We start from the raw sequence: 115,343 nt of genomic DNA on the forward strand, positions 1-115,343 counted from the left end.
TCAGCAATACAATGCACTTATCTATTTCCTGCACAAATTCGTTAATTTTTTGCTTAATATCAACACTTTTTTCATTTGTTTCTGAAAAAGATTTTGCCAACTTCAATACACGAAGCTTTTCTTCCAGTTCCTTCGTCTTATTTTTGCTGGCATTAAGCGCTGCCGTAAAGCTATCATTCTCCAATTTTAGCAGATCATTCTCTTCCTGCAAGGCAGCACAAAGCTCAATCAACCTCTCGGTTTTATCAATAACTTTATTTAATTGTTCTGCTACCTGGCTCATTTTGTTGGTTGATTGGGTGAGTGGTTGATTAAGTGAGTGGGTTTTGATTTGCAAGCAGCTAACTACTCACCTAATCAACAATTCACCACTCACCAAACTATTTTCTTATCTCCGCTCCCGCTTCTTTCTCTAAATTATAAATTAATTTCTGCATTATCGCATCAATTGCCTTATCGGTAAGGGTTTTCTCTATATCCTCAATGATAAAGCTTAACGCGTATGATTTTTTGCCTGCAGGTAATTTATCACCCTGATAAACATCAAATACATTCACTTCTTTCAACAGCTTCCGTTCTGTTTTTTGGGCGATTTGTTTTAATGCACCGAACGAAACATTTTGATCGATCAGCATGGAAAGATCCCGCCTGACTGCAGGGAATTTTGAGATCTCCTGATACACTATCTTGTTCTTGCGGGCAAGGTTGATAATCAAATCAAAATTAAAGTCGGCATAAAAAACCTCTTTGCTTACATCAGCTTTTTTCAAGGCTGATGGTGCTACTGATCCGAATTTAACCAACTGCTTATTGCCGCGTACGTATTGCAAGCCATAGGCAAGCTTTTTACAAGTTGTATCTTCAACAGTAATATCTTTAACATTTAGTTTTTCGATAATGCCATCAACAATTGCTTTCAGGTTATAAAAAGAAACCGGTTTGGCTTTTTGATTCCAGGCTTCAGCTGTATCGGCACCGGTAATAAAGATGCTAAAACGTTGTGTTTCGGTATATTTATCTTCCTGCACGCTGTAAACTTTACCAAACTCATAAAGTTTCAAATCGGTAGCGCGCCTGTTTTGATTGTAGGCAATAGCCTCCAAACCCGAATACAGCATAGTTTGGCGCATAACATCCAAATCGCTACTTAGTGGGTTTAATATTTTAACCGCGGTATCTAAATTATCAGAATAAGCTGATTTGGTTAATGAGTTCGACATGATCTCATTAAAGCCATTAGCCGTTAACAGATCAGATAATTGATTTTGCACCGCATCCTTATCAGGCCTGATAGAAGTATTTAATGATGCCCTGATTTGTGTTGGGATATGGATATTATTATAACCGTATATGCGTAATATCTCTTCAACAATATCTACGTCACGGGTTACGTCAACACGGTAAGGCGGCACTTTTAATGAAAGACCTTCGGCAGTTTCATTTACGATTTCGATATCCAGGCCAACTAGAATGGCTTTAATTTCTTCGTGAGTGATAGCCTGACCGATTAATCTGTCGATAGTTTTGTAAGTTATTTCAACCTCAAACGCTGCAACGGGAGCAGGGTAATTATCAAAAATATCGGATGAGATAGCCCCACCCGCAATTTCTTGTATTAACAAAGCAGCACGTTTTAAAGCAAACACCGGCATGTTTGGATCGGTACCACGCTCAAACCTAAACGATGCATCGGTTTTTAAACCGTGACGTTTAGCTGTTTTGCGGACTGATACAGAATTGAAGTAAGCACTCTCTAAAAAAATATTTTTGGTTGATGCACTAACACCTGAATTCGCACCACCAAATACACCAGCAATACACATAGGTTTTTCAGCGTCGCAGATCATCAAGTCATCTGCAGATAATTTGCGTTCTACATCATCCAATGTTTTAAACAAGGTTCCTTCAGTACAATTTTTAACGATTACCTTGCCGCCTGCAATTTTATCAGCATCAAAAGCGTGTAATGGTTGGCCTAAATCATGCAGCACATAATTGGTAGCATCCACAATATTATTAATAGCACGCACGCCTATAACAGCCAAACGTTCTCTCAACCATTTTGGTGATTCTTTTACTTCTACACCTGAAATAGTTATACCTGCATAGCGCGGAGCAGCCTGCTCATTCTCAACAATAACTTCTACCTTAAGATTGCTGTTATCTACCTTAAAAGCAGAAACATCAGGCTTTTTAATATTGATTTTCAGGAATGCTGCAATATCACGTGCCGTACCTAAGTGCGAAACAGCATCTGCACGGTTTGGTGTAAGGCCTATCTCATACAGATAATCATCCTTAACTTTAAAAAAGTGTTTAGCTAAAGTACCGGGAACAGCATCATCAGCTAGAACCATAATGCCATCGTGCGATTTGCCCAGGCTTATTTCATCCTCGGCGCAAATCATCCCTTCGGAAACTTCGCCACGTATTTTTGATTTGTTGATCTTGAATTTTTCACCTTCCAGCGGGTGCACATAGGCGCCCACAACGGCTACTACTACTTTTTGTCCGGCTGCTACGTTAGCTGCGCCGCAAACAATTTGCAGGTCTTCGCCTGTGCCAACATCAACTTTGGTAATATGCAGGTGATCGGAATTAGGGTGATCGGCGCATTCTTTTACATGCCCAATAACTAAACCCTCCAAACCACCGGGGATGGCCTGTACTTTTTCTAAACTCTCCACTTCTAACCCTGTTCCGGTTAAAATGGTTGAAATTTCTTCGGGAGTTTTATCCGTATCAATAAATTCTTTGAGCCAATTATAAGATATCTTCATTATATCGAAATGATAATCGGCAAAGATAGGATTTAAGGTGAAAGGTTGAAAGGATAAAGGCGAAAGGTTGTTGTGGAAATTTAAAGCAGTTGTCATTCTGAGGAACGAAGAATCTTCTGCACCGAGCAAGTTCGTTATGCTTATCGAAGAAGATTCTTCATTATATTCAGAATGACAAGTGGTAAATAAAGCGACTTGTCATTCTGAGGAACGAAGAATCTGTACAGTTGTAATCAGACTTACAGATTCTTCACTCCGTTCAGAATGACAAATGGATTATAGCTATGGATCGATTAATCATCCAAATCATCGTCATCATCAAAATCAAGCGTATAGGATGGTTCCGAAGCATCATAAGCTTGTTTTAATTCAGCGGGATCCGCATCATCATCCAAATTGTTGTAATCGGGTTCATCTTCCTCATCAAAACCGTTGGAATGAATATCTTCCTGGCTTTGCTGATCTTCCGAATCATTTTCATATGAATCGTCTAATGGTATTTCATCTCCTGGAGTTATCATGATCGTTTTGTTTTAGTTTTATAAATGTAACGATATAGTTTGAGGGTTGTTTATGGAAATTTTAATTTAATCCAGGTACTTGTCATTCTAAACGCAGTGAAGAATCTTCTTCGATAAGCATAACGAACTTGCTTGTTATAGAAGAGTCTTCACTGCGTTTAGAATGACAAGAGGAAAACCTAAATCACCCCCTCATCCGCAAAGCTATAATAACTACTATCGGTAATAATCAGGTGATCCAATACTTTAATATCCAGCAACTTGCCTGCGGCGGATATTTTCTTGGTTAGTTCAACATCCTGGTGACTTGGCTTTAAACTACCTGAGGGATGATTGTGTGCCAGCATAATATTTACTGCTGAATACCTTAATGCTGCAGAGAAAATAGTTTTCGGGTCCGCAATGGTTGCATTGATTCCTCCTTTGCTAATTAGCTCTTTACCGAGTATTTTACAATTCTGGCTTAACATCAGCACCCAAAATTCTTCATGCGGTATATCAACCAAAAATCGTTTCAAAAAGTTGTAAGCATCTTTACTGCAAGTGACTAATTCCGGGGCCTTTTCTTCGGTATCATTACGACGGCGGCCAATCTCGAGTGCCGCGATAATGGAAATTGCTTTGGCTTCGCCGATACCTTTAAATTTGGAGAGTTCTTCTATAGAAGCACGACCTAATACATTCAGGTCGTTTTCATAATGGTGCAGGATGCGTTTGCTTAGTTCAACAGCCGATTCATCACGGTTACCCGAACCAATAAGTATAGCAATCAACTCCGCATCGGTTAAAGCTCGGCGGCCTTGTCCGCTTAACTTTTCACGGGGGCGATCCTCTTCGGCCCAGGATTTTATACTGATCTTATTTTCGTAAGGAGTCTGAACCATGATTCGTTGGATTTAGGGATTGCCCTAATAAGGTTATCAATTGCCAAAGTAGGGATCTTTTTAAATATCTCAAAATCATTAAAATCCGTTAAATCTTAGTTCAGACAATGATTTAAACGCAAAAAGGCGATGAGTTTAACACTCATCGCCTTTTCTTATAAAAGTATAACCTAATTATTTTAAGGTATTTACAAACTTAGTAAGCTTTGATTTATTGTTTGAAGCCTTATTCTTGTGAATAACGTTCTTTTTGGCTAAACGATCAAGCATTGAGATCACTTTTGATAAAAGTTCACTTGCTTCAACTTTGGTAGTTGTGCCTCTTAATTTTTTGATGGCATTCCTGGTGGTTTTTGCCTGATACCTGTTACGTAAGCGCTTCGCAGCGTTAGAGCGGATCCTTTTTAATGATGATTTATGATTTGCCATTGTATAGCCTTATTATTCTACTTTTATTTAAGGACTGCAAATATAGGATGATAAATTTAATTATGCAAACGTTTTTTCAACAAAAAACTTTAAGCTTATTAACACTGCTTTAATACTAAAGCAACTCAATATGCATCATTTAAAGCAAACTTACTCACCCTATCTTTCCATTTACCCTTCGTAAAATCAGGGAATTGCTGGGGCATGTTGCCTTCGACGATTGATTTTTCGGAAAGTGGTGTAATTACGCTCATCGTTACAGAGTCGTAAACATCAATTGGCGTTTGTACTTTGCGTTTAACCGATTCGACAAAAGAATTGAACACAAACCAATCCATGCCGCCGTGCCCTGCCCCTTCGGCGAAATTGTTATATTTTTTCCAAAGGGGGTGATCATATTTATCCAGCCATTCATCCGCTTTATCCCAGGCATCATCTTGCTTGGATTGCCCTTCAATATAAATGGAATTGTTTACGTCCATCCACAAACCTTTTGTACCCTGCACCCTAAAGCCCAGTGAATATGGACGAGGCAGATGCGTATCATGCGATAGCATCACGGTTTCGCCATTGGCGCAGTTGATCATGGTGGTGATCACATCACCATTCTTATAATTTATTTTAGCATTTGGGTTGCCGGGTGATATTTCTTCTACATAAGAAGCCAAACCGCGCGCTTTTGATGAGAAGGAAACCAGGTTAGTGAACCGGTTACCATAATTGATATTGGCGTAATGCATTAACGGCCCTACCCCATGTGTTGGATAAATATCCGCATTACGATCAATATTAAACTGTGTGCGCCATTGTGCTTCGCTGATCGCTTTCGGACCAAATTCAGCTCCGTGGCCATAGTAGTGTTGACCATCATTAAATAACACTGCGCGAAGGTTGTGCTGATAACCGCCTTCCAGATGGATCATCTCACCAAACAAGTTCTGGCGCTGCATATTTAGAATAGCCATTACATCGCGTCGGTAGCAAACATTCTCTAAGGTCATGTATGGCATACCAGTTTCTTCATGCACTTTTACAATATCCCAGTGGTCTTCTAAAGTTATACCTGCAATCACCTCGCAGCCTACGTACTTACCTGATCGCATGGCATCAATGGCCATTTCTTTATGAAACTGCCATGGCGTGGCAATAATAACGGCATCAATATCTTTACGGTCGAGTAATCGTTTATAAGCATCAACACTGCCGGTATATTCCTGCGGCATTTTTTTGCCTGATTTGGTAAACTGAGCACGGCATTCTTTAAGAGATTGCTCTTGCGTATCGCAAATAGCTACAATGTCCACATCATCACGAAGTAAGCCTTCATCAATGTGATTGCGCCCGCGAAGGCCAACACCAATATAGCCTAATCTAACTTTTTGCATGCTTCTACCAAACACAACGCTGGAGGGTAAAATACTGATACCCGCGGCAAGCACAGTGCCCGAGCTGATAAATTTTCTTCTATCCATATTTTAATGAGGTTATAAAGGCTAATTTGAGTAAATTATCTAAGTATTTTATCATAATTTTACAATGCAGATCATTAACAGCTACCAAAACTTATGAAACAGCAATTCCACTACGCCACCGTTACCGAAGCCATTGAGCTATTAAGAAGACAAGGCTTTACCTTTGACTTCAATTTGAAAGAAAACCAGTTTATAGTGGGCGACAAAGCCTACACAGCCAATGAGTTTGAGATAGTGGATGTATACCGCTACGAAGGCCCATCAGATCCGGGAGATGAAGCAACTGTTTATGCCCTTGCTAATAAAGAAGGTGTAAAAGGCATCCTGGTAGCAGGCTACGGCGCATCGTCTGACGAGGCATCTGAAGAGGCGCTTAAACAATTGCATTACAAATATCAGCAATCGCAAAAATAACAAACCTGTAATGAAGCAGACCGGCAGGTTATTAAGCGGGTTGTTGTTGATTGTGCTGTGCTCCTCTTGGGGCTTCTTCGCACATTACCGCATTAACCGGTTGGCTGTTTTTACGCTGCCTAAAGGCATGTCGGGCTTTTACAAGGCCAATATTGGATACATTACAGAACATGCCGTAAGCGCTGATAAACGCCGCTATGTTGACTCCACCGAAGCTCCCAGACATTTTTTAGACGCGGACCATTATGGTAAAAATCCATTCAGCCACATCCCACAAAATTGGGGCGATGCCGTGCACAAATACTCGGCTGATACATTGGATAAATATGGCACCGTTCCGTGGGCTATTCAATACAACTATTATAAACTGGTAAAGGCTTTTAAGGCCCATGATACCACCGAAATACTAAATGCTTCGGCTAATTTGGGGCATTATGTTGCTGATGCACATGTGCCGTTACACCTCACTTTAAATTATAACGGACAATTAACTAATCAAACCGGGATACATGCCTTATGGGAAAGCCGCCTGCCTGAGTTATTTGGCGATCACTACAACTACTTTGCAGGCAAGGCCAGGTATATTGACGATCCGCTGAAAGAAGCGTTCAGAATATGCCGCAGCTCGTTTGCTGAGGTTGATTCCGTTTTGCGGTTTGAGCGAATATTGAACAAAACCTTCCCGGCAGATAAAAAGTATGTAAATACAAAACGTGGCCGCAAACAAGTGCAGGATTATTCGCCGGAATATAGCCTCGCTTATCAGAAAATGCTGAATGGCATGGTTCAGCGGCGATTTCGATCATCAATACAATCAGTTGGGAGTTATTGGTATTCGGCTTGGGTGGATGCCGGGCAACCTGACCTGAATAAATTGATAGCTGCACAGTTAACCATCAGTCAAAAGAAAGAAATACAGCAGGAAGAGACTATGTTTAAAGCAGGTAAAGTGTTAGATTTAAGGAGTAAATAACTTAAACCCATGCATGCCCGAATAATATGTTTATTAACCCTTTTTGCATTGGTTATTGCTGCTAATGCACAAAACAGGCATCGCGCTGCTACTCCTCAAACCAAACAAGAGAAAATGGAAGCCCATGCATTGGCCAGCATAAACACGTTATATGAGGTGAAGGATTTTATAAAGTATCACAAAAAGTCCGAACCGTTGGTAATGTTAGATGGTGACCCCGATACGATCTGGAACTATTACCAGGTTAAAGTTGGTATCAGTAACTATGATATGATGAGAACGAGCTTTCATTTTTTTGTTGCGCCAAAAACTTTCAAAATTTATATATGGGATATTTTGGACGACTCAGGAGTTGTTCCAATACATTTAATATCCTTACAACGGTGGCGGCGTTGGCGCGCCGATCCACGTTTCAATGGCTTTCATACTTTTAAAAACAACAAAATTATAGTTTTAAACCGGTATGGAACGGTAGCAAAGCGGGGTGAGGCGACTAATTAATTTTTTTGTTATTGGGTACTAGTTTTCTTGCCCTTACTTTTTACAGCCGCGAATATTGGCGGAACAATAGAAAGTAGAATAACGATTATCCCTATTGCTGAAATATGGTCTTTGAGAAAAGGCGCATTTCCCAGTTCATAACCTGCGAACAGAAATAATATGATCCACGACGCACCACCAATAATATTGTAAAGGCTATAACGCAATAGTGGCATACCGCTAACACCAGCAACAAATGGCGCTATGGTACGAATAATTGGCATAAACCTGCTGAATATAACCGCTTTGCCACCATGTTTATCAAAAAAAGCTTTAGTACGTGTGTAGTATTCTAATTTAAGCACTTTATTTTCGGGCTTAAATACTTTGGGGCCGAAATAGCCGCCGAGTAAATAATTTAATGTATTACCTGCAAAAGCGGCAATAATTAAAATTATACCCATATAGATAATATCTAACCCTGATCTGCCGCTGGCGATTAAAGCTCCGGCAGCAAATAAAAGTGAATCACCGGGTAAAAATGGGGTGATCACAAAGCCGGTTTCAGCAAATATTATAGCGAAAATAAACAGGTAGGTCCAGCCATTGTACAGGCTGCTGATGTGTTCAAGATGTTTATCAATATGTAATATGAAATCGACAGCGCTTTTTATGAGTTCCAATATTTTTTAATTTTCAGCAAAAATATAAATATATATTACAATAGCGCTTACCTGTTTGTAATCAAACCGGTGTTGAATGCAGATGAATCGGTACGAAGCGGAATACCGTAAGCATATAATGTATACAAATGCCCATCCTGTATAGTGGTTGAGCCTAAACTTGTACTAAGGATGGTACCCGGTGTCCCAGTTTGTGTTACCTGAAAAATATAGTTACCTGCCGGTAATATTACATATGGCGAAACCTGAGCAAATTTAACGGCAGAAAAAGCTTTAGTGCCATTTGCTGCAATATCCAGGCCTGTACTTTGTATGGCGCCGTTAACAAACCTTATTTTACCAAAACCAACCGGAGGGATACTTGCAGTATCATCTGTTGTTAATATTGTGGTTAAAGTACTTTGGGATGTATCAGATGTATTATAAAGACCGGTAATAAACAAGGAATATTTATGATTAGCCTGAAAGCCAAGGTGATTTATAGTGAAAAAATTATTACTTGCAAGAGTAGTTGCCGATGACTTGATCTGCAAAGGTGTATCAATAGAGTTAAGGTAGAAATATCCGGAAGAATATGGATATGAATAGGAGTTAGTATTCTGTTTTATATAACCAAGATATAAATCAACCGGCTGAATATTAGGGCTAAGGTTTAATACCTCAAACTGTACGTTTAACCCCACGCTGCTCGCGTTGCCGGATTTGCCGCAAGACGATAGATATGGGGTTAAAAATACTGCTGCTATAATCAACAATAAAAACCCGTTTAAAGTATTGTTTTTGCTACCGATCATTGATTTAAAGGAATGTATTGATTAGTGGTTAAACCTATGCTAAAAGCAGCATTACCTGCACCAGTTGGCGAACCTTTTGTATATAAGGTATAAATTAGCCCTGTTTGAAAAGCTATAGTCGTATCAAGCTGGACGGTGCTGCTATTGGCCAGATAAATTTTAATATCCTGGCTAGTAGATGCATTAAACTTCATAAATGGCGTAGCTGTACCAAAAGCTAAACTTTTAACAGTATCCGCTGTACCCACAGTTACATTAAGCGGACCGGAATTATAGGAAGCATTAACGATTCTTATTACAGAGCGAGTAAAGGTATTATCATTCTCAACAGTATCATACGCAACGGCTATTGGATCAATTGTTGTAAAAAACTTATCGGCGGTTGTGCCGGCTACAAAAAAAGTATAATTAGTGGCAGAATCAATTGTGACAGCCTTGGTAAACAATACATCTGTAGTTCCGGTACGCCTGATTTGAAAATTTTGAGTGCCACGCAAGAAGGGTAAATAGCCTGTTGCCCCATTGGGATAAATGCTTGAAGTATTATTTTGCCTTATATTATTCTGATAGATATTTATGGTATCAGTGGTAGTATTAACCGTGATTACTTCAGGTGGATTTTTATCCAACGGAGGTACGATATCCTTCTCTTTACATGAAGTAAAGCCTGTGATAACAGCGATCAATAATATTGGTATCCTGAAATTCATATAAGTAAATGCTATATAACTGCTATTACGGTGTATTTGTTATCTTAACGAACAAAAAAGTCCGGTTTTTACACCGGACTCATTTGGGATTTATAATTTAAGTTTACAACCCTGCCAGCCGGCAGGCGGGTTAAGCGTAACTATTAAGCATTACCGGCATTACCAACATCAATACATCCTCGTTCTCATCCCCACCTTGTGGTAATAATAAGCCGGCACGATTAGGTGTCGACATTTCCAGCGATACTTCTTCACAAGCAAGATTTTTTAACATTTCAATTAAAAATCTCGCGTTAAAACCAATTTCCATATCCTCACCTTCGTACTGGCAGCTTAAACGCTCATGCGCTTCGTTTGCAAAATCAATATCTTCTGACGATATGTTTAACTCGCTGCCATTAATTTTCAAACGAACCTGGTGCGTGGTTTTATTGGCATAAATAGCAACACGGCTCAGTGATCCTAAAAAGGACTGACGGTCGATACTTAGTTTATTCGGGTTATTTAAAGGTATTACAGCCTCGTAGTCAGGGTAGCGCTCATCAATTAAACGACAAACCATATTGATGTTGCCAAATTTAAAAAACGCGCTGGTGGTATTGTATTCAACTGATACATTCACATCATCAGTTGGTAAAGCCGATTTTAAAAGCGTTAAAGCTTTTTTAGGCAATATGAATGATGTTGTGCTGGCTGCCTTAGCATCTTTACGACGGTAACGCACTAACTTGTGTGCATCGGTAGCTACAAAGGTTAATGAATCAGTTGTTAACTGACAAAAAACGCCTGTCATAGCCGGGCGTAATTCATCATTACTTACCGCGAAGATAGTTTTATTGATCGCCTCGGCTAATACTGATGCCGGAAGGTTTACTGATGAAGCGTTTTCAACAGTAGGTATTTTAGGAAAATCCTCACCATTCTCGCCACTCAATTTATATTTACCATCGCCTGCGCTTATTTCAATAGCAAAGGTGCTGTCATCAACCGAAAAAGTAACCGGTTGCTCGGGCAGCGATTTTAATGTTTCTAATAATATGCGCGATGGTATAGCAATACGGCCATTTTCTTTAGCTTCAACGCTTAAAGAAGTGGTCATACTGGTTTGTAGGTCAGTAGCCGAAATGGTTAAGTTTCCATCTTTTATCTCAAACAAAAAGTTCTCTAATATAGGCAATACGGTACTGTTGCTTAACGCGCCACTAACCGACTGTAGTTGCTTGAGTAATGTTGATGTAGAAACAATGAATCTCATATATAAATTATAATTTATCACTCAAAAGTATAAAATTTAACGGGCATACTTCCGCTTGCGAATATAATGTTGAAAAATAGCAAATATTAACACTAAACACAAAGGCAAAATGGTATTAATTAATTGCCATTTCAGTTTTTCGGCACGTATACGGGCGCGATCAAGCAGGCGGATCTGAATCTCTTTTGTACGCAGGGCAATAAGGCCGGAATCATCGGTCATATAATCGGCAATATTCAGCAATAGGTTTTTGTTGCCGAAGGTTTGCTGGGTGTAATGATCGTACCCTAAAGGATATGGCGAACCATCGGCCCCTACCTGGTTTTTAAACACATCGCCGTCACTTATAACGATCATTTTTGTGGGTTTGCTTTGGTTTAATTGTGGAATGTTCTCATTCAACCCTTCAGGAATTGGCCTGTTGAGGAAATCGGATGGGAAAGAACCTTCGAGCAATACCGCTACTGTTTTTGGCGTACTTTGGAAAGCTTTAGGATCAGGCTCCTGCTCTATTGCTTGTAAAGACAACAATTTGGGTGTACTTAATTTTTTATTGTATGCCGATGATGATAACAGCACTGTTTTACTTAAGCCTTTAACTGCAAGCGTATCAATAGTACTGGCAAATTCACTTCGGATACCATCTAAGTTTTTCACGATCGGATGTTTGGATGTAGGCATAAACACCGGGTAAAACAACCATGGCACCATCTGTATCTGCGCCTGCCCGCCAACGTTGCCTGTACTTAACGGAATTTGGGCGCATTCTAAATCAGCAATCAGGTCGTAATTCAGGCGAACACCATAAGTAAATAATTGATCATCCAGATTTAATTGCTTAGGGAAGGCCATTTCTTCGCCGCCGTGACCACGAAGGCTATCCAATTCGGCGCTTACAGGATCTATCGTCCATAATACACGGCCACCACGCATAATGTATTGGTCGAGTTTGTATTTTTCCTGTTCGGTGAAAGGTTTATCAGGTTTTGGTATCACTAACAGTTTGATACCCATTAACCCCGCAAAAGGAATAGTTTTCAGATCCACCCTGCCTACATCGAAACCATCGGATAAGGATTTCATACCATCTTCCAACTGTATATCACTTAGCTCGTTATGACCTTCGGTAAAACCAATTTCGGGTTTGCCGCCGCTGGTAATTTTTTTGATGGCTGATGAAAATGCATATTCCAGGTTTTGGATAGAGTTATTGATCACTTCATCATCAGACAAACCAATGCGTGATTGCATCAGATTCACCACAATCTGTTTTCCCTGATATTGAATCAGTGCTTCGGGAAAAAGCAGTAGTTGCGATACACCGTTATCCGTTTTTACGCTGTAGCCCTGCCCTACTATGCCTTTAGCTTCTAATGAATCATAGACAGCTTTTTGCGCGGTATCAGGAAGACTTTTTATATCGGCAATTGGGTCAACAACATCAAATTGCAGTTTCCCGTGTGTGTAAGCTTGCAGATCACTTAGCATATCGCGGGTTGAGTGTTGCAAACGCTTGGCCCATGATGGAAAATTATCGCCTTTCAAATAAACGGTTACTTTGATGCGCTGCGTTAAATCACCCATTATTTGCCTGCTTATTGGCGATATGGTATAACGTTTTTCTTTGGTGAAATCGAAACGGGTAAACGTTGCAGCAGATATAATTCCTATCACTACCAATACCCCGATAAAACCAAAAGTAAATTTATTGAATACCGTTTTTTGGCGTTGTTTAAGCAGTACAAACAGGGTTAACCAAAGGAATATCCCCGCAAGGATAATGAAGTAAGCCAGGTCGCGGGTATCTAATACACCACGGCTTACAGATTGGTAATGTTCGGTAATGCCAAAATTCTCCAGCGTTAGGTTTTGCAGGGATAGTATCTGGCTCAATGAATCAAATCCGCTGTAAAAAAAGAAACAAAGGAATACGGCGATAGTAAAGGCGATGATCTGATTTTTGCTTACGGATGAAGCAAACAAGCCAATTGCCGCGAATGATGCACCCAACAAAAACAAACCGATATAGGAACCGATAACCGCGCCTGTATCAATATTGCCAACCGGATTACCCAAGGTATAAACTGAATAGTAGTACACCAGTGTTGGTACTAAAGCGAATACGATAATTAGCAGCGATGCTAAATATTTACCAATAACAATTTGCCAGTCGGTTAACGGGCGGGTAAGGAGTAATTCAAATGTACCTTCTCTGCGCTCCTCGGCCAGCGAGCGCATGGTGATGGCAGGCACCAGGAACATGAATAAGTATGGCGCGGTGCTGAATAAGCTATCTAAACCAGCGTAGCCATAATCCAATATACTTGAATCAGGAAAAACCCACAAAAAAAGCCCCAATACAATTAAAAATACGCCAATGGTTACATATGCCACCAGCGAACTGAGATACGAGGTTATTTCTTTTTTTAGGATACTGTACACGTTGCTTATTTATTCGTTAGTTCAATAAAAATATTTTCCAAGGATTTACCCGCATTCTTGTCACGCAAACCTTGCAGGCTATCATTTGCCACTATTTGTCCTTTGTTAATGATGATGACATTATTACAAACAGCTTCCACCTCCTGCATAATGTGCGTACTTAACACGATGGTTTTGGTTTTACCCAAATCGGTTATTAGCTGGCGGATGCCAATTAATTGGTTTGGATCGAGTCCGGATGTTGGTTCATCCAAAATCAAAACCTCCGGATCGTGTAGAATAGCTTGCGCCAGTCCCACCCTTTGGCGGTAACCTTTTGAAAGCTGACCAACTTTTTTGTGTTGCTCGGGGCCCAGGCCGGTTTGCTCAATAACTTGCGCTATGCGTTTTTCGGGTGATGATATTTTGTGGATGTCCGCGATAAAGCCTAATGACTCCTTTACATACATGTCCAGGTAAAGGGAATTGCTCTCGGGCAGGTAACCAATGTGTTTACGAACATCAAGTGACTGCTTCTCTATATCAAAACCACAAACCGAGGCAGTGCCTGATGTTTGTGGGATGAAGCAGGTGAGTATCTTCATGGTGGTTGATTTGCCTGCGCCATTCGGCCCCAAAAAACCGAGCACTCCCGGCTGCGCCGAAAAAGAAATGCCATCAACAGCTTTTTGCTTACCGTAAATTTTGGTTAGGGATTCAACACGGATACTCATGGGGTAAAAATAGATTTTAGATTTGAGATATGAGATAGGAGATTGAAGATTTTATCATTGTATAAACCATTTAATGCCTAACAAAGAACAGTTATCTAAATTTTTATATCTTTATCGGGTATCCTTGTCATAATGAACCCTATTGATTTTATTTTTAGTCTTTTAAAAAAGAAGTCCATTTATATTCAAATACTTGTTTATTTGGCAGTTATAATTCTCAACTTAGTTGCGAAAAGATATAATATTATTGGAGATGCACTTTCATTAAGAATATACTTAACTCTAATTCCAATAATCATATTCATTCCTCTTAATAAATTTCTAAATCGAATTATAACTTCTAAAGAAAAGGGGTTCTTATCTCCAAAAGTCCATTCAAAGAATAAAATATTAATTGCCAAAATAAGTAAAGTTACTTCAATCGTTTTTTTACTTATTGTAATTCCTGTATACTTATTGCAGCCTGCATATAAATTACTTATTAAACTCACTGAGTCAGATGAGCAATTATGTAAAGATAACTTAAAGAAAAAAGGCTTGTACATAGCTAATTTCAGCTCGACTCCAGGACAATTTGACGGTTTTACAAGTTCTTTATTTGGTCGTTTAAATTCTGTTTTGCAAAATGTCGATACACTTAACGTAAAAGAACTTTCAAATTTTATTAATGAAACTGATCCTGATTATTTGAATAAAATAAAATCAATCTTTTCGAATAATTGCAATAAAGCTGGCTTAATTATTTTTGGAAACAGACAAGATAATACTTTTTTTAATTGCAGAATTTATTCATTTAATTTTCTGAACTATAAAGCAAAGGGGTTCAGCAAAACAAAAGATTCTACAATAATTTATATTCAAAATCCAAAAACGTTACATTTTACAATCGATTATGAAACAAATGTTGTCTCAAAATTTATCCTTGGATTATTATATCGAAATAATGGCAATTATATTTTGTCGATTAAATTACTCAAACAAGCTTTGAAGCTAAACAAAAACACTGAGAATAAACAGTTCATTTCACTTTGTCATTTATTCATTGGGAATGATTTATTAAATCAAGGCTTACCCGTTGAGGCAAAAAAAGAATATAAAATAGGTGAACAGTTTAATCCAAACAATGAATGGATTCATTATAACATCGGAGCATCTGATAATGCAGAAAAAGATACCGCCGGAGCGTTTAAGCAGTATAGCATTGCAGAATCGATAAATCCTTCTTTAAAAAATCCGTTTGACAAAATTTATAATGAGCACAAGATAATAACTTACAATCTTTCTATTAATAAACATCTCTCGCTTAAAAAAAACGATTCAATAATTAACAAATCAAAGATCGATACAACTGTTGATTGGGAAGAGCATTGCTATATTTCTTCGGCTCATACAAAAATTAAAAAGTATGGTGTCATTAACAATAAAGGAGATACCATTATAAAATTTCAATATGATACAATAGAAAACTATATATACAAAAAAGCAGATTGCTTTATAGTCAAATCAAACGGCAAATATGGAGCTATAATTCATAAACATCGATATTACGGTTGGGACATTTGGCCAATCAAAGTTGAATATTCTCTTGATATGATTAAATACGTAATTGAGAATTGTGTCGATCATCACTACAACCCAAATTGACAATCATAGAAATTGTTATTTACTATTATTCATAAACATCATTTGATACCTCCAAATTTACGCACAAGAATTTAGAGAAGTGCTGACAGTGTTTTGTCAGTATTTAATTTATAGGCGTTCGGAAGATTGGATTTTCGCTAATATCGCTGGTATAGTTTACTCACCCGGTCTCTGCTTCGCTCGACCACCCTCTCTTTCGCTACGCGACAAAGAGGGTAAAAAGCATCACCAACTACTTCTCAAAAACAACCGACTCTGCTTTTGCACCTAGCTTTGCGAGTATTTCTGAGATTTCCGCAACCATAGGATCGGGGCCGCAAACGTAGAAGTGCGTTTTAAAATCGTCAACCTCGGCTTCTAAAAACGCAGCATTGATACGGCGATGATCGCCAAGAATTTCCTTGTGTTCTGTCGTGGTAAAAATAGCATTATCGCCAAGCATCTGTTTAAGTTCATCGGCCAAAATAATATCGGCGGTAGTTTTATTGCTGAAGAATAGTTTGTTGTAGCCGATCTTGCCGTCTTTATATAACTGCCTTAGTATGGCAATAAATGGTGTAATCCCCGCGCCACCGGCAATAAAATAGCCGGGGCCTTTATATTCTATCGCTCCCCAGGCATCGCTAATGATGAGTTCATCGCCTGGCTTTAACTTCCTTAAATGCTCGGTAACCCCTTCCTCGCTGTCACTATAACTCTTTATCGTAAATTCAAGATAAGGGTCGCTGTTAAGGCAGGTGAAGGTAAAGGGGTTCTTTTTGTCTTTCCATTTAGGTTGATTGATGGATAAATCGGTTGCCTGGCCCGGTGTAAAGCTGAAGCCCTTGGGTTTTTCAACCCTGTACCTGTTAACATTATGAGTAACAGGATCTATCGAGATAATTTTGACGGTGTGTGACATGATGAAATGCTTTTATAGATAATTTATTTAATGGTGATTTGTTTGAGGGATTGATAGTTTTCGCTTGGTGTGTTTGCATTGGCGGGGGACTCACCCGGTTTTCGCTCAGCCGCTCAACCTGCCCTCTCTTTCGCTGCGCGATATAGATGGCAAAATTTCTTTCTTACCCTCTTTGCGCCGCAGGCGGAGAGAGGGGCGACCAGCGAAGCGTAGTCGGGGTGAGTCAACTGGTGTAAAAGGTTTATTAATTGATACTTTCTCACTTGCTTGTTAAAAACTATATTTGCCCCTATTATGAGCAATGCACCCGACGAACTTTTTAAAAATGTAATAGCACACGCTAAGGAATATGGTTTTGTTTTCCCATCAAGCGAGATATATGATGGCTTAAGCGCGGTTTACGACTACGGGCAAATGGGCGCCGAGTTGAAAAACAACCTAAAAACCTATTGGTGGAAAGCCATGGTGCAAATGAATGATAACATTGTCGGGATTGACAGTGCCATATTTATGCACCCGAAAATTTGGAAAGCAAGCGGCCACGTTGATGGTTTCAGCGACCCGATGATCGACAACAAAGACTCGAACAAACGTTACCGTGCCGACCAGTTACTGGAAGACAAAATAGCTAAATATGATACCGACGGCCAAACTGATAAAGCAGAAACTTTACAGAACGATATGGACGAGGCTCTTAAAAATGAAGACCTGCCACGCCTGAAGGAGCTAATCATCGAACATAAAATTGTCTGCCCAGTAAGCGGTACAGTTAACTGGACCGATGTGCGCCAGTTTAACCTGATGTTCAGTACCCAGATGGGTGCTGTGGCTGATGATGCCGATGTGGTTTATCTTCGCCCGGAAACAGCGCAGGGTATATTTGTGAATTATTTGAATGTGCAAAAATCAGGCAGGATGAAAATTCCGTTTGGTATAGCGCAAATAGGTAAAGCTTTCCGTAACGAGGTTATTGCAAGGCAATTCATCATCCGTATGCGCGAGTTTGAGCAGATGGAGATGCAATTCTTTGTCCGCCCTGGCACACAAGCTATGTGGTTTGATAAATGGAAACAAGCCCGCCTTGACTGGCACCTTGCTTTAGGTACCGATGTAAATAAATATCGTTTTCATGAGCACGTAAAACTGGCGCATTATGCTGATGCTGCTTTTGATATTGAGTTTGAGTTCCCATTCGGCTTTAAAGAAGTTGAAGGCATACATAGCCGTACTGACTTTGATTTGAGTCAGCACCAGAAGTTCTCAGGCAAAAAAATGCAATATTTTGATCCTGAATTGGATGAGAACGGCAAACCTTACGGCAACTATGTGCCTTATGTTATTGAGACTTCGATAGGCTTAGATCGTATGTTTTTGCTTACGATGATCAATGCTTTTGAGGAAGAGGATCTGAGTACAGAAGAAAGACAGGATAGCCGTACTGTATTAAGGTTACACCCTTGCCTTGCACCGGTAAAGGCTGCTATATTCCCATTAACTAAAAAAGACGGCCTGCCTGAAAAGGCCCGCGAGATAATGGATAGTCTTAAAACAGATTTCAACCTGCAATACGAAGAGAAAGATGCTATCGGTAAACGTTACCGTCGCCAGGATGCTATCGGTACACCTTTCTGTATCACGGTAGATCATCAGACTTTAGAAGATAATACGGTTACCATCCGTTACCGTGATAAAATGGACCAGGAGCGCGTTGCAGCTGATGACCTGAGAAAGATTATTGGCGATATGGTGAGCTGGAGAAACCTTTTGGGATAATTCATTTGGTTTATTAGTTCAATAGTTCATTGGTATCTGTTGGGTATCATTTATAATCAAAAAAGCCCGCTAATTTAAATTAGCGGGCTTTTTTGATTGAGCTTACTTCGTAAACGTTAGTAAACGATTTGTCTTATTTCAAGCGTTGTTCTGTGGCCATTATTATATCTGCTTCGTTGCGTCCAATTACCATGAGAGTCCGTTTTATCATATCTATATTCTTCATTAGATGCAATATCATTTAGTCCCTGCCCACCATAGTTAATCTCGCGCAATTTGTTGCCTTTGTCATCATAAATGGTTTTCATTTTCGGATATTTTCCTGAATAATAAGTTTCTTCTTCTAATTTTCCGTTAGGAAAGTATTTACATGTATACGATCCTGATTCTGTAGTATTATCTTCAAAATCTTTGGTTACATAACTATAGTTGCCTTTACCAGAATACTTAGTAGTTGTTATAACGGTTAGTTTACCTTCACGATTTATTAACTTAAATAAAATATTATTCCCCATTGAATCGTATGTATAAATTCTTTTTAAAGGGTATTCAGGTTGGTCTACATCTAATATATCCTCTTCAATTAATTTTTTATTTTTAAATGTTTTAGTTGAGATATATTTGAGGTTACCTGAGACATAGCTTTTTTCTTTTATCCTGTTACCCTGATTATCGTATTCAATGTCATCGATAGAGTTATCATCATGACTTTCATATTTAACTTTTGTGAGTTGTCCTTTTTGGTCGTACTCATAAGAATCTGTGTTTTCTGCCTCAGAATTATTCTGACGAAACATCTTAAATTCGACAATCAGTCCTCGATCATTATACTTTTGAATGCTTGTATATTTCAACATAGCGTTGTCAGGTTGGGCATTTCCTGAGATAGCTTCGTAGCAATAAAAGGTCAAACTTTTAGCAATTCCTTTAAGGTTTTCATTGTGAATTTCGTGATCTTCATCTTGAGCATAAGTCATAGAAGAAAAGATGATCATAAAAAAAGTAATCATTAATGCTATTATACCCTGACTATGACTCTTTTTTGAATCATAGACAGCGGTATAATTAGACAAGGTAGTATGCAAAATATTGTTCACGAAAGATTATAATTAGTTATTCACCGGGTTATCGCCAGTATGCAATGTCCCGTTTTTATATAATGTAGGATCAACCTTTTTGGTATCGCCCTGGTAAACCCAAACAATGTTGCCAATGTATTTTACAAATGCATTGTTAATATCGTTTAAGGTGACTTTTTTAACGTTGTCTATCAGCGTTAATGATTTCCTCCAATCGTTATGCAATACTTCATTGGCTACAATTGATGATGCCTGCGCGGCGTTAGTTTCGTTTTTATAGTAGAAACCGGTAAGGTAGGTTACCTTCATATCGGCCAGTTCAGCCGGTGTAAAGCCATTGTGCTTGGTGCTGTCAACAAGTTTATCAAATACGGCTATGTATTTGTTAGGCTGTGTGGTTGATACGGAGAACTTAGCCACAGATATGGAACCTGAGCTAAACCATGCCTGCGGAGCATATGAAAGTCCATTATTGGTACGGACATCAAGGAAATGCCTGTCGGCAAAAATGCGCATCGCTATTTGGAAAGCGTAATAATCAGGTGCGCTTACTTGTGGACCGCTGGTTACTCCCTCAACATAATTTGTTGCCAACTCTTTCGATTCTGCGTTAAACGAATTATTGTAGGCCCTGAAGAAAGATTCCTTCATAGCATAAGCCGCACCTTTTTTAATTGTTGAAAGCAAACCTTTAACCTTACTTTCAATATCAGCCTGACTTATATCGCCCACAATAACAATAAACATGCGCGATTTTGTCAATATAGAATTGTAGTATGCCTTAGTTTCAGCCGCAGTAAGGCCATTGATGATATCGGGAGTTCCTTGTGGCTCTTTTGCATAATCTCTTCCGGCAAATGCTACTTGATTGGCCATTTTATCAATAGATGCATCCGGTTTCGATTCATTTGCACGCAGGGCGTTTATCGCATCCTGCTTAATGCGGGTAAATTCTGTTGTATCAAACTTCGGTTCGGTTATCGCCTCGGTATAAAGTGGCCAAACAGTATCAAAGTCAGGTTTTACACAGCTCATAGCAATAACCGCGTAATCCTTACCGGTATAAGCGTTTACAGATGCGCTAACTTTATCTAATGCATCTTTAAAACTATTTTTATCGTGTTTGACTGTACCGCATTCGGTTAAAGCGCGCATGGCCATTGCTTCGATACCCATTTTACTGGCAGGGTAAGTATCTACGCCGCCTCTTATTACTGTTTGTATCTCAATAATATTGTTACCGCTTGGCTGCACAATAACTTTTACGCCATCAACTGTGGTTTCGTAAGCCTTGGTTTGTGCCATTGCCGGCTTTATGCTTCCTATTGCTGAGGCGATCAGCAGGGTATATATGTATTTCTTCATGTGTGATAAAGTTTAAATTATTGTGCCGCGAAAAACGAAGCAGCGTTAACTGTTTTATTTAATTCGGGATTGATGATGATACCGCCAACAAATGGTTTACCTACAACATAGGTATCCAAATATCTTTTGATGTCTTCGCGGGTTACTTTCTGGTAATCGTCTGTATTATCAGTATAATAATTTAACGATGTGCTTGCCCACATATAGCTTAGCTGGCTTGGCAGAGATGATGGCTTTTCTTTAGCATACTCATCATTACGCAATAATATCGCCTTGGCATCTTTTAACTGCTCATCGGTATAATAATCTGCTTGGCCCCACATGTTTATTTGTTTGTTTAGCTCGTAATAGCATTCCTTAACCTTATTTGGGTTTGGCACAACGCTTATTGTAATAGGGCCAACATATCTGCTGGTTGAATAATCAACGCTTACGCTGCTCGCCAAACCTTTATCAACCAAAGCTTGTTGTAATTTTGATGAATTTAAACCTACAATAGTTGAGAATACATCGGCAGCAATGGTTGATGCTGAATCAGTTTCGTAGGATGGGCCTTGCCATACGTACATAACAAATGGCACTTGGGCTAAGCTTGATTCTTTTACAAACAGGTCTGTTTTTTCAATTGGTTTAAATTTCGGTATCGGGAATTTTGTTATTGGGTCGAAACCGCTGCTTTCCCAATCGCCAAATATTTTTTCGGCCATGGCGAAGGCCTGCTCGTGCTTAACGTCGCCACAAATAGTAAGCAAGCTATTATTAGGGAAATAATATTTATTTTTTATCACCATCATTTTTTCAGGTGTAGCGGTATTGATGATCTCGTGGATACCAATCGGGTTTTTACGGGTAAACAGATCGCCCCAAACCTTTTTATTAACTGCTATGTATAACTGTGCAAACGGATTGCTCTCCATACGCTGAAATTCGCCATCAACCACTACCCTTTCCTTCTTCATGTCCTCAACACGATATATTGGAAAACGGATAGCAGCATTCAAGAACTTTAAGCCCTGATAAAGGCTATCAGTATCAAACGTAAAAAAGTAATTTACACGTTCATTTCCGGTAGTACCGTTCCATATAGCGCCTAACTCCTGTGTGCGTTTTAAAAATTGTGCCTGGGTAGGATAATCCTTATTTGCTTTAAAAAACATATGCTCAAATAAGTGCGAAAGGCCATTGTACACCGAATCTTCAGTAAACGCCCCATTCTTCACTGCTATCTCTACGGTTGCCAGAGGTACTTTGCTATTTTCTATTACAACTACCTGTAAACCGTTTGGCAGCTTTTTGTAGTAATAGCCGGCGGGCAGTCGTAACTGGGCAAATGAACCGGCCGCAATAAACAGCAAAGCCATACTTAAAGTAATGCTTTTAATAAGTTTTGAGGTCATATAAAGTAAGATTTAGTTTTAGTTTGATAAATATATCAGTAATTATTAAAATGAGGATGGAATTAACATCTTTTAAGACTCAAGGTAAGCAAATGTGTTACAATTGCTGTAAAATAAAAAGGGCAACCGTAATTAAACGATCGCCCTTTCTGTAAAATTTGATATTATTATTTATATTGAATATCTAAAGTAATTGGAACGCTTAAGGCTTTCGATATAATGCAATTGGCTTTAGCGCCTTCGGCAATTTCTTTAAATTTAGCTTCAGATACACCATCGATAGCAGAACCGACTAATGACAAATGGATACCGGTGATGCTTAATGCCTGCATGTCCAGATCTAAAACTGCTTCGGTATTTAAATCACCCGGTGTAAAACCAGCCTGGGTTAAAGCCGCGCCAACTGCCATGGTAAAGCAACCTGCATGCGCTGCGGCAATCAGTTCTTCAGGGTTGGTACCAATACCATCTGCGAAACGGGTTTTAAATGAAAATTGGGTATTGTTAAGAATGGTGCTTTGGGTGGTTATTTCGCCTTTACCATCCATTAAATTTCCATTCCAATGTGCTTTTGCTGTGCGTTTCATATTAGTGTTTTTTTAGTTTTTGTTGATGTAAAATTACGTTTTTGTTTGATAGTTGTATATCAATAATATCTATGTGATATAGCTTATTTATGCTTACATAGACTACTCACCCGACTACGCTGCGCTGGTCACCCTCTCTACGCCTGCGGCGCAAAGAGGGGAATAAAAATCTTTTTGCCCTCTTTGTCGTACCGCGAAAGAGAGGGCAGGTTGAGCGGCTAAGCGAAAACCGGGTGAGTCGATACGTATACATGGTGAAGTTGACTCATCGACTATACTTCGCTTAATCTCTCTCTACGTCTTCGACGCAAAGAGGGAATTAGCCCTTTATTTTTCTTTATGCCATTTAGCACGTTCGTATTGTACCGGCCATTTAACCTCGTGGTTAAGCTCATGTGCCGCGCGTAACGGGAAATATGGATCGCGTAGGAATTCCCTGGCAATAACTATCATATCGGCGTGGCCATTCCGGATGATGCTATCTGCCTGTAAGGGTTCGGTAATCATTCCTACCGCACCGGTTAATATACCAGCTTCCTTACGCACCTGCTCTGAAAACGGGACCTGGTAACCCGGCCCAACCGGAATTTTAGCTGTTGCTACGTTTCCACCTGTTGAGCAATCGATCAAATCAACACCTTTAGTTTTTAAAACCTTAGCCAATGCAGCAGAATCATCGCCGGTCCATCCACCTTCTGTCCAATCGGTTGCGGAGATCCTTACAAACAACGGCAAATCTTCGGGCCAAACCTCCTGAACTGATGCGATAACCTCCAACAACAACCGAATACGATTTTCAAATGATCCGCCATATTCATCGGTACGTTGGTTGCTTAAGGGCGAAAGAAATTCATGCAATAAATAGCCATGCGCGCCATGCAGTTCGATTACTTTAAAACCTACTTTAATTGCCCGTGCAGCTGCTGCCTTAAAATCGGCTTTTACTTTTTCAATACCTGCTTTATCCAGTTCTAACGGAGCATCTTCACTATCTATAAATGCAATTGCACTTGGGCCTACTGATTTCCATCCGCCCGGCTGGTCGGCTTTTATTTGCTTGCCACCATCCCATGGTGCCTGATGACTGGCTTTACGGCCAGCATGTGCTAGTTGCGTTCCGGCTATAGCACCATGGGCATGTATAAAATCTGTAATTTGCTTAAGCTTTTCAATATGCTCGTCTTTGTAAATTCCTAAATCCGAAGCTGTAATACGGCCCTCCGGGGATACAGCTGTGGCTTCAGTAATGATTAATCCTGCGCCACCAACCGCCCTGCTACCCAAATGGACTAAATGCCAATCGTTGGCAAAACCGTCTTCGCTGGAGTATTCACACATCGGCGATACGACAATGCGGTTTTTAAATTCGATGCTTTTTATTTTTAAAGGGGAAAACAAATGTGCCATATATTCTTTTTGTACAAATATGAAGAGTAACATCTACTGTAATCTCACCGCTTTGTAAATTGTATTTTACAAAGCAGCGCCCGATGATAAATGTATAAACCCATATATTTGTTTTATACACACACTACAATATGACAAACAAACAAAACTATGTTGACCTGGCTATAAGTGATGGCTCGGAAATGGCAGCTTACATCGCGCTACCCGAAAATTTGCAAGCCGGTACACCTGCCATTATTTTAATACAGGAAGCTTTTGGTGTAAACCACCATATACGTAACGTAGCCGATCATTTTGCTAAAGATGGTTACGTGGTGATAGCACCGGAGATATTCCATCGCAGCGCTCCAAAATATTTTGAAGGTCCTTATGATAACTTTCAGGCTGTTATGCCTCATTATTCGGCGATAACAAATGAAGGCCTTGGGGCTGATCTTAAAGCATGCTACGAATGGCTAACCAAACAAGGCAGCGTTGATACCGGCAGGGTATTTAGCATTGGATATTGCTTAGGCGGCAGGGTATCATTTTTAGCTAACGCGGTATTGCCATTAAAAGCAGCAGTATCTTATTACGGTGGCGGTATCGAGCAAATTGCCGATAAAGCAAAAGATCTGCACGGCAGGCATTTATTCTTCTGGGGTGGAAAGGATACCCACATCCCGGATGAAACCATCAACAAAACCTTAAAAGCTTTAGATGAAGCCGGTAAGGATTACATCAACGTAAAAATATCATTTGTAGGCCATGCATTCAGTTGTGATGAAAGACCTTCGTACAACGAAATGGCTTCGAAAGACGCGTTGGCACTTACTTTAGCTTTTATGAAGAACAGCTAAAGAGTAGAATCAAGATGTAAGAGTCAAGATAGGGGCATTAATCCGCATGCCTTGGCTCTTGATTCTTAACTCTTGATTCTAAACTTCTATATTTACTAATAACAAAACTGCTGAATATGACATCGTACACCACCTTAATCATATTAAGCGGACTGGTAATATTTTCCTATCTGTTTGATCTGATTAGCGGGAAAACAAAAATCCCCTCAGTTATTTTATTGATGTGCCTGGGTATTGGCATAAAACAGATATTGGATTATTTCAGTTTTACTGCGCTAAATTTCACCAATATTTTACCCACACTGGGTACACTCGGGCTTGTGCTTATTGTTTTTGAAGGGGCGCTTGAGCTGAGGTATAGTAAGGATAAAAACAGTGTTATTAAAAAGTCGTTTTTTTCGGCATTAATTATTTTGCTGGTTACCTCATTGGTTGTTACCTTAATCATCCAATACATTAGCGGGCAAGACTTTTACCGTTGCTTTATAAACTCAATCCCGTTTTGTGTGATCAGCTCGGCGGTAGCCATACCGGCGGCGGCCAATATGAGTAAGGCGAAAAGAGAATTCATTGTTTATGAATCATCTTTTTCCGACATCCTTACCGTTGTGTTATTCAACTTTATGGTGAACAACAGACAAATCAGTTTTTCATCATTCACTAAGCTAGGTGCCGAGTTAGGTGTAATTTCCGTGGTGGTGATTTGCTCCTGCCTATTATTGCTTTACCTCATTGGTAGGTTAACACACCATGTAAAATCGTTCCTTGTAATATCCATATTGATATTGGTTTATTCAATCGGGCAGATGTTCCACCTGTCATCACTTATAATAGTTTTAGCACTGGGCTTATTCCTTAATAATGCCAGCCAGATCAAACTTCCGATCTTCAGAAAATACTTTATCTACCCCAAATTAAGGTATGATATTAAACAGCTATTTCAGCTATCAGCAGAAAGCGCGTTTTTAATGCGGACGTTCTTTTTTATCATGTTTGGTTACACCATGGACATTTACCAGCTGCAAAACTGGTCGGTTTTGGTTTCGGGCGCTACGATGTTAGTTGGGATATACCTGGTGCGGTTTCTTTATATCAAACTGGTATCAAAAACAGATCTTATGCCTGAGCTGGTATTAATACCGCGCGGATTAATAAGCGTGTTGTTATTTTACAGCCTCCCGGCTGAACTAAAAATTAAAGGAATTGAAACAGGTTTACTTTTTGTGGTAATATTAGGCACCAGCTTAATACTGAGTTTAGGTTTACTAATTACCAAACGACAAGGATTAAGCACCCAGCAGGGTAACACTGATTTTGAAAGTTAGTTTGAGTTTCTTCTCAGAAGCTGTTTAAAATGATTTATGTTGTTTTTATATAAACACAAAACACCATGTCATTGCGAGGAGGAACGACGAAGCAAACTCGTAGCATGCAAGTGAACGCGACGAGTTTGCTTCGCCGCACAAGCTCTTCGTGGCCCTGCTCGCAATGACATGGTGGAGATGTGATTGCTTCCTCCTTACAGCAATGACAGATAGTTTTATTATTTTAAACTTCTTGTAAGATTGAGATAATCTAATGCTTCCGGAACATTAAAATAATGGAACGCGTTCAATATTTTAATAGTATTCAAGCCTTAATTTCATAGGATGATTTATTCTGATTTGTCTTCCCGTTTAACCAATAGCAGATCATCACCGTCCAACGGTAAGTAACCATATTCATAGCAAAAATGGTATCGTTTATCATTTTTGGTTTGGTAGATGCTGGTAAAATAATCAAAGTCGAAACCTTTAACCAACATCTTTTCGCGAGTAGTTCTTGTTTTGCCGGATGGATTAAGCTCCTCCATTATACGGCGGTTACGGCGTAATATGTTGTTGATATTACGTATTAAATTATAACTGCTGCTATTGAGCTGGTTGTTATAATTATTACGGCACATATCATTACAAAACTTCTTATCTGCCCGGCCGTGTATCACTTCGCCGCAATCCAAACAGTGTTTTTCGGTATTCATCATGCTAATATATGAAATTCATTATCCATTTGCAAACGCTTGCAAATGGAAATTGTCGATTATAAGCACTTAGCAACCGACTAATTTTCACCATCACCCTCACCTTTGTATCAAGCAATAACAAACGATAAATAAAAATTAGCAATATGAATACATTAAGAAACAGTGTACGCCTTGTAGGTCACCTAGGTATGGACCCTGATGTGAAAAACTTTGATAACAACAAGAAACTAACCCGCCTATCTATAGCTATTAACGAGAGCTACAAAAATGATAAAGGCGAAAAAGTGGTTGATACGCAATGGCACTCGCTGGCATTTTGGGGTGTACAAGCCAAGCTTGCCGAAGATTATTTGAAAAAAGGCGATGAGGTAGCTATTGAAGGCAAATTAGCCACCCGCAATTATACCGACAAAGACGGTAATAAACGCTATGTAACTGAAGTTGTGGTGAACGAGTTTTTAAAGATGAACAAACAAGCCTAAATATTTATACCTATCCTTATCACAAACAGGGGGGCGCGTAAGCGTTCTTCTGTTTTTTTGCGTTGAGCGCATAAAACCTTAACCACTCTTTTTGAAGAGCTACAAAAAACATTATTCTTTCTGAGTTTTAGTCAAGCAATTTCTTACCGCGTAAAACTAATGTTCTGATGATCATAAACACCGGAGCCGCTACCAATAGTGCTTCGATAATAAATGTGCTGTTCATGGCTTAAAAATTAATATAAATTGCAATTGTGATGTATTATATATACCAAATATTATTCCTGTTTTATAATATACGGTAACGCAATAGCATATAGACTTATTTATTAAACCAATGAATATAATGAACGAAATACGTATATATTATTCCCCAAAAAGAGAAACATTATATACGTTATGAGAAATAAAATCTACACAAATAATGGATTTTATAGACCACTAGCTCTAAAAAGCTAAAAGTTTAGCAAATTAAGGCGTAGATAGTGCTACAGGCAATACTTTTCCATTAAAAAACTGATGTCCCGTTAATGCAAAATCGGCTATATATTTACCCATTTCAAAAGCCATAACCGGCGACTGGTAACCGGGGAAAGCTTTCTCAAGCATTTCTGTTTGTGCCGAACCCAATGCAAGGCAATTCACTTTAACACCTTGTTCCATAAACTCTTGTGCCAAACACTCTGTAAGTGTATGTAAAGCAGCTTTACTTGCCGAGTAGGCAGATAGTCCCGGAAACTTAACACTGCCCTGATAGCCGCCCATACTGCCAATATTTACGATATGAGATCCCGAAGGCATTAATGGCAAAACGCCTTGTATCATGCGCACATGGCCTATAAAGTTGCTTTGCAGCATTTCCACAAAATCAGTTTCAAGCATTTGCGCAAATGGTTTATTGATTAACACACCCGCGTTATTGATTAAAGCATCTACCCGGCTATCAAAATTAGCGGCAATAAATTGCTGCAGGCTATCATAATCATCATGCACAATATCAAAAGCGATGGCGTATAGGTTGCATTCAGGATTTAGGTTATTGGCAATTTCCAATAGTCGCTCCAATTTGTCCTGCGAACGCGCAAGGGCAATCACCTTATGTTTGCCTGATAATATTAGCTCGATAACCGCTTCAAAACCAACACCGCTGCTGGCACCTGTTATTATAATATTCATAAGTCCGCTCCCAGCTAAAGGAAGAATAATTTTTAATAATGCTAAAATATTAAATTTTGCTCAACCGGATGCTTTATTAAATATAATCCATCATTAATAAGCTTGGTAAATTCAGGCTCATGAGCAGCTTTTTGTTCAAGAAAGCTCCTGATCTCAACAGCTAATCGCGGCTCAGCATTTTCATGATCTAATAGCTCCAATATTTCAAGCGCGCAAAGCCAGTCATCATAGTGATTGGCTTGCAGTTTGCGCCAAACATTACCTAAAAACCCATAATCACCACCTGTATGCCTGCGATTGCGCACCTGCTGATACAATTGATGCAGTTCGAGCGTATTATTATCATATTGAACGTGATGAGTACCCGTTGTGGATTTATGCGGAACCTCAATAAATTCTTCCTTATCGGCAGCGCCACAAAAAACGGAAACTATTTTCTCACCTACGGCCATATCGTAAACACCCCATGCTGGATCGAATAATATATTGCCATCTTTGTCTTTAACAGTACAATCAGTAAATGTGATCAGTTGAATCTTTTCGTTATTTATTAAAATTGATTTTACAAGCCCGCTTACAGTTATACCACTCTCAAAATTGAGTGTCGATGTTTCATTTTCTTTTAGGCCGATGGCAGATAGTTCCTCTTCCGAAAAATGCTCCAATGGTTTATCATTCCCTTTCAACCTTCCAACCGGCGAGCTGAAACCATCTTTATGGTAATCTTTACCATGACCGTGCAGTTGCTTGTCGTTTACTGATAAAGCGCTCGGGCCACTTGTTTTTATAAAATAAGGCTGGTTATCCTTATTTATTTTAAACTCGGCAATAGTGCCTGTAACCTGCAAGCCGGAGCTATAAACCGCTGTACAGGTATTTTTACTGTCGAGTGCTTTTTTCAATCCACTTGCACCACCTACTCTGAATGCCATGGTATTGGCATATTCCTCCAATACATCTATCAGGTTTTGAAACGTTGGGGTTACAAATAAATGGGGTTGAGGCTTGGTAATATCGTACGAGTATTTTATAGCATCGATAGTATACCAAAGCTTTTCAACATCAGGATTCATACAGCTCGCACTTTCGCCAATAGATGAAAGCAGGCCCGCTCCGTATATTTTGGGGTTTTCCAAAGTGCCGATCAGCCCATATTCAACTGTCCACCAATGCAGGCGACTTAATAATGCCATTTCTGACGGCTCACCCATATTTTCCTGTTGCCAGGCAACCAGATCTTCTGCCTTTTTAAGCTCGGCCTCATTGGCATTCGGCATTTCTTTTAATATCGATAACGCCCTGATGGCTTCATATAGGTCAAAATCCTGTGCAGAGAACATGGCCTTAGCCCCTATCGAACCAAAATAACTGAGGTATTGGTGATAATCATGATCTGCGATAATTGGCGCATGGCCAGCAGACTCATGGATGATATCAGGCGCAGGTGTGTATTCTATATGATTTAGCTGGCGAATATCTGCCGCAATAACCAAAACACGGTAAGCCTGATACTCCATAAAGGCGGCAGGCGGAATAAACCCATCAACCGTAACAGCTCCCCAGCCTATTTTGGCAAGGGCATCGTTCATTTCCTGTAAGTTGGGTATTTTCTCTATGGAAAGCCCGGCTTTAGTTAACCCGGGGATGTATGGATAGTAAGCTATATCTTTTAAATAGCTATAGTTCTGGCGCATTACATACCGCCAAACAGCATGATCTACCGGGGTATAATGGTCATAATTTTGCTCAACAATAAATTGTTTTAAATGCGCAGGCAATGCGGCAACTTGCGGGTTGCCAAAATCATTAAAAGAAGCCATTGGTCAGTCAGTTTATAAAAAGTGCAAATTAAGAAAATAGCTTTACTATTCCTTAATTTCTTCTGCTTTTGGCAAGCCTTCTTGTAAACGACTCGGGCGTATCAAATAATAGATGCCACTTAAAGCAACTAATAATGATATTAAAAAGAATGAGATACTAAGGTAAATACCCAAACTGGCATCTATATGGAAGAAACCAGCTGATTTTTGGAAAACAAGTTCACGCGCCCCGGCACCGCCGATATTAATAGGCACTACAGCGGCAAGCGCCGAAACTAAAAAGGCCAACAGGTATGGTGCAAATTTGCCAGTAAAATCCTGCCCCAAAAGTACCATAATGATAGTTAGCACCTGGAAAGCCTGCACTACAATGGCTTTTGCATGTCCCTTAAAAAAATGTTTGCCAAATTCTTTAAAGAAAATCCTGACTACCACGTAATAGACAATACTGCCTACCACAAAAATGCTTGCAGGAATGGCAAAATTAATTGGTATTTGCGGGATGAATATTTTAAGGCAAACTATAATTAATCCTATTGCCCATAAACCGCTAAGCCTGTCAAAAAGAATTGCCCAGAATACTTTTTTTGCCGGTAATTTATAAGTTTTATTCAGCAGGTATATTTTATAGCCATCGCCACCGATACCGCCCGGAAGTAAGAAATTATAGAAGATACCTAAGAGATACAGCCTGAAATTAAATCTTGAATCAAGTCGTAAGTTTATCGACTTAAAAAAACTTAACAAACGCCAGGAAGATGCCACCATTGAAGCAAAATAGAACACGACACCTGCAAACATCCACCAGTAATTTGCATGTACAAACCTTGTAGCTACTGAATCAAACGGCACCTTTTTAAATACATAGTATAAAAGTGCAGCGGTGATAACAATTTTTAATACTGTTTTGGTGATATTCCAAAGTGTCTGTTTCCAGGTTTTGGGTTTAATATCCTCCTCAACACCTTCAACTATGGAGTCTTCGATATGTGTCATGTTGTTGCAAAACTAAGTATTTTTTAATTGGGCGTTTCACCAAAATTTCATAAAACAAAAAAGCCCCGGATTATTCCGGGGCTTCCACTTATTTGTATTTATTTAATGTATTATGACATTACCAACTCGCCTAAAGCAGCGGGAGAGAATCCTTTTAATTCATCTGTACGGCCTTCGTGTATTTTTTTAGGCCAGAAAGGATCAGCTAATATTGGGCGACCAACACCTACCAAATCAAAATCACCACGATCAAAACGTTTTAATAATTCATCCAATGAGCTTGCTTGTGAGCTTTCACCTGCAAATGAGCCAAAGAAATCGCCTGATAAACCTACCGAACCAACAGTGATGGTAGCTTTACCACTTACTTTTTTAGCCCAGCCTGCAAAGTTCAGATCAGCACCTTCAAATTCAGGCTCCCAGAAACGACGTTGTGAACAATGGAAAATATCAACACCGGCATCAGCCAATGGGTTTAGCCAGGCTTCCAGTTCCTGCGGTGATTTGGCTAACTGATTAGTATAGGCCGATGGTTTAAATTGTGATAAACGGATGATCACCGCGAAATCTTCGCCTACACGTTTACGCACTTCTTTAATTACTTCTATCGCAAAGCGGCTGCGTTCAGGTAATGTTTTACCACCAAAAATATCAGTACGTTCATTAGTTCCTTCCCAGAAAAACTGGTCAATCAAATAACCGTGCGCGCCGTGTATCTCTACGCAATCAAAACCCAACGCTTTGGCATCGGCGGCTGCCTGGCCAAAAGCTTTTATGGTATCGGCAATGTCACTATCGGTCATGGTGTTACCATTGTTGAAACCCGGCCTGTTTAAGCCAGACGGCCCTTCAAATGGCTGAGAGGGAACCCAACCTGAAGCGTGGTTATCCATAATACCCATATGCCATATTTGCGGGCCCATTGCGCCCCCTGCTGCATGTACACCGTCGATAACGTTTTTCCATCCTGCCAAAGCCTCGGCACCATAAAAATGTGGGATGTTAGCATCATTTGATGATGATACACGATTGATCACTGTTCCTTCTGAAAGGATCAAACCAGCCTCACCTTCCGCACGTTTACGGTAGTAGGCCGCGACATCAGCAGTCGGTACACCATTGGGTGAAAATGAACGCGTCATCGGCGCCATCACTATGCGGTTTTTTATATTTAATGATTTTAGGCTAAAGGGCCTGAATAAGCTATCGGTACTCATATAATTTTTAATTTAAATTTCTGATTGAATGATCTGGTTCAGCAGGGCAAAGCCCTCTTCGTTGCGCTGGTAGTAGGTCCACTGCCCTACCCGGCTTGATTTTACCAAGCCTGCACGTTGTAGCGTTGACAAGTATTCGGACACGGTTGATTGTGTTAACCCAGCTTTTATTTGTATCTGCCCCACACAAACGCCATTGGCGTAACCATGCACAGCCTGATCCGGGAAATTTGTTTCCGGTTCTTTAAGCCAGTTAAGTATTTGCAATCGCGACTTATTGGAAAGTGCTTTGAATATTTCTACCTGATCCATACCACAAAGATATATCGACTTTTTCCGATATGCCAATTATATATTTTGATATGACAGTTATTTGATAAATTAAGAAAGCCTTTAGAAATTAATCTAAAGGCTTTCTGTTAATTAATGTCATTGCGAGGAACGAAGCAATCGCGAATTTGCATAGTTCGGCTTGCTTCCTTGCGATTATTAATGAGCGGTTTATTTTTTATCGGTATTAATGAGCTCCCTTTGGTCGGTTGTCTTCGTTCCTCGCAATGACATGGTGAATAATATTGGATTAGTTTCCCTTATACTCATCTTCAATAGCTACTTCAGGTTTTAAAACGTTGTGATCTTTTTCAACAACAATAGTTTTTGAAACCTTAAAGTCTGCTGTTTGTCTGATGTCGCGCGATGAAGCACCTGCTTTAAGTACGTAATTTCCTGCATCAGTTATCCATGATGATGCATCAGTGTGGAACGATGCAAGATCAGCCGCATTTATTTTGAAGGTTAATATTTGCGATTCGCCCGGTTGTAACAAACGGGTTTTGCCAAATGCTTTTAACTCCTGCGCAGGCTTGTCGATGGTTTTGGTTGGCGCGCTGATGTAAACCTGCACCACCTCTTTACCGGCAACCTTACCTGTATTCTTTACGGTTACGGTAGCAGTTAACAATCCACTAAATACAGGTGAGCTTATCTTAAGATTATTTATAGAGAAATTGGTGTATGATAAACCAAACTCATACATTGGTTTTACTTTGTAAGTATCATAGTATCGATACCCCACATATATTCCTTCCCGATAAACTACATGGTCGGGGTTGCCCGCGGGTAAACCCGGGAAGTTTTTAGCTGAAGGCACATCTTCATACTTAACAGGGAAAGTAGTTGCCAATTTACCTGATGGGTCAACTTTACCGGTTAAAATATCGGCAATTGCATTACCGGCTTCTTCGCCTGGTTGCCATGCTAATAATATCGCATCGGCATTATCTTTCCAGCCATTCATATCAATTACCCCACCAATGTTTAACACGATAACAACTTTCTTGCCTTTAGCGTGAAAACTGTCGGCGATCTTTTTGATCTGTTGTTGCTCGTTAGGCGTAAGGGTATAATTGGTTTCCAGGTTACGGTCAGATCCTTCACCGGCATTTCTGCCAATAGTAATTAACGCCATATCGCTGTTATCAGCTTTTTGGTTGATCGTTTCATCAGCGGCTATCAATTCAGGCACCGGGCCAGGCCAGTGATGTGCTGCCCTTGCTATTGCACGTAATTTTTGAGTGGTATCATTAATGAAAGTAGTATAGCTTGTTTCTAAGTTAGCATCCAAAGTATAACCAGCATTTGCCAGACCTTTAGCTACCGAAATTACATAGGCCTTGTTTACATCGCCACTACCTGTACCGCCCGCGATAGTAAAGTAAGACGCATTACCAAAAGCAGCAATTGATTTTATGTTTTTGCTGATAGGCAGTGCATGGTCTTCATTTTTTAACAGGATCATACCTTCGGTTGCCGCTTTGCGGGATACCATGGCATGCGCCTTTAGATCAGGTTTATCGGAGTAAGCGTATTTTTTGAATGATGGCGATTTTAGGATGATGTTTAAAATATGCGCCACATTTTCATCCAAAACTTTCATACTTAATGAATCATGTTGAACAGCGCTCATTAAATCTTCAATCTGGTCAGGGCGTCCCGGCATGATCAGATCGTTACCGGCACGTTCTTCAGCCACAGCACTATAGCCGCCGCCCCAGTCTGTCATTACAAAACCTTTGAATTTCCATTCATCACGCAAAACAGTGGTGATCAGATCATGTCTTTCTGCTGTATAAGTACCGTTTAGTTTATTGTATGATGACATTACGGTCCACGGTTGTGATTCTGTAATAGCAATGCGGAAATTCTTGAGGTATAATTCTCTTAAAGCCCTTTGACTAATAATTGCATTAACAGAATTACGATTTGTTTCCTGATTGTTCGCGTCAAAGTGTTTGATGGATGTACCAACCCCATTTGATTGTACACCATTTATTAAGGCTGCGGCCATTTTACCTGCAACCAGCGGATCTTCAGAATAATATTCAAAATTACGCCCGTTTAAAGGGTTACGATGGATATTTACACCGGGCGCCAATAAAATATCAATACCATATTCTTTAACCTCGTTACCAAAAGCACGTCCTACTCCTTCTACTACCGATGGATCCCAGGTTGATGCCAATAGTGTTCCTACCGGGAAAGCAGTAGCAAAATAGGTGTGTGTACTATCGCCTTTGCGATGTGGATCAATTCTAACTCCGGCAGGGCCATCGCTTAATACTAATGACGGGATACCTAATCGGGGAATAGCTGTGGTATTACCTGCTGCACCCGGAACTTTGCGTTCTGTTTTACCGATCATCGGTGGTGGTGCCACGTAACCGCTGCTAACACCGGCCTTCATTTTTGGTCGTGGGGCTTTACCTGAACCAACTACAAGGGAACATTTCTCTTGCAGCGTCATGGCGGCAATAACTTCTTGTATGGTGTTTTTACCTAATTGGGGTACAGGTTTTGTTTGCGCTTTTACGGTGATGGAACTCGCAGTAAGCATAACCAGCATAATACTGGTTGCATAGTTTTTACAAAGGCTCATAATGTAGGATTTATTGAGATTGTAAATATATAATTTAAAACAATATCATTGCTTCATAATCAAACAATGTATTGAAAATATTAACATTACACCTCATACCTGTTCTGAAGATTTCAAAAGAAGCGGCAGCCTGTGCGATTCCCTCCCCCGGAAGGGTGTAGGGAGGGGGTTAGCCGCCCATCTATCATGCGAAACACCCCTCCCCGCTATCGCTCATTCCAGTCGCACCCCCAATGTCATTAAGTTAAGGGGGCGCCAAGCATATAGCCCCCTCTAAATCTCCCCCGGAAGGGGAGACTTTAGCTTCGCCCGCGTTTGTTTTTTTAAGTCCTCCCTACCGGGGAGGATTTAGGTGGGGCTTAACTTAATGACATTGGTCGCACCCCTCCCAGGGGAGGGAGTTAGGCCATCTTCCGAACACCTCTAAAGCTTCCTGTCGCTCTCATTTATAGCCAGATCATTAATACTGGCAAAACGCTTTTCCATTAAGCCATTTTCGTCAAACTCCCAATTTTCGTTACCATAGGCACGAAACCATTGCCCGGAATGATCATGGTATTCGTACTCAAACCTTACGGCTATTTTATTTCCGGTAAATGCCCACAACTCCTTTTTTAATTTATAGCTGAGTTCCTTTTTCCATTTTTCGGTTAAAAATTTAATCACTTCATCCCTACCGTTTATAAAAGCCGAACGGTTGCGCCATTCGGTATCAATAGTATAAGCAAGCGCGATGCGGTGCGGGTCCTGACTGTTCCAGGCATCTTCGGCTAGTTGAACTTTTTGTGTGGCCGTTTCAAAAGTAAAAGGCGGTAAGGGCAGTTTTTGTTCCATATTGCAAGCTAAGGTAATTTCACAGATGTACAGTGGTAATATTTATGGTTTGTATGGTATTAAACTTACAATTTGCAGGCATCAACCATAAATTAAAACCTGTAATTTAGGGCGATAATATATTTTAATGCAGGCATACTTATTAGGTATTGATATTGGCACCGGCAGCTCAAAAGCGGTAGCCGTTGATCTGGAAGGAAAATCAGTTGGGAGTTCACAACATTATTATCCAGTGGATAGTCCGCAGGCTGGTTATAGCGAACAAGATCCTGAGATTATTTTCAAAGCCTTTGTTAACTGTGTTACCGATGTAGTGAAAGCAATTGGTAATTTACCTATAGCCATAAGTTTGAGCAGCGCCATGCATAGCGTTATCCCGGTTGATAAAAATGGCAATGCATTGGCCCCTATGATTACCTGGGCGGATTCCAGAAGTGAGAATATCGCGGAGCGGATAAGAAATTCAGACCAAGGCCCTGATATTTATAAAACATCCGGCACACCGATACATGCCATGACGCCGCTTTGTAAAATCATCTGGATAAAGGAAAACCGGCCCGAATTATTTGCAGCCAGCTATAAGTTTATTTCGATAAAGGAATATATATGGCACCGGTTATTTAATGTTTTTGAGGTTGATTATGCCATCGCTTCGGCAACAGGGCTATTCGATATTATAAAACTCAACTGGAACGCTGTTGCCTGTGATTTGGCAGGGATAACAAAAAATCAACTTTCGACACCGGTAAATACCACTTACAAAAGAGCAGATTTAAGTACCTCAATAGCCGAAATGCTAACTATTGATGCCAGCACACAATTTGTTATTGGCGCCAGCGACGGTTGCTGTGCCAACCTGGGCAGTTATGTTACAGAACCCGGCGTAGCATCGCTAACAATTGGTACAAGTGGCGCGGTGCGTATAACCAGTAAGCAGCCCGTATATAATTATCAAAGCATGATATTTAACTATCTGTTGAATGAGAACACTTTTGTTTGTGGCGGGGCAATTAACAATGGCGGCATTGTATTGGATTGGTTATTCAAAACATTCTCAGCCAAAAGCTCGCTAACCCATACTGATTATGAATTGCTATTTGAAGATATTGCCCATATCCCTGCGGGGAATGACGGGTTGATATTCCTACCCTACTTATATGGCGAGCGTGCCCCTATTTGGGATACCAAAAGTTGTGGCGTATTCTTCAACATCAAACCACAACATACGCAATCACATTTTTTACGCGCAGGCTTAGAGGGTATTTGCTTTGCCCTGAATAATGTAATAGAATCGGTTGAGAAATCGTCACCAATTGAGCGGTTGCATATCAGTGGCGGATTTATAAGTTCGCCTGTTTGGGTGCAAATTTTGGCTGATATTACTCAAAAACAATTAATTACCATTCAACAGGACGATGCATCCGCTTTAGGGGCGATATTCCTGGCTGATGAGGCATTGGGTCTAAATAAACTTGGCAAGCGACCCAAAATGGATAACGAAGTAATGGTATCGCCCAATAAAAGCAACAAGCAAATTTATACAGACCGCTTTTCGATATTTAAAAAATTGTACCAGGATTTGAAAGAGACAATGCATTGGATGCACGAAAACAATCAATAGTTTCTCGCCCTGCTATAATTTTGATAATACACCCCAGCCTGAACAAGCATCCCAGCCCGGCCCGGCGGTATATCCTGTATCGGCGGAGGTAGTTTTATTATTTCCGCTCGTTATATCCCGACATAAACCTGGTGTGCTATAAAGTTGTGGATGAATAAAACCGGATGGTTTTCCGTTTTGCTGATTAAGCAATGCTATTAAACCTGCCATTAGCGGAGCTACCGCACTGGTGCCTCCTATAACCAACTCCTGCCCATCAACCAAAACTTTGTATCCAGTATCCGGGTCAGCATCCGCAGCTACATCGGGCACACCACGGCCTTTAAATTGAGTGTCAATTTCTAAAGGTACGTTAGCATTGGCTTGATAATCGGGCAAGGGGAAATAACTGCTTACGCCGCCACCAGAGGCTGAGGTATTGGAATCATGCCAAACTACTTCCGAAGTAATAACGTTGTTGTTAACCGTCAAACTGGTACCACCACAAGCCAAGGCATAAGGGCTTGATGCCGGAAAATCAACGTGTACCTTTCCATCGGTTTCACCATCGCTTGAGCCACTATCGCCAGCGGCAATACAAATACTAACCCCTAATGATGCAGCGGTTTGAAAAGCTTCGTTAAAGTTATCCATAGCCTGCTGTGTCCAATTAACCTCTGCCGATCCCCAACTGATTGAAATAACGGATGGATTATTGGTAGTGTCGTGTATCGCGGTGGTTATGGCATCCAAAAAGCCCTGATCGGTATTTGTGGTAAAGTATACTACAATGTTTGCGCCCGGCGCAACGGCACCAGCCACTTCAATATCCAGCATCACCTCTCCATCGGCACCATCGGATGTAGTTGGGTCATTTTTTCCACCATCAACAGCTATCGCTTTAACCTGGGGCGCAGTAATATTTAAGCTCTTAAAATAATTGGTAATATCAGCAGGCCGGAATCCTCCACCGAGTTCAATTATAGCTATACATTCTCCGCTACCGTTAACATTTTGCGGGAAACCATAAATTTTGGATAGTTGATCAGGAGTAAATGCCTGCGGTGCCTCGGCGTGCGAAATGATTTTACCGTTTTTTTTAGCTACCTGAAACATTGGGCGCGCTATGGGTTTATTTTGCAATCCAAATACACCAACAATAATATCTTTTAGCTCATCCGGAATTTGCACCCCTGGACTAAAATCACGATAGTTGTTATGCTTTTGAAATTTGATACTGAACGCTGTTTCAAAATCACTAACCTTACCGGTAAGCATTACACTTCGGCGGGCCAGGTCAATTCCAGCAGTACTTAGCAGGTGTTCATGAGCAAAGGCTTCAACCTTTGCCGCATCTGCCTGTGCTGAGGAATAATCATTCAGATATTGCTCGCGTGTAAGTACCTTGCCGATTGGTGGTAGCTCTTTTTTTCTACGCAGGCGTATTGTTACTGTGATATTTTCATCCTGTAAATCCATATAATTACAATACAGTTAAACAAGAAAAGTTTGAATATTTTTTAAATAAATTAAGAAAGATATATCCAGTGTTTAATTAGACAATTTGCTCAAGCGTTCATTTATCGTATCCTGAATAACAGTAATCATATTGCTTGCACTTTTATCCAAAATGAAACACTTTTTAAACGACTCCGTGGCTCTTTTTCCCATTTTTAATTTTTCATCGGCAGTTAAATTCAGCCATTGCTTTAACATACTTTCCGTACCAATTAAATTGTCATCTTCAATTATCCCTGCCCCTCCATTACTTATTTCACGCCATATGTTTACCTGGTTTGATATTAAAACAGGTTTCCCACAAGCCATTGCCTCCACTACGGCTATCCCAAAATTCTCCTGATGGCTGGGTAACACAAACGCCTCACAACCATAAAATGCGCCCCATTTAGCTTCTCCGGTTAACATACCAGGGAAGTAGATCTTATCTTTCACCTCAGGATGCCTGGAAATATCAAGTAATATTTTCTTAGCGAAATCGGTATCCAAACCCGGCCCGACTACAACTAATTTGGGTAATTGAGTATTGGTTATTTTGGCGGCTTCCTGTAACTTCAAATATGCTTTTATCAACAAATCAACGCCTTTTTTTAAGTCAATACGGCCAAGAAATAAAAGATAAGGCTCGTTTGTTAAACCCGCGCAGGATTGATTGAAAGCAAGTTGCATATCCCGGTTATATTCTGGCGGGGTATTAATACCATAACCTACATTGTATTCCTTTTTAGGTTTGTATGATTTGAATGTTTCACGAGCTAATAGTAATTCTGTTTCACAGGTAAATAATAACCCATCAGCATCGTTTATTACGTCTCGTTCAACTATAGCCCAATACAATATGTTTCTTAAAGCTTTATAGCGCCGTTCTTTAGCCCGTTGAAAATAAGGATCAAGCATGCCATGAGGCATAACAAAAACACTTGGAACTTTTTTTACAGAACCATTTTTTTTAAGCCTATGTATTACTTTCCATGCAGCATAACTGTGAAACCCCCATAAGCCATTAATAATAATGGCATCAAAGCGTGTAATATTTTCGGTTAACCAAGGTATTAATTGTCTTGTATGGTTCAAAAAGCCATAGCTCGGGCCGAGTGCATGAACAGGCGTAACATCAGATTGTAAATAATCAACCCCTGGAGGATCTAAGGTAACAACCTCATTACAAACCGATTGCTGTTCAGATATTGAAACAAAAGACTTTACAGCTTCGGCGACACCACCCATAGCGGGGTTAAGAGAAGCAACAATATGTAGAATTTTCACTATTTAAATAGGGGTATATTTCTACAAAAATATCTAATTATTAGTGATTTAATATAAACTTTACGTTATTAAATAATATTAATAAATAGCATACAGATATTATTACACTTTTTTTTAAAATAAAAATGCACTTTATAAGTATTATTGAGATGAAATCATCAAAATACATGCTATTATTGAACTATTGGAGGCTATATTCAAAAAGAGCCCCTGGTTTTAACAAAGTAATTTTAAAAGGGAATTATAATTTAATAAGGTCGCATTTGAGTGCTGAAATCACCAAACCTGTTCTTGACTTTGTTTCGAATTTTTCAAAAAGTGCTTCCCTGTAATTATTAATGGTGAATGGGCTTAAATTCATCATATCAGCTATTTCTTTGTAAGTAAGATCAGAACAACATAGTTCCAAAAACTTCAACTCATTTGCACTTACCTGTATTTTAGATGTTTTTACGGGTAGGTTATTTTGAATATTGTTCAACAATTTACCCGATACGAGATCATTAATAAAGAAGGTTTGCTTTTCAATAGTTTTAATAGCGTTAATTAGATCCGCTGCTTTTGCTTGTTTAAGCATGTAGCCCCCTGCCCCACTTTTCAGCATATTTATAATGGGCACATCTTCTTCAAACATGCTTAATGCCAACACTTTAATTTGCGGGTAATTTTGTTTTATCCATCGGGTACTTTCATACCCATCCATTACCGGCATGGTAATATCCATAAGTATAACGTCGGGTAGGGGCTGCATAGGCAGTTTCCGTATCATTTCAGCACCATCACCTGCATCAAAAATCACCTCTATCTCGTTTGATTCGGTGAGCAAATGAGCTAAACCCTGCCGAAATAAAGTATGATCATCAACTATTGCTATTGCTATTTTTTGTGTTTGCATTATTGGTTAGAAGGTACGGTAATTGCAATAACAGATCCGTTACCGGGTATTGAAGTGATTGTGGCTGTACCATTTATCATAGCCGCACGTCTTTTTATATTGTAAAGCCCCATCCCCATCTTAAGATTTAATTTTTCATCAACATTAAATCCAATCCCATTATCACTAATAGTTAGTTTAAAGTAGCTGTTATCCTGCTCTAAAATAATAACTATTTTTGATGCTTTAGCATGCTGTATTATATTATTTATACACTCCTGAAATAAGCGAAAAACCATCGTTTCTTTAGCACTATCTGCAACTGATTTAAAACTGTTCTTCTCGAAACTTATTTGATACCGTTCAGATCTTTTTAACCATTCCAGTTCAAACTCAATGGCTGCAGCAAGCCCCTTACTGATCAATTCTTCGCCATGCAATAAACGGGATAGTGCTTTTAATTCATTTATAGAACGCCTTGTAAGGTCATCTGTAAGTGTTATTTTACTGGCTATTTTGCTGTTTTCTTCTAAATCGATAGTACTTAATGTAATAGTTATCAGGCTTAATAGCTGGCCAATATTATCGTGAAGATCATTAGCAACAGTTTTTAATGTTTGTTCCTGAACCTCCATTTGAGTTTTCAGCAATTCATTTTCAAATGTTGTTTTCAGCCAAACTTTTTCTTCCAGATGCTTTTTTTTCCTGCGATTGTAGGAGAGCACGTACAAGATTAAAAAACAAGGAGCTATTAAAAAGATAGTAGAAGTTAGGCCTATCAGGAATATGATTTCCTCTGAAGATATCTGCATATAAAAGCGTAAGACCAAAAGGAGTACAGAATTACATCTAATATACAAAAAATGATATACCTAATAGAGAATTCGTAACTAATGGAAGGATATTTAATAAGGTAATCAAAAAACAAGTTGCATGCTGTGCTTCCGAAATAGAAGAATAGCGTACCACTAACCCACCAAAAAGGAGCATAAAACAATAACCTTTCAAAATGCTCGTCTTTTAGTTTTAAGTAATAATAGTAAAGGCTAACTAATACAAATACAACCGACATGACGGAGGCTGTTATGGATACAAAGTTGTTAAAGTGATTTAGGATAAGCTCAGCAAAATACATGATCAGGAAAACACTGATCCAAATTATTAGCCACTTGATTTTAGGATGATACGTTTTGTACAGATTGTAAAAAAAGTAACTGGTAACAAAACACTCCGGCAAAACAGATAAATTATAAAGCGGAATATTTGATACATGTAATGATGTGCGGATATATATACCGGCCAGTTCAATAATACAGGTTAATAATAAATACAATATCAGCAGCCTCCAGGCCGGATCTTTATCTTTAAATAGAAATATTAATCCGGCCAGAAAGCATGCAAGTTCTGATATTGTATTAAATGTTATATATATCATTGAGTAATTAAAGTAGCTCCAATAGTGGCACAGTTACTTGGTGGCGGGCACATTTCTCCACGATTTTCAGGTGCTGAACCTACACCAAGTATAAACCCTTTTGAATCGGATTTTGAGTTGGATGATGGATCAATACTGTTACTATAATAATCACGGTGAAATTTAAGACTATCTTTTGTAGATACCATTACCAGCGTGGTATGCCCCCAATATTTACGCTCAGGTATATGGTTGTGTTTACTATTTGGAGTATAAACGGTGTCATATGTAGCCAGGTAAAAACGTACACCATCGCCACCCTCTGCTTTTATCTTGTTTACCATTGCCTGCAACCTGTCTATACCAAACCATATAGTACGGCTATTAGGTAACTTTTTCACTTTGCTCAACTGCACGTCAGTATAAGTAGAATCAACAAAGCCTGCATGTTTTGCATAATTGTTCACATATTGTTTTGCCACAGTTACGCTCACCGTGTCAGAATCTAAAGAAGTGACTTTAGTAGTTAAGTCGGCATGTTGGTTTTGCTGGCATGAGCTAAAGCCAAATACAGCCAAACCCAGGTAAATTAATGTCTTTTTAATGGTCATGATAGTTATGAATTAAGGTTTATCGAAAGTGATTATTTATATGTGGATAAACAATGTGTTTCAAACTTTTTTTATCCTTAAAAACAACCTGATAAAAAGGCAATTCTACCCTTTTTGATAACGGGCTTCATTCCTAAATTTACATAACAAATCCGAAGGGATAACCTAAACCTTATCAAACAAACAAAGCGTACCAGTTTATACTGGTGCGCTTGTTTGTTTTAGATCATCACTCAATCATCTATTTCTCTACCGACGCTACTACAGCTGGCATTTCTGTTGGGACAGTGGTAATTTCCAACTTATTTTCTTTCAGCCCTGGTGATGTTGATGTTAAAATAATCCGTCCGGGTTTGCCGCTTGATTGTACAATTACCTCAGCTAAGCCATTGAATAGTTTTCGTTTCCATTGCGCAGGCGGTATAATAACTTGTACCACACCCGGGTTGGTATTGCTATAATCCCAGCTGTTTTTATTAATGAAAGGTGTGGTAACAATAGCTATGCTATTGTTACCGGGATGAAGAATATTTTTAGTGAGCTTAAGCTCCTTACGCTCAGCCGAATTATCGTTGCTTTGTATAAACTGCCCATTAATATAAATGGATTGTGTTTTACCAATATTATTGTAAAAAAAGGTAAGCGCAGCATCGTCAATATTATCCGGCATTTGGATGGTACCACGATAAACCACCGCTTTGGCCGTTTCGGGAAACCTGACGTTTTTAAAAGCAGGCTGCCAGTTTGCATCATCAAAATCGGTGGCGACTTCGGGGCGGTTTTCGATGCTTTCAACCAGTTTCTCTTTCAGGTTTTCAATATTAACCGGTATCACCTGCTCTATATATTGGTCAGGTTCCAGTGATGTTTCACTGCCATTGCCTACCCCTATGATTTTTCCAGGGCCTTGTATACTAAATGCGATTTGGTTATCGGCTGTAGGCACAGGCAAGCCGTTTTTATCGTTTACCTGAATTTTTATGACCGATATATCAACCTTATTCGCTTTTATCACCAAACGATCAGCTGTGGCCAATAACGCTGCCGGGTCGCCGGTTGTTTGTACGATGTCATTAGCCACTTTTTTGCCCGCCTTGTAACCAATGGCTTCTAACTTGCCAGGTTGATAAGCCACAGACCATTCCAGATGCCCATTTCGTGGCATTGTTTTTTTGCCGAGACTTTTTTTGTTCAGGAATAGTTCCACTTCATCACTATTGCTGTAAACCCAAACCGGTATATCCTGGCCCTCTCTGCCTTTCCAGTTCCAATGTGGTAAAATGTGTACCACATCTTTATCCATCCACCACGACTTTAGGTACCAAACGTCGTCCTTAGCAAATCCACAGGCATCTAACATACCGTGATATGAATAAATAGACGGCCAACCGAATGGAGTAGGTTCGCCACGATAATCAAAACCTGTCCAAATGAACATACCGGCCAGATATGGGCGTGTCGCGTAATGTTTCCAACCTTGCTCAATGCTGAAAGATTCACTATTTCGCGGCCGGTCATAGGCTGCTAATTGATGTTTAGCTATGTCATCAACATAAATCCCCCGGGAAGCTGTCGTTGCCCCTTCTTCAGTACCCCAGCTAAGCTGGTTAGGAAATTTTTGATGTTGCTCATCAGTATTTTTGTTGGACACATAATTATAACCCAACAAATCCATAACGGTTAAAATACCATTACTACCTATGCCACCGCTGTATGCAGCCGTAATATACCGGCTTGAATCAATTGTTTTTGCATAGGCCTGCATGGTTGTAGCTACCCGTGCTCCGGTAACTGTTCCTTCCATATTCCACTCTTCATTACCTATTGACCAAGCTATTATGCACGGGTGATTCCTGTCGCGGACCATCATTTGTTTTAACTCATTCAGATGATAATCGGTTACGCCCATCAAACGATTTTCGTCCAACACCAACATCCCCAACCTGTCGCAGGCATCCAAAAACTCAGGTGTAGGCGGATTATGTGAGCAGCGGATGGCATTACATCCGAAAGCTTTCTGGGCTTTGATCCTAAAATCTTGTAAAGCATCGGGCATGGCTACGCCTACCCCTGCATGATCCTGATGATCGTCGGCTCCGGTAATTTCAAGGTGCTTTCCGTTTAAAAAGAAGCCCTGGTTGGCATCAAATCTAATAGTGCGGATACCAAAAGTGGTTTCGTATTGATCTACAATAGCGCCATCCTTGCTTACCGTAGTTATCAGTTTATGCAGGTAAGGTGTATCTATCGACCAAAGTTTAGGATTTGTTATTTTGAGATTGCTTGAAAAATCCTTTTTCTCTAATAAATTGAGGCTCAAATTCTTTTGCTCATCAGATGCGACGATTTTGCCATCAGCATCAAGAATTGTTTGTTTTACACTAAAGTTAGATATGCTGCTATCGGCATCATTGTCCATCGTTACATGGGTTGATATTATAGCGTGACCATCCTTTAATTTAGTGGTTACAAAAGTACCATTGCGTGCTATATGCAATCGATTGGATTTATTTAGCCACACATGGCGATAGATACCCGCGCCCTCATAAAACCAGCCTTCTTCCATGGTGGCATCAACCCTTACTGCTACAACGTTAGTACCGCCGTAATTGAGGTACTCAGAAATATTATACTCAAAACTGCTATAACCGCTTTGCTCATTACCTAAATAATGCCCGTTTACCCATACTATAGAGTTACGGAAAACCCCATCAAAAGCGATACTGATGTGCTTGCCTAAGTCCGAAGCCGGAATGAAGAAAGTTTTACGGTACCAGCCTACACTTGCATCAGGAAAATTGCGGCCGATAGCCTTGAACCCGTGACTAAAACTTCCTTTGGGAGAGAATGGCTGCTCCACAGCCCAATCATGCGGTAGGTTAACTTTTCGCCAGGCACGGTCATCAAACCGGGGATCGGCAGCCCCGTCGCCATAACCAGCCTTCGCGAAATAGGAAAAATAGCTTGTACCATTATTAAAATCCTTATTTGTATCGTATGGGTGGCCAAATGCAAAATGCCAGTCGTAATCCATCAACAAATGCTCACGCGGCGAGGATTGTGTTTGGCCGAATGTATATTTAGTGGTTATTATCGCAAGGAACAAGAACAATACTTTCTTAAACTGAATCATATTTTTTATGTAAAGGATTATCGATAGTGTAGGTATAGTTTAATTTCTAAATCATCGGTCGCAATAAATACAAAACCGAACATATAATGTATAGCAAGAAATATGGCTCATGGCAATAAAACCATTGCATGTATTTTTAAGCGCATAAATGTGTTATTGACAATTAAGTTTATGGAGCTAAAAGTACTTAAATTTTCTTTTCATACAAGAAAAAAATTTAGGTATTATGCCCGGAAAATGTGGCAATTTTTAGTGTTTTTGATCGAAATTTCGACAAAAAACGGACTAAAATCAATCATTTTCGGGTCGATTTGAGCAATTTTGGGCTTATTTGAGTCGAATTTTCAATGTAAAAAGGCCATTTTTAATACTTTTCAGGGCGTTTTTGGGGCGAAAAGTGTACCAAATGTACCAGGTGTTTCACTTGTACTGTGGTACAGTACATATCTTAAATTAAAAATCAGGATTAAAGCTTAGTTTAATTCCGTATTGAGATATACCAGGATGATCTAAATAATTAAACCTTTTTATCAGATCGACCCGCACGATCTTGAAAATATTGCCTATTCCTACGCCACCTTCAATATAAGGCACATTACCTAAAGCATAAGTGCCGTTGGTACCGTTCCCCCCTACCGGGAACTTGTATAAACCTGATGAATAGGCCGGGTTATTCTCATTACGCAGGCCGCCATATAAAACTTTAAACGAAAAATATTCGCGCCATTTAAGATGATCTATTAAAGGTATTTTATTCAGGAAGAAGCCATTAAAGCTCTGTGTAAAGTTTAACCCTACATAGTGGTCGCTTACAAACTCCAGGTAACCCATCTGGTTATAAGCATTAGGATCATACGCAATAGATCTGTTTGCCGGGCTGATATCCAGTAATGGAAAAGGAACCTTGCCAGTAATATAACCACCCAATAAGGCAACATCCGAATAGCCTAACTGTGAAAAATAAAACCGCTTAGCAATATTAGCCGTAATGTTATTATAGTTATAAGAACCACCCAAAAATCCTGCAATACCATGATTGATCTGTAAGCTGATAATGGGATATTTACTATAAATGCTAAACCGCACCATACTTCCCTGTATAATTTGTTCATGAGGTGCATAACGCAATCCAAGATCAACTTCGCTGGTTGTTAAGTTACGTACGATGGTATTATCAGCATCATTAAGCTGGTATAATAATGTACCGGCAGCCTGTTGATTCCAATTTACAAAACCTAGATTGTATGAAAAATGGTTTTCAAAATCCTTTACATAAACCAAATTGAAAATTTTGTTATACAACCAATAATCATTTTTACCGGTAGTAAACGATGTAAGCGCAGCTTGTGTATTAACTGCGGCAAGATCTTGCCCGGGTAAACTAACATCATAAAGATACCCTATCTTAAAATAATCATTCGGGAAACGGTATGGAGCGGTTTTATTTAATGAGAAATAGGTATTTAAATCATACTTGGCAATTCCATCCTTGGTGCCATAGGCTGCATAACCATCTAAATAAACGGTTTTGTTAAACTCGGGCGTTGTTCTCGCACCTCCTTGAAAACGAACACCTTCCTGGTTGTTATATGATAATGCCGAACCTATTTGACCAAGCTGCACCGCCCCAAGATCAGCGAATCCATTAGTAATCGCAGAGGCTATCCAAGTCGTCCTTTTGAACGATCGCATGTTTTCCAGCTTATTTATATGTTCATAAATTAGTTCTTGTTGTTTACTAAGCGTATCCGTCCTGTGATGCAGCCAGAAGGTGGTATCCGGTTGATTTACGTTATCAGCAATTTGTAAATCCTTTCCTTTATAAAACCCATCTGGTAGTCGCGAATTCAATTTATAATTAGATCGATAAACCGTTCTTTCACCTATAACACCAAGCCCCTTTTCTTTAAAAATGCCAAAGTCGGCCTTCACATCGCTCTTATTCATGTAATAGCGCCCATCATCATGTTTCTGAAAGTCAAGCACAATTTTCAGGCTGCGCATAAAGTTGATATTGATCTGGCTATTTACATCTAACTCGCATGATTTAACCGCGTACCTTCCGTCCATGGTAACCAACAGTTTGCCTTCAAATAACAGGTCGCCTTTATTACGTGGTGTAAAATTCACCTCAATAAATTTCTCGTTTCCTATTTTGATTGTATCAGCTATAAAAAATTTATAAAAATCCGGCGCGTGATCGGCTATCGGGCTTAGAAATTGGTTGGTGATGATGAAAATATTATTTTCGTAGATGTCAATATTGTCACCGTATATCCGGTTGATATAAATATTAACCCCTACCGTATCCACAAATTTTATAATATTGAGCTCTTTTTGAGCCTGTAAAAACTTAATTGATTTTGAAGGCTTTTTGCGGAAGAAATTTTGAGATAGCTTTTCGCTAAAAAACACAGGTAACGACGTTTGGGTTTCGCCATTAATAACCTGCGTGGTATCCAACATAAATTTATACTTACTAAAGAAGCTACCGTTTATAAATTTGGGCGATAAGTGAAAAAACGAAAGCCCGATACGTTCATACTGATCATATTGCAAATAATCGGCACTCTGCATCCGGTTAATGTTTTTATGATCAATAATTTCCTGTATAAGCTCAACAGCAGGGTTACCTTTGTTTCGATATTTTTTTCGCTTACCGGCGGAAATTCTAACTTCCTGGAGTTGCCGTTGTGAGGACTTTAAATGTATTTGTAATTCATTAACGCGGTTGGGCTTTATTTCCTTATTTAATGGTTGTGACCCCATAAGCGAAAAGGAAACCCTTTTATATGATCCCTGCGCGCTCAAAAAAAACTTACCCTGGCTATCTGAGCTAGTAGCATGGGCACTTTGAGAAAATGTAATAGTAACATTTGGTATTGGCTTGCCGGTTAACGCATCAGTTATTCGCCCGCTGACTGTAGTTATTTCTAAAACAGGGCTCTTATTTTGCTTGGTCGTATCTGATATTTTTAGGCTATCTTTTGTTTGCTTTAGACTATCAATATGCTGAGCAGATACATTAAATGAAAAAATCAGCAAATAAAAAAAGAACCACCTTCCTGTAAGGTTACCATTTTTAAAGCTTAGGGGTAGAAGAGTTTTTCGCCACCAAGTAGGGACGTTATTTTTAATGTAATCCCAATAAATAAGTACCAAACTGCTTTAATAATTTAAATTTAAACCGGACCAGGGGCAAAGTGTTTTATAAAATAGGTTTAAACTGAAAAGTATTTTTCTAATATAGCGATCAATTCTGTATTGTTTTTGATTTTTTGTATTATTTATAATAAAATCATATATAAATCAACCGGTTTATTGGGTAAAGCAGTGATTCATTTCCTTTAATTATTTGGATAGTCACGGTATGAAGTTCGATTATTAAAAACGATGCTACTAAACAAAAAAAGCCCCCTTCCCGGAAGGGGGCTCTAGGCAACAACACCTTTCACTAAACTAATTCAATGATATATCTTATAATCTTTCAATTAGAAAAATTGCCTACATCTTTAATAAATTAGTTTTTATAACTGCTAAAAAGTGTTCTCAATTAGTATATACTGTGCTTGTTCCGTACAATTTATTTGACACGCTTGACAAATAAGTGTGAGAATCGGCATCAGGTAAATTGTAATATAGATATACACCATAGCCATTGCTCACCGTCTTGGTAGCTAAAGAAGCAGCTGTGGAAGAAGATGTATTTTGTACATCAATAGCGGCAGGTGCTAGGGCGCTTTTTGCCAAGCCTGGAACATTTGGTACTGAATAAGTACCATAAATGGCATTCCAGCTATAATTTATTTGTGAGCCTACAGTTACACCGTTATACGATAAATACGATGCAGCGGGTCCATAATCATAAAAGGAAATGATCTTATTTGGCATCAATTGATGAAGAGCGGTAACCAAGTAGACAAATGAAGATGAATTTACCTGACCGCTGCCACTGGTTGGATAATCAGCATATTCATCATCAAAATCGATACCATCCAGCCCATATGTAGTAACGGCATTACTTAACTGCTGCGCGAAAGCTTGTGCATCAGCCTGGCTTTGAAAATTACATATGCCCACTCCTGCATGATTACCCAAAATGGATAACAATACTTTGATCCCTTTTGCCTGAACTGGCTGAATATAGGTTGATGCATTACTTAATACATTAGTAACCTGTGTATTGTAATACAATACAGCTTTACCGGTTGAAGCATCGAGATTGATATTAGCCGCAAAGATAATCCCAATATCGAATAATTGCTGCCCGGTAGACAAGGTATACTTACCCACATCCCTGAAATCATAATTGTTCACCTCCATATAACACACACTCTTTGGGCCGCTCACACCGATAGCAAAGGCATTTGAAGAAGCCGTTGAAGAAGATTTTAAATTTTCCGGTACAGGGTTTGAATTTGATTTCTTATCGCATGATGACAGAAAAGCAACGGCTGCTATAACTATTCCAGTTGCAGCATTTTTTAAATTAGCTTTATTAGATGTTTTCATAATTTTTGGTTAAGTAATTGGTAATTTTTTAAAACATAATTGGGCTGGTTCTTTTCATCTTTTGTTTCTCCATAGGCATTGTGATTGGTTAGGTATTCGGTTAATTATCTTCAGTATTACAATTTAGGTTTAGGCCCCATCATAAATTCCAACACGCCTCCGTTCAGCAAATCTGTATGGGTCACATAATCTTTAGCGTATGGCTTCCCATTTAAGGTTACTGCCTGGATATATACATTTTTAGCGCTGTTATTTTTCGCTTTTACAGTAAACTTTCCATTAGCCGTTTTTATGGTAATCTCATCAGCAGCCGGGCTTCCAAACATATAACGCCCACTGGCTGGATTTACAGGATATAAACCGGCGATACTCCATATTGCCCAGGCGCTCATTTGTCCACAATCTTCATTACCGGCATAACCATCCGGCTGATCGTGGTACAAAGAATCGATAATCATTCTTACCCTGGATTGGGTTTTCCATGGCATTCCTGCATAATCATATAAGTAAGCCACATGATGGCTTGGTTCATTACCGTGTGCATACTGACCTATCATTCCGCTGATATCCGGCGATTGATCCTCCCCATGCATAACGGAAGTAACCGAGAAAAGCGAATCCAGCCTCCTTACGAATCGTTGTTTGCCACCATAATGCGCAATTAGTCCATCAACATCCTGCGGAACAAAAAAAGAATACTGCCAGGCGTCACCTTCCATAAACATAGCCTTATCCGGATCATGCTCTGAATAAAAAGGATCAAATGGAGTTACCCAGGTGCCGTTACTGTTTTTAGCGCGCATAAAGCCGCTAATTGGGTCGAATACTTGTTTCCAACCGGCCGACCGTTGCATAAAATACTTATAGTCATTAGCGTTACCCATTTTTTTAGCTACCTGAGCTATACACCAGTCGTCATAAGCATATTCAAGCGTGTTAGTTACGCTTGCGCCATATTTATCCTGCGGTACATACCCATATTGTCGGTAATAATTACAGCCCCTGATATTTTCCATCGCGCTTGCCTTCATAGCCTGATAAGCGAGATTAATATCAACTCCTTTTATACCTTTTAGTACAGCATCAGCTAATACCGGCACCGCATGGTATCCGGTCATGCAATTGGTTTCATTAGTGCTCAGATCCCATACCGGCAGCAAACCATTCTCTTTGTAAAATGCAAGCATGGAATTGACGATGCCTGTATACCGCTCTGTTTGAATAACGGTATAAAGCGGATCCAATGCACGAAAGGTATCCCATAAGGAATAAGCAGTGTAGCGTTGCTGGCCGGCAGGCATTTGATGAATTTCGCCTTTTGCATTTTGGTAAGTTCCATCAGCATCAGAATATTGCGAGGGTGCGATACAGGTATGATAAAGCCCGGTATAAAAAACACGCTTTAAGTGGATGTCATTAGTTTTGATCTGCATTTTAGAAAGCTCATGCTCCCATTTCTTTTCTGCATTATCCTTAACGGTATTAAAATCCCAACCCTTAATCTCGTTTAATGCAATAAGAGCCTTATCGGTATTTACTGTTGAAAGTGCTACCTTAAGTTTTACATGATTATATTTTTCTGTATTGAACACTAACTGTCCAACAACATCCTCGGCCTTTGCCTCACCAACCGATATCGGCGAGCCATTGGCAGTAAGGTATAGTTTACTAAAGGGTTTAGAGCTGCGTAATGCGAAATATACGCGTTGCACCTGCGCCCATCCCGTAGAGTAACGGTAGCCGATGAGCGTTGAATCATTAAGTCGTTTAATATAGGTACCTGTTGGCTTATCCCAATTTTGATGGTATCCAAGGTCCAGTTTGATGACGGGGGAAACCCCAGTAGGATATGCATAATCATGGAAGCCGCAATGCTCTGTAGCCGACAATTTTGCTTCGATGCCGTTATCCATTTTTACCCGATAATAGCCCGGACTTGCCTGTTCATTTGCATGACTGAAAGTAGTTCGCCCATGGTCGGCTGTATCTGTAATTAATTTATTTTCAGGCATGACTGATATGTCACACCAATCACCTATCCCGGTACCGCTTAAATGCATGTGGCTGAATCCGGTGATCACTGAATCACCATAAAAATAACCACCGCACCAGTCCCATCCTGTACGGCCGTTATCGGGACTCAATTGAACCATCCCGAATGGCACAGTAGCTCCCGGAAAAGTATGCCCATGACCACCGGTACCAATAAACGGATCGACATAGGTTATTAATTTTTGCTGAGCTTGAGTATTTATTTTAAATAGCGATATAAAAATGAGGAATAGTACAATCTTTTGTTTCACGGAGGTATTTGTTATTAATTAATGAGCAAGATTGATTGAAATAAGCGCTCCGGGTTTTACACCAGAGCGCTCTCATTTAACACTAATCAAAACTCAATTGTGGTAGTATGTAGGATCAGAATTGTATTAAAAGTTTGGCCCATTAACGTCCCACCATAAGCGGGTAGTAATATTATCAGGGCCATTTAATAAATTAGCTATCGCGTTATTAAAAGCAGTTGGATCTTTTAGAATGAGCGAGCTCGGATATTGTAAGCGGCGTATCTGAAGTGCTACAGCTCCCGGGATGCCGCTGTCATTGTTGATTATTGGAAATAATTTTGGATAGCCTGTACGTCTGTAGTCAGCCCAGGCTTCTTGTCCATCCGGAAATAAAGCCAGCCATTTTTGGGTAATAATCTGTTCCAGCATTTGCTCCTTGGTACCATTCGGGTTCCAGGCTACGCTAATGGTTGATAGCGCGGTCGCATTATTGGCAGGAACAAGAGGATCTACATAATTGGCTTCTGTGGTTGTACCCGCTATATAAGCGTCGGCACCGGATGCAACACCATACTTAGTCATAGAGTTTCTTATGCCGGTTTCATAATCGGTTTGAATACTTTCACTGGTCCATCCGCGTAAAGCAGCCTCGGCCCTCAGGAACCATACTTCAGCAGAAGTAAGAATTGGCTGCGGGACACTAGGCGTAAAATATGCATTGGGATTTGTGGCAGTTGCTATGTTTCCGGTTGAAAAGTACGCGTAGGTCGCATTATCACTAACATAAGTACCGGTGCGTACTCCGTGATACTGCCCGGCGTATGGAGATGAGCCGGTTGGTGCCGCCGTAGTAGGGGCAAAATAAACTGTAAACCTCGGGTCATTATAACCCTGCATATAACTTTGTATGGCCGCATCCATAACCATTTGCCCCCCCCCATAAGTAGCAATTGCATAAAAGCCAGTGAACCCGTTTATTGATGATGGTACGTTGGCATCATCAGCAGTCGTCTCTAACAAACCGCCTGAATTCTGGATCGCTTCTAATGCTTGTGCTTTTGCAGTTACCGCGTCAACCTTTACTATACGCATAGCCAAACGCAGGCGAAGCGAATTGGCATATTTGAGCCATTGTTTATAGTTCCATCCATAAACATAGTCAGTACTTGCGGCATATGGCGATGATGTGATACCCGCGCTTATCGCCGCTTGAAGATTTGTCACAGCAGTATCTATCTGTTTAAAAAACTGCTGGTAAATTGCTTGCTGGCTATCAAAAGGAGTTGTTGTTAAAGAGGAACCAGCCTTTGAATATGGAACCGGGCCAAACCTATCGGTTACCTTATCCATAGCTGTAACCTGTATGAGCAATCCTATTCCCCATACCGGAGGTTGCGAAGTTTTAATGTTGGTGGTGAGCGACAACGAGCGCATACTTGGCAAAATATCGCCATAAATGTCTCCTAATGCCGGTGCGTTCCAACTTTCATGCATACCATAGTCCAAATTGCTACCTTGATTAAAAGCGCATGCGTCCAGGTATCCGGCATAACCATCCGCGCTAAGATTTTGGGCGCGCTGGTAATCGTCGAAAATATCTACTTCAAGAGGGCCAAAGAGTGTAGAAGCTATGGCAACGGATTGGGTAGAAGATAATTTGGTAGGATCGGTATTGTATTTTTCAAAATTCTTGGTACACCCTGCCAGCGCTAAGGCTATGAACATAATCCCAATAAACTTGTATTTACCTTTTGGGTTATATGCTATATATTTAAAGTTCCTTTTCATTGTTTTATAATTAAAATAATCAATATTATTAAAAGCTAACATTAGCCGAAAAACCGAGGTTACGTGTTGCAGGCGGGTTAAATGCGTCCACACCTCCAAGGCCATTACCTGTAGAGGTGCTTACCTCAGGATCGAACGGCGCTTTTTTGTAGAAATAGAACAGATTGCGACCTATTAATGCAAATTTCACACTTTTGATGGCACTGTTGGTAATTGGCCATGTATAGCCAAGTGATGCTTCACGCAGGCGAACAACCGTAGCGCTGTAAATATATTGATCTGTTAAACCAGTGAGGCCACCTGCTGCCTGATACCAGTTTTTCGCGGTAACAGAAGTTACCGACTGGCCTGAGGAATTAACCCCATTGACTGTAACTGTGCGGTTGGGGCCATTGCCGAGGGAAGCCTGTGAAACGCCGAAATAGTCCATCTCTGCCTGGGTATAGGAAAGCACCTGGCCGCCAAATTTTCCGTCAACCAGGAAATTCAGGTTAAAGTGGCCGAAATCAAAACTATTGCTCCACCCCAATTGAAATTTCGGATTAGGATTACCTAAATAACTATATGTACCAACTTTTTGCGGCGCATAGTTGCTTGCGTTAGTACCCGACAACACTACCTGGCCATTGGCGTTTTTTAAAGTAGTGTATCCGTATATATCACCCACGGAACCGCCATCTGCCATTACCGATTCATACCCATACTGGCCATTACCACTACCGGTTAAAATAGCTAAAGGTAAACCATCTTTGTCATCAACCTGTATTACCTTATTTTTATTCATGGAAGCATTAAAGGAAGTATTCCATATTAATGCTTTATCCCGTATCACATCAGCGCCCAAAGTAATTTCAAAACCTTTGTTCTGGATATCGCCCGCATTAACATAAGCATTTGAAATGAGGGTGAAAGGAGACGGCTGTATAGAGAAATATTGGTTATAAGTATGGGTATCATAATAGGTGGCACTGAAACTGATGCGGTTATCTATAAATTTCCAGTCCGTACCCAATTCAAAAGAATGGGTCATTTCAGGCTTCAGGGTCTTTAATGGCGCATTGTTATTAAGTACTTCGGCACCGCTGCTATTTTGTGTATTTTGTCCTAAAGTTACATTAAAGGGTACGCCGTTACCAACATTGGCATAACTTCCACGCACTTTAGCGTAGGAAATAGCCTGGGGCATAGCAAACATTTGCGATAAAATAAACGTAAGACCTTCCGAAGCATAATCGTAATGGTCATTAGGCGTAAATGCCAGGGTTGAATTCCATTCAGTACGGTTAGTTAAGGCTAAATACACCCAATTTTTGTAGGAAAGGTTGGCGCTTTCGAAAATTGATTGGGTTTGCGTATGGGAAAAATAGGTGTTTGGAGCAATTGGATTACCTGCAGCATTAAATATATTAGAAAGAGAAAAAAAGTTGGGTGTTAAAAGCTGACCATTATTTCCGTTAGCACCGTCGCCAACAGCTAAACTATTAGTCCTCAAATCACTTATGGAAGCGCCTACTAAACCATCCAGTTTGAATTGGCCCCAGCTTTTTGGGTTAAAATTGGCAATAATATCGCCATACTTTTGCTCAGTTACCCCGTTATTGTAAGCGAACGCCCCATTAGGAGCAGTAACACCATTAAATACGGTTCCGGCGCTTTGATCATAGTTATAAACGTCATTGGTACGGTCAACATTTCCCCTTACCTGTAAATTAAACCATGTGGTAAAATCATATTTCACATTGGCGCTGGCTATTATGCGGTTACGCTGCAAACTATTCGGATCATTATTGATAAGCCACCACGGGTTTTGCTGCGGGGGATTAGTTCCTCCCAGGTTCGGCCAGTTCTGTGTAGCCACGCCGGTTGACGAATTAAGATTTTGATAATTGGTTTTGTAGGGTAATATGTTAGCCCCTCGTGGAAACAAGTATAGGCCTGTCAATGGGTTAGCACTCACTCCCAATTCCGGGGTATTGGCAATATTTTGATCAATATACGCCATATTGCCGTCAACCGTTAATTTATTGTTCAACAATTTTAATGTTTCGTGTAAATTAAAGTTGTTTCTCTTCAGATCGTTTTTGGGTTCAACACCGCTCGCGGTGGTATTAGCGTATGAAAAATAAGTTTGAGCTGTTTCAGAACCGCCGGAAAGGTCAATAGCGTTGGTGAAGTTGGTACCGGTTTGGAAAAACTCTTTTAAATTATTATGAGGTTGGTCAGAAATTGCAGGCCCGTAACTATCGGAGGCACTTGGAGTTTGCCCATATTGGTTTTGAAACTTAGGCAATGAAACCGCATTTGAAGCCTGAAAACTTGACGAAAAATTTATTTGAACTTGTCCTGCCTTGCCTTTTTTAGTGGTAATCAAAATTACGCCATTTGAAGCCTGGCTACCATATAACGCGGAGGCAGAAGCGCCTTCCAATACAGTAATACTTTCTATATCCTCGGGATTTAAATTTGATATACCATCCCCGCCATCAGGAGAGCCGCCTTGTATGCTGGTAGGTTGGCTCCCATTTGATGGACTACCCAGCGGTACACCATCTATCACATACAAAGGCTGGTTACTACCTGCGAATGAACGTATCCCCCTGAGTTCAACTTTTGTTGAACCGCCAACACCAGAAGCACTGGGTGAAATGGTTACGCCAGCTACCTTGCCGCTTAATGAGTTCATCAGGTTATCCGTTTTTACCGTGTTTATTTCATCGCTGCTAATCGTTTGGGTAGCATAAGTAAGCGACCTTGAAGACCTTTTGATACCCAAAGCTGTTACCACAACCTCGTTAAGTTGGCTTGAATTAGCTCCAAGCGTTACAACTATATTCGTTTCTGTCCCAACAACAACTTGCCTGGTATTATAGCCTACATAGCTAAAAACAAGTATATCGCCCGGATTGGCTGATAAAGAAAATTTACCATTCACATCGGTTTGCGTGCCTGTGGTGGTACCTTTGATAACAACGGAAACACCCCCGAGCGTTGTTCCTGTACTGTCGCGTACCGTTCCGGTAATTGTACCCTGAGCATACAAACGCTTGGTGAATTTGGCGGGGTTCGATAAATGATGATTGATTGCGCTTCCTGATGTAATTACACTCCCGGCAGCAAATGCTCCCGCGGAACTACAAACAATCAAGCATGTAAGTAAGCTTTTTTTCATACTCATGTTTAGATTAATTAAACTGTTAATAAATTGGTTTTAGAACTAGCAGCCGGATAAATGGCGACCATTAATTGGTTTTTGGGCGCGCTTACTATCAGTTACTAAGGTTATATCCCTTTTTGCTAAAGAATTGCCTACAAGAATTTTTATTTTTTTAATAAACACTGCATTTGTTTTATAAAAAAAGATTGTGCCCCAAGGATTATAGGGAAACGCTATCATTATATTTTATTACAATGAGGTTGATAAAGCGTCAAATTAATACTAAAACTATTCTATTATAATCCGAATTAGTACATTGCGTTTACTTTCATCTGATCATTAAGCCATAGAAGAGATTGAAACCTGATTTACTTGAACTCTGGAAAAAAATCTGTTTAACGGATGATGTTAAAGCATTTGAGCAGCTTTATTATACGCTATTTGGCAAATTGATTAAATTCAGCATTTATTATGTTCATCAGCGGGAAGCGGCTGAAGAAATTGTATCAGAGGTTTTTGTAAAATGCTGGAGTAACAGGAGCAGCCTGAGCCATATTGAATATCCGGAAAGCTATTTATTTATCGCTGTTAAAAATCAATCGTTAAAATATCATAAAAAATATTCCAATATACACCTGGTTGAATTAGAAGATCATCAGTTCCGGTTGGTTGATCTGGCTGATCCATCCAAAAAACTGGAAATAAAAGAATTACATCACCGCCTTGATAAGGCCATTGAAACCCTGCCTATGCAGGCACGTATGGTCTTCAGGCTAATTAAAGAAAACGGCTTAAAGTATAAAGAGGTTGCCCAGATACTGGAGATTTCACCAAGAACGGTGCAAACGCAGCTTTTCAGGGCGATTGATAAACTGAGGCAAGCCTTGAAGTCGCTGCCGGAAAATGAGCATAACTCCGGGATGAAAGGTAAAATCCTGGGTATTTTGATCCTATTTTTTTATTCAATAAATTATTTAACCAACTTGTAGGCATCTTTTATAAAAAAGAGATTATCATATTGTACACAATACACCAATGGAAGAAAAGAGATTTACCGAATTACTTGCAAAAAAATTATCCGGAGAGATTACTCCTGATGAGTTTGCTGAGTTTAACCGGCTTATTGCAGGCAATACCTCTTTTCAAAAAGAATATGAATCGGTAAGGTCCTACTGGATGCAGGACGACGAGCCTTATGACAACATGGTGGGCATTCTTGAAAAAATCAAGCAGCGTGCAGGAATTACGGACACCGACGAAAACACAGCTAGTGTAATTGAAATACAGCGTCCCAAAAAGAACTTGTTATGGTTGCGCAGCATTGCTGCAGCTGCTATCGCGCTTATTGTGTTATCTGCCTCTTTCTATTTTTTCAGAATAAATCCCCCCGGAAATACCACTACACGCTTGTCCGAACTAAAAACAAAGAATGGATCAATTGCTAAAATCAGGTTAGCTGATGGCACATTGGTTACGCTAAACGCTTTGTCGACGCTAAGCTATCCGAAAAACTTCACTGGTAAAACAAGAGAAGTTTTTTTAAGTGGGGAGGCTTTTTTTGATGTAGCTAAAGATCATAAACATCCGTTTATCGTGCATACAAATCAATCAGATATCCAGGTGCTGGGTACTGCATTTGATATTAAAAGCTATAAAAATGACCCGCAATTTGAAGCAACACTTTTTAGAGGAAGCATTCAGGCTACATTAAAAAATAATCCTGCTATAAAAGTTATACTAAAGCCAACAGACAAGCTACTTATTCAGCATACATCTTATTCTTTAACCAAGGAAACTTACTTTGATGATTCGAATACCTTAAATATCGAAACAGCATGGATGAATAATAAGCTCGTATTTAAAAATGAACCCTTTGAGCAACTTGCCAACAGCCTGGAAAGAAAATATGGAAATAACATATTTTTCAAAAATGATGTATTAAAATCCATTAAATTTACCGGTGAGTTTGAAAAAGAAGATATAAATCAGATTTTATTATCGTTACAAATAGTTACCCGATTCAATTACAAAATTTCGGGTAATAACATTTATATTTTTTAACCAATTATTTATTCTTTTTCAAAACATGTCCTGTATAGACCAATCAGGGCCAGGGCTGATATGCAAAATGTTTTACAGGTTAATTCATGAAATTAATCAGGTTACTATTATTGATTCTCATTTTCTGGAACTCAAAACAAGGGTACTGCCAAACAAAAGTTACACTCAATTTGCGGCATGCAACTTTTGAAGATGTAATAAATGATATTAAAAACCAAACGATCTACCATTTCATATATCGCCCAGATCAGTTACCCGGATGGCCTATTACACTACATATCAGAAACCAGGAGGCACTGACTCTTCTACATAACCTTTTAATGGGCACTGGCTATTCCTTCCATGTAGTTTCAGATAATTTAATAGCCATCAGCGCTCCAAGAGATACTGTTCAAAGATTACCGATAACTGGATTTGTAACTGATGAAGACGGCAATCCGCTAAGCAGACTGTCCGTCAGGATAACAAATAATCCTTATGGAACAGAAACGGATGAGAATGGTAAGTTTACCATTAACGCTATTAAGGACAGTATTATTAAAATATCCGGCATTGGATTCATCACCCAGGAGATAAGGGCTGGCATTATCGGTGAACCCTTAAGAATAATTATGCTACCTACTGCTAATACCCTTGATGAGGTAGTTGTGACGGCTTTAAATATAAAGAAAGCGGACAGGAAGGTAGGCTACTCGGTGTCGACTATACAGGGAATAGACCTGACCGAGGCCAGGGAGTCGAACGTGGCTATGTCACTTGAAGGACAGGTGGCTGGATTAAATGTGAGTGGCGTTAACGGAGGACCGGCATCATCTTCAAGATTACTGCTCAGGGGAGCTGCCAGCATGAGCGCCGGTTCCCCTTTACTCATATTGGATGGCATACCAATAGACAATACTCAGCGCGGTGCGGCAAATGAATACGGCGGCGCGGATTACGGCGATGGATTCAGTAATATAAATCCGGATGATATAGAAAGTATTACCGTTTTAAAAGGATCTGCTGCTTCGGCATTGTATGGGGCAAGGGCAGCAAATGGCGTAATACTGATTACGACAAAAACCGGAAAAAAGAACTCAAAAACATTAATTGAATATAATCTCAATCTTGCCTACAGCCAGGCTGTAAATAATACCGATTTTCAGTATGTATACGGTCAGGGCTCACAAAACGAAAGGCCTACGGATGTGGCGAGTGCAGTAGCATCTGGCTTGCTGAGCTGGGGGCAAAAGCTAGATGGAAAACCAACCATTCAATTCGACGGTAATTTATACCCATATTCAGCCGTTAAAAATAATGTTGACCAGTTTTACCGGATAGCTCCATCACTTACCAATACCATTGAAGTAAGTGGCGGTAACTCCAAAGCTACCTTTAGGGCATCCGCTTCTGATCTTGAAGATGAATCGATTGTTCCCAATAGCGGACTGAACAGAAAAACCTTCAACTTAAACACCACCTACGATATTACTGACCAACTAGAATTCAGCTTTAATGGCAACTATATTTATGAACTCGATAAAAACAGATCGTACTTAAGCGATGGCCCGATGAATCCTAATTATGGTATTGAGTTTTTGGCGACAAGTGCCAATCAGGCCAGCCTTAAGCCCGGTTACAATCCATCAAACGGCGATGAATCACAATGGAACAGCGATGTGTACATTACCAATCCGTACTTCGCTGTAAATAAACAGGTAGACAATTCCACCCGGAACCGCTTTATAACCGCCGGCGTTTTAAAGTACAAATTCTCTGAGGATATGTATCTACAGGGTAGGCTCGGATACGATATTAGCAATGATGGATTGTTAAATGTTTTGCCTACCGGAACTGCGTTCACCGTGAACGAACAGGGTGGATTGAATGGCTTGAGCAAATCACAAACATCCGAGCTGAACACCGATCTACTCTTTGTCGCGGAAAAAAAACTGACATCAAATCTTGATCTCGATTTTTCGGCAGGCGGTAATTTCCGCAAACGTCAATATAATCTAACAGAGATTACCGGTTCTCAATTTATAACCCCTTATTTATATACTCCTGCAAACCTGGCAAGTATAGCTACAAATTATGACGTATCTGAAATTGTAACGGAGTCTGCCTATTACTCGGCCGATGTTGATTTTATGCATCTGCTAGACATAACTGCTACCGGCAGGTACGATGTTTTTTCAACGTTACCAGCCAATAGCAGAGGGATTTTTGTTCCGGGCGTTTCGGGCAGCTTTTTATTTTCAGATCTCTTGCACCTGCCACAACTGAGTTCAGGAAAATTTAGGATTAGTTATGCCAAAACAAGTGGGGAGCCATCGCAACCTTATACTACGCAATTGTATTTCACCTCCAATAACACGGTAAATGGTATCCCTTTAGGAAGTTTTTCTCCTGAGCTGCCCAATTACAACCTGAAACCGTTCACGCTTAACGAATTTGAGACTGGTGTTAACGTAAACTTCTTCCAGAACCGTTTAGGCGTAGATGCCACTTATTTCAACCGGATCACCCACAACGAAATAGCGAATGCCCAACAGTCAGTTGCGACCGGGTTTACATCTGCCTATGTTAATGTCGGTAAAACTAAGAATACAGGCATTGAGTTATTGCTAACCGGGACACTAATAAAAACAATTTCATTTTACTGGAAGACAAGTATTAATTTAAGCTTGGTTCATAATATGCTGTTATCTATTGATGGTTCAAGCCAGTACCTGCTGACCGGCACTTACCGGCCGTTAAATGCAAACACAGCCTTGGTTGTAGGCAAATCCATCACGCAAATAATGGCTTATGATTACAAAAGAGATGCGGCAGGAAATATCATTATAGGGAGTGACGGCATACCCGAACGCGGAAACCTAGACGCAATGGGTGGCACGTTGCCAACGTCTTACGGTGGTTTTACCAATTCATTTCATTATAAAAGGTTCAACCTGTCTTTTTTAATCGATTACAAATTTGGCAATAAAGTACTTTCGGCTACAGAGGATTACTCTTACGTTTATGGATTGAATAAAGCAACTTTACCCGGGCGCGAAACTGGCATTGTCGCAAATGGCGTAAATGAGAATGGGCAGCGTAATACGATCAATGTACCGGCTTATACTTATTATCCCGACTTAGCTACGAATATTTCAGCGTTATCTGTTTTAAACGGCAGTTTTATCAAATTCAGACAGCTTATTTTGGGATACGAATTTCCGGCACAATCTTTACACAGTGTATTCCAAACTATATCTGTTAGTCTTGTTGGCCGTAACTTGTTTACTATTCTGAAATACACTAAGAATATCGATCCCGAATCAGAATTTGCTCCAACTTTGGGCTATGCGGGAATAGAAGGCGAATCGTTACCGGCAACAAGAACTATGGGGTTAAATTTAAATTTTAAATTCAGGTAAGGCTATGCGAATAATTCTTTTTACATCACTTATCGGACTTGTTTATTTAACGGGCTGTACCAAAGCACAGTTGAACAATATCAATACGGATCCTACAAAGTCAACCGCAACAAACTTCGACCCCAACGATTTGCTTTCAACTGCGCAACTGAATTATGCTAATACCGGTTACTACCAATTGGTATACGAAAGTACGATGATGCAGGTACTTGCGTCTACCTATTTTTATTATAACAATGGTGATAAATATATAAACGAGGGCAATTTTACCGACTATCAGGGGGCTATCTTTAGCCAGGGTTACACCGAAGCAGGTGACATCAGGCAAATGCAGCAGCTTTGTATGCAGAAGGATTCAGCAAGCTATTCCAATCTCATCAATATTGGTAATATTATGTTCGTGATGATCTTACAAAGAGTTACCGATATGTATGGCGATTGCCCCTACTCGCAGGCTGACATGGCAGAGCAAGGAATAAAATATCCGGTTTATGATCACCAGCAGGATATTTATAACGCCATGCTGTCTGAATTGAATAACGCGATCTCCAGACTTGATGTGAATAAGCCCAAACCAACGGCGGACCTTTTTTATAATGGCGATATCAGCAAATGGAAAAAATTCGGTTATTCATTAATGCTGAGAATAGCCATGCGCCTTACAAAGGTAGACCCAGCCACAGCTCAGAAATGGGCGCAAACGGCGGCCGCAGGTGGCACGTTTGCCGATGTCAGCGATAATGCGATCGTGCAGACGGATGCCTCTAATGCAAGCAGTCAGAATGGCTCCTCAATCGCTCTAAGAACGCTTACCGACTATGAACAGGTGAGATGGAGTAAAACATTGATTGATTACTTACGGCTAAATAATGACCCGCGATTAAGCGTTATTGGCGAAATCCCTCCGGCTGGTCTTTCAAATAATGGTAATGAAAACCTCACAGGTAACCCGGATTCATCATTGCAACAAGGGTTGCCAAACGGCTATGACCTGCTGGGCGGCTCAACAGATATCAAGAACTCGCCCGACTATCCCGGCGGTACAGGCTCGGGGGCCGATTTCGCGCCGCTTGGGAATTACTCCCGCCCCAGAACAAGTGTTTACCTGAACCTTGGAGGCCCAATCTTTGTGCTGACTTATGCAGAAACAGAGTTTTTACTGGCAGAGGCAAGCGCAAGAGGATGGAATATAAACGGGACCGCTCAACAACATTACGCTAACGGAGTTACCGGCGCTTTTCAATCGCTTACTCAGTTAAATGCGCAAACGGAAGTAAGTCAACCTTCGATCACTAACTATTTAAATTCGCATCCTTTAGACATGTCTTCGGTAAGCAATTCGCTTCAGATGATCAATACGCAATATTGGGTAGCGACCGGAACTGATTTTAATTTCATTGAAAACTGGTTTAACTGGAAAAGATCCGGATACCCGAATCTTACCCCTATAAATTATCCGGGAAATATAACCATGGGCACAATACCCAGACGAATGATCTACCTGTCCACTGAAATATTGACAAACCCGGTGAATTACAAAGCCGCTGTTGCACGATTACAAGGTGGCGATGTTTTGACAGCAAGAGTTTGGTGGGATACAGGTAATTAAAAAAACCTACACTTACTCTAAAAAGACATTTTAAAATAAAAAGGTTCCTTAGAGTTACCTAAGAAGCTTATTTTGTTTTGTGATACTACCTGAATTCGAACAAGAGGACACAAGGATTTTCAGACGCTTAGCCTATTTAAATATATCGCTTATAATGAAAATGGATTTAATAATTTCACCACTTTTTACAAATTTTTCAAACAAATAACCCGCAAAAGGATTGCCTTGATCAACAAGAAATATTAATTTTCTTTTTCATAAGTGTTATTTTAACAATTATAATTATATTTGGGATTTATAAGCCTGTTTCCTCCAATTATTATAGACTGAATTTTATCTAGTAGCTCATTATTTGAGTTTCAATCACTTGATATTGGTAGGCATAATTATTATGTCAAACCGAAAACTACCTTCAGTAGCGATTCAGGATATTACTGGCATTGGAAAGTGGTTAGGACCTTAAACAAGATATAAAACACTTTGGAAACACCTAGTTGATTATGAAATATATATTGATCCTATTTTTCTTTCTATACATTTCAGTTGATGCTCAAAAAGCAACCAAGTTGAATGCTTTTCCTTTACAGGACGTAAAACTATTGCCGGGAATATTTAAAGACGCCGAAATCACTGACTTTAATTATATGATGGCGATGAGCCCGGACAGGCTTCTGGCTCCATATCGCCGTGAAGCCGGATTACGACCAAAAGCGAAGAGCTATCCGAACTGGGAAGATTCAGGCTTGGATGGCCACATGGCGGGTCATTACCTTTCGGCCTTATCGATGATGTATGCTTCGACAGGAGATAACCGGCTACTGGAACGGCTGGATTATATGATTAGTGAACTTAAAATATGCCAGGATAAAAACGGTGACGGCTACGTTGGAGGAGTTCCTGGAAGTAAGGAATTATGGGCACAGGTGAGGGCGGGAAATCTAACAGATTTTAATAAGAAATGGGTCCCTTTCTACAACATCCATAAAGTTTTTGCCGGTTTGCGTGATGCTTACTTATATACGGGAAATAAAACCGCTAAGCTAATGCTGATCAAATTCGCCGATTGGTTTGTGAATATAAGTTCCTCGCTATCTCAACAAAAAATACAGGAAATACTTCAAACAGAACAAGGCGGCATAAATGAAGTCCTGGCGGACGTTTATGGCATCACAGGTGACAAAAAATATCTTTTGGCTGCATATAGTTTCTCACATCAATCGTTACTACTTCCGCTCGAACACGGCCGTGACGAGCTTAATAACCTTCATGCCAATACACAAATACCCAAGGTTATTGGGTTCAAACGAATAGCAGATTTAAATAACGATACCAGCTACAATAAGGCCGCCCTGTTTTTTTGGCAAACCGTTACAGAACACCGGTCAGTGGCTATTGGTGGAAACAGCGTAAGGGAGCACTTTAATCCATCGGACGATTTTTCGACGATGATAGCCAGTGTTGAAGGACCCGAGACCTGTAATTCTTATAACATGCTGAAACTTACAGAAGCATTGTACTTTTCTGATCCTAAACCAAGTTATATCGACTACTATGAAAGAGTGCTTTATAACCATATCCTTTCATCAGAAAGAATTGGAAAAGGGGGATTTGTTTATTTTACGCCAATGCGGCCGGGCCACTACCGGGTTTATTCCCAACCACAAAGCAGCATGTGGTGCTGTGTAGGCACCGGCATGGAAAATCACGCGAAATATGGTAAATTGATATACGCCTATAAAAACAACGATCTATATGTTAACCTTTTTATCGCATCCCAATTAAACTGGCGGCAAAAAGGATTAAAATTAACACAATCTACCTCATTTCCTGAAAGTGAAAACACAACAATTAAAGTTGATGCGGTACCAAATGGGTCTTTCGCTATAAATATAAGATACCCTTCCTGGGTAAGGACAGGAAACCTGACGGTGTTAGTAAACGGCCAAAAGCTAAATGTTGCCCAAAAGCCGTCAACGTACATCACCATTAAGCGGACCTGGAAAAAAGGAGATATAGTATCCGTTCATTTGCCGATGCAAAACACAATTGAGCGGTTGACAGATAGCTCGAACTACGAGGCAGTTTTACATGGCCCTATTGTTTTGGCCTCAATAATAGATACCAATAATATGGAGGGACTTTTGGCCGATAGTAGCCGTATGGGGCATGTAGCCAACGGTAAACTGTACCCGCTACAACAAATGCCAATGTTTGTAAATAATTCGAACGATGACGCGGCTTTAATCAAGCAGGTTCCAGGCAAGCCATTAACATTTACAGCGCAAAAACTAATTTATCCCGCAAAATTCAGTTCCTTGAAATTGATACCGTTTTACAAGATACAGTCTGCCCGTTATGTAATTTATTGGCAAAGGGAAACGACAAATAGTATTTCCGCAATCCAGAAAAAACTGTCGGCCGAAGAAGATAGTACAGCTCGACTTGCCGCAATTACGATCGATTTGGTAACCCCCGGAGAACAACAGCCGGAAGCCGATCATTTCATTGAGAGTGAAAATTCCAGTACCGGAGTTACCAATAACCGGCACTATCGAAATGCAACCGGCTGGTTTACCTATAATCTTACCGACAAAGACAAACGGGCGGGAATACTACGCGTGACTTATTTGGGTTCGGAAAAGAATCACAAGTTCTCCATTCTTATCAATGATCAGCTTATTACTAAAGTTAACATGGGTGATTCCTATGTAAACAGATTTTTCACGGAAGATTATGTTATTCCAAAAAATGTTTCACAATCATCCAATGGTATTTTAAAAACGAAGTTTTTAGCCGATGCCGGTTCAGTTACAGGATCCGTTTACGAAGTTCGCCTATTGAAAAATGAATAACAGGTACATCTTTTCATAAGCTCACATGTCATTTGTATAAAAGTATAGATTGCTTTTAATGTTCAGTTGAGGCAGGATACAAATGTAAAATATTTAAGGTTTTGACTGTCTTATAACAGACAACCACGTTTTCATTAATCTTCTCAGGGGGCATATTTTCGTAATACACAGGTATGATCGCTTTGGCTAACAAAGCTTGTCTGTGATTATCAAGCAAACGCTTCCACCAAAATTTGTATATGCGTGGATAAATCACTTTTTCCATATTGTCTTCCCTGGTAAGTTTTTCCAGTGCAAGTAGTTTGTACATTACTTTGCGCGAATGGTCTACGATACAATGCGACCGTTTAGTGTATCCAAATTGTTTATTTAGTTCCCAGTTAGTTTTGCCCGAAATAAGTAGCTGTTCAAATATTTCAATATGCAGTGTAGAGAATTGCTTAGATTTTAAATTAGGACGCGTAGCTGTTTTCATATTCCGTTTGATCACTTTTCTTTTGTCATATTTATAAAACTTTTGGTGTGGAGCTTCCTTCACCAAAACGATAACTAAGCATAATTTCATGTACGGCATTATTATAGCCGCCTAAATTCGAACTATTAGTGCCAAACTGATAACTGTAGCCTATCTGTACTGTACTAATATTCAAGTCGAGCAGAAGTGCAGCCTGGCTATTAGTAGCATAACTAGCACCAAAACCAAATGCATCCTTTATATAAAATATACCTGCAAAATTGGCCGTTACCGGAGAGCCACTTGCATAAGTTGCTAATCCGGAAGATTTAAATTTGAAATCATCGCTCAATTCAGCAAGGTAAGCTCCGGCTAAATAGTAGTGATTTTTTAAATAATTTTCATCCTGGACTGACGCTGTTCCAAGGCTGCGTAAAGTAAGCTCCGGCAATGACAAGCCTATATAATAAGTATCGCTGTATAATAATACTCCAAAACCTAAATTGGCTTTTGTTTCACTAATATTATTATTAAATAGAGGATCGTTATTCTCATCGATTGATAGATAATTAGCTTTATATGAGCGTATACCCGCATTGGCAGAGACCGCTAAAAAAGTCTGATCATCTAGCTGGATTGATTTTGCAAAAAAAAAGCTGGCCTCCGTTTGTTTCTCGACAGCGATTTGTTCATTTTGTACAATAAAGCCGGTTGATGCCCCCATATCCGGAAGCGGAATGCTTGCATTTAAAAGATAGGTTGACGGCGCCCCGTCTATCCCGGTAAACTGTTTTCTTGTAACCGCGGTTACTGACCCAGCCTGATCGGTAAGTGAATACGCCGAATTGATAGGCGTAAGATTATTCATATACTGCGTATAACTAAATGGTGCAATGCTTTGGGCAGATGAGTTATAGACAAAAAACATGAAACCAATGGCAAGTGAGCATAATTTAAATACTTTTCCTTGCGATTTTTTAATGATATTAAGTTTAAGTACAATTTGTTTCATTGTTATGCTTTTGTAAGTTTTTCTATTTTCTTATGCCTGGTCTACTCCCATTGACGGTAGTATTTTCCCTTCTTCCATCAACCCAATATGAGTTTAATAAAAGAGCAGTCGGAATTATCAAACCGCTCTTTTTATTTTATTGGCTGTCGCCAACACGCGTGTTGCCAAAGATTTGTTAATATTTCAGCACGATAAACCCGGTTTTACTTTTTAGCACCCCTTTATCAGTGTATTGCAGCTGATAATAATAAGTGCCCTGGGGCTGTAGCTGACCGTTAACGCTTGAATGCCCGTTAAATACCTGGGTTACATTGTCGTAATGACTGGCTTCATATACTTTGGTGCCGTTTACGTTAATCACCATTATTTTATTGTCGGGGTAGTTTTGAATATTGGCTATCGTAAGCACATCATTCACGCCGTCGCCGTTGGGAGACAACGCAGAATTAACAACAGGCTCTGCTATTATTGCCAAAGAAGGTTCGACCATTGCCGCGGCTACAGTAGCAGCTGTGGTACCCGGACTTCCGAATAACCAACACTGATTATTATTTCCAGAATATGGCCATTGTATAATTGTTGCACCAGCAGTGCTGGAATTCCCATTAACATCCAGTACCTGTCCACTGTGACATGCCATTATGGAGTAATATCCGCCAGGTTGCGGGATGAGTGCAAATTGTTGATTTAGTCCTGCATCCGATGGCCATTGAATGGCATTGGTTCCTGCTACAGTCGAGGCATTATTAATATCCATATACAGGCCGTTATTTACATTTTTTAATTTGTAAAGGTTGTTTCCGGCATCCACAAGTACCCATTGCTGGTAGGTGTTATTGGCATAGGTATTCTGTACAATGTCTGTTGCATTAGCTGATGAGCCACCGCTGGGATTAGCACACTGGCCACTGTTCTCCGCGGTCAATACATATGTTTGACCGATGGTTAATGGTAAAGCTGAGAACGTAATATTACTTGTGTAAGTGCCTATAGTGAAATTACCGGCAGCTGCGCTGGTAACCGTAGTCCCATTAATCAGCAGGTTCTTAAAAAAAACATTCGTCGTCTCGCGTGTTGCGTCATAACCGTTAATAGATGACGCGGGAGTGGCGGTGCCGGTGTAACTAACATTGGTATAAAAAACGCTATCAATCGCCCGTCCGGGGTTATAATTGTAGGTAGAATTATAGACTACTGCCATGGTAATAAATGCAGTATTCACAAAATCCTTTACCCTGACATTGCTGAACTTAAAATTGGCAGCCCGCACCCTATCGCCAACAGTGAAATAAATGGAGCCTTGACCTGCCGTCCGGCTCCAATCACAAATGTCGACGTTCGCCACGGTAATATTGCGTATTTGTGTGTCGGTATTTTGATCGCCATATACACCGACATGAAACGAATGCGCCAGATCAGGCAAAAGTGTTGAATTGGTGACGGTAATATTGGTACAATTGCCTGTAAAACCATCCTTTCCTCCGCCATAAAAAGCAATGGCATCATCATTTGTTCGTATAAAAACATCATTAACGGTAACACCGTTAGAGCAAAAGATATCATAGCCATCCCCCCAGGTCTTCGAGCTGAAAGACACGCAGTTACTAATAGAGACATTGGAACTTTGCCCGCATCGGATCCCGCAGCCACCGCCCCCACCCCAGCCATGGTTAAAATCAAGAACTCCATCAATAGTAACATTACTGGCATATGATGCAGAAATTGCATCGAAATTGGGCCGGAAGATAACTCCTCTGCCCAGCACCTTGGTATTTGTGGTGCTATCAAGGTTTATGCTGCGCACACCGGCCCCTCCTTGTATGTAAAGTGTTTTCCCGCTGGGTACTTTTATAATGCTGTCAACAAAAGTGCCGCTTGGAATAAAAATGACATTTGCAGCCCCTTGTTGCGGCGGGTTCACTTCCAGGGGATCAGCGATAATATGTATACAATTGTTGTAATGGTCGCCATTTATGTCAACATAGAATTTTTTGGGGCCCGAAACGGTGAACATAATGGAATCACCACCAAAGGTCGGCGTTACGTTCATAGGTGCAGGATATACTGCCGCGCTGGTAACAGTGGTGGAAAAGATGATTTTATAATCTGTTGAACCGCTGCAGCTGAGATAACCACAAGTAGTGTTTGTTGCGCCCCCGCTTGCAGTTGTGACAGGGGTATTGTATAAATACACCGTATTCCATGTTGTGGTTCCATGATCCCTGGCCTTAAGGGTATAGGCAAACTGGCATGCCTGTACACCCGGAACCTGGGGATATGTTATCACTGTTGCATGGGTTGCGACCGAAAAGCATAGGCAAACAACAACAGCCAGCAGCTTTACGCTTGTCATCAAAGTCGTTTTATGGTTTATAATGGGTTTCATTTATGTGATATTTAAGGTGAGTTGTTGGGAATAATTTATAGTCCTGCTTAGCGGATAAGGACAGTACTAAGAAAATCAAACAAGAGATACGGTACCGAAATACGCAGATTGTTCTCTTTTTTAATTTGTTTGAACTTAATGAGTTTTCGTCCATTAACAAATAGTAAAATTTTACTCATAACTAGGTAATTGGTTAAGTTAATTAAAGGTTATCAGCAATACGGTCGTGTCACCGCATTATTCAATTGGTTGATACAAATTAATGTATAATTAAATGTTACTAATGCGCTGTTATTGGTATTAAATGAGCTTAAACAGTTATAAATAAGCCTATAACATCAAAATACACTTTAGCAATAGCGCCAAAATGATTCATTACTTTTTGACTGATGAAATAAATTATCAGCGTTCTTCAAACCGCTTCGAAATATTTTTGAATGCAATTATGGCTGGGTGAGAAATTTATATATATGACGAAGAATGGTAAGGGGACAGAGTCAATACCTCAAGGGGCAGCTATTTCGGTTAATATGTCGCGACTGGGGAATTTAAATCTGTCACTACAAAATAGATTGGCGAAACCCAAAGATTCCTTTTTCAAAGGGTTATCACCATCCAGATCATTCTATAGGCACAGCCGATATCGTATCGTTAATTATATTACTTAATAATCTAAATTTTTATAATGCAGCTCTGTAATTACTAAATTAGTTACTCTTGTTCCGCGTCAATTACAAACCCGCCATATGGTTCTACCTTAACTTTTGTATGATTGGTGAAGGTAACGCTTATCTTTTTGAAAGATAAGGGCTGGTTCCCATCAACTATCATAGTTGACCCGCTACTTCGTTTTATAAAAGACAGATCGAGATCAAGTGTTTTTGCGATATGCTCACCATTTATTCCCGCTATATACCAATGTTTTCCTGACCGCCTGGCCAATACTACTAGTTTACCGGGGTAGCCTTGTATAAAACGAATATCATCCCAGCTTTCCGGTAGGTGTTTTAGAAAATCCTTAACATAAAACGGTACTGTGCTCATGCCTTCAGGAGTTTCAGCTATATGCGTAATACCTGACTGAAAAATTATAGGCAAAGCCAGTTCAAAACAACTGGTGGTTGCACGCTTCAAATTGCGGACATGATTTAAAGCCATAGGCGTGTAATCCATCGGATCGAATAAATTCCTGGTATAAGGGATCGTAGTACAATGCATCGGTTGTTCATCCAGATTGGCTTGAGAAAACGTGGCAAATTCCATACCTTTTATCGCCTCCATAGTGACCAAATTGGGGTAAGTACGTTCAAGGCCCCGCGGAAGTGTTGTGCCGTGGAAATTAACAAGTAGGCCAAAGTCCGCCGCGTCTTTTAAAATAGCTATATAATATTGGATCATCGACTGGCCATCACCACCGAAGAAATCGATCTTAACGCCCTTTACACCCATTCCCTTTAAAATGCCAAATTCCTTTAACCGACTTTCGTGGGTAAGCAATTTATCCTTTGGCGTTTGAGGCGTTTCATTCCATTTTCCAGCCGAGTTATACCACAACAATAATCCAACATTTTTAGTGCGCGCATAGTCCGCCAATTCTTTCATTTTTGGATAACCGATCTTAGTATCCCATAATGCATCAATCAGGCAGTAGCGCCAGTGCATATCTGCTGCATAATCAATGAACCTTTTTTGCACACTAAAAGTAGTTGAGTCATCGCCTAACAGTACCCAACTCCAGGCAGAAATCCCAGGTTTCGTAACAACCTTTTTTTCCACTATGGCAGGCTGTGCAATATTCGTCCCCAGGGTCGACTCTACGATTGTTTTCAGTGAGCCAATAGCTATTACCCGCCAAGGGGTATACCACGGTAGTTTCGATTCAGGGCCGAGAATACCGTTGGTGAAAACCTCAAGTGACTGAGGGAGACCTATGCTGTATTCCCCATCGGGTGATTCCGCTTTTAAACGCGTTACGCAATAATCTCCGTTAGGGAATGATTCTGTAACAGCCACCCAATTTTTCCCAGTATGAAATAGAGCGGGATACACCCAGCCGGCGGCGATTGGCGAGGTAGTCCCAACAGGAATCTCTTTTTGATAATATTCCTCGTAAGACGGATTAGCTTTTGCCCAACCTGATTTTGCATTACTCATGGGTTGCATCCAGGCTTTAGCTGCCATATCAAAGTGATATGTAGTTTTTTCTTGAATGATATGCTTTACTTCACTGGAAGAATCGGGGAAATAATATCGAAAGGCGACGCCGTCATTAGATACTTGAAAAATGATGTCCATCGGATGTCCATCTTTATTCTTGAAATGAAATGTTTTCTTATTAGCTAAATAATTATTTATTTTTCGCTTGATGGTAAGTAATTCGTAAGTATCAGATACTTCCCTAACACCGTCTGCATTTAAAAAAGTAAGGTTTTCGGAGAAGTCCCCGTCATCTCGAATCAAGCCTAACCTGGAATCCTTAAGGACTTTCTGACTATCTTTGATAATTTGATAATATAAGTTACCTGATTTTATAGTTAATATGACACTTAATTTGTTGTCAGGGCTTGATATTCGGAATGGTGAAACTACACCTTTAGCGTTGCCGCAAAAACTAAAAAAAAGTGTAAATATTAAAAGACATTTCAGTCCAAGTGCTTTTGCATTAAATTGCTTCATCATTATTTTATTATATGTGTTCAAATCACATTTATTATTGGTTGATCCAATCGGCAAATTACAACTGCTGTATAATATAATATGGTTATTTATAATTTCTATAGGAGGCTCAAATATATTTGTTTATAAATGTATAAACAACATTTATAAACAAATACCATAATATTTTTATGTAATCAATTTTATTTTACCTTTCTGTATACCCGAAACAATCGGTTCAAATATTTATTGCTAAGAAAGGGTTTCGAAGGAATCATGAAACCCGGCTTATAATTATTGAATAATAAGATGCTTGTCGCTATTTTCTTATATATAGTCTACTCCCATTGGCGGTAGTACTTTTCTTTTCGAGACTCAATATGAGTTTAATAAAAGAGCAGCCGGGATTATCCAACTGCTCTTTTTGATTTCTTGTTTGTCGCAAACACGTATGCTGCCAAACATTTGTTAATATTTCAGCACGATAAATCCGGTTTTACTTTTCACAACCCCTTTGTCAGTGTATTGCAGCTGATAATAATAAGTACCCTGAGGCTGTAGTCGACCGTTAACGCTTGAATGCCCGTTAAATACCTGCGTTACATTGTCATAATGACTGGCTTCATAAACTTTGGTACCGTTTACGTCAATCACCATTATTTTATTATCTGGGTAATTTTGAATATTGGCTATCGTAAGCACATCATTTACCCCGTCGCCATTAGGTGACAACGCGGAATTAACAACAGGTTCTGGTATTATTGCCAGAGATGGTTGGACCATTGCCGCGGCCACGGTGGTACCTGGGCTTCCGAATAACCAACATTGATTATTATTTCCTGAGTATGGCCATTGTATAATTGTTGCACCAGCAGTGCTTGAGTTCCCGTCAACGTCCAGGACCTGTCCACTATGGAGAGCCATAATGGAGTAATATCCGCCGGGTTGCGGGATGACCAGGAACTGTTGATTCAATCCACCATCTGATGGCCATTGAATGGCATTGGTTCCGGCTACGATCGAGGCGCCATTAATATCCATGTACAGGCCGTTATTTACATTTTTGAATTGGTAAAAGTTGTTCCCGGCATCTTCTAATACCCATTGCTGGTAAGAGTGATTAGCATAAGTATTCTGTACAATATCTGTTGCATTAGCTGATGAACCACCACTTGGATTAGCACACTGACCACTATTTTCCGCGGTCAATACATATGTTTGACCGATGGTCAGTGGTAAGGCTGAGAACGTAATGTTACTGGCGTAACTACCTACAGTGAAATTAGCAGCAGTAGCGCTGGTAGCTGTGGTCCCGTTAATTATTAGGTTATTGAAGAAAATATTTGTGGTCTCGCGGGTTGCATCGTAACCGCTGGCAGATGAAGCGGGAGTGCCAATGGTACCGGTATAATTGACATTCGTATAAAAGACACTATCAATAGCACGCCCGGGGTTATAATTGTAGGTAGAATTATAAACTATCGCCATGCGAATCAGTGCACTGCCTATAAAATCCTTTACCCGGATATTGCTGAACTTCATATTAGCCACCCTCACCCTATCACCAACACTAAAATAGAAACAACCCTGGCCTGACGATCTGCTCCAGCTACAAATGTCGATATTCGCCACTGTGATATCACGTATTTGTGTGTCTATATTCTGGTCGCCATAGACACCGACGGAAAACTCGTGTGCATTATCGGGCAAAAGTGTTGAATTGGTAACAACTATATTATGACAATTTCCCGTGAAACCATCCTTTCCTCCACCATAAAAAGCAATGGCATCATCATTTGTACGTAGAAAAACATCATTAACTGTAACACCGTTAGAGCAAAAAATATCATAGCCATCCCCCCAGGGTTTAGAACTAAAGGACACAGCATTACTAATAGAAACATTGGTACTTTGTCCGCACCGGATCCCGCAACCACCATTTCCGCCCCAACCATGATCAAAGTCGAGAATACCGTCAATGGTAACATTACTGGCACGTACTATGGAAACTGCGTCATACCATGGGCGGAAAATAACTCCTCTTCCCAGCACCTTGGTGTTTGTTGTGCTATCAAGGTCTACCCCCATCACACCTGCCCCTCCCTGTATATAAAGTGTTTTTCCGCTGGGTACTTTTATAACGCTGTCAACAAAGGTGCCGCTTGGGATAAAAATAACATTTGCAGCCCCTTGTTGCGGCGGGTTCACTTCCAGGGGATCAGCGATAATATGTATGCAATCATTATAATGGTCGCCATTTATGTCAACATAGAATTTTTTGGGGCCAGAAACGGTGAACATAATGGAATCACCAGCAAAGGTTGGCGTTACGTTCATCGGTGCAGGATATACTGCCGCGCTGGTAACAGTAGTAGAAAAGATAATTTTATAATCTGTTGAACCACTACAGCTAAGATAGCCACAAGTAGTGTTCGTTTCGGCTCCGGTAGCATTTGTGACAGGCGTGTTGTATAAATACACCGTATTCCACGTTGTGGTTCCATGATCCCTTGCCTTAAGGGTATATGAAAACTGGCATGCCTGCACATCAGGAACCTGGGGATAAGTTACCACTGTGGCATGGGTTTCAACCGAAAAGCACAGGCAAATAAAAACAGCCAGCAGTTTCACGGTTGTCATTAAAGTCGTTTTAAAGTTTAGAATGGTTTTCATTTTGTGATATTTTAATGTGAGTTGTTTGGAATGGTTTAGAATCCTGCTTAGTAACAAGGTCAGCACTAAGAAAATCAAGAAGAGGATGTACCGAAATACAGAGATTGGTGAATTAATTTTTTAATTTGTTTGAGCTTAATGGGTTTTCGTCCATTAGCAAATAGTAAGATTTTACTCATAATGATAATTGGTTAGATTAATGAATATGCTATTAGAAAATGCGAGATTATTCTTTGTCGCACTATTTAATAATTGGTTGATACAAATTAATATATAATTAAATGTTATTGGTGCGCTGTTATTGGTATTAAATAAGCTTAAACTGTTATAAATAAGCGCATAACATCAAAATATATGTTATTAATGTACTAAATGATAAGGTACTTCTTGACTGCAAATAGATCGTATGAGCCACATTTACTTTGCCCTAACAAAGCTGGAGCTTTTCTTCATTAGCATCCACTGCAATTGCATTGCTCAACGTATTAAAATAAAAACGGACCTATTTTATCCTAAAGTAAAACTGCAATATTACCAACGGCTAATACCAACACGCCACTAATACAATCAAAAACAATAAGAATGGTGAAAAACGGCCCAATAAGTACTTATAGCCAAGCAAGCTCCAACAGTTATAAATCTTTTTCTATTCCTACCGCTCATTTAATCTATTGATGACCAGCAAACAACACCAAACCTGGCACAATAGGGCGATAACTACTATCAAGTTTTATCATAACAGGACCATATACATAAATACCGTTTTAAGCTCCTGGCTATAAACTAATACATGGTTCAAACACAAGAAAACCACCAGCGCAATAATTTTTCATCAAGAGTATTAGTCTAATTGCTCAGTTTAACCTTAATAATATTAAGAGAATACCGTTTTACTACTAGGTTGATATTATTACCGTTTGTTGTAATAGTTTGTTCTTTAGGGAAAATAGCTGCGGGTTTATCAAAAGAATTTACCTCATCCAGGTTATCGCTCTGTAAAGTTGTAAGAGTTCCGGTAGGTTTAATCTGTTTAAAGCCTTTAACATTAAAGCTTATATTTTGGCTTTCTTTAGATGTATTTACAAACTTAATGATCAGCTCATTGGTTTTTTTATCAATTACCGCCGTCGCATAAGCTCCGTTTTGCCCGGTAACAGCTGCATTATCTAAAGTTAACGGTACAACATCAGTCCCTTTATTAAGCGAATACAGTTTTTGCACATAATAATTAGGCGTTTCGTATGAGTCCAGGTTATTAAACCATATCAGGTCGGGAGTCCATTGCCAGCCATCTACCTGAGCAAATAAAGGGGCATACGAAGCCATCTTTACTATATCGGCATTACGCTCTAAGCCAGTCATAAAAGCCGCTTCAGACATTGCACAATCCCAGTTATTTTTATTATCGGGGCTAGCAATCCCTACACTTTGAGCCGCATATTCGCCGGCAAATATTTTCGGGCCTTTCCTGTCGTAGTTATCGTAACGTTTCACATTATCTAAAAACCATTGGGGCGCACGGTAATAATGCTCATCGAGTATATCTGCATGTAATCCCCTGAATGTGGTATTTAAAAAATCAAACTTCGGGCCATCCGGATCAGGACCTACACTTGATACCAATTTCATATAAGGGTATTTATCTTTTATGGCTTTTACAAAAATCTTCCAACGTGGTATATATTCATCCCCCCATTGCTCATTACCAACACCCATCATTTTTAAATTAAATGGTGCCGGATGGCCTAATTTTGCTCGCAGATTACCCCATTTGGTATCTGTTGATCCATTGGCAAATTCAATCAGATCAAGAGCATCCTGAACATAGGGATCTAATTGATCTAACGGAACTAATTGGCCGGTATTAAACTGGCAGGCCATACCACAATTTAGTATAGGCAAAGGCTCGGCACCAATGTCTTCGGCCAATTGAAAATACTCTAAAAAGCCCAAACCGAAACTTTGATAATAATCTGGCGTTGAACGGCTCTTAAATTCCGTATTCCAGCGATTGATGATACTTTCGCGTTTGTCAATATCGCCAATGGTTTTTTTCCATTGATAACGATTTGCCAAATCACGTCCTTCTACAATACACCCACCCGGGAAACGCAGAAAACCTGGTTTCATATCAGCCAGTTTCTGCACCATATCAGCACGCAAACCATTTGGCCTGTTTTTCCAGGTATGTTGCGGGAATAGTGAAACCATATCCAGATCAATCGAACCGGTATTTTGCGCCCATAAATTTAAATGTGCCCTATTAACCGTACCGTTGGATTGAAACTTCACTTCGTATTTTTTCCAGTCGGATGCATCAGGGCTTAATGTAGCTGTACCCAATACTGCTCCATTTTCATCAACCAATTCAACATACAATTTTATTTTGCTACCGGCATGTTGTCGCGCCAGGACAGAAAACTTATAATCTTCGCCTTTTTTAATCCCCATTCCTCTAAAACCTTCATTAGACAGGCCGTAATACCCCTCATCTGATTTTACATTAAGCGTAATAAAATGCGGGTTTTCCGGGCGTTCGGCAGCTCTGTTTATTACCTGTACATCGCCACTACCATTATCTTTTTTTATTTCAGTCCAACCCATTAGATTCGGAATAAACTCAAAAGATCTGTTCTTCACCAACTCGGCATATAAACCACCATCGGCAGCCATATTTATATCTTCAAAAAATATCCCATACATGGTAGGCTGAACATGTGCCTTTACAAGGCTGGTATTAATAACATAAGTTTTCTCGATTTTTTGTTGAGCCGTAGCCGACAAACAAGCACCAATAGCACATACTGCTAAGAAATATTCTTTCATTCGTAGAGATTTAAAAAATGATATATATGTATTTTTTTTAAGTTAACTACTTGTCGTGAACCGTTATAGTAAACAATGATTTTCGGATTACTAACGCTCCCTTTTATAGATCCGAATTTCCAGCGTTTTCATCGCTAGCTGACCTGTATACCATCAATTTGTACACGTCAAAACAATGGTAGTAACTGCCGGTTCCAGGTGTGTTTTCTGAATCCCAATATTGATGCCATTACGATCCTGGCTAAACGGTAAATCCTGACCATTTATTAAACGGCATGATTGTATTTGCCGGTCAAATTTGGGCAGGTGTAATTCATTGGTGACCTTGTTTGAATTTATCAGGTGAATATACACCTTGTTACCCTTATGCGTACTCCCATACAAACTGTCCACAGGTTGGAAAGGCCCTGCCCGGGTACCATAAATACTTTCGCCATTTTTATCCAACCAACTGCCTACTTCCTTTAAGCGAGCCACGTGGGTTTGCGGGATAACGCCATCAGGATCAGGACCTACATTTAGTAGCATGTTGCCGCCCCTGTCTACAACGTTAACCAGCATCTGAAGTATACCCGCCAGCGACATTAAATGCTGCGTTTTATTATATCCCCAGCTGGCACCGTTCAGGTTCAAACATTTTTCCCATGGAAATTCTAAGATTGGCCCCTTTACTTCGGCATCGCCCTCATTAACCTGAAAATCACCAAACATACCTGATCGTGGATTGATCACAATGTTTGGTTGGTAATTGCGAACTATTGTATTTAGTTTTAATGGCTCCCAAAACCAGGCTGCATCCTCATCTGTTCCTTTATGAGAAAGCCATCCGCCATCGTACCATAAAATATCAATTTTACCATAATTTTTCATTAGCTCCGCTACTTGTCCGTATGCCTGCTGTTTCATTAGCGCGGCATTTTCAGCTTGCCCTTTTGGGTCGAAATAACCTGGGAAGCGCCAGTCCATCGGCGAATAATAAATACCCACCCGTAGGCCCGCTTTGCGGCATGCGGCTGTATATTGAGCAACAAAATCTGTATGTGCTGCTGTTTCCATACTATTAAAGTGATGATAGCTGGAAGGGCTGTTCCACATAGCAAAACCATCATGATGCCTGGCAACCATTACCATATATTTCATACCGGCAGCTTTCGCTATTGCCGCCCATCGATTAGCGTTGAAATAACGTGGTTTGAACTGATCAGCCAGCTTTGCATATTCATCCGGAGACATCTTTTTATTAAACATGGTCCATTCGCCTGTAGCCGGTATGGCATAAAGGCCCCAATGGATGAACATCCCGAATTTGGCATCTTCCCACCATTGCATTTTTTCTGGCGACAGATTAAGCCCGGGCCCTGTGACGCCTCTTATACCGCCCTTAAAAGCGGAATTACTCTTTTCCATTGATTTTAATTCATCCTTACCCATCTGCTGGGCATGAACGTTAAGTGAAATTAATGTAGAAATAAATATTATTATTACCAGTTTGAACGGCATAAGCTTAAATTGAAGCATGATTAATTTGTTGATTTTATTAAAATCCGGCAAGGGAAAAGACACGATCGTCATTTTACAATTCCGGATGCATTAATTCTTATTTTCTTAGATTTAAGACCGGAAGATTGAAAAACCAATTGGATAGGCCTATGCTCATCCACTACTTTTATATAGGCTAATAATTTTCCGTTGAGTGCTTTACGGTTATCAGCCTGGTAATCTTCATGACTAGTTAAACTACCACTTTCTAAGCCTAATAATCTCCCATTTTCTTGTATTTTGATTTTGATTAGATTGTCAGCGTTACTAACAAGCACGCCATTCTTATCAACTACCTTTATTACTATTTGAAGCGGATCGTGCTGTAGTTTATCCGGAGTTACGTCTGTATCTACAATAAGCCCATAAGGTACGCCAGCTGTTTTTAAGGTATAGTTGATCTCATTTCCACCACCTACATATGCTTTCACCATTAACGTACCTGGTTGATAAACCACATCCCAATAGATAACCCTATCAGCAAATTGAGATAACTGCTTTTTACCTAACGAATGTCCGTTTAGAAACAACTCTCCCTCTTTGCAGTTGGTAAAGCAATATATCCGAACACTATCACCGGCGCTATAATTCCAGGCAGGCAAAGACTCAAATAAATATGCTTGTTTAGATTTTTGCGTGCTATTTGGGATTTTAGAAGTACTCAGGAATACCATAGGTTTCTCCGACCACAAGCTTTGCCTGAAATAATACATCGGCTTAGGAAATCCGGCCAGGTCTATCAACCCCTGACCATTACTTCGTGCAGGCCAGCTGTTTGCTTCTCCCATATAATCAACCCCTGTCCATAAAAATTGGCCAGCGATATATTTATTAGTATCAACGGCTTTCCATGCCTCCAGCGACATACCGTTTTCGCTCCCATATATCACCCGTTTAGGGTATTTTTGATGATCTGCGCTATAGCGATATTCCTGATAGTTATACCCTACGATATCCAGGTTTCCCGGGTATGTAGTTTTGTTGGACATCACTACGCCAGCCAATGCAGCTGTAACCGGACGGGAAACATCGTATTGTTTTAGTACGAGAACAAGTTGCCTGGAAAGCTCACCGAGCCTGCTTGCCGGAGGATGATCCTTCAAATACCCCCTCTTATAGATTTGCGGGTTACTACCGGCATTCAAAACGGTATCCGTATAAGGATCATTTGGGTAATCGATCTCGTTACCAATACTCCACATCACAATCGAGGGGTGATTACGATCGCGACGCACCATATCTTTCAAATCTTTATCGGCCCACTCCTTAAAATACTGGTGATAGCCGTCAGTTCCCGGAGCCCCGACATTATATCCCTGAATCCATTTATTTTTACCAAATTCCCATTCATCGAAGGCTTCATCCATAACCAATATACCCAACTCATCACATAAATCATACAAATAACCAGCATGAGGGTTGTGGCTCATGCGAAGGGCATTGCATCCTGCAGCCTTCAAAATTTTCAAACGCCTGTACCAAACGGCTTCAGGAACAGCAACTCCCAAAGCGCCCGCATCATCGTGAAGACATACACCTTTAAGTTTCATGCTTTGGCCATTTAAAAAAAAACCGTTATCGGGGTCGAATCGAATACTCCTTATGCCAACCTGTTCCCGTAATTCATCTGTTTGCTTGCCGTTAACCGCAAGAGAAACAACGAGGTGATAAAGCTGTGGATGTTCGACAGACCATAACTGAGGATCTTTTACAGTTAAAGTCATTTTAGAAACAGCGGTGTCTTTCTTATTAACTAACAGATTGGCATGTACCTGACTAACCGTCTCCCCTTTCCCGTTGATTAGCGAACAGTGAACAGTAACATGCTTATTGATATTGTTGTTATTAATGACAGATACGGCGATATTTGCTTCAGCCTGCTCAGCTGAAACCTTTGGTGTTGTAAACTGAATTCCCCATTGCCCAATATGAAGTGGATCTGAAGTTATCAGGTAAACATTTCGATAAATTCCGGAACCGGTATACCATCTGGAATCGGCAAATTGGGAATGGTCAACTTTTACCGCGATTAGGTTTCTTTGCCCAATTTTCAAATAGGGAGTGAGATCATATTGAAACGATATAAAGCCATTGGGTCTAAATCCTAACAAATGACCGTTGATCCATACAGAGCTATTTTTATAGATCCCATCGAAATAAATGTAGACTTGTTTACTTTTATAACCTGCCGGTACGGTGAAAGACTTCCTATACCATCCAATCCCACCGGGCAAATATGCTGTTGCACTAGCCCATTGTTTGCTAAATGGACCGCGAATACTCCAGTCATGAGGTAGGTTAATATTGTCCCAGTTATCATCAAAAAATCTCACATCCGATGCATCTCTTATATCGCCCTTGTGAAATTTCCAGTTATCATTAAACAAAATAATGTTCGTCCGGGATTGTGCAGTTAAGTTTTCAATATTGCAAAGCGATAATAACAGGCAGAGACCAAAGTAAATAAGGCTATTTTTTAGCATCATCTTTTTTTATTTTCAGTTGGTTTAATTGACTTTAGCAGCGAAGCGTATCACTGTTAAAGAATAGGCCGGGGCAGTGAAACTGTCGAGATCGGTTATTTTAATACGGGTATCTATCGGTATGACGGCTTTGGGATGATCTAAAGAATTTTGGTCATTGGGGTTTCCTGTTAACGTCTTTGAAACAATCAAGTTACCGGTCACTTTCAGAGCTGAGAGATTGATCTTTGCAATAGCGGACTGAGGACCAGCATTTACGATTTTTAATATAATATCACCTGTTTTGCTGTCTCTCACACATGATGAGGCTAGTGTGGAATCTTTGCTTAATTTGTCACGTTCAAATGAAATAATATCAGGAATGTAGGTATCACCTTCGTTAACAGAAAACAATTGCTGCACATAATAATTCGCTGTACGAACCAAAGTATCGTTATTAAAATAAATAAGGTTTGGGTTCCACGAAGTATGGTTAACATTGGCCAGTAATGGCGCATAGGAAGCCATTTTCACAATATCTCCGTTTCGTTCCAAACTGGTCATAAAGGCGGCTTCCGATAAGGCGTTAATCAGTTTATTACCTTGAGAAGCATATTCGCCAATATATATACCCGACCGTGATCGGCTATAATTGTCATAGCGATGATTGTTATCGAGAAACCATCGCGGTGTTTCATAGAAATGTTCATCGACAATGGGAACAGATAGTCTATCTGCGAAGTTCCATCCAAGGTCATAATCTTCTCCACTAGGAGAAGGCCCGACTGTTCCGACTATAGTTATCTCGGGATGTTTTGCCCGTACTGCCTCATAGATCATCTTAAAACGGCTTCTAAATGTGTCAGTTTGTTTGTCCTCATTTCCGATCCCAATATATTGAAGGTGAAAAGGTTTTGGATGCCCCGCTGCAGCACGTTTAGCCCCCCAAGTGGAGTTAGCCGGCCCGTTTGCATATTCTATTAGGTCCAAAATATCTTGTATATAACTTTTCATTTGCGTAAATGGAAGTGCCTTTTGACCGGTGCTTCCAATTTGCCAGGTTCCACCAGAATTTTGACAACTTACACCAGCGGCGATCACCGGCAATGGCTTCGCTCCAATATCTTCGCAAAACCTGAAATATTCATAAAACCCCAGCCCGACGCTTTGATGATAAGACCATATATTACGTTGTTGTATTCGGTTTTCAACCGGGCCTATCGTGTTTTTCCAACGGTAGATATTATTTACTCCGTCGCCATGAACCAGGCATCCCCCTGGGAAGCGCATAAATTTGGGCTTAATATCGGCAATTGCCTGCGCCAGGTCAGCTCTGAGGCCGTTATGCTCATTTTTAAAAGTTTGCTGCGGAAAGAGAGAGATTTCATCGAGTGCCAGTATAGATTTTTGTGTCGCGACAACAGTCAGCATCGCGGAATCGGTATTGGATGTGGCCTGTATACTTCCGGCATATTTGTGCCATCCCTTTCCATTTGTTTTAAATTTAAAAACGCCATAAATTTCACCTTCTTTTCCACATAGTTTCGCCTCAACCGGAATAGATTTTAAGGATAGTTGGTTAACGTATATAGAAAAGTTATAAAGCTCACCTTTTTTAAGCCTTATACCATCGTATCCAAGATTAGTAATGCCGACCCCATTTTGTCCGGGGTCATCTATATCTAAAACCACATAGTGGGGGTTATTCGGATTAATCGGATGGCTTGTTTCGACGGATATCGTCCCATAGCCAAATCCTTTGGTTGTATATTCCCAATCAGTGAGCGAGTTCCATCCTTTTCGGTCACTCGCGCTGTATTCAAAGGAACGATTTTGAATCAATTCCGCATAAAGTCCGCCATCAGCGGCATAGCTGAGGTCTTCAAAGAAAACACCAAAAAGGTCATCACTAATCTGCTTAGTAGGATATGAAAAAGACTTTATCCCTACGGCATGACCGGTACGCGTCTGAGACTGGGCAAATCCCGGAAAAAGCAACAATAAGAAGACCGTCCTTTTAAATATGTTTTTCATTATTAGCATTTGGTAAAATTTGTATAATGTCTGATGGCAAACCTCGCGTCAGGGAATTAGATTTATCAATGTTGGCTGATCTCTGTCACAATAAAGCGTTCCATTTTTTTCCATTAGTTCGGCAACCTGTATGCTGCTCCGTTGCCGATCATATTGACTTCCTTTTGGTGCCAATGCAGATCTCCCCGGTTGAGTGAAATAGAAGAGATAAGCTTTGCCGTTGCTACTGACAACAACGTCGCAATGATCACCCGCTGCCCCATCGTCCTTTCCCTTTCCCGGTGTTTCTACTAAATTTCCTTGCTGGCGCTTCCATCGCAATAAATCTTTCGAACTATAAACCGCTAAGCCTTGCCATACATCAGTAATCATCCAGTAAGTGCCTTTCCAATAAAAAGCTTTGGGTCCTTCTCCCGGTTGATCATTAATCGCTTTTTTACCATCTATCCAGGTATACAAGTCAGGGCTGTCGGCATAATAAATCGATTTGTGATCCGGTTCATTATTATACCACATTCGCCATTTACCGTTTGGCAATCTAATAATGCAAGGGTCAATAACATGATCATTTATTAATTTTAGCGTCCCTATGTATTTCCAATTTATAAGGTTTTTACTTGTAAAATGAATAATTAACCTCGGGTGATTCCAGTCTTTAAAAATTCCCGGAACGTAAGTTACATACATGTGGTATAACCCTTTATATGCTATTACCTCCGGTGCCCAAAAAGTATACCCGGTATCGGGCCGGTAAGCAATATCAGCAGTATCCAGGTACTTCCATGTCCGGCCTTGATTGGATGATACTGCTATTCCAATACGGGTGCCATGAACCCAGGCTACCCCTCCTTCCACTGTATCCTTAGCCCTGCGGTTAGTGTAAAACATAAACCACTTCTTTTCACGTTGATTCCAAATTAAAGTAGGATCCGCAGCCCCATCATAAATAGGGTCTCTGAATAGTGGTTTATCAGCGTATTTTACAGGTTGATGTTGTTGCCCATACCCTCGGTACGAACTAATGATAAATGTAAATATTAATAAGTAAAAACAGATAATTTTAAAATTCATCTTAAAATGAGACTTAGATAAGCCTAACATTGTAGAAACGGGCCAACCATATTTTACATTAGTTTTTTTCTACTCTAGTTAGTGAAACAGATCGATATTAGTTATAAATTTCGATTTCGTCTTTTATTATACGGATAGGTAACCAAAGATATTTTGATTCTTCCAGGTTGGTTTTATTCCAAACATCCCCCATAAAGATAAACGAATTCGGTTTATTAGCCACAGGTACCACAAAGCCTCCTTGCGAATAAAAAGATGAATCCGCATTGGGTCCTTTGCAAGGGTTCCCATGTTCTTTCCATGGCCCCATAATATGATCTGCTACCGCATAAGAAGCAGCGTTAGGAGACCATCCTGAGCATCCTGATGTAATTAAATAGTATTTACCGGCATGCTTAAATATAGCGGGGCTCTCCCTCTTTTTGTCGATTAATATCCTGGAATAATGCCGGGTCGGTTTAAGATAATCACTGCTTAGCAGGCAGATCTGCATGGTTTTATTGTCTTCCGAGGAATAAATCAGGTAAGCTTTTCCGTTATCATCCTTAAATAAATTCATGTCTCTGAGCATTTGGTTATTGGGTTTAACGCTTCCGAGATAATGATATGGGCCGTACGGTTTATCGCTAATTGCGACACCACCTCTTGAATATTTATAGTCATTCTTGTCAATGTGCATCCACATTACGAATTTCTTCGTCCGCTCATTATAAATCACCTTGGGGCGTTCAATTACCCTGCTGGTGTCAACGTCGTAAGCAGGGTTATTTGTTGTGGGTTTTAGCGCAACCCCTCTATTTTTCCAATGAATAAGATCAGTAGAAGAATAGCATGAAACACCACCCGCCGGAACCCTGTAATCCTCCCAATGCTGGTCTGGCACCAGCCAGGTCTTCCCTTTTTTAATTTCACCAAAAAGATAATAAACGCCTTTATAATACAGTACACCTGCTCCATGGGCATTTACCGGCTTCCCATCCTCATCCAAAATAGTTTTACCATTTGAGACCGTATCTACCGGATTTTTAATAGATTTTGAATAAGATAACTGGCATAAGGTAATCGTTAGTGCAAGCGTCAATAAATATTTCATATTTGTGTAGTTCATGGTTTTCTTTTATTTCATTGGTATCGATCAATAGCACCCCAGCTATTGCATAGCGGCAATTGACGCTCTTTTGCAGATTAAGCTATTAATTTGAATCGCTAATAGCCGTTTCTTTACTTAAAAAACCTACCGGCAAGTTTCATCATTACCGATAGGATCTCTTTTCGTTTCAGCATAATTATTGCAGTGCCACTTTGGCCGACTGAAAGTCCGGAACTGCTTTCAACGCTGCATTAAAATCTTGCTCAGCAGTAATCTTTTCTCCTAACCCGACATGACATAGTTCTATCAAATAACAGGACGTGACTTGCTTTACTTGTTCGCATTTTGCAGCGGATGTTTGTGCATTATCCGTTATTCTGCTAACGAGTTGTTTAAGTAATCTTGGCAGATGGGTATGGACGAGCTTGTCTACATTTTTGATGCTAACAGGCAATTGCCCTGATGCCAGGTATGTAAATACCAGCATCAGGGACACAATCACCTTTTTAATAAATGTTGTTTTTCGATTCATTTAAAAACAACTTAGTTTAATTCCCCAAAATCAAATATTTGCACTGATTTACAAGTTTGGATCTAATTGTACTTCAGAGGCTGGGATTGGCAAATAATACTGAGGCGTACCAATCACCGGGTTCTCAGAAGAATCTCTACTTGCAATAATCTGAGGCAATATCTGGAGACGGGTAATGTCAAACCAGCGTGTATATTCGCCGGCGAATTCCCATGATCTCTCATTGATAACCGCATTAATAAAATCGGAGCTTGATAATCCGCTCAATGGTGCCAAACCGGCCCTGGAACGGACAGCATTAATGCAGGCATAAGCCTGGGCATTAACTGTTCCGCTTCTGGCCTGTGCCTCTGCATAAATTAATAGTACATGGGCATAACGAATCAAAGGTACGGTTGCACTGCCCGCATTATTAAGGCCATCTTCAACTGGTGCACGGAATTTTTGAAAATAAGGGTGTTTTACAGCGTCACTTTGCCAAGGTTCAGTAGTTCCATTTGCCAGTTTTATCACCGTATGGAATGTAACATCTTTCCTGATGCCTGCAGGGAAGTTATTAAAGAAGTTTATTTCTGTGAAATAATCATCCCAACCATTTTCTTCGCCCGGTGTCGGAGAATTTCCGAACAATACATTGCCATTAAACCAGTTACATGTACCACAATTATGGATTGCAAATACCTCTTCGGATGTTGCCACTCCTTCCTTGGTTTCTAGCCAAAGTGTAGGCAGGTCAGCCACCAGGTCAAAACCATAAGCAGTTTTATTATTAATTACATCCAGCGCCTGGGTTGCTGCCAATGCATATTTACTGTTATCATTGATGGGCCATCCACCCTCTGTTAAATAAACATCTGCCAACAATGCTGATGCAGATCCTTTCGATGCCCGTCCGTCGGCCAATTTCACGTCGCCCATTAGTTTAATTGCATTGCCAAGATCGCTTTCAATTAATTTATAGACATCAGCTGGTTGCGTTACTGTTGTTTTTAAAACATCCGCTGAATATACTGCGGAAGTGATAAGAGGAATCGGGCCCCATAACCTAACCAGCCAATAGTAATTAAATGCGCGTAAAAAATAAGCCTCCCCAAGAATTTGGTTAATGGTGTCCGCGCTTCCTACGGTAGATGTATAATTGCTGATGATATTATTAGCACCTTGTATTGATTTATAACAACCGTTCCAAATAGTGGGCATCCTATCATTAAGATTCGACACATGATACTGGTCGAATTCCCTTAAGTCGGCTTTATTACTTGCAGGATGCGTGGTTAAGTCGTCCGATCCCATCAGAACCGCAACTACTGCAGCGTTATTAAAACCTGTAACATAAGAAACTGAAAGCGGCTTATAAGCCCCAACAAGCGCCGCGTTTAAGCCATCAACCGTTTTCAACGCCACATCGCCAACCACCTGGCCCGATGGATTTTCCACCAACGCTTTTTTGCAGCCGATCACAGATAGGCTTGCTAAAATAAGAATGAGAATCTTTTTCATATATTTTATATTATTAAAATTTCGCAATTAATCCAATGTTATAAGTCTTGGAGTTTGGATAGGATCCCAAATCAATACTTTGTGCAACATCAGAAGTTGACAATGCGTTGGTTGATTCCGGATCTATACCTTTATATTGGGTAATAGTGAATAAATTGGTAGCTCCTATAAATACTTTCACATCAACCTTTTTAATGGTGTTGGTTGGCAGGTGATACGAAAAGTTGACATTTTTCAATCTCGCGAAACTGCCATTTTCTAAAAAGCGGCTTGATTCAAAATAATCAATATTCGTTGAGCTGAAAGCGGGTATATTGGACGTTTCATTTACACCCGGAATATATCGCTGCAAAACAGCAGCATTTGTTGCTTGTTTAGCATCAGCATTCGCCGTAATAGAACTCGCATAAGCATAATCAAGCTTATCGAAGCCTAATAATGACTGGATAAATACATTCAGCGAGAAATTACCATAAGTAAAGGTATTGTTCCACCCAAGTGATTTGGTTGGGTTTCCGTTCCCTATGATCTGGAAATCGCTGCCATTTATCGCGCCATCACCATTTAGATCCTGGTAATGTGAATCTCCTGGTTTTTCACCATATTTAGCGGCCTCAGCAGCCTGATCGGGTTTCCAGGTACCTAAATATTTTAAGCCCCAGTAAGATCCTAGCGCATATCCCGGCTTAATAATAAATTCAGATTGTGTAGAAAGACCTGCTCCAGCATTTCCGGTAATAGAATTAGAGAAAATACTTGATAGGTTTCCAATATTCACTACCCTGTTCTTCATGAAGGATATATTAAATGAACTCGCCCAGGTGAATTTTCCGGAATGAACAGGGATACCACCAATATTAAATTCAATACCGCTGTTTTTCATCTTTCCAGCATTGCTGATAATACTGCCTCCTCCGTCAAACGCAGGTAATGGCAGGGAAAGCAATAAGTCTCTGGTATTTTTAATATACCCATCTGCAGTAAAATTCAATCTGTTGTTAAACATTGCAACATCTAAGCCCAAATCTTCGGCTTGTGTTGTTTCCCATTTTAGGGCAGGATTGGCTGCGTTTCCAAGTACTATACCAGAAGTTACAGAATTATTATTTAAGCTGGCCGCTCCATCAAAAGCGTCAGTAAGATAGGTAGCAAGTGTAGCATACGGATTAATTGCCTGGCTGCCTGTTAAACCCCAGCTGCCGCGCAGTTTTAACTGATCAAATAAATTCAGGTTTTTTATAAAAGGTTCTTCAGATAACCTCCAACCTAAAGCTACCGACGGGAAAGTACTTTCCTGGTTCTCTGGGGCAAATTTTGAAGAACCGTCACGTCGTATAGAAACCGTTAACAAATATTTGTCTTTATAGGCATAATTGATACGACCTAATAGCGAGACCAACGCAGATTCAGAATAAGATGAACCTATAGATTGGTTAGAGGATAAACCGAGGTTATCATATCCCAGGTTCGGAAAGGTTAGGTCATTTGCATTTGCATTGAACATTGTTGTGGTATACTTTTCCTGTTCAAATACCGCGGTAACATTCAAACTGTGCACACCATTAAAAATGTGAGAGTAGTTTAAAGTATTTGTATTTTGCAAATTGATCATTTCCTCAGATGTGCGGCTTGCGCTGGCAATATCATTGGGAACCGAAGCGTCTCCAGCATAATTTTCACCTTGAATATTGGAATAATCAACACCAAAAGTCACATCCAACGAAAGATCTTTAAAGAAATGATAATTACCGCCAGCGTTCAAGGTCATATTGGTAGTGTTCAACAGACTGTTACTGTCATAGGCAGTGGCAACCGGGTTACCATAAATGGAACTGGTTGGATCAACTGCAGTATAGTTGCCCTGGCTATCTCTGAGTGGCGTTGTTGGTGCCCATGACAATGCCTGGTTCGCCGGGCTGCCAATCCCTTCCTGGGTATTGTTTAACGCTTCTCTGCGAACCGCAGAAATGTTCACCCGGGTAGTAAGTTTATCCGAAATTTGTGAATTGACATTAGACCTGATTGCATAGCGTTTGTAACCTGAATTAATGATGATACCGTCCTGATCTAAATAGTCGGCAGACATAAAATAAGAGGTTATGGGACTACCGCCAGAAAGGCTAAGCTTATATTCTTCAGTAGGTGCAGTACGGTACACCAGGTCCTGCCAGTTGGTACCGCCGGTGGCTGCGTAATTACTTATCTGCGCTGGAGTGAAAGTTGGAGATAAACCTGTAGCCGCATCGCGCTCGTTTACCGTATTAGCAAAAACAGCGGCGCTCATCAGGTCCATTTTTTTCAATACCTGAGATGAGGAAAAAATTGAGGTGACATCAATTTCTGGTTTCTTCGAGTTCCCTTTTTTTGTGGTGATCAAAACAACACCATTTGCGCCCCTGCTGCCATATATAGCGGTGCTGGAAGCGTCCTTCAGAACTTCAATGGAGGCGATATCATCAGGATTCAAATCATTAAAGTCTGCTCCTATAAAACCGTCAATCACATATAGGGGATTATTGTCGCCCAGAATTGAATTTGCTCCTCGTATCCTGATAGAAACATCACCACCTGGCGCTCCGGAATTGTTAACCACCTCTACACCTGCTACCCTACCCTGCAAGGCCTGATCAATCCTGGTTACCGGCTGGTCTTGATAGTCCTTAGGCGATAAACTTGCTAATGATCCGGTAAGATCAGATTTTTTTTGCGTGCCGTAACCTACTACCACTACTTCATTCAAGTCGCGGTTATCGGGAGCTAATGTAATATTAACCGTTGTTCCCCCTGTAGCTGCCACTTCCTGCGCGACATAGCCTAAATAAGAAAAGAGCAAAGTTGATTTAGCGGCGTCTACATTAATAGAAAAATGGCCATCCTTATCGGTAACTACTCCGGTCCCTGTACCTTTCACGGCCACAGTTACCCCGGGAAGGGTTACCCCTTTTTCATCTTTTACGATACCGTTAACTTTGGCGGATTGCGCTTGTGTAATGAACGGGGTGAATGTTAGTAACGCAAAGAACAAGAACAACAAGCCCCCAAACATGGACTGTTGTTTTAATTTTTTAATTCGTTTGAACTTAATGGGTTTTCGTCCATTAGTAAATGGTAAGGTTTTACTCATAATTTGTAATTAGTTTAAATTAATTAATGTTACTAATAAATACGGGATACGCTTTGCCCGCCTTATTTTAATAATTGGTAATACAAATAAATGTATAAATAGAGGTTATTAATGCGCTGTTATTGGTATTAAATGCGCTCAAACAGCTATAAAAAGAGCAAAATATCATCAAAATACACCGTTTGGGAATAGTGCCAGAATTATGCTTATTTTTTGGCTGACTGGATAAATTGAGAAGGCGTTTTTCCAAATTCTTTTCGAAAAGCTTTTTGAAAATAAGACACACTCAAAATGCCAATTCTTTCCACGAGTTCATTTTGGGTCACATCCTCATGTGTCATGATATACGCCGCTTTTTTTAAACGGATCGTTCTGATGAACTCATTAATGGATTGTCCGGAGATGCCTTTAATTTTCTTATATAGTTTTGACCGGCTAGTAAACATGTGGCTGCAGATATAGTCAACATCCAGTTCATGTTTATGGATGTTTTGTTCTATCACGTTAATTAATTTTTCTAAAAACTGTTTGTCCTGATTAGTATGAACCAGATCGGTAGCTTCCGAATAAAAGTCCTCGGTATACCTTTGTTTTAGTTTTCGCTTCTGTTCAAATAAGTTACCAATGGTTAGCAATAATAAGTCTATGCTTACCGGTTTCGCAATGTAGTAATCAGCTCCTGATTCCAGTCCCTCGAGCATGGCTTCAAGAGCGCTCTTGGCTGAAAGGAAAAGAAATGGTATATGGCTTGTCTCAAAAGAAGATTTGATCAGTTGGCACATTTCCACACCATTCATTACCGGCATCATCACATCGCTTATAATCAGATCCGGAATATGATCGACCGCGATATCATAGCCTTCCTTCCCATTGATCGCTTCGTAAACAAAATATTTTTTCTGCAATATTTCCTTTAGGAATCCTCTTAACTCATCATTATCCTCAACGAGTAAAATATGCTGTTTGGTGCAATGGGTATCATTCACCTCCTCCCTTATATTATTTACTATATTGCTGGCATTTAATCCCACTGAATTGTCTAACACTTCGAGTTTGACCGAGGAATTACCATCTTCAGAATGTAGTTTTTCTTCAGGAGAATAATTTTGAGCCCCCAGAGGTAATGCGATAATTATTTCTGTTCCTTTATATCTGTCACTGGAAACATAAATATCGCCACGATGTAGAATAGTAAGGCTTTTAACCAAAGCGAGCCCGACCCCAGATCCGATATGATCATTACTTATGCGGTAATAGCGATCAAATATTTGGCCTATAGAATCTTTAGAAATCCCAATTCCTGTATCAGCAATTCTAAAAAAAGTATAATTTTCCGCTCTTGAGTCGTTTATCAGTTTGAAATCAGTAGAATATAAAGGCATGTAAGTGTCAAAATCAGTAAATGATTCGAGCATTACATTTCCACCTGAGGGGGTGTATTTAAAAGCATTGTTTAATAAGTTAAATAAAATCTTTTCGATAATCTGCATATCCAAATAAGAAGTCGCTTCTTTATCGCCTATTTTCAGAGAGAAACCTATTTGATTGTGCTCCGCCAATGGTTTAAATTCCTCGTAAAGTTTTTCCATAAAGTCGCAAAGTTTGACTTCAGCGACTTGCAAAGGGATAACATTGTCGGCAACCTTACGAAAATTCATTAGTTCATTTATTAAATTAATGAGCCTTTTCGCATTTCGGTGCATAATTTGGAAGGTATGCTGATAAACAGTATTTGCATTTTCCATGAGCAAATTTTCAAGCGGCCCTAATATCAATGTTAGCGGTGTACGAAACTCGTGTGAGATATTTGTGAAAAATTGTAATTGTTGCTGATAAAGCTCCTCCCGCTGAATATGCATCTCTTCTCTTTTTCTTTCTTCGACATCGCGTACTGCCAGTTCTTTCTTTAGCCGGAACCACCTGGCCTGATAAACATAGATGCCAATCAATATGGAAAGGATCAATATCAAATAAATTGCTTTTGCCGGAGAAGATTTCCACCACGGGGCGGTAATTTCTATTTGAAGTACGGCCCTATCCCGGCTCCATATGCCGTCATTGTTGGTTGCTTCAAGAATTAATTTATAATCGCTGTAGTCCAGGTTCGTGTAAGCCGCAGTGGGATTCTTGCCGCTGGTATATTTCCATCCTTTGTCGAAACCCTCCAGCTTATAACGATACTGGCACTTTTCGGAGTTTGCGTAGTGCATCGCGGAAAAAGAGACTACAAAATTATTTTGCAAATAATTCAGGACCAGCCTATGGCTATAAGGAATAGATATTGGAAGTATGTTTTCGGATCCAGTGGATTGACCAATTCGAACATTTTTATTATTAACAATTAAATCAGTAAATATGGGATGCGCCGGTAATCTATTGGGTTTAATACTATCCGGAAAAAAATAATTGGCACCGTTTATCCCACCAAAATATAACCGCCCGTCACTGCCCTTGTAAGACGCTCCGACTTTTAAACTATTGCTTTGTAAGCCGTCATTCTTATCATATCTTGTCAATTGATTTGTTTTAGGATCCAATCGTTCCAATCCATTCCCACCCATCCAAACGTTTCCCTTGTCATCAAGTTCCATCGCTTCCACATCATTAAAAACCCCGTATCTGCTATCATATATTTTAACCGAATACTCATCGTTTTTATCCAGCATCAGATAATCCAGACCACCGCCTATAGTTCCTACCCAAAAAGCACTGTCATTTTTCTTTTGTACAGGAAAGATATAATTGGAGCTTAAGGAATTTGATTTATTGTTTACCTGATAAACGAACTTTTTGACAACTTCACCCAACCGGTTGACGATCAGCCGCTGCAATCCGTTTATACCGGAAACCATTATTTCAGGCCTTTTCTTATCAGTCCAAATTTGGTAGCCCGAGCCTAAACTTTTATAACTAACCTTAAAATTTCCATTCTTATCAGGTATGATATTGCCATATCCGTTATAATAACTGCCAAACCATATATTACCGTAACTGTCTTTGGCTATGCTGGTAACAGCTACCGGAAATTTCTCGTAACCAGGCGGTTTATATAAGCCGCTACGTTGCTTGTTAATAATATCGATTCCTTTATCATTACCGATCCATAAATTTCCTTCTTTATCCAGTTCCAGGGCATCCACCTCATTACTTTTTAGTCTTACCCCTTTCGTTGCCGTATTAAAATGAACGAAGTTTTTTGTTGTGTAGTCGTATTCGTTTAAACCATTGGAATTTGTACCAAGCCAAACAATGTGTCCTGCCTCTTCTAAAATCGACCGGATATGATTACCTGATAAGGTATTTGACATTTCCGGATTACGCTGAAACGTATAAAATTGCTTTGCATTTAAGTCACAATAATCAAGTCCGCCCCCAAAAGTACCTATCCACAAACATTCCGATTTGTCTATAAATAGCTTTTCGAGAAAATTGGTATTGAGGCTATGCGTAAAACTTTGTGAAGTAATGGTTTGCTTCAACCTGAAATCCTTATCCAGCAGGAATAATCCATCATCCGTACAAACCCAATAATCAAGGTTTCTATCTTGTACAATGTCATGAATTGCTGAGCAATCCGGTATAAAACAACGCTGCTGTTGATGTATAACATCAGTTCTGTTTTTTTCAGCCGACCATGTGGTCTCGCTGGTCAGTAAAATGGTCGTGCCTTCTACTGTTATCAGCTGCCCTTTTCGGTTCCGAAAAACTTTGAGTAAGCTATCAGGCTTTTTATCGCTACCAATAAAAAAATGCCTGAACAAATGATTGTGGTCAAGCATCCATAATCCATTATTAGCTGATAACCAGACATTATTGTCACCATCCGCCATCATATCAGTGAAACTGGTCCCTGTAGGATAAGTTAGTGGGGTATCTTCTAATATGGAGCCGTTTACTTTAAATATCCTAAATTTATTTTCGGCAAGGGTTGCCAATAGCCCGCCTTTTAATGCGATCAAACGGGTGTATGTTTTTTTTTCCGTATTATGTTCAGGATTATCAACGTTAGTATATTTTTCTGATTGTGGATCAAAAAATTGTATGCCATCTTCTGAACCCAGCCAAATCCTATCATTCTCATCAAGGCACATGCTGCGGATCCTATTCTTAAATGAATTATTTCGGGGGACAGTTGAATTATAGAAACGCTTGATTTCGTATCCATCATACCGGTCTAAGCCATATAAAGTTGCTATCCATATAAAGCCCAGCTTATCTTGTTTTACTTCTTTTACATCAGTGTGCGACAACCCGTCATCAACTGTCAAATAAGAAAACTTTAAAGAATTTTGTTGTGCACTTACCCTTGAATATATCCCAATAAGAACAACAAACAGAATTGATGTTATTCTGAGAAATTTTATTGGCCCTTTTTTTAAGTTCATTAATAAAATCCTTTATGAATTTGAAATCTTCATCTGCTTTCCGTTTTCTTAAAAAGCTGTTTGGAGACAATAACTTTAGTGAATATATGAACCAAATTAGTAATATTCTATTCCTTTTTTAATATTTAAAAACACCTATCTGAGGCTGTTACCATGCTAATTTTAAAAGAGAGACTCCCTGTCTTTTTAATGAAATATTCATTTCGGCCTTCCCTCCGTGCACCATAACTTTGGTGATTACCCCTTTCTGTTGTAACAGACCCGACTTTTCCAGTTTTGAAATCTGCTTTGCCGAAGGATGCTGCGGCGATCCCATATTTTTCCAAACCTGATATGAATTACTGTAGCGATCGTCGATGCGGTACTCCGTCAACTGTACCGTTTTGACGGGTAGATTGTTAACAACAATTGATATGGGTTGAGGAACCGAAGGAATATCATCATCATGATAGTTCCAAACCATTACAATAACTGAGGCTGCACTTTTGGTTGCCAAAGCGCCTATATCTGATTTTACTCCGCTGGCACTCGAATTTACCATTGATTGAAGATTTGTCATTTGACTACCGGTAACCCCCAACCGGATAGGCCCCATGAGTCCTAACATTCTGAATATATTCAGAACCGGCTTATCTACTCCGTTCGTTGCCAGATCTCTATAACCATAAAACCATGGCTGATTCTCAAATTCAAATGACCAGGAAACGGCACCCATCAGGTTGATTTGCAATGAATCAGCTAGTAAATATTCGCGTGCAAAGGAAGCCGCTGTGTAACTGGAGTAGAGGGTCCCGTTGCGATAGGCATTTTCCGGGCTTGTTGCCATTCCGCATGCAGCGCATCCTTCAGGGTCAGATTCACCGATAACTATTGGAATATATTTAGTTTCAGGATAAGAAGCAACAATTTTAAACCCTGATTCAATATCTTGCAATTGCGGGGCCATGTTCATTCTTACATGGCCATCAACTAATTTTGGCTGACCCTTTGCATGAAAAGAAATGACATCCAGGGGAGACCCTATCTGACCAGTTGCATAATTGGTGCCGTGAATACAATGTTGTATAAAAGCATTCAGAAAATTTACGCCGCCAGGACTCCCGCCCCCTGCAACTTCAGGACCGCCTACTTTTGCTGAAGGCAGAGCCCTTTTAACACCATGAGCAGCGTAATCATAAAGCTTAAAAAATTCATCCCTCGTCCCGGACCAATAACCAATGTTGGGTTCATTCCAGACCTCCCAGTACCAACTTTCAACTTCCTTTTGGCCATACCTTTCTACTGAATGTTTAACCCATTGGTAAACAAGCTCCTCCCATTTATGATAATCTTTTGGCGGATATGTCCAGCCCGTAAAGAGTTCGTTTGACTTACCGGGTTGCCAATTGTGCCTATAGGGTTTGGGATGCGTTGATAAAGCTTCGGGCATAAAACCGATTTGGGCATATGGTTTAATTCCCAGTTTAACATAGACGTCAAAAATACTATCGATGATACGCCAATTATATATAGGATGACCATTCGCATCTTCGGTATAGGCGTTAGTCGACCCCCACTTTAAGGCTGCGGTTCCGTCGCCTGTTGTCAACAAATTATGTACCCGCAGGTGTACCGGTGCAGGACTTAATAAAGCCAGCTCGGAAAGAAGTATTTTCCCGTCCTTCATATAGGTATAGTTTGGTTCATCATGACCGAACCACGCCCAAATAGGGTTCATTGCTCCAACTTCATTATTGTAATCTATCACAATTGATGCACTATCCCGCTTTGCTTTTTCCTGGGCGGTGGACTTCTGCGAAAACATCAGCCCCATGATGGTTAAAGTTATAATTTGCTGTATATATCGACTTTTCATTCTTATTTGAGTTTATTTAGCGTAACGGCCTTTATCCCCACTTTAGTCGGAATGACCTGTTTAATCCGTCCGTCACTTTCAAAGTCCATCTTATCAATACAAACCTCTCGGTTGTATCCAGCTGCGTCTCCCATAAAAATACCATTTGGATAGTTAAACCGATGATAAACTAAATACCACTCGTCTTTTCCAGGCAATTGGAGTACGGCATTATGCCCGGTACCATAAATACCCGCCGCTACATTTTTTTGAATTACAATATTATTATCGGGAATGCTGATTTTCCCAAGCGGTGAATCGGTAATGCCATAACGAACCTTGTAATTCGGGCTTCGCGTATCGTCCTCGGACCATGTGATATAATATTTTCCATTCCGATAAAAAACATAAGTACCTTCACGAAAAGTAGCATCCGGTGTTAAAATGCGGGTCGTTTCGGTTTTAATGGAGATCATATCGTCATTAAGTTCAGCTCCAGCCAAATAACCATTTCCCCAGTACAAATAGCTTTTTCCGGTTTTAGGATCAGAGAAGACATCCGGGTCGATCTGTTGTCCGCCGGTGATGCCTTCGGGACGATGGTCTATCAAAGGTTTACCGGAATCAATAAATGGGCCCAGGGGATCGTCTGCTACAGCGACACCAATTTTTTGCGCGGCAACGAAATAATAGAAGTATTTAAATTTATCATTGATCTTCTTTTCGATGATGCAAGGTGCCCAGGCATTTGTATGCGCCCACGTTACATCTTTATCTAAATCCAATATTTTCCCTTCGTCTTTCCAATCAACCAAGTTAGCTGATGAAAAAACCTTAAAATAAGTTCCGGACCAATTGGTAAAGCCATCACTTGTGGGATAGATATAAAATTTGCCTGTTTTTTGAGCATATAGAATTTCAGGATCGGCATAAAATCCGCTTAGTACCGGATTGTGATCTTCCTGAACGTTAACCTGGTAGGTTTGTGCCAGGTGATTTGTGATGCTGACTTTATATTTAACTGGTCCTTTTGTAAAATTCTGCGGTTTAGCCGGCGATATTTTCACTCCCGGAAATATTAAAAACAAGGGGTTAAAAGAATGAAGCTGCGCGTTTGAATTAACCGGTAAATAAACTTCATGATGAGCTGTATCCAGGGCGATATTCTGCTTCTTTATTGCCCCTGCACTTGCATACGTTATTACATCATCGGTTGTATACCATTTATTTATCAATGCCTGTGCTTCCTTTCCTGTTATGGACATTACTGTGCCATGGCGGGGATGAAAATTCATTGAAACTTCCTGGTCAATTACCGTAAAATTTTTCAGGTCTTTACTTTTGGTAAATTGATATTTACCTTTTTTATAAACATCGTACATCAAAATCCACTCGTCAGAATTATTAAGTTTAAATGTTCCGGACCCTTCTACCGCTTCATCTGTTTTTTGCAGATAATGGTTATCTTCAATGATATAACCAGAGGTAAGCTGAGATGAAATTGCTTGTTTTATACCTGGAAGCTGATCTTCGGTTTTGAAGAACAAATGATATTTCCCGTTTTTAAAGGCTATATCCGCATCTATGCAGGCAAAACCACCCGGGCTGAAGAAGAGTTGCTTGGGAACAGTAATCAGTCCTGAAAAATCTTTGTTTGCATAAGCGTAATAAATTTTATCCGGGCCGTTTCCCTCGCGCATGGACCAATAAACCATATACATTTTCTTATGATTATCATATATTGTTTGTGGTGCCCAAACACGGTTAACCCCTGCGAATTCATGAAATTTATCCGGTATATTTACTATGCTGGTTTTCCAGTTAATCAAATCTTCGGAATGCATAAAAACCATAGCATAATTTGGTCCCCATCCGTTTTTTGCAACTTGCATATCTGTTGCGACCATATAAAAACTGTGGCCATCTGCACCACGTAAAATATGGGGATCACGAACACCACCAGTGGAACTGATCAATGAAGAATTCAAAACAGGATTATTAGCGTTTAATGCCCGAAAATTATAACCATCATTACTAATAGCGAAGCGTATTGCCTCTTCTCCTTTTTCCCCACCTGTGAAGTAAGTAAACAAATAGGCAGTTAAGGTATTTGTTGGTTTAACAGTTTGAGCGTTCCCATTAATAAAAAACATCAAAAGACATGCAGTTATAAGGCCGCTAAAAATTCTAAATACTAGTTTTCCTTTATTCATTTCAATTCTCAAAAAATATAATTCAGCGCGTGGTTTATAGCGATAATCTTCATTCTGATATCAATAAAAAGTACATTTATTTTAACAAGAATAATTTTAAAGTCAATCAAAGCAATAAACCAGGTTATGTGGCATATTAAAGCTCAATAATTTATATTGGTATTATTTTAGGTATAATGAAGGCAAGCTAAATATATTTTTTTCAGTTTCAAAAATAAATGTTATTAAAACACTAATTAATTGGCTGTTATTATTTCTGGCAAAACATCTTAGTTCTACGACATTTACTCCCGGTCATTTTTGATAGGTCAATTCGTTGAAAGGTGCTGCGGAGAGCAGCACCGATTTCAATTTCGGAATTCAAAATTCCATATCAATTAAACCAGAGAAAACAATTTATTAAAACTTAGGCTCGAATTTTAATTACAGCAGCGAAAATGGGTTTACAAATAAGCGATCTGATAAACAATGTTTAAATAGACAAGCTATCATTAACATTTCACCAGCAAATAAAATACTTATCATTAATGTTGTTATATTAACAATTATCTTTTTATTAAGTGTTATTAGCATAAATTAGAGTAGATGAAAGTATAGTGCTAAGTGCACAATTGCTGAGTTGATTGGCTTGCTCAATTTCTTAATACTTCATACCTCTAAGAAACCGGGTGCCATAACGTACCTAAGGCTGCCGCCAAAAATGAAAAGTGATTTGAGCGTTATTTAAATCTATTTCAGCGCATAACCCACCACATCTTTTTGGTTATTTGCGATACCAATTAGCGTTAGAAATTTATGTTATTAAAACCTGACATTATTAAACTGATTTTAAAACAACGGGTCGACCTTGTGAACGCCTCCCCATCACCCCTGTTTATGCTTATACGTTAAAAATCTCAGGAAACAATTGAAGCCGATATAATCAGTAAAATGCTAACCCAAAAAATGAAACTAAACAAATTATCTTTCACCCTTTTACTACTGACACTGTCGGTTTGGAGTCACGCCAGTCGAAAAATTATTGTAGAACAAATTAAGGCACGAAGCTTTTCAATAAAAAAAGACACCTTGATTGATCCTCAAAGTGACGGTTACAAATTAGTGTGGGCAGATGAATTCAATAAAAATGGGCCTGTAGATCCGAAAGTTTGGGGTTTTGAAAACGGCTTTGTAAGGAATAAGGAATTTCAATGGTATCAGCCGCAAAATGTGAGATGCGAAAATGGTTATTTAATAATCGAAGGTAAAAGGACTCATTATCCTAATCCATTGTATAACCAGGTAGATACAAATTGGAAAAGGCAAAGAAAATTTGTTGAATTTACTTCAGGCTCCATAAATACTTCAGGGAAAAAAAGTTGGAAATACGGTCGTTTTGTAATGCGTGCGCGAATAAATACAGCTATGGGATTATGGCCAGCCTTTTGGACACTAGGAAACCAGGCTCAATGGCCATCAAACGGAGAAATAGATATTATGGAATATTACCGGCATGATCTGTTAGCGAATATCGCGGTAGAAGCTAAACCACATAAAGCCTTATGGTACTCCAACAGGAAGGATATATCGACATTTAAAGACAAGAACTGGGCGACAAAATTTCATGTATGGCGGATGGATTGGGATAAAGACGGAATAATGTTATATGTAGATGATATGTTAATGAATCAGGTACGTATGAAAGATTTATATAACAGAGATGCACCAGGATCATACCCTTTTCAACAACCTCAATATATCCTTTTAAATCTTGCAATTGGGGGTATTCAGGGAGGTGATCCTTCTAAGACAACCTTTCCGGCCCGGTTCGAAGTGGATTATGTAAGAGTTTATCAAAAAAGCGAATAAGAATTATTTTCAACCATAATATTTAAAAGTAAGTCACCTATAACATTCATACATGAAAATCAGCCTATCACTTCCGAGCATTATACTCACTCTTTTACTAACCATTTTTGCAGCTACCGGAAGAACCCAATCCATTGTGTTAGCTAAGCCTTCCATCGATCAACTGGCTTTCCAAAATATGGAGATGGGCGTTTTCATACACTTCAGCATTGACACTTATGCCGCACCTGGGGCAATTCAGGGAAGCACACCTGCTTCGGCATTTAACCCAACCCATTTGAATGCCGACCAATGGGTGCTCGCCGCTAAAGCTATGGGTGCAAAATATGTAGTACTTACTGCCAGGCATGAACAAGGTTTTTGTTTATGGCCCACCAAAACAACTGATTATAGCATTAAATCGAGCCCTTATAAAAATGGGCATGGTGATATAGTGAAAGAGTTTGTAACGGCGTGTAGGAAGTATGGCATGAAAGTGGGCTTATACACCCCCCCTTGGATTGACTCACATTGGGAATCGATTCATAATGGTTACAAGGGTGGTGAAACTGCCAATATTAATAAACTTAATGACCCTGTGGTATACAAATTGGATTTAAAAAAGGAAAAACAGCAACTTAAAGAGTTGATGACCAATTATGGCCCTTTAGTTTTTATCTGGGACGACCATTTTGGCCGCTCCGATGTATTGGATTCGATTCCGCTTGGTGGCAGATTTAGAGAATTTTATAAGGAGATAACCAGCTATGCACATAGTTTACAGCCACATTGTTTATTATTAGGACGAGACGTGGAACACGTTGGGAATGAAAACGCGCATGCGAGTTATCCATTGTGGAACGCGCTAAATACAATAGACGGTACAATATACACCGTAAGTAAAACCTATAAATGGGATCACGCAAATACAGGCGATCCACTAGGTAGGTTATATCGCCCGCAAATTGCACCGACAACCAATGCATTCAGTACCGGGGGGTGGATGTGGAATGGCCCGCGCAAGCCCCAGCCTCTTGATAGACGCATGAAAGCTTATTATGAAACTGTAGGGCGTGGATCCAGCATAATTATCAATTTAACGCCCGACCGATCCGGACTAATTCCAACAGATCTCGTCGCTGCTGCAAAGGAAACCGGTGACGAGATTAAACGACGTTTCGGCCACCCGGTTGCCGTTTCTACATCCAAGGCACCTGTACAAATAATTAATTTTGTGGTTTCAAAAACCTTCAATCATGTCGTCACTATGGAAGATTTACATACCGGGCAAAAAATCTCGAAATATATCATAGAAGCAAAAATAAATGGCCGGTGGAATCAAATAGTTACAGGTGAAACTATAGGACATAAGCGGATAGATCAATTCCCAACAGTAACTGCTACCGCTTTACGTTTCAAAGTAACCGGCGTTGTGTCTAAACCTGCTGTGATGCGCAGTATCGCTATATTCAACGTATCCGGTATTTAAATTAAAATAACTATAATACGGTAACCTGAGATCAATCTTTTAATTTTCTCGCCTTACCATATCCCAACATACCAAAAATGAGTGCTTTAAGTGCTCATCTTTGGTATCTGGATGCTTAATCAAAAAAATCAATTGTGCAATTAAAGGGATTGATTTTCTGTTGATAAGCTGACTAAAGCAGATTTTAGTCCTTCACATTGGGCTTTTAATATTATTCTTCCAGGAGTTTTGCCTGCTTTTACAATAACCATGCATCTTCCCTTCCAAGCCTTTCTTTCCGGATTTTGAAAACTCTCTAAACTTACGGGGTTTGCATTACCAACACCAACTATTTTCGCATCACCTGTAATTGAAAATTTTACCAGATTTTCAGCCAGTGGGTTAATCTGACCTTTATTATCAATCAACTCTACAGTAATATAACTTAGATCTTGTCCGTCTGCTTTTAAATGGGTTTTATCTGGAATCAATTTAATTTTTACTGGTTCCTCCGCGGTACGCAAAATCGAGCTCTGTACTGGTTTATCATTACTATAACCAATTGCCTTTAACTCTCCGGCATGATATAAAACACTCCAAGTAGCTATAAATTTAGTTGATCTGTTAGTGGGCTTTACTCCCAAAGACCGATTATTAAGAAATAATTCCACTTTATCACAGGAAGAATACACACTCACTTCCAAAGGTTTATTTTCATATCCTTTCCAGTTCCATTCGGGCACCGCGTCTACCCAATTCCATCTGGACCAGACCTCCTTATTAGGATTTTCTTTAAAGGAAGGAACCGGTGGTTTTACAAAAACCGATAGTTGATTAGTTTTCCATAATGCATCCCTATAATAAGATTGCGGGCGTTTCCAGCCGCATATATCAATATCTCCGCAAAACGCAAGGTTCCAGGGATAAAAGTTGTTATTTAACGGATACCCTCTCCAGCCAATACTTGCTTCGCCAATATAGTCCCAGGCTGTCCATACAAAATCGCCAATCACGTAGGAATGATCCTCAACTAGATATTCCGAGAGGCTTGACCACGTGATTCTGTAGGATTTAGAGCACCGATTTGTGTACTCATTATTATAGAAAATGGCTAGTAAGTATCAATAAATTGATATGGTCAAAGTGTTCCGGAATTAATTGTTTGCTTTGCCGGAACGCGGTGGTCACTGGCTCCGGAATTTCCATTCATGGTCGCTCATTTCCACCGCGCTATAATCCCTGCCCGCCGTTACGGCACCGTAAGCAGCAAAATGTTTAGCTGTGGCCATTACAGCATCGGTACTACCCAAATGTTCTCCCTGAAACCCTTTTACTCGTGCCTCGGCAATACAACTACCTAAATAAGGGTCTTCACCTGCACCTTCCATAACACGTCCCCAACGCGGGTCGCGGGAAATATCTACCATAGGGGCGAAAGTCCAATGAATACCGGATGCGGCAGCTTCCCTGGCTGCCAAATGAGCCGACAACCTGATCTCACTCATATCCCAGGATGCTGCCTCGGCCAGCGGTATCGGAAAAGTTGTTTGATAACCATGGATCACATCCAATGAAAAAAGCAATGGGATTTTTAAACGGCTTTGCATTGCCAATGACTGAACCTCGCGTGTATTTTTAGCACCTTTAACGTTCAACATTGAACCCACCCAACCATTTTTAATTTCAACCTGCAGGTCGTTTTTCTTTTCATTGGCAGGTCCCGTCATTACTTTGCCGGAGTATTGATTAAGTTGCCCCACCTTTTCCTCCAGCGTCATCCTTTTAATCAATAGATTGACTTTATGAAGAATAGTAGGATTTTGCTTTTGAGCATTTACCTGATGACTGACTAGAAGGGCTAAAAAAATAATTGAAAAACGAAGCGAATACATGTTATTTTACGATAAGAGTGATATGATGGAATAAGTGCTTATTAATTTTGAAATTTGTGCCTGTTTTTAAAAAAATCAATAAGGTGATTATTGATTTGCTAACCAGCCTAAAAATCTGTCAATGAAAAAAACTCTTAAATTCATCAGTTAGGTCATTAATATTATTTAAATAAGGATGGCCATGTAGGCAATATCAGCGGTATATTTATATAGATCCGCTTAATCGTTTGACATGAAGCGGATCTATAAGCACTTAATTGAATCAGTCGATTAACTAATTTCAGTATTTTTCTAATGTTGTCGAATAACTGTTCGTGGTAAACGAACCGCCGGCAATGATTTCCCAGCCGGCCTGAATACCAAGTAAATTTACCGATTGGCCATTAAAGAAATTAGCATTGTTGCCGTAAGTGGCATTTTTTGCGTAATATAAGATGCTGCGGATATCCAGATTGGTGACAGAACTGGTATTTGTTGTCCTTCTGAAGGTCATCACATTATTAGATCCGTTCCATCCTTCATAAATATCCCAAACATGTCCGGATATCGATATGTTAGAAAAAATCTTTGTCCCAACCGGTGAGAAATCACCGTTGCTACTGTTATAACCAGGTCCCTGAAAGTTTATCCAGATCATGATCTCATATTGTGCACGGTAATTAGGGTTGCTTGACGGGTCTAACCATAGATCATAGGCGGTGTCATATTTTTCTCCATTAGTTGGAACCGTTACATTCCAGCTGCTTCTCAGTGTTTCAATCTGGCTTAACTGGCAAGGGTATGAAGTGTCGCTATTATTTACCCAAATACTACCCGAGCTATCATACCATAACCACCCACGCGCAATGGCAGGATAACCTTTTATATTCTGCAATGTTCCTGAACTGTGGGTTGCATTAACCCCCCATTTCCCGGATGAACTTTGGTACCACATACATTGTGAACCCGCACCGCTACTTGTTGCAGCCCATATATTATTATTAAGTTTATTATTGGCATCGATGTAAACACCCTGACCGTTCTCGCAGATTGTTGCGTCTAAAGGTTCGAGACTATTTGACTCGAGCGATGCATGTGCCAGTTTCATTTGGGTTGGGGTTCCCTGGCTAAGGTGAGACTTGGTACAACTTGTAATGAAACAAATGTACAACAAGCAAATACAGCTTGTGTTTAATGTTGTTCTTTTCATAATTTAACTTTTTTTGGTTTATAACTTAGGTATTGGTGAATTGATTGCAAATCAATAACTGGTTGAAATGGCTGGACACAAATCATATAAAAATTATAAAAGCGCTTGCAAATACAGCCGGATATACTGCGGACAGATCACAAAACAATACAATAGAGTAATTTTCATTACCTAGCTGTTAATATTATTTAGTTATAAAATGGACAGTCTGATTGGTTCAAGTTTATGAAATCACTACAACCAACAAACCACCTATACTCGGATAATCCGAGTATAGGCAGGTTATGATTTAGTAAAGTTTTGGTCCAAAACTTGCGCTATTTATCGGATTGCATTTTTCTTTTATCAAAAAAATCAGCCAGGTTATATACCAGGTCATTCAGTTCTTTCATCTTATCCGTCAGGCCTGAATAAAGCTGATAATGATTATCCAATAAGCCTTTATTGGCATCTGTGTTGGAAGGGTCCACGTTTTTATTAGTCGGATCATTGTCCTGGTATTTGAACCAGTGCCACCCTACACAATTACCGGATTCCAGCAAGCCTAATGTATAATTCTGGTAAAAAAGACCGCGTTCCAGTTGTGTTTTCACTACCCAGCCAGCCCCCGAATAGTTACCCATTCCTGAATCTTCACCTTTTACATACCACTCTGTGATGATAAATGGTTTGCCGGACCACTCTTCCCAGTTTTTCATATCCTTTGCTTCCGGCGTCCATTTATCATAATAATTAATTGATATCGCGTCAAGATACTTTCCCGCCGCCTTCAATACCTCCGGTACATTTTTTTCATAAGCATGAAATCGGCAGCCGATATACATGTGATTCGGATCATATTTTTTTATGGCTTTCGACACGATCGAGAAATAACGGTCGACAACTATCCCCAAAAACTTGTTCCTATCCTGATCGGTAATATCTGCCTGTTTAATATTTTGCTCCTTTAACCACTTATGAGCAGCCTGATAGCCGGCATCGGTGGTATCCTTCTTGGACAAATAGCCGTCCAGCGTTTTCTTATTAAAAGGCATTTCATTATCTGAAAAATACCCATAGAGATTTTTGTCGTTCTTGTTAACTGATAGCTGCTTTGCATAACCGTCACAGAATTTTTCAAATTCGGGATCAAAAACAAATATGGTGTTATCGGGATACCCCAAATGCCCTGATTGCTGATAGGTGCCTTTTTTTTGTCCGTAAGTACCCATGAAGTTTAATATTACGGTGTAAGCGAGCGGCGTGCCTGGTTTTATATTTCTCAGTTCTTCGTAGTTTGACCAGGCACCAACGCTATTAAAGCCGAGTCCTTGCAGCATTTGAGTCGTTTTAACCGCCCAGTCATGGTTGCCGGAAAATTGCGCCTCAAATGCTTTTTGATTGTTGTCAGAGGCACCGGGCTGGATTTCATTTACACCCTTATCAATAAACAGATTCCCTAAGGGATCTACAGACCACCACCGTCCGTTTATTTTAGCAACATAATAAAATCCGGTAGCCTTGGTCTTTAAATCGATACGTCCTCCATATTGATCCAGCTCTACCGGTTTTGCCTGTGTAAAGCCAATCAATGTCGATACCGTTCGTGTAGGATATTCTTTCCATTCACTGAAAGCCGGCTTTAATCCGCTACCCTGGTTTGATATTTTCGCACCTACTGTTAAGGTATACTCGTTCGGTATTTGTGCAAAAGCTCCGTTAACAATTAAGATCAAAGAAAAAACAAGTTGTCTTTTAAGCATAGCCTGCGTTTTTGTAGTCGTATTATGGGTTCTGAGTTAGATTGGGGTTAAGTTGAATTTCCCGGAGCGGTATCGGGAATAACAGGTCATGATTGGTAATTTGGACCACTGTTGTACCACTTTTAATTTGATATTTGGTAAAGTGGGCATTCATTACTGTTATAGCCCGGTTAGTTCTCACTAAATCAAACCAGCGGTGTCCCTCCATATTAAGCTCAAGTCTTCGCTCTGTTTCAATTGCAAGCCTCATATTGGCTTGTGAGCTTGTCTGCGCTGCTGTCAGATTATTAGCTACTCCAGCATAAGCCCGTTTCCGCACATCGTTTACATAACTAATGGCGTTTGCAGGGCCGTTAAGTTCATTTTCAGCTTCCGCGTACATCAACATTACGTCAGCATAGCGTATAACTATCCAATCGTTGCTGGCGTCAAAAGCCGCTGTTGGTGCATCTATATATTTGCGGGTGTACAACGCCGAAGCGGTAGTTCCGGTATATTTAGCTATGGAAAGATCACGACGGGGATCGGTTGTCGGAAAGGCATCAAAAAGGTCCTGTCTTACTGTATTAAACCCGGAAGATCCACCTACCTTAGCAATCGCGGAACCGCTTATCTCTGGTAAAAACCAATTGTAAAAAGGGCTACCGGTACCGAAACCGCCGCCAGTATATCTCACTGCAAAAATAATTTCTTTATTTAGCTCATCCGTCAAACTGTATACGTCAGAATAATTGGTCACAAGATCATATCCATACGGGTTTGTACCTCTCGGCAGCAATCCTGTTAATTCCGCTTTACAAAGATCGAATTTGCCTTCAGTGAGATAGACTTTGCCTAATATAGCCTTGGCCGCTCCGCTTGTAGCCCTTCCCAGGTCAGTGCCAGTATAACTTATCGGAAGCACCGTTTCGGCATCTTTCAGGTCCTGTTCAATTTGGGCATAGACATTGGCGGTGGTTGCCCTGTTGTAGGTTAGTGATTGAGCAATTGTTGTTATTTCTTTTGTTACCAGCGGCACACCACCCCATATTCTCACGGCGTTGAAATAAGATAACGCTCGAAGGAATTTCATCTCGCCTATATATCTGTTTCTCAGCGTAGTATCCATAGCAATTGCGGGTGCCCTGCTAATTGTAATATTGCAACGCGCTATGCATGTATATAAATTGGCCCACATAGTCTCCAGATTCGGATTTTCCGGTGCAATAGTGAAATACTCGAAATCACCAAGCCCGGCGCCTGTTACCACGGCTGAACTATTGTCAGATGGTACATCTCCGAACAAGTAAATCCCAACGCCCCCGGAACTTTTTCCATAAATATTCTGGAGTGCTCCATAAGCGCCAGTGACGGCTAAAGAAAGGCCGGTGGCATCTTTATATAAATCGTTTGTAGAAATTTGTGTGGGGTTTTCGAGCTGGATAAAGCTCTTTTTGCATGATGTAGCCCACAAAACAAGCATCATTATTAAAACAAAATATTTTTTCATAATTTCTTTATTTAATATTACTTAAAAACCAATATTTAATCCCAGGGAGAATGTTTTGGCAATCGGGTACGTACCCTGATCAACGCCATAACGTGGCTGGGTGGAGGCCGCCAACACATTGACATCCGGGTTATATCCGAAATAATGGGTAAATGTGTACAGGTTTTCGGCTGTGAGGTAAACCCGGGCGCTGATTATTTTAAGTGCATTGATAATTTTAGCTGGGAGTACATAATTTAAGGTTACGTTTCTTATCCGCAGATAAGATCCGTCAAAAATATTCCGGGTCGACAACACCGTTGTAGATGAGGGGTTTGTCAAATCGGCCCTCGGTGTCATGCCATCGCCCGGATCTTCCGGTGATTCCCAGCGGTTCAACGCGTTAGTGCGAACATTAAATGCACCACTGTAGTAATCGGTATACCTATCAGCTGCGTTTAAGATTTTATTACCGTATGATCCCTGTAAAAGAAAACTAAGATCAAATGAGCCATAACTGAACCTGTTCGACATTCCATAGGTGAATTTGGGCAAGGGGCTGCCTATATTAGTAATATCGTTTGCGTCAATTTTTCCATCGCCGTTTATATCTGCGTATTTCACGTCACCCGGACTTGATCCGCCTGCCGCCCATTGGGGGCTGTTATTTACATCAGCCTGATTCTTATAAACGCCGATTTGTTTATATCCATAGAAACTGCTCATAGGTTGTCCTGGAACCAAACGGATTGAGTTGGTGTAGCCGAAAGCTGCATCGTATCCAACAAATGCCTGGCCGCCGGATAAAGAAATCACTTTATTGCGGTTAAACGATATATTCATATCGGTCGTCCATTTTAATTTTCCGGTTAAATTCACGCTTCTAACAGCAAGTTCAAGCCCGTCATTTCTTACTTCTCCTACATTGGTCAATACGCTTGTCGCAAATCCGAAAATAGCAGGTACTCCCTGGCTAAGTAATAAACTGGTTGTGGTACGGCGATAAACATCACCGGTAAAAGAAATTCGGTCTGAAAACAGGCCCAGGTCAAGCCCTATATCCAACTGTTTATTTATTTCCCATGTCAAATTCGGGTTTGCCAGTGAATTTGGAGAGAAACCAAACACCGGGCTTGCCTGACCGGCTCCGAACACATAGTTTACTTGTTGTGTATAGCTTTGAGATGAAAAGTCTCCTATGTTGTTGTTTCCACTAACACCATAGCTTGATCTGATTTTTAATTCACTTATTTCCGGCACTTCTTTTATAAAGTCTTCTTCACCCACTCGCCATGCTCCCGAAAATGCGGGAAATATGGCGTATTGTTTGTCTGTACCAAACCGGGACGAACCGTCAGAGCGAAGGGATGCTGAAAAAATATATTTGTCCTTATAGCTGTAGTTTAACCTGCCGAAAGTAGATATCAATGCATTGGCAGTATAGGCTACAGTGCCAAGTATAATACCTGCATCCGTAGGGTATTGTACCAATGTGTTGGTTGTTGTTCCGCTTTGCCCATACTGGCTGTCTTCATTATAGGTATTCTTCTGAAATGAATATCCGGCGAGAAGAGAAATATTATGAACTCCATTTATGACCTTATCATAGGTCAACGTATTTTCGGAAACGTAATTATAATTTAATCCCTCTGTTGTCCTTGACCTTACATTACTGATAAGAGGCGTAGAGAGGTTTGCTGTTGGAGCATTATCGGATTGTAAGGTAGCTGGCACATACCAATTACGGTTATTGATAATTGCTTCAAATCCAAAATTACTTCGAAACTTCAAACCATCTATGATATCGTACTCAATTGCAGTGTTGGAGAGCACTCTGCCTGTTGTGGTTCTATCTTTATATAAATCCAGTACAGCAACGGGGTTATAAGGATTTCCGGCAAAGTTTTGACCAGTGCCCGCGAGCTGTAGCGGAGCGTAGGAATAATCACCATTGGCAATCCTAACAGGCAAAACCGGTGGTTGTAACAGCGCGCTCAGGACAGCTCCACCAATCCCAGTAGGATTGGTTCCGATCCCGTAGATCGCTGAATTATTCAAACCGCCCCCAGTGGACGTCTGGTCATTTATTGTATAGGATGGTGCGACATTAAAACTAAGTTTAAGTTTTGAAGCCAGCTTTGCATCAAGGCTGGCACGAAGCGTGTATCTGTCAAAGTCGGTTCCGATTATAATCCCTGTCTGGCTAAAGTATGATCCGGTTACGTTGAAAGTAATTTTGTCGGTTCCGCCAGACGCGGATAACGCGTAGTTATTTACATACCCGGTTTTAAATATCTGGTCCTGCCAATCTGTATTTGGCAACGATGCAGGATTCTTATAAAACACAGGAAGGGTTTTCCCTGCGTTAACGAAAGCGTCGCGCACATAGTCAATATATTGATCCGTGTTAAGGACAGCCACTTCCTTGGTTATATCCTGTATTCCGCTTGCCGCGGTGAAATTGAATTTCGTTGTTCCTGCTTTGCCTCTTTTTGTCGTCACGATAATAATTCCGTTCCCGCCCCTTGAACCATAAATCGCAGCAGCAGCAGCATCTTTTAGTACTTGTATCGATTCTATATCTGCCGGGCTGATCTGATTAAAATCGTCGGCGCTGTTAAGCGGGTACCCATCTACCACATACAGCGGGCCGTTACCTGCACCTATTGATCCTAATCCCCGAATTTGTATTACCGGGGCGCTGCCGGGGTCGCCTGAAGCCTGCGTTATGTTTACACCGGCAATCTGTCCTTCCAAAGCCTCACCGGGAGTGGCCACCAGGCGGTCTTCCATCTGTTTGGCGGTTACCGTGCTGATGGAAGTAGAAAGTAATTTCCTTTTCTGCGAGCCATACCCTACTACGA

At 40.0% G+C, this 115,343-nt stretch carries 77 protein-coding genes (2 of these 77 cut by a window edge); 16 read left to right on the top strand and 61 right to left on the bottom strand.

Translation table 11 applies throughout. The features are described from left to right. From GSQ74_RS00665 to GSQ74_RS00690, 6 genes are all read right to left on the bottom strand, one after another. A protein-coding gene (locus GSQ74_RS00665) for a hypothetical protein (RefSeq protein ID WP_158989019.1) crosses the window boundary here: on the bottom strand, nt 1–283 show its 5' portion. 8 nt of this gene lie to the left of the window's left edge; 283 of the gene's 291 nt are visible here — the first part of the coding sequence; its start codon is at nt 281–283; its stop codon lies beyond the left edge, outside the window. A gap of 97 nt (nt 284–380) precedes the next feature. Continuing rightward, nucleotides 381–2,780: a phenylalanine--tRNA ligase subunit beta gene (gene pheT, locus GSQ74_RS00670; protein ID WP_158989021.1), complete on the bottom strand. Its 2,400-nt coding sequence runs from the start codon at nt 2,778–2,780 to the stop codon at nt 381–383. 293 nt (nt 2,781–3,073) lie between these two features. After that, nucleotides 3,074–3,301, bottom strand: coding sequence for a hypothetical protein (locus GSQ74_RS00675; protein WP_158989023.1), 228 nt, complete (start codon nt 3,299–3,301; stop codon nt 3,074–3,076). Nucleotides 3,302–3,480: 179 nt separating this feature from the next. Beyond that, nucleotides 3,481–4,185 (bottom strand): DNA repair protein RadC, encoded by a 705-nt coding sequence (gene radC, locus GSQ74_RS00680; RefSeq protein WP_158989025.1) that lies wholly within the window; start codon nt 4,183–4,185, stop codon nt 3,481–3,483. 174 nt (nt 4,186–4,359) lie between these two features. Continuing rightward, entirely contained in the window at nt 4,360–4,614 is a 255-nt protein-coding gene (rpsT, locus tag GSQ74_RS00685) for a 30S ribosomal protein S20 (RefSeq protein ID WP_158989027.1), read from the bottom strand. Nucleotides 4,615–4,739: 125 nt separating this feature from the next. Next, on the bottom strand, nt 4,740–6,086 hold the full coding sequence (locus GSQ74_RS00690; protein ID WP_158989029.1) for a Gfo/Idh/MocA family protein: 1,347 nt from the start codon (nt 6,084–6,086) through the stop codon (nt 4,740–4,742). Between the two features lie 93 nt (nt 6,087–6,179). On the opposite strand from GSQ74_RS00690, the gene GSQ74_RS00695 reads away from it, so the two are divergent. The 3 genes from GSQ74_RS00695 to GSQ74_RS00705 are packed head-to-tail and all read left to right on the top strand — an operon-like array spanning nt 6,180 to nt 7,974. Continuing rightward, nucleotides 6,180–6,500: a hypothetical protein gene (locus GSQ74_RS00695; RefSeq protein ID WP_158989031.1), complete on the top strand. Its 321-nt coding sequence runs from the start codon at nt 6,180–6,182 to the stop codon at nt 6,498–6,500. A gap of 10 nt (nt 6,501–6,510) precedes the next feature. Next, nucleotides 6,511–7,473 carry a zinc dependent phospholipase C family protein gene (locus GSQ74_RS00700; RefSeq protein WP_158989033.1) on the top strand — a complete coding sequence of 321 codons (963 nt, stop codon included), beginning with the start codon at nt 6,511–6,513 and terminating at the stop codon, nt 7,471–7,473. Nucleotides 7,474–7,482: 9 nt separating this feature from the next. Then, nucleotides 7,483–7,974: a hypothetical protein gene (locus GSQ74_RS00705; RefSeq protein WP_158989035.1), complete on the top strand. Its 492-nt coding sequence runs from the start codon at nt 7,483–7,485 to the stop codon at nt 7,972–7,974. An 8-nt stretch (nt 7,975–7,982) separates the two neighbouring features. On the opposite strand, the gene GSQ74_RS00710 is transcribed toward GSQ74_RS00705, so the two are convergent. From GSQ74_RS00710 to GSQ74_RS00735, 6 genes are all read right to left on the bottom strand, one after another. Beyond that, complete coding sequence (locus GSQ74_RS00710) at nt 7,983–8,636, bottom strand: VTT domain-containing protein (protein WP_158989037.1); 654 nt, start codon at nt 8,634–8,636, stop codon at nt 7,983–7,985. 47 nt (nt 8,637–8,683) lie between these two features. Continuing rightward, a complete protein-coding gene (locus GSQ74_RS00715; RefSeq protein WP_158989039.1) occupies nt 8,684–9,430 on the bottom strand; it encodes a DUF4397 domain-containing protein in 747 nt (248 codons plus the stop codon). Continuing rightward, entirely contained in the window at nt 9,427–10,140 is a 714-nt protein-coding gene (locus GSQ74_RS00720) for a DUF4397 domain-containing protein (RefSeq protein ID WP_158989041.1), read from the bottom strand. The genes GSQ74_RS00715 and GSQ74_RS00720 overlap by 4 nt, the downstream gene beginning before the upstream one ends. A 130-nt stretch (nt 10,141–10,270) precedes the next feature. After that, complete coding sequence (gene dnaN, locus GSQ74_RS00725) at nt 10,271–11,395, bottom strand: DNA polymerase III subunit beta (protein WP_158989043.1); 1,125 nt, start codon at nt 11,393–11,395, stop codon at nt 10,271–10,273. A 36-nt stretch (nt 11,396–11,431) separates the two neighbouring features. Next, complete coding sequence (gldG, locus tag GSQ74_RS00730; RefSeq protein WP_158989045.1) at nt 11,432–13,837, bottom strand: gliding motility-associated ABC transporter substrate-binding protein GldG; 2,406 nt, start codon at nt 13,835–13,837, stop codon at nt 11,432–11,434. A 5-nt stretch (nt 13,838–13,842) separates the two neighbouring features. Beyond that, nucleotides 13,843–14,550 carry an ATP-binding cassette domain-containing protein gene (locus GSQ74_RS00735; RefSeq protein ID WP_158989047.1) on the bottom strand — a complete coding sequence of 236 codons (708 nt, stop codon included), beginning with the start codon at nt 14,548–14,550 and terminating at the stop codon, nt 13,843–13,845. A 132-nt stretch (nt 14,551–14,682) separates the two neighbouring features. Here GSQ74_RS00735 and GSQ74_RS00740 point away from each other — a divergent pair, with 132 nt between their 5' ends. Then, complete coding sequence (locus GSQ74_RS00740) at nt 14,683–16,194, top strand: WG repeat-containing protein (protein WP_158989049.1); 1,512 nt, start codon at nt 14,683–14,685, stop codon at nt 16,192–16,194. Between the two features lie 232 nt (nt 16,195–16,426). Here the strand turns inward: GSQ74_RS00740 and GSQ74_RS00745 are convergent, their stop codons facing one another. Continuing rightward, on the bottom strand, nt 16,427–17,095 hold the full coding sequence (locus GSQ74_RS00745) for an FAD-binding oxidoreductase (protein ID WP_158989051.1): 669 nt from the start codon (nt 17,093–17,095) through the stop codon (nt 16,427–16,429). 294 nt (nt 17,096–17,389) lie between these two features. Here GSQ74_RS00745 and GSQ74_RS00750 point away from each other — a divergent pair, with 294 nt between their 5' ends. After that, nucleotides 17,390–18,868: a glycine--tRNA ligase gene (locus GSQ74_RS00750; protein WP_158989053.1), complete on the top strand. Its 1,479-nt coding sequence runs from the start codon at nt 17,390–17,392 to the stop codon at nt 18,866–18,868. Between the two features lie 116 nt (nt 18,869–18,984). On the opposite strand, the gene GSQ74_RS00755 is transcribed toward GSQ74_RS00750, so the two are convergent. From GSQ74_RS00755 to namA, 5 genes are all read right to left on the bottom strand, one after another. Next, nucleotides 18,985–19,965 (bottom strand): hypothetical protein, encoded by a 981-nt coding sequence (locus tag GSQ74_RS00755; RefSeq protein ID WP_158989055.1) that lies wholly within the window; start codon nt 19,963–19,965, stop codon nt 18,985–18,987. Nucleotides 19,966–19,977: 12 nt separating this feature from the next. Further along, entirely contained in the window at nt 19,978–21,312 is a 1,335-nt protein-coding gene (locus tag GSQ74_RS00760; RefSeq protein WP_158989057.1) for a pitrilysin family protein, read from the bottom strand. A gap of 17 nt (nt 21,313–21,329) precedes the next feature. Beyond that, nucleotides 21,330–22,709: a pitrilysin family protein gene (locus tag GSQ74_RS00765; RefSeq protein ID WP_254060779.1), complete on the bottom strand. Its 1,380-nt coding sequence runs from the start codon at nt 22,707–22,709 to the stop codon at nt 21,330–21,332. Between the two features lie 167 nt (nt 22,710–22,876). After that, nucleotides 22,877–23,296, bottom strand: a complete 420-nt coding sequence (locus GSQ74_RS00770) for an OsmC family protein (RefSeq protein WP_158989059.1) — start codon at nt 23,294–23,296, stop codon at nt 22,877–22,879. 327 nt (nt 23,297–23,623) lie between these two features. Then, entirely contained in the window at nt 23,624–24,703 is a 1,080-nt protein-coding gene (namA, locus tag GSQ74_RS00775) for an NADPH dehydrogenase NamA (protein ID WP_158989061.1), read from the bottom strand. A 131-nt stretch (nt 24,704–24,834) separates the two neighbouring features. Between namA and GSQ74_RS00780 the strand changes: the two genes are divergently transcribed. Together GSQ74_RS00780 and GSQ74_RS00785 are read left to right on the top strand one after the other, a co-directional pair. Continuing rightward, complete coding sequence (locus GSQ74_RS00780) at nt 24,835–25,542, top strand: dienelactone hydrolase family protein (protein ID WP_158989063.1); 708 nt, start codon at nt 24,835–24,837, stop codon at nt 25,540–25,542. 116 nt (nt 25,543–25,658) lie between these two features. After that, the gene (locus GSQ74_RS00785; protein WP_158989065.1) at nt 25,659–26,867 is read left to right on the top strand and encodes a cation:proton antiporter; all 1,209 of its coding nucleotides are present in this window, start codon (nt 25,659–25,661) and stop codon (nt 26,865–26,867) included. A gap of 329 nt (nt 26,868–27,196) precedes the next feature. Here the strand turns inward: GSQ74_RS00785 and GSQ74_RS00790 are convergent, their stop codons facing one another. Then, a complete protein-coding gene (locus GSQ74_RS00790) occupies nt 27,197–27,565 on the bottom strand; it encodes a hypothetical protein (protein ID WP_254060780.1) in 369 nt (122 codons plus the stop codon). A 143-nt stretch (nt 27,566–27,708) separates the two neighbouring features. Between GSQ74_RS00790 and GSQ74_RS00795 the strand changes: the two genes are divergently transcribed. Beyond that, the gene (locus tag GSQ74_RS00795) at nt 27,709–28,047 is read left to right on the top strand and encodes a single-stranded DNA-binding protein (protein WP_158989067.1); all 339 of its coding nucleotides are present in this window, start codon (nt 27,709–27,711) and stop codon (nt 28,045–28,047) included. A gap of 471 nt (nt 28,048–28,518) precedes the next feature. Here GSQ74_RS00795 and GSQ74_RS00800 read toward each other — a convergent pair whose 3' ends face one another. From GSQ74_RS00800 to GSQ74_RS00830, 7 genes are all read right to left on the bottom strand, one after another. Further along, nucleotides 28,519–29,223, bottom strand: a complete 705-nt coding sequence (locus tag GSQ74_RS00800; protein WP_158989069.1) for an SDR family oxidoreductase — start codon at nt 29,221–29,223, stop codon at nt 28,519–28,521. Between the two features lie 41 nt (nt 29,224–29,264). Then, nucleotides 29,265–31,043 (bottom strand): aromatic amino acid hydroxylase, encoded by a 1,779-nt coding sequence (locus GSQ74_RS00805; RefSeq protein WP_158989071.1) that lies wholly within the window; start codon nt 31,041–31,043, stop codon nt 29,265–29,267. A 45-nt stretch (nt 31,044–31,088) separates the two neighbouring features. Beyond that, complete coding sequence (locus GSQ74_RS00810; RefSeq protein ID WP_158989073.1) at nt 31,089–32,039, bottom strand: lysylphosphatidylglycerol synthase transmembrane domain-containing protein; 951 nt, start codon at nt 32,037–32,039, stop codon at nt 31,089–31,091. Between the two features lie 110 nt (nt 32,040–32,149). After that, nucleotides 32,150–33,256 (bottom strand): NADH:flavin oxidoreductase, encoded by a 1,107-nt coding sequence (locus GSQ74_RS00815; RefSeq protein ID WP_158989075.1) that lies wholly within the window; start codon nt 33,254–33,256, stop codon nt 32,150–32,152. 12 nt (nt 33,257–33,268) lie between these two features. Beyond that, nucleotides 33,269–33,568: a helix-turn-helix transcriptional regulator gene (locus GSQ74_RS00820; RefSeq protein ID WP_158989077.1), complete on the bottom strand. Its 300-nt coding sequence runs from the start codon at nt 33,566–33,568 to the stop codon at nt 33,269–33,271. Nucleotides 33,569–33,836: 268 nt separating this feature from the next. Continuing rightward, nucleotides 33,837–36,191: a beta-glucosidase gene (locus GSQ74_RS00825; RefSeq protein ID WP_158989079.1), complete on the bottom strand. Its 2,355-nt coding sequence runs from the start codon at nt 36,189–36,191 to the stop codon at nt 33,837–33,839. Nucleotides 36,192–36,614: 423 nt separating this feature from the next. After that, the gene (locus GSQ74_RS00830) at nt 36,615–37,025 is read right to left on the bottom strand and encodes a nuclear transport factor 2 family protein (protein WP_158989081.1); all 411 of its coding nucleotides are present in this window, start codon (nt 37,023–37,025) and stop codon (nt 36,615–36,617) included. Nucleotides 37,026–37,152: 127 nt separating this feature from the next. Between GSQ74_RS00830 and GSQ74_RS00835 the strand changes: the two genes are divergently transcribed. Beyond that, on the top strand, nt 37,153–38,646 hold the full coding sequence (locus GSQ74_RS00835; protein ID WP_158989083.1) for a gluconokinase: 1,494 nt from the start codon (nt 37,153–37,155) through the stop codon (nt 38,644–38,646). A gap of 12 nt (nt 38,647–38,658) precedes the next feature. Here the strand turns inward: GSQ74_RS00835 and GSQ74_RS00840 are convergent, their stop codons facing one another. From GSQ74_RS00840 to GSQ74_RS00895, 12 genes are all read right to left on the bottom strand, one after another. After that, on the bottom strand, nt 38,659–40,104 hold the full coding sequence (locus GSQ74_RS00840) for a S8 family serine peptidase (protein WP_158989085.1): 1,446 nt from the start codon (nt 40,102–40,104) through the stop codon (nt 38,659–38,661). 72 nt (nt 40,105–40,176) lie between these two features. After that, nucleotides 40,177–41,409 (bottom strand): glycosyltransferase, encoded by a 1,233-nt coding sequence (locus GSQ74_RS00845; protein ID WP_158989087.1) that lies wholly within the window; start codon nt 41,407–41,409, stop codon nt 40,177–40,179. A 241-nt stretch (nt 41,410–41,650) separates the two neighbouring features. Continuing rightward, the gene (locus GSQ74_RS00850; RefSeq protein WP_158989089.1) at nt 41,651–42,304 is read right to left on the bottom strand and encodes a response regulator transcription factor; all 654 of its coding nucleotides are present in this window, start codon (nt 42,302–42,304) and stop codon (nt 41,651–41,653) included. Beyond that, complete coding sequence (locus GSQ74_RS00855; RefSeq protein ID WP_158989091.1) at nt 42,304–43,095, bottom strand: sensor histidine kinase; 792 nt, start codon at nt 43,093–43,095, stop codon at nt 42,304–42,306. Before GSQ74_RS00855 ends, GSQ74_RS00850 begins: the two co-directional genes overlap by 1 nt. Further along, nucleotides 43,062–43,718 (bottom strand): hypothetical protein, encoded by a 657-nt coding sequence (locus GSQ74_RS00860; RefSeq protein ID WP_158989093.1) that lies wholly within the window; start codon nt 43,716–43,718, stop codon nt 43,062–43,064. Before GSQ74_RS00860 ends, GSQ74_RS00855 begins: the two co-directional genes overlap by 34 nt. Next, nucleotides 43,715–44,308: a hypothetical protein gene (locus GSQ74_RS00865; RefSeq protein ID WP_158989095.1), complete on the bottom strand. Its 594-nt coding sequence runs from the start codon at nt 44,306–44,308 to the stop codon at nt 43,715–43,717. The genes GSQ74_RS00860 and GSQ74_RS00865 overlap by 4 nt, the downstream gene beginning before the upstream one ends. A 241-nt stretch (nt 44,309–44,549) precedes the next feature. After that, entirely contained in the window at nt 44,550–47,441 is a 2,892-nt protein-coding gene (gene galA, locus GSQ74_RS00870; protein ID WP_158989097.1) for a beta-galactosidase GalA, read from the bottom strand. 453 nt (nt 47,442–47,894) lie between these two features. Continuing rightward, nucleotides 47,895–50,603: a DUF5686 family protein gene (locus tag GSQ74_RS00875; protein WP_158989099.1), complete on the bottom strand. Its 2,709-nt coding sequence runs from the start codon at nt 50,601–50,603 to the stop codon at nt 47,895–47,897. A 387-nt stretch (nt 50,604–50,990) separates the two neighbouring features. After that, nucleotides 50,991–51,953, bottom strand: coding sequence for an endo-beta-N-acetylglucosaminidase H (locus GSQ74_RS00880; protein WP_158989101.1), 963 nt, complete (start codon nt 51,951–51,953; stop codon nt 50,991–50,993). 116 nt (nt 51,954–52,069) lie between these two features. Beyond that, the gene (locus tag GSQ74_RS00885; RefSeq protein WP_158989103.1) at nt 52,070–54,256 is read right to left on the bottom strand and encodes a GH92 family glycosyl hydrolase; all 2,187 of its coding nucleotides are present in this window, start codon (nt 54,254–54,256) and stop codon (nt 52,070–52,072) included. Between the two features lie 126 nt (nt 54,257–54,382). Continuing rightward, nucleotides 54,383–56,026, bottom strand: a complete 1,644-nt coding sequence (locus tag GSQ74_RS00890) for a SusD/RagB family nutrient-binding outer membrane lipoprotein (RefSeq protein WP_158989105.1) — start codon at nt 56,024–56,026, stop codon at nt 54,383–54,385. 28 nt (nt 56,027–56,054) lie between these two features. Continuing rightward, entirely contained in the window at nt 56,055–59,195 is a 3,141-nt protein-coding gene (locus GSQ74_RS00895) for a SusC/RagA family TonB-linked outer membrane protein (RefSeq protein WP_158989107.1), read from the bottom strand. A 341-nt stretch (nt 59,196–59,536) separates the two neighbouring features. On the opposite strand from GSQ74_RS00895, the gene GSQ74_RS00900 reads away from it, so the two are divergent. The 5 genes from GSQ74_RS00900 to GSQ74_RS00920 all read left to right on the top strand — a co-directional run bounded on the left by GSQ74_RS00900 (nt 59,537) and on the right by GSQ74_RS00920 (nt 69,103). Then, nucleotides 59,537–60,169, top strand: coding sequence for an RNA polymerase sigma-70 factor (locus GSQ74_RS00900; protein ID WP_158989109.1), 633 nt, complete (start codon nt 59,537–59,539; stop codon nt 60,167–60,169). A 46-nt stretch (nt 60,170–60,215) separates the two neighbouring features. Further along, nucleotides 60,216–61,241 (top strand): FecR family protein, encoded by a 1,026-nt coding sequence (locus tag GSQ74_RS00905; RefSeq protein WP_158989111.1) that lies wholly within the window; start codon nt 60,216–60,218, stop codon nt 61,239–61,241. 86 nt (nt 61,242–61,327) lie between these two features. Next, a complete protein-coding gene (locus GSQ74_RS00910; RefSeq protein ID WP_216846645.1) occupies nt 61,328–64,642 on the top strand; it encodes a SusC/RagA family TonB-linked outer membrane protein in 3,315 nt (1,104 codons plus the stop codon). A 4-nt stretch (nt 64,643–64,646) separates the two neighbouring features. After that, nucleotides 64,647–66,251, top strand: coding sequence for a SusD/RagB family nutrient-binding outer membrane lipoprotein (locus tag GSQ74_RS00915; RefSeq protein WP_158989113.1), 1,605 nt, complete (start codon nt 64,647–64,649; stop codon nt 66,249–66,251). 500 nt (nt 66,252–66,751) lie between these two features. Then, nucleotides 66,752–69,103, top strand: coding sequence for a glycoside hydrolase family 127 protein (locus GSQ74_RS00920; RefSeq protein WP_158989115.1), 2,352 nt, complete (start codon nt 66,752–66,754; stop codon nt 69,101–69,103). A gap of 55 nt (nt 69,104–69,158) precedes the next feature. Here the strand turns inward: GSQ74_RS00920 and GSQ74_RS00925 are convergent, their stop codons facing one another. The 17 genes from GSQ74_RS00925 to GSQ74_RS01005 all read right to left on the bottom strand — a co-directional run bounded on the left by GSQ74_RS00925 (nt 69,159) and on the right by GSQ74_RS01005 (nt 102,833). Then, on the bottom strand, nt 69,159–69,668 hold the full coding sequence (locus GSQ74_RS00925; protein ID WP_216846652.1) for a hypothetical protein: 510 nt from the start codon (nt 69,666–69,668) through the stop codon (nt 69,159–69,161). After that, nucleotides 69,610–70,569 carry a PorP/SprF family type IX secretion system membrane protein gene (locus GSQ74_RS00930; RefSeq protein WP_158989119.1) on the bottom strand — a complete coding sequence of 320 codons (960 nt, stop codon included), beginning with the start codon at nt 70,567–70,569 and terminating at the stop codon, nt 69,610–69,612. Before GSQ74_RS00930 ends, GSQ74_RS00925 begins: the two co-directional genes overlap by 59 nt. Before the next feature lie 175 nt (nt 70,570–70,744). Further along, a complete protein-coding gene (locus GSQ74_RS00935) occupies nt 70,745–72,955 on the bottom strand; it encodes an RICIN domain-containing protein (RefSeq protein WP_158989121.1) in 2,211 nt (736 codons plus the stop codon). A gap of 711 nt (nt 72,956–73,666) precedes the next feature. Beyond that, nucleotides 73,667–75,634 carry a glycoside hydrolase family 97 protein gene (locus GSQ74_RS00940; protein ID WP_254060781.1) on the bottom strand — a complete coding sequence of 656 codons (1,968 nt, stop codon included), beginning with the start codon at nt 75,632–75,634 and terminating at the stop codon, nt 73,667–73,669. Between the two features lie 444 nt (nt 75,635–76,078). Further along, nucleotides 76,079–78,283 (bottom strand): RICIN domain-containing protein, encoded by a 2,205-nt coding sequence (locus GSQ74_RS00945; RefSeq protein ID WP_158989123.1) that lies wholly within the window; start codon nt 78,281–78,283, stop codon nt 76,079–76,081. An 846-nt stretch (nt 78,284–79,129) separates the two neighbouring features. Next, nucleotides 79,130–81,109, bottom strand: a complete 1,980-nt coding sequence (locus tag GSQ74_RS00950; RefSeq protein ID WP_158989125.1) for an alpha-L-arabinofuranosidase C-terminal domain-containing protein — start codon at nt 81,107–81,109, stop codon at nt 79,130–79,132. 153 nt (nt 81,110–81,262) lie between these two features. Next, entirely contained in the window at nt 81,263–82,627 is a 1,365-nt protein-coding gene (locus tag GSQ74_RS00955; RefSeq protein WP_158989127.1) for an alpha-L-fucosidase, read from the bottom strand. A gap of 50 nt (nt 82,628–82,677) precedes the next feature. Continuing rightward, the gene (locus GSQ74_RS00960; RefSeq protein ID WP_158989129.1) at nt 82,678–85,134 is read right to left on the bottom strand and encodes a sugar-binding domain-containing protein; all 2,457 of its coding nucleotides are present in this window, start codon (nt 85,132–85,134) and stop codon (nt 82,678–82,680) included. Nucleotides 85,135–85,155: 21 nt separating this feature from the next. Next, nucleotides 85,156–87,144, bottom strand: a complete 1,989-nt coding sequence (locus GSQ74_RS00965; RefSeq protein ID WP_158989131.1) for an alpha-L-arabinofuranosidase C-terminal domain-containing protein — start codon at nt 87,142–87,144, stop codon at nt 85,156–85,158. A gap of 48 nt (nt 87,145–87,192) precedes the next feature. Beyond that, complete coding sequence (locus GSQ74_RS00970; RefSeq protein WP_158989133.1) at nt 87,193–88,215, bottom strand: family 43 glycosylhydrolase; 1,023 nt, start codon at nt 88,213–88,215, stop codon at nt 87,193–87,195. Between the two features lie 97 nt (nt 88,216–88,312). Beyond that, a complete protein-coding gene (locus GSQ74_RS00975) occupies nt 88,313–89,308 on the bottom strand; it encodes a glycoside hydrolase family 43 protein (RefSeq protein WP_158989185.1) in 996 nt (331 codons plus the stop codon). Between the two features lie 193 nt (nt 89,309–89,501). Then, nucleotides 89,502–89,837 (bottom strand): hypothetical protein, encoded by a 336-nt coding sequence (locus GSQ74_RS00980; RefSeq protein ID WP_158989135.1) that lies wholly within the window; start codon nt 89,835–89,837, stop codon nt 89,502–89,504. Nucleotides 89,838–89,885: 48 nt separating this feature from the next. Continuing rightward, nucleotides 89,886–91,337, bottom strand: a complete 1,452-nt coding sequence (locus GSQ74_RS00985) for a RagB/SusD family nutrient uptake outer membrane protein (protein ID WP_158989137.1) — start codon at nt 91,335–91,337, stop codon at nt 89,886–89,888. Nucleotides 91,338–91,350: 13 nt separating this feature from the next. Next, nucleotides 91,351–94,461, bottom strand: coding sequence for a TonB-dependent receptor (locus GSQ74_RS00990; protein ID WP_158989139.1), 3,111 nt, complete (start codon nt 94,459–94,461; stop codon nt 91,351–91,353). 206 nt (nt 94,462–94,667) lie between these two features. Continuing rightward, a complete protein-coding gene (locus GSQ74_RS00995; RefSeq protein ID WP_216846646.1) occupies nt 94,668–98,846 on the bottom strand; it encodes a two-component regulator propeller domain-containing protein in 4,179 nt (1,392 codons plus the stop codon). Nucleotides 98,847–98,994: 148 nt separating this feature from the next. Further along, nucleotides 98,995–100,701: a beta-xylosidase gene (locus tag GSQ74_RS01000; protein ID WP_158989143.1), complete on the bottom strand. Its 1,707-nt coding sequence runs from the start codon at nt 100,699–100,701 to the stop codon at nt 98,995–98,997. A 2-nt stretch (nt 100,702–100,703) separates the two neighbouring features. Further along, nucleotides 100,704–102,833: a family 43 glycosylhydrolase gene (locus GSQ74_RS01005; RefSeq protein ID WP_158989145.1), complete on the bottom strand. Its 2,130-nt coding sequence runs from the start codon at nt 102,831–102,833 to the stop codon at nt 100,704–100,706. Nucleotides 102,834–103,838: 1,005 nt separating this feature from the next. Here GSQ74_RS01005 and GSQ74_RS01010 point away from each other — a divergent pair. Further along, a complete protein-coding gene (locus tag GSQ74_RS01010) occupies nt 103,839–104,741 on the top strand; it encodes a family 16 glycosylhydrolase (RefSeq protein ID WP_158989147.1) in 903 nt (300 codons plus the stop codon). A 52-nt stretch (nt 104,742–104,793) separates the two neighbouring features. Next, complete coding sequence (locus tag GSQ74_RS01015; protein ID WP_158989149.1) at nt 104,794–106,209, top strand: alpha-L-fucosidase; 1,416 nt, start codon at nt 104,794–104,796, stop codon at nt 106,207–106,209. Between the two features lie 140 nt (nt 106,210–106,349). Here GSQ74_RS01015 and GSQ74_RS01020 read toward each other — a convergent pair whose 3' ends face one another. The 6 genes from GSQ74_RS01020 to GSQ74_RS01045 all read right to left on the bottom strand — a co-directional run. Then, nucleotides 106,350–107,201 (bottom strand): DUF4982 domain-containing protein, encoded by an 852-nt coding sequence (locus GSQ74_RS01020; protein ID WP_158989151.1) that lies wholly within the window; start codon nt 107,199–107,201, stop codon nt 106,350–106,352. Nucleotides 107,202–107,372: 171 nt separating this feature from the next. Continuing rightward, nucleotides 107,373–107,966 (bottom strand): glycoside hydrolase family 3 N-terminal domain-containing protein, encoded by a 594-nt coding sequence (locus tag GSQ74_RS01025; RefSeq protein ID WP_254060782.1) that lies wholly within the window; start codon nt 107,964–107,966, stop codon nt 107,373–107,375. A gap of 394 nt (nt 107,967–108,360) precedes the next feature. Next, nucleotides 108,361–109,269 carry a hypothetical protein gene (locus GSQ74_RS01030; protein WP_158989153.1) on the bottom strand — a complete coding sequence of 303 codons (909 nt, stop codon included), beginning with the start codon at nt 109,267–109,269 and terminating at the stop codon, nt 108,361–108,363. Nucleotides 109,270–109,586: 317 nt separating this feature from the next. Beyond that, on the bottom strand, nt 109,587–111,011 hold the full coding sequence (locus GSQ74_RS01035) for an agarase (protein WP_158989155.1): 1,425 nt from the start codon (nt 111,009–111,011) through the stop codon (nt 109,587–109,589). Between the two features lie 22 nt (nt 111,012–111,033). After that, complete coding sequence (locus GSQ74_RS01040; RefSeq protein ID WP_158989157.1) at nt 111,034–112,500, bottom strand: RagB/SusD family nutrient uptake outer membrane protein; 1,467 nt, start codon at nt 112,498–112,500, stop codon at nt 111,034–111,036. A gap of 21 nt (nt 112,501–112,521) precedes the next feature. After that, nucleotides 112,522–115,343: the 3' portion of a TonB-dependent receptor gene (locus GSQ74_RS01045; RefSeq protein WP_158989159.1), read on the bottom strand. 367 nt of this gene lie beyond the right edge of the window; the window shows 2,822 of its 3,189 coding nt (coding positions 368–3,189); its start codon lies off the right edge, out of view; it ends in the stop codon at nt 112,522–112,524.

It is taken from the genome of Mucilaginibacter sp. L196, assembly GCF_009765905.1.
In the GTDB taxonomy this organism is placed as follows: Bacteria; Bacteroidota; Bacteroidia; order Sphingobacteriales; family Sphingobacteriaceae; genus Mucilaginibacter.

What these genes read in the sequence shown, in the direction of transcription:
- GSQ74_RS00905 (WP_158989111.1), top strand. Translation starts at nt 60,216, where the DNA reads ATGGAAGAAAAGAGATTTACCGAATTACTTGCAAAAAAATTATCCGGA.
- GSQ74_RS01040 (WP_158989157.1), bottom strand. Translation starts at nt 112,500, where the DNA reads ATGAAAAAATATTTTGTTTTAATAATGATGCTTGTTTTGTGGGCTACA.
- GSQ74_RS00960 (WP_158989129.1), bottom strand. Translation starts at nt 85,134, where the DNA reads ATGATGCTAAAAAATAGCCTTATTTACTTTGGTCTCTGCCTGTTATTA.
- GSQ74_RS00850 (WP_158989089.1), bottom strand. Translation starts at nt 42,304, where the DNA reads ATGCAAACACAAAAAATAGCAATAGCAATAGTTGATGATCATACTTTA.
- GSQ74_RS00890 (WP_158989105.1), bottom strand. Translation starts at nt 56,026, where the DNA reads ATGAAAAGGAACTTTAAATATATAGCATATAACCCAAAAGGTAAATAC.
- GSQ74_RS00780 (WP_158989063.1), top strand. Translation starts at nt 24,835, where the DNA reads ATGACAAACAAACAAAACTATGTTGACCTGGCTATAAGTGATGGCTCG.
- GSQ74_RS00825 (WP_158989079.1), bottom strand. Translation starts at nt 36,191, where the DNA reads ATGAGCCTTTGTAAAAACTATGCAACCAGTATTATGCTGGTTATGCTT.
- GSQ74_RS00980 (WP_158989135.1), bottom strand. Translation starts at nt 89,837, where the DNA reads ATGAATCGAAAAACAACATTTATTAAAAAGGTGATTGTGTCCCTGATG.
- GSQ74_RS00675 (WP_158989023.1), bottom strand. Translation starts at nt 3,301, where the DNA reads ATGATAACTCCAGGAGATGAAATACCATTAGACGATTCATATGAAAAT.
- GSQ74_RS01030 (WP_158989153.1), bottom strand. Translation starts at nt 109,269, where the DNA reads ATGAAAAGAACAACATTAAACACAAGCTGTATTTGCTTGTTGTACATT.
- GSQ74_RS00830 (WP_158989081.1), bottom strand. Translation starts at nt 37,025, where the DNA reads ATGGAACAAAAACTGCCCTTACCGCCTTTTACTTTTGAAACGGCCACA.
- GSQ74_RS00940 (WP_254060781.1), bottom strand. Translation starts at nt 75,634, where the DNA reads ATGATGAAGCAATTTAATGCAAAAGCACTTGGACTGAAATGTCTTTTA.
- GSQ74_RS00795 (WP_158989067.1), top strand. Translation starts at nt 27,709, where the DNA reads ATGAATACATTAAGAAACAGTGTACGCCTTGTAGGTCACCTAGGTATG.
- GSQ74_RS00835 (WP_158989083.1), top strand. Translation starts at nt 37,153, where the DNA reads ATGCAGGCATACTTATTAGGTATTGATATTGGCACCGGCAGCTCAAAA.
- GSQ74_RS00690 (WP_158989029.1), bottom strand. Translation starts at nt 6,086, where the DNA reads ATGGATAGAAGAAAATTTATCAGCTCGGGCACTGTGCTTGCCGCGGGT.
- GSQ74_RS00700 (WP_158989033.1), top strand. Translation starts at nt 6,511, where the DNA reads ATGAAGCAGACCGGCAGGTTATTAAGCGGGTTGTTGTTGATTGTGCTG.
- GSQ74_RS00935 (WP_158989121.1), bottom strand. Translation starts at nt 72,955, where the DNA reads ATGAAACCCATTATAAACCATAAAACGACTTTGATGACAAGCGTAAAG.
- GSQ74_RS00770 (WP_158989059.1), bottom strand. Translation starts at nt 23,296, where the DNA reads ATGAAACGCACAGCAAAAGCACATTGGAATGGAAATTTAATGGATGGT.
- pheT (WP_158989021.1), bottom strand. Translation starts at nt 2,780, where the DNA reads ATGAAGATATCTTATAATTGGCTCAAAGAATTTATTGATACGGATAAA.
- GSQ74_RS00985 (WP_158989137.1), bottom strand. Translation starts at nt 91,337, where the DNA reads ATGAAAAAGATTCTCATTCTTATTTTAGCAAGCCTATCTGTGATCGGC.
- GSQ74_RS01025 (WP_254060782.1), bottom strand. Translation starts at nt 107,966, where the DNA reads ATGACGCTGGAGGAAAAGGTGGGGCAACTTAATCAATACTCCGGCAAA.
- namA (WP_158989061.1), bottom strand. Translation starts at nt 24,703, where the DNA reads ATGGCACATTTGTTTTCCCCTTTAAAAATAAAAAGCATCGAATTTAAA.
- GSQ74_RS01005 (WP_158989145.1), bottom strand. Translation starts at nt 102,833, where the DNA reads ATGTTTTTTATTAATGGGAACGCTCAAACTGTTAAACCAACAAATACC.
- GSQ74_RS00975 (WP_158989185.1), bottom strand. Translation starts at nt 89,308, where the DNA reads ATGAAATATTTATTGACGCTTGCACTAACGATTACCTTATGCCAGTTA.
- GSQ74_RS01015 (WP_158989149.1), top strand. Translation starts at nt 104,794, where the DNA reads ATGAAAATCAGCCTATCACTTCCGAGCATTATACTCACTCTTTTACTA.
- GSQ74_RS00915 (WP_158989113.1), top strand. Translation starts at nt 64,647, where the DNA reads ATGCGAATAATTCTTTTTACATCACTTATCGGACTTGTTTATTTAACG.
- GSQ74_RS00800 (WP_158989069.1), bottom strand. Translation starts at nt 29,223, where the DNA reads ATGAATATTATAATAACAGGTGCCAGCAGCGGTGTTGGTTTTGAAGCG.
- GSQ74_RS00865 (WP_158989095.1), bottom strand. Translation starts at nt 44,308, where the DNA reads ATGACCATTAAAAAGACATTAATTTACCTGGGTTTGGCTGTATTTGGC.
- GSQ74_RS00820 (WP_158989077.1), bottom strand. Translation starts at nt 33,568, where the DNA reads ATGGATCAGGTAGAAATATTCAAAGCACTTTCCAATAAGTCGCGATTG.
- GSQ74_RS00805 (WP_158989071.1), bottom strand. Translation starts at nt 31,043, where the DNA reads ATGGCTTCTTTTAATGATTTTGGCAACCCGCAAGTTGCCGCATTGCCT.
- GSQ74_RS01000 (WP_158989143.1), bottom strand. Translation starts at nt 100,701, where the DNA reads ATGAAAAGTCGATATATACAGCAAATTATAACTTTAACCATCATGGGG.
- GSQ74_RS00740 (WP_158989049.1), top strand. Translation starts at nt 14,683, where the DNA reads ATGAACCCTATTGATTTTATTTTTAGTCTTTTAAAAAAGAAGTCCATT.
- GSQ74_RS00860 (WP_158989093.1), bottom strand. Translation starts at nt 43,718, where the DNA reads ATGATATATATAACATTTAATACAATATCAGAACTTGCATGCTTTCTG.
- GSQ74_RS00790 (WP_254060780.1), bottom strand. Translation starts at nt 27,565, where the DNA reads ATGATGAATACCGAAAAACACTGTTTGGATTGCGGCGAAGTGATACAC.
- GSQ74_RS00970 (WP_158989133.1), bottom strand. Translation starts at nt 88,215, where the DNA reads ATGAATTTTAAAATTATCTGTTTTTACTTATTAATATTTACATTTATC.
- GSQ74_RS00760 (WP_158989057.1), bottom strand. Translation starts at nt 21,312, where the DNA reads ATGAAGAAATACATATATACCCTGCTGATCGCCTCAGCAATAGGAAGC.
- GSQ74_RS00695 (WP_158989031.1), top strand. Translation starts at nt 6,180, where the DNA reads ATGAAACAGCAATTCCACTACGCCACCGTTACCGAAGCCATTGAGCTA.
- GSQ74_RS00750 (WP_158989053.1), top strand. Translation starts at nt 17,390, where the DNA reads ATGAGCAATGCACCCGACGAACTTTTTAAAAATGTAATAGCACACGCT.
- GSQ74_RS00925 (WP_216846652.1), bottom strand. Translation starts at nt 69,668, where the DNA reads ATGAAATTATGCTTAGTTATCGTTTTGGTGAAGGAAGCTCCACACCAA.
- galA (WP_158989097.1), bottom strand. Translation starts at nt 47,441, where the DNA reads ATGATTCAGTTTAAGAAAGTATTGTTCTTGTTCCTTGCGATAATAACC.
- GSQ74_RS00815 (WP_158989075.1), bottom strand. Translation starts at nt 33,256, where the DNA reads ATGAGTACCGATAGCTTATTCAGGCCCTTTAGCCTAAAATCATTAAAT.
- GSQ74_RS00785 (WP_158989065.1), top strand. Translation starts at nt 25,659, where the DNA reads ATGACATCGTACACCACCTTAATCATATTAAGCGGACTGGTAATATTT.
- GSQ74_RS00995 (WP_216846646.1), bottom strand. Translation starts at nt 98,846, where the DNA reads ATGAACTTAAAAAAAGGGCCAATAAAATTTCTCAGAATAACATCAATT.
- GSQ74_RS00950 (WP_158989125.1), bottom strand. Translation starts at nt 81,109, where the DNA reads ATGAAAGAATATTTCTTAGCAGTATGTGCTATTGGTGCTTGTTTGTCG.
- GSQ74_RS01010 (WP_158989147.1), top strand. Translation starts at nt 103,839, where the DNA reads ATGAAACTAAACAAATTATCTTTCACCCTTTTACTACTGACACTGTCG.
- dnaN (WP_158989043.1), bottom strand. Translation starts at nt 11,395, where the DNA reads ATGAGATTCATTGTTTCTACATCAACATTACTCAAGCAACTACAGTCG.
- GSQ74_RS00745 (WP_158989051.1), bottom strand. Translation starts at nt 17,095, where the DNA reads ATGTCACACACCGTCAAAATTATCTCGATAGATCCTGTTACTCATAAT.
- GSQ74_RS00705 (WP_158989035.1), top strand. Translation starts at nt 7,483, where the DNA reads ATGCATGCCCGAATAATATGTTTATTAACCCTTTTTGCATTGGTTATT.
- GSQ74_RS00810 (WP_158989073.1), bottom strand. Translation starts at nt 32,039, where the DNA reads ATGACACATATCGAAGACTCCATAGTTGAAGGTGTTGAGGAGGATATT.
- GSQ74_RS00955 (WP_158989127.1), bottom strand. Translation starts at nt 82,627, where the DNA reads ATGCTTCAATTTAAGCTTATGCCGTTCAAACTGGTAATAATAATATTT.
- GSQ74_RS00920 (WP_158989115.1), top strand. Translation starts at nt 66,752, where the DNA reads ATGAAATATATATTGATCCTATTTTTCTTTCTATACATTTCAGTTGAT.
- GSQ74_RS01035 (WP_158989155.1), bottom strand. Translation starts at nt 111,011, where the DNA reads ATGCTTAAAAGACAACTTGTTTTTTCTTTGATCTTAATTGTTAACGGA.
- GSQ74_RS00990 (WP_158989139.1), bottom strand. Translation starts at nt 94,461, where the DNA reads ATGAGTAAAACCTTACCATTTACTAATGGACGAAAACCCATTAAGTTC.
- radC (WP_158989025.1), bottom strand. Translation starts at nt 4,185, where the DNA reads ATGGTTCAGACTCCTTACGAAAATAAGATCAGTATAAAATCCTGGGCC.
- GSQ74_RS00715 (WP_158989039.1), bottom strand. Translation starts at nt 9,430, where the DNA reads ATGATCGGTAGCAAAAACAATACTTTAAACGGGTTTTTATTGTTGATT.
- rpsT (WP_158989027.1), bottom strand. Translation starts at nt 4,614, where the DNA reads ATGGCAAATCATAAATCATCATTAAAAAGGATCCGCTCTAACGCTGCG.
- GSQ74_RS00945 (WP_158989123.1), bottom strand. Translation starts at nt 78,283, where the DNA reads ATGAAAACCATTCTAAACTTTAAAACGACTTTAATGACAACCGTGAAA.
- GSQ74_RS00765 (WP_254060779.1), bottom strand. Translation starts at nt 22,709, where the DNA reads ATGACCTCAAAACTTATTAAAAGCATTACTTTAAGTATGGCTTTGCTG.
- GSQ74_RS00720 (WP_158989041.1), bottom strand. Translation starts at nt 10,140, where the DNA reads ATGAATTTCAGGATACCAATATTATTGATCGCTGTTATCACAGGCTTT.
- GSQ74_RS00895 (WP_158989107.1), bottom strand. Translation starts at nt 59,195, where the DNA reads ATGAAAAAAAGCTTACTTACATGCTTGATTGTTTGTAGTTCCGCGGGA.
- GSQ74_RS00735 (WP_158989047.1), bottom strand. Translation starts at nt 14,550, where the DNA reads ATGAGTATCCGTGTTGAATCCCTAACCAAAATTTACGGTAAGCAAAAA.
- GSQ74_RS00840 (WP_158989085.1), bottom strand. Translation starts at nt 40,104, where the DNA reads ATGGATTTACAGGATGAAAATATCACAGTAACAATACGCCTGCGTAGA.
- GSQ74_RS00880 (WP_158989101.1), bottom strand. Translation starts at nt 51,953, where the DNA reads ATGAAAACATCTAATAAAGCTAATTTAAAAAATGCTGCAACTGGAATA.
- GSQ74_RS00855 (WP_158989091.1), bottom strand. Translation starts at nt 43,095, where the DNA reads ATGCAGATATCTTCAGAGGAAATCATATTCCTGATAGGCCTAACTTCT.
- GSQ74_RS00965 (WP_158989131.1), bottom strand. Translation starts at nt 87,144, where the DNA reads ATGAAAAACATATTTAAAAGGACGGTCTTCTTATTGTTGCTTTTTCCG.
- GSQ74_RS00910 (WP_216846645.1), top strand. Translation starts at nt 61,328, where the DNA reads ATGAAATTAATCAGGTTACTATTATTGATTCTCATTTTCTGGAACTCA.
- GSQ74_RS00930 (WP_158989119.1), bottom strand. Translation starts at nt 70,569, where the DNA reads ATGAAACAAATTGTACTTAAACTTAATATCATTAAAAAATCGCAAGGA.